We start from the raw sequence: 114184 nt of genomic DNA on the forward strand, positions 1-114184 counted from the left end.
CCTTCGAAGGACGCATCACCCCGAACGGAAACTAACCGACGCCAAGGTCGGATCCACCGTTAATCTGACACTCCCTCGCCAACGAACCGTCGACGCCTATCGCGATCGAATCCGACGACCCGACGTCGCGTCTGCAACCGGAAACCGAGAAGATCAGGCAGGTCACCGGCGTCGACTTCATCGTCGTCATGGCTCCGGATCGCACCCGATTCACGCACACCACCGTCGACCTGATCGGTAAACCGTTCAGCGGCAACATCGATCGCGCATTGCAGGGCGAGACGTTCACCGAGACGTACGTCGGTTCTCTCGGGCCGTCGATCCGATCCGTCACGCCGGTCACCGATTCGGACGGTGAGCTCGTCGGCCTCGTCTCTGCCGGCGTCACTCGTCAGAAGATCAGCGACCAGTTTCTTCAGGGCCTTCCGCTCATCATCGGGGTCGTGCTCGCCGCCTTCGTCGTCGCCGCAGCTGGTTCGACATTGCTCAGTCGACGGCTCCGGCGTCAGACACTGGGAATGGCACCGGCGGAACTGCGCACGATGTACGAGCATCACGACGCGGTGCTGCACTCGATCGGTGAAGGCTTGTTGGTGTTCGGCCGCGGCGACGAGGCCGAGTTGGTCAACGACGAGGCCCGACGCCTCCTCGATCTACCGGAGGGCCCGGTCTCGTTCGAGTCGTTGCCGGAGTCGATGCAGCAGATGGACACCGGCATCGTGCGCGGCGAATTGCATCTGACGAAGGATCGCGTCCTCGTCGTCAACCAGGATCCGGTGATGTGGGAGGGCCGACGCCTGGGCAATGTGCTGACGATTCGCGATCAGACCGAATTGCGTTCCTTGATGGGTGAATTGGACTCGGTACGCAGCTTCGCGGAGTCGCTGCGTTCGCAGGCTCACGAGTCGGCGAACCGGCTGCACACCGTCATCACGATGGTCGAACTCGGCCGACCCGAGGAGGCCGTCGAGTTCGCGACGGCCGATCTGGAACTCTCGCAGGCCCTCATCGATCGCCTGATGAACGCGGTCAGCGAACCTGCACTCGCTGCACTGCTGCTGGGCAAGGTCAGCCAGGCCGCCGAGCAGGGTGTGGAGCTGACGATCACCGACGACACGGCAATGGAGCACGAGGGCGTGCTCACTGCACGTGAATTGGTCACGCTGGTAGGCAATCTGATAGACAATGCCATCGATGCCTCGAAAGAATCCGACCAGCCGTGGGTCGAAGTGACGGTCCGTGACGCCGACGGTGAACTCGTCGTCAGGGTCGCAGACAGTGGTCCCGGAATGCCACCGGAGACGCTCAAAGCCGCTCTGCGGCGCGGCTACTCGACCAAGTCCGGCTCACGCGGCCTCGGCCTCGCCCTGGTGACTCAGGTGATCGGTCGCCATCGCGGCACCTTGACCTCGGAAGTGACGTACGGGTCGGTCCTGGTTGCGACCATTCCGGGAGCCGCCTCGTGATCCGGGTACTGATCGTCGACGACGAACCGCTGATCGCCGAGGCTCACAAGACGTACGTCGAGCGCACCCCGGGCTTCGAGGTGGCCGGGGTGGCGCATACCGGCGCTTCGGCCATGCGCTTCGCCAGTACCGAGGCCGTCGATCTGGTGTTGCTCGACATCGGCCTGCCCGACGCGAGCGGCATCGACGTGGCCGCTGCTCTCGGCGGTCTGCGGCCGAGTCCCGACGTCATCGCCATCACCTCCGAGCGGGATCTGTCGGTGGTGCGTTCGGCAGTGGCGCACGGCATCGTGCTGTATCTGCTCAAGCCCTTCACATTCGCTGCGTTCCGCGACAAACTCGAGCGCTATCGCGAATTCCACGCCGCATTGCCGGCCGGGGAGAACGCGTCGAGTCAACGCGACATCGACCGCGCCATGGCGCATCTACGGACGGCTGACGAACGCGTCTCGACACCCAAAGGCATTGCCCCGCAGACGATGGACGGCATCACCGCCAGCGTCAAGGAAGCGGCCGACGGACTCAACGCATCCGAGGCGGCAAAGGTCGTCGGAGTCTCCCGAGTGACAGCATGGCGCTACCTCGAGCGCCTCGCCGACGACGGCCTGGTCGCCCGGCACACCGAATACGGTAAGGCCGGGCGACCTCAGGTGCGATACACCTGGAGGTAGAGACTTGCCATGACTGCTCAAACGATACAAAGCTGATGAGCTCCTGCACCGATCGCACCGAGTTCTTACCCAACACCGGGTAGACACCGTATCGAACGCCGCCTGCTCAACTGGGTACAGCCACATCAGCGAAGTGACGATTCTCGTCTATCGCTCGACGGAGCGCTCGGTCAAATCATCGAAAAAACCGACCGATCCCCTTGCTTTGCCGCCGCGAGCCCAGTAACGTTCAGTTCGTTAGGCTGCGAAACATAAATCGAAAGTAGGGATTCTATGCGTAACATCCGACGCCTCACAACGGTCGCCGCAACCACAATGGCGTGCGGTGCTGCCGCCGCTCTGATTGGTGCGGCACCCGCATCCGCATCCGGCTACGTGATGGGGTACTACCCGTCGAAGCAAGCATGCATGGACGACGGAACTGCCAAATATGGTCCGCAAGGCTGGATCACGGCCAGCGGTTGGGGATGCGGGTACACACTTTCCCCCGACAGCCCCGAGGATGCTTGGACGCTATGGATGGACCCTGGCTTCCAAGACTAGTTCGGCAGAAGCGCTACCCAAAGTTGCAAATTCTGGAACCAGAGATGGCCGGACCTTCGGGACCGGCCATCTCTGTGCCACGCGAACACCGATCTGCCGTTTGTGCGACATACTCAAACGGCAAATCCAATCGAGTCAACTCGAACCGAGGTGGGTGCCGGTCCTGTCGACGATCCACGCGTACTCGAAAGCCGCTTCTTTCCACTTCTCGTATCGTCCGCTGACGCCGCCGTGGCCGGCGCTCATTTCGGTCTTGAGCAGCAGGTCCGAGTCACCCGTCTTCGTTGCTCGCAGTGCAGCAACCCATTTGGCTGGCTCGACGTACAGAACGCGGGTGTCGTTGATGGACGTGATTGCCAGGATCGACGGGTAGTCCTTGGCCTCGACGTTCTCGTAGGGGCTGTACGACTTCATGTAGTCGTACACCTCCTTGCTGGCCAACGGGTTTCCCCATTCGTCCCATTCGATGACCGTCAGCGGCAACGACGGATCCAGGATGGAGGTGAGCGGATCGACGAACGGAACGTTGGCGAGAATGCCGTTGAACAGCTCCGGCGCGAGGTTGGCCACCGCACCCATCAGCAATCCGCCCGCGCTGCCGCCGTCGGCGACGAGATGCTTCGGCGAGGTGCGGCCGGTGTCGATGAGATGCTCTGCGGCAGCGATGAAGTCGGTGAAGGTGTTCTTCTTCTTCAGCGTCTTGCCGTTGTCGTACCAGTGCCTGCCCATCTCGCCGCCGCCGCGTACGTGGGCGACGACGAAGACGATGCCGCGGTCGAGCAGCGAGAGCCGCGCCACCGAGAACGACGGGTCCATCGAGGCCTCGTACGATCCGTAGCCGTAGAGCAGCGTCGGTGCGGGGCCTTCGGGCACGTCCTTGCGTGCGATGACCGACAGCGGAATCTGCGTGCCGTCCGGCGCGGTGGCCCACTCGCGGTGCTGAACGTAGTCACCGGCGTCGAACTTGCCCAGAACCGGCTGCGATTTGCGGAGCAGCAGTTCACCACTGGCGATGTCGAGGTCGTAGACCTGGCCGGGGGTGATGAACGAGGTGTAGACCATCCGCAGCAGCGGCTGATCCCATTCCGGGTTGGAGCCGGCTCCGACGGAGTAGAGCTCCTCGTCGAATTCGAGCTCGCGGTACTCGCCGTATCCCTGATCGGTCAGCGGCCAGATCGCCATGCGGGTCAGGGCTTCTCGACGGTACGTGAAGATCAGGTGGCCGGCGAAGGCGTCGATGTCCTCGACGCGGACGTCGTCTCGATGCGGAACCAGAATGCGCTGATCGAGTGGGTCCGAGACCGGAGCTTCGGCGAGCAGGAAGTTCTCGGCCTTCTCCCCCTCGGTGCCCCAACCGTTGACCGAGCCGTTGTGGGTGATGAGGAATCGATCCTCACCGGCCACGACGGCATGTTCGATGCTGTATTCGACGCCGTCCGTGCGGGGCAGTACGACGCGGAACTCGCCCTCGGGATCGGCGGACTCCAGCACGAGGCATTCGGAGGTGATCTTCGAGCCGACCCAGATCATCAGGTACTTCTCGCTGCGGGTGGAACCGAAGCCCACCCAGTAGCTTTCGTCGGGTTCGTGGAAGACCTTGACGTCCCCGGACTTGCCGAGGGTGTGTCGCCAGACGGTGTCGGGACGCCAGGATTCGTCGACCGTCAGGTAGAACACGTGCGTGGCGTCGGCAGTCCAGGTGGCCCCGGGCGCGACGTTCTCGATGGTGTCGGCGAGCAGCTCGCCGGTCTCCAGGTTCTTGAAGCGCAGCGTGTAGCGCTCGTCGCCCTCGGTATCGGTCGAGTACGCCAGCAGCGTGCCGTCGAGGCTGATCGAGAACGCGCCGAGGGAGAAGAAGTCGTGACCCTCCGCTTCGACATTCGCGTCGAGCAGGACCTGCTCACCGGGAACGTCCACGTCGGACGACAGCGTGGGCGGTGTCCAGTCGTCGGGAGAGTCGACGGGGCAACGGCATTGGAGACCGTACGACTTCCCCTCGACAGTGCGTGAGTAGTACCACCACTGCCCCATACGCGTCGGCACGGACAGGTCGGTTTCCTGGGTCCACGACTTGATCTCGTCGAAGATCTTGCCCCGCAACGATTCCAGGCCGGCGGTCTGCTGCTCGGTGTAGGCGTTCTCGGCTTCGAGGTAGGCGATCACCTCGGGATCTTCCTTGGCGCGCAACCATTCGTAGTTGTCGATGAAGGTGTCGCCGTGATGGGTGCGCTCGAGTGGCACCTTCTTGGCAATGGGTGGGGTGATCGTCATGGCGTGACCCAATCGTCGAAGTTCAGGCCCGAGATGCGCTCGTAGGCCTCGATGTAGCGGCTGCGGGTTGCGGCGACGATGTCGTCCGGCAACGGTGGCGGTGGAGTGTCGGAGTTGCGATCCCAACCGGACTCGCCGGTCAACCAGTCTCGAACGAACTGCTTGTCGAAACTGGGCTGAACGCGACCTTCCTCGTACGAATCGGCCGGCCAGTAGCGCGAGGAATCGGGCGTGAGTACCTCGTCGGCGAGGACGAGGTTGCCGTCGGCGTCGGTACCGAACTCGAACTTCGTGTCCGCAAGGATGATTCCGCGTTCCAGAGCGAAGTTGGCTGCCCGCGTGTAGATCTCGATGGTGTCTTCACGCAACTTGAACGCAAGTTCGGCACCGACCTGCTCGACGGCCTGGTCGAAGGTGATGTTCTCGTCGTGGTCGCCCAGTTCCGCTTTGGACGCGGGGGTGAAGATCGCCTCGCTGAGCTTGCTGGATTCCAGGAGCCCCGGCGGAAGTTCGACGCCGCACACCTTTCCCGTCGCGTTGTAATCCGCCAGCCCGGAACCGGTGAGGTACCCGCGCGCGACGCATTCGATCGGAACCATGTTCAGCTTCTTCACCACCAGGGCGCGGCCGACCAATTCGGCGGGGATGCGTTCGTCGAGCGGATCGCCCGCCAGATGATTGACGCCGCCGAGCTCCTCGAAGAAGAACACGCTCATCGCCGTCAACACGCGTCCCTTGTCCGGGATCGGGGTGTCGAGGATGTGGTCGTAGGCCGAGATTCGGTCGCTCGCGACGAGCAACAGATGCGCGTCGTCGATCGTGTACAGATCGCGGACCTTGCCGCCGGCCAGATGCTCGTAGCTACTCAGTGATGGTCGCACGGTGTTCAACACTATCTGGGCCGGTGGCGGCGGGGGTGTCGGCAGGCATCAGACTGGTAGCCGTGGCAACGAACAACACGACATCGGAAGTCGGATTCCGCTCCGAACGCGGGCCGATACTGATTGCGTTGATGCTCAGCACGTCGCTGGTAGCCCTGGACGCGACCATCATCGCCACGGCGGTGCTGTCCATCGTCGACGACCTGGGCGGCTTCACGCAGTTTCCGTGGCTGTTCTCCATCTATCTTCTGGCACAGGCAGTATCGGTGCCGCTGTACGGAAAACTGGCCGACCTGTTCGGCCGCAAGAAGATCATGCTGTTCGGCATCGCGGTGTTTCTGCTCGGCTCGATACTCTGCGGCCTGGCCTGGAGCATGCCCGCCCTGATCGCCTTCCGAGCAGTTCAGGGTCTCGGCGCGGGCGCCGTGCAGCCCATGGGCATCACCATCGCCGGCGATATCTACACGCTGGCCGAGCGCGCCAAGGTGCAGGGCTACCTGGCCAGCGTATGGGCCATGTCCTCGGTGCTCGGGCCCGCGCTCGGCGGAATTTTCTCCGAATATCTGTCGTGGCGCTGGATCTTCTTCGTCAACATTCCGTTGTGCGCGCTGGCCGCGGGAATGCTGTGGCGCAAGTTCGACGAGGGAGCCGTGGAACGCACCAAGCCCAAGATCGACTACCTCGGTGCCGTGCTGCTGACGGTGGGCGCAGCCCTGGTGCTACTGGGACTGCTCGAGGGCGGCCAGTCCTGGGCATGGAACTCCCCCGTCAGCATCGCCATCTTCGCCGCCGGAGTCTCCTTGCTCGCCGCTTTCGCAGTGGTTCAGACCAGAGTCGAGGAGCCGATCCTGCCGCTGTGGGTGTTCACCCGTCGAGTCCTGGTGGTCAGCAGTTTCATCTCGCTGCTCGTCGGTGCGTTGATCCTCGGCCTGACGTCCTACGTTCCGACGTTCGTGCAGGGCGTGCTCGGCACCGGCGCGATCGTCGCCGGCTTCGCGCTGTCGACCCTCACACTCGGCTGGCCCATCGCGGCATCACTCTCCGGGCGGGTGTACCTCCGGTTCGGTTTCCGCACCACGGCACTGATCGGTGCCTCCATCGCGGTCGTCGGAGCGGCATTCGCCACCGGCCTCGGTGCCGGTTCCCAGGTGTGGCAGGTGGGTGCGGTGTGCTTCGTGATCGGCCTCGGTATGGGCCTGATCGCCAGCCCCACCCTCATCGCCGCCCAGTCGAGCGTCGAATGGTCCGAGCGCGGCGTCGCCACCTCGACCAACATGTTCGCCCGCTCCATCGGCAGTGCAGTCGGGGTCGCAATCTTCGGTGCCATCGTCAACTCACGCATCTCCGACGACCCGAGCCCCGAACAACTGTCCGACGCCATCCATCCGGTCTTTCTGGGCGTCCTGGCGGCGGCAGCGGTGATGGCCGTCGCGGCACTGTTCATGCCCAAACGTGCGAAGGAACCGACGCGATAACCCTCAACTCACCTGACGCGGAAACCAGTGCACCGGAGACGTCACGGAAACCTCGACGGCGGTACCGGGAGCGAATCGGTCGGCGGTTCGGGCGATGGCCCGAAGCCGCAGCCCGGTGTCGTAGTGCCGCAGAGTGACCGAGGATTCGGGGCCGGTGAAGAACTCGTGTTCGACGACGAATGCGCCGTCCTTGCGTTCCGAGACCACCAATTGCTCGGGCCTGAGCAACGCCTGCCCGTTTCCCGTTCCTCGGGTGGTGGACTCGAGACGGCCGAGGACGGTGTCGACGTGGCCACCCCTTGCTACGGCGTCGACGAAGTAGGCGTCGCCCACGAACCGCGCGACGGCGGGTGTAGCGGGCCGCTCGTACACCTCCCGCGGTGTGTCGATCTGGGCGCAGCGACCACCCAGCAGCACGGCCACCCGATCGGCTGTTCCGAGTGCCTCGGCCCGGTCGTGGGTGACGAGGATCGACGCGGTCTTGCTGGACTGCAACAACTCTCGTACGTCCTGTCGAATGGAGGTACGCAGCCCAGCGTCGAGCGCGGCGAACGGCTCGTCCATCAACACCACCGACGGAGCCGGTGCCAGCGCACGCGCCAATGCGATGCGCTGCTGCTGACCGCCCGAGAGTTCGCTGGGCTTCACCCCACCGGAATCGGGTAGTCCGACGAGCTCGAGCATCTCGTCGACGCGTCGTGCGCGCTCGTCGCGACCGGACAGGTAGGGTCGCAGAAAGCCTGCACGCAAACCGAATTCGATGTTCCTTCGTACCGTCAGGTGTGGAAACAGTCCACCTTCCTGTGGCATCAGGCCTATGCCCCGCTTCTCCGGTGGCACCTGAATCTGCCCCGCCACCGAGATGTCCCGTCCGTCGGAGGTGATCCGGCCCGCGTCGATGGGGTGCAGTCCCGCGATCGATCGCAACAGGGTCGTCTTGCCGCAGCCGGAAGGGCCGAGGACGGCAAGCATTTCGCCGTCGCCGAGGTCGAGATCGATACCGTGCAGCACCTCCGTACTGCCGTACGAGGCGACGAGACCGGAAATCACCATGCTCATGGCAGTGCTACTCGCTTCCGCGTCGTGCGTCCCAACGCTCGTGTCAGAACGATCGTCGGGACCACCGAGATCAGGATCAGGGCAAGGGCGTAGGGAGCCGCTTCGCCGTATCGGAACGCCTCGGTGGTGGACCACAGCGTGGTCGCGAGCGTGTCGACTCCCCGAGGGCGCAGCATCAACGTCGCAGGCAGTTCCTTGGCGACGGTCAGAAAGACCAGAGCGGCCCCGGCGGCGATGCCGGGCAAGGCGATCGGAATCGTCACGCGAAGATCGGTACGCAGCCGGCCCGCGCCGAGGGTTCGTGAAACATCTTCGAGGACAACGGGAGTGGCGTCGACGACTGCTCTTGTGCTGCCGACGGCCAACGGCAGGAACAGCACCACGTACGCCAGTACCAGCAGAACCGCCGTCTGGTAGAACGACGGCAGGAACCGGATTCCGAGAAAGACCGTGGCGAGTCCGACGGTGATTCCCGGTAGTCCGTGCGCGATGTAGGTGGACAACTCGGCACCGCGAGCGGCCCTCGAGGTGGATCGGGCCGCGAACAGCGCGACCGGCAACGCGAGCACGGCCACCACCACCGCGGCGGTCGCGGAGTACTGAACGGTCTTGGCCGTCACGGCCAGCACGTCCACCCAGTCGACGGTGAAGCGCAGCGATCGACTCAGCCACCGCGCCAGGGCCAGAATCGGTACCAGCACCGAAACACCGAGGGCAGCAACGACAACGGCCAGAGCGGGCACGCGCCACCGGCCCAGGACGACAGGCTCGGCCATCCGGTCGGTTCCCGATCCCACCCTCGCCGTGGCACCGCGTCGGGCACGCCGTTCGAGGAGGGTGAGCACCAACGCGCCCACCACGAGCACCAGCCCGAGAACAGCGGCCGCGGTGCGATCGAGTCCCCCGCGGTAGGCACTGTAGATGCCGAGCGTGAAGGCGTCGTATCGCATCAGAGCCACCGCCCCGAAGTCACTGATGGTGTACAGCGCAACCAGCAGTGCGCCCGCTGCCGCGGCCGGAACGACGCGACGGCACTCGACGGTCAGCGCCGTGCGCACTGCGCCTCGACCGAGGGTTCGCGAGACCTCGGCCAACGAGGGGTCCGCGGTGGCGAACGCCGCGGACACCGGCAGCATCACCAGCGGGAAGCAGGACAACGTGAGCACGAGAGCTGCACCGGAAAAGCCTGCCAACGAGGGGAATTCGGCGATCCACAGGTACCCCGAGACGTAGGACGGGATGGCGAGTGGAGCTGCGAGGACCATGGCGAAGAAGCGTCGCCCCGGTAGATCGGTACGGACGGTCAGCCACGCCAGCAGCGTCCCGACCACGACCGACGCGAGGAGCACGGTGATCGTCAGTGTTGCCGTACGGATGGCGAGGTCGAGTGTGCGCTGCCGCAGGAGCAGTCGCAGCACCTTCTCGGTTCCGCCGTCGAACGCTCGAACGAACAGGTACACCAGGGGTGTCAGCGTCAGCGCTCCCACGCACAACGCGGTCGTCCCGAGAACGGGACGACCGCCGAAGTGGCGCCGCCGAAGCGGCTGAAGTGCAGACGCGAGCACCCGACTAGATGATTCCGACGTCGGTGAGGAGGGTCTGCGTGGCCTCGAGCGACGAGAGCTGACCGAGGTCGAGATCGGTCGAGCCCAGCTCGGACAGCGGCGGCAGGTCGTAGTCGGAGGTGACTCCGTCGATGACGGGGTATTCGGCGGTCTCGTTCGCGAAGTACGTCTGCGATTCGGCCGAGAGCAACTCGCGCACGAAATCGAATGCCGCTTCCTGGTTGTCCGAGGCAGCCAGCACACCGGCACCGGCGACGTTGATCAGCGCACCGGGGTCACCGGGCTCGAAGTAGTGCAGCTCGACCGGGGCGTCGTCGCCGTTCTCTTCCTTGAAGGGGTACCAGTAGTAGTGGTTGAGCAGGCCGGTGGCCACCTGTCCGTCGTTGACGGCGGTCAGCAGCGGGCCGTTGCCCTCGAAGGCGACGGGCTCGTTGGCGACGAAGCCTTCGAGCCAGGTGCGAGCACCGTCCTCGCCGCGCTGCACGCGCAGGGCGGTGACGAAGGCCTGGAACGACGCGTTGGTCGGTGCGTAGCCGATCTGTCCGCGCCAGCGCGGGTCGAGCAGTCCGTCGATACCGGTGGGCAGGTCTGCGGCCTGCACCGAATCGGAGTTGTAGGCCAGCACGCGGGCTCGCGCCGAGGTGGCGACCCAGGTGCCGTCGGCACCGCGGTACTGCTCGGGAACGAGGGAGAGGATGTCCTCGGGCAGCGGCGCGAGAGCACCGGCCTCGTCGAGGGCACCGAGTGCGCCTGCGTCCTGACCGTAGAAGACGTCGGCCGGGGTGGCGTCGCCTTCCTCGAGGATCTTGGCGGCCTGGGCGTTGGTGTTGCCCGAGTAGTCGACCTCGATACCGCCACCGATGCGCTCGATCAGTGGGTCGACGAGCTCTTCGCCGCGGCCGGAGTACACCACGAGTGAGGACTCTGCGGTGGCGGACTCGGAGGTGGACGTGCCTTCGTCGGAGGAGCCTTCCGAGCTGCATGCGACGAGACCGAGGGCGAGGGTTGCGCTGAACGAGAGCAGCGCCAGACGGCGAACGGTGAACACGGTTCTCCTGACGAAAACGGGTCATTCGGACAATTCGATGAAAGTACACCACAAAGGTGAGGCTCAGCTACTTTCCCTCCGGGATTGAACGGTCACAAGCCCGGGCACTCCCACTCCATGACCTCTCGCGTACTCGTCACCGGTGCCAGCATCGCCGGCCCCACCGTGGCGTTCTGGCTGGACCGAGCCGGCTTCGAGGTCACCGTCCTCGAACGCTCACCGCACCTGCGACTGGGTGGCCAGAACATCGACGTCCGCGGCTCCGGCCGCGAGGTGCTGCGGCGCATGGGTCTGGACGCGACCCTCCTCGCGAACGGCACCACCGAGAAGGGCACCCGATTCGTCGACGACGCCGACGCCACCATCGCGGCATTCCCGGCCGGCGACGGATCCCACGACGGCCCGACGGCGGAGTTGGAAATTCTGCGCGGCGAGTTCGCGCGGATTCTGGTCGAATCCGCCGGCCCACGGACCGAGTATCGCTACGGCGATCGCGTCGTCGGGGTGACTCAGGATGCCGCCGGCGTCGATGTCACCTTCGCGACGGGCACAGCGGAGAGGTTCGACCTCGTTCTCTTCGCCGATGGAATACGTTCCAGCAGCAGAGAACTGGTGTTCGCCGGCGAGGCCGAGACCACCCCGGTCGGCCTGTACACCGCCTACGGCGTACTGCCGAAGGGACCGAGCGACGACGGCTGGTGGCGCTGGTACAACGCTCCCGGATCCCGAGTGGTCAATCTACGACCGGACAACCTCGGCACGACACGATTCAGCCTGTCCTGGGTGTCCGAAGACAGCGGCTACGAGGGCGCGTCCACCGAACGCGTGATCACCGCTCTGCGTTCGACGTTCGCCGACGCCGGTTGGGAAGTGCCCCGAATCCTGGACTCGCTGGGACCGGACTCGGAGCTGTACGTCGACTATCTGGCGCAGGTGAAGGCCCCGCGCTGGTCCGAAGGCAGAATCGGCATGCTCGGCGATGCCGCTTGGTGCGCAACGCCGTTGAGCGGCATGGGCACCACGTTGTCGGTCACCGGCGCGTACGTTCTCGCCGGCGAGCTCGCGCGGGCGAGTGATCATCGCGCCGGGTTCGAGGCCTTCGAGACGCGTATGCGTCCGTTCGTCGATCAGGCGCAGAAGCTACCGCCCGGCGTGCCTCGCGTCGCTCATCCGAAGACGTCGGTGGGGGTCGCCGCATTCCGCACCGCACTGCGGCTGGCCGGATCGAAGCCGGTACAGGCCGTGAGCAGCAAGTTCCTCGGCCCCGACGCGGCGACACTCGAGCTGCCGGACTACGAGTTCGACAACGCAGGTTAGAGCCCCACCCGCTCGAGCAGCGCATCGAATGCCTCGCTGGCTTCCTGCTCGGAGCGGCCGGACTCGATGACGCCGTTGTACACCGCGAGCGCCTCCTCCTGGTATTGCTTGTATTTCTCGAGCCACTTCTCGGAGTCGGCTCGCCAGTACCCGATGATGTCGAAGTACGCGATGTCGTAGCCCAATTCCTTGCGGAAGTACTTGCGCACCCGACGCGAGGACGACGCCTCGCCGGCGAACCACACGTAGCCGCGTCCCTCGGGCAGCGGGTACGCCAACGCCGCGTCGTCGAGAACGCTTGCGCTGTCGCCGTTTCCGGATCCGATGCGCCAGTCGAACGTGACATCGGCCTGGGTTTCGAAGGATTGGATGTCGCCGCGTTCGAGAACCTCGACGATCGCATGCGCCCGCATTCCGGCGGGCAACTGCTCGACGAGTCGGCCGAGTGCGGGCAGCCCGGTCATGTCCGCGACCAGCAGCAGCCATTCGACGTCGGCAGGCGGTGAATACCAGGATCGCGGCCGGGTGAACAGCACCGTCTGCCCCGGGACGGCCTGCTGCGCCCAGGTGGATGCGACACCACCCTCGTGGGCGAAGAAGTCGATGGTCAGCTCACCGCGCTCCGGATCGAGACGGCGGATGGTGTAGTTGCGCCCTTCGGGAGCGTCGTCGAGACCGTGGAACCACCAGAACCCGTCGACCTCGGTCATCGGCGGCGGGATCGCCTCGCCTGCCCTGGGGAAATAGACTCCGACGCATTCGTCGGGCACACCGAGCGTGCGGTAGCCGGCGACGTGCTCGCCGCCGAACGTCACGCGCACCATGTGCACCGTGAGACGTTCCACTGCAACGACGTCGGCGTAGTAGTAACCACGCGGTTGTTCGTTCATCTTCGCCCTCGATACATATCTCGACGTGGCTCTCGAGAGAACCCGCAGGCCGACTCGGCAGCCATTCCTCCTCGATTCTAAACTAAGCCTTGCCTAGCCTGCGACCACCCGCCTTGGGAATCACCAACGGTGTGTGCGATTCCGGATCGTCGATGATGCGGCACGGCAGCCCGAAGACCGCCTCCACCAGCTCGGCGGTGACGACGTCGGCGGGCGCACCCTCGGTGACCACTGCGCCGTCCTTCATCGCGATGATGTGGTCGGCGTACCGGCAGGCGTGATTGAGGTCGTGCAGCACTGCGACCAGAGTGCGACCGTTCTCGCGGTTCAAAGTGGCCAACAAGTCGAGAAGCTCGATCTGGTGGGCGATGTCGAGGAAGGTCGTCGGCTCGTCCAACAACAGCAGCGGCGTCTGCTGCGCGAGAACCATTGCCACCCAGACGCGTTGCTGCTGACCGCCGGAAAGTTCGTCCACCGGACGAGCGGACAGTGACGTCACTCCGGTCGAGTTCATGGCCTCGATCACCGCGGCCTCGTCTGCGGTCGACCACTGCCGGATCAGCTTCTGATGCGGATAGCGACCCCGCGCAACCAGATCGGCCACCGAAATACCGTCGGGTGCGACGGAGGTCTGCGGCAGCAGGCCGAGGCGTCGGGCAACTTCTTTCGCCGGATACGTCGAAATCGCCTTCCCGTCCAGCAGAACGGTTCCACGAGAGGGCTTCAGCAGCCGCGAGAGTGCCCGCAGCAGAGTCGATTTGCCGCAGGCGTTCGGTCCGACGATGACGGTGAACTTGCCGTCGGGAATCTCGACGGTCAGGTTCTCGCTGACCACGCTCTTGTCGTATCCGACCGTGATGTCGTCGGTGTGCAACCGAGGCTTCGTCACTGCTTCCTGCCTTCCCGCGCCAGCAACCACACGAAGTATGCGCCGCCGACCGATACGGTCACCACACCCACCGGGAGCTGCGTGGGAGCGAAGACGCGCTGTGCAACAACGTCGCTGACGACCAGCAGCAGCGCTCCCATGCACGCGGCAGGCACCATCGCCACTGACGAGGTGCCGGTGAGGCGGCGCGCCAACTGCGGAGCGGCGAGCGCGATGAACGAGATGGGCCCCGCGGCCGCGGTGACCATCGCGATCAGCGCAACTCCGAGGAACACCAGCATCAGACGGGTCGGCTCGGCGCGCACACCGAGCGCCCTCGCCGCATCGTCCCCCATCTCCAACATCGGCAGCCGACGCGAGAGCACCGCCAGGCACGACGCGATGACGATCGACACTGCCAGTACGGGTCCCACCTGAGACCACCCCAGCCCGTTGAGGGTGCCCGCACCCCAGACTGCGGCCGCGATCGCGTCGTCGAGGTCGGCCCTGATCACGAGCCAGGTGTTGACCGAGGCCAGGACGGCACTGACGGCGATCCCGACGATGATCAGCCGAAAGCCCTGCACCCCGCGCCGGTACGCGAGCAGGTAGACCACCGCCGCCGTCGCGAGTCCGCCGACGAGCGCGCCCGCTCCGGTCCGGTAGTAGCCACCACCGAGAGCGAGGATGACGACGAGCGCGCCGGTGTAGGAACCGGTGGCGAATCCGATGATGTCCGGGCTGCCCAACGGATTTCGCGTCAAGGATTGAAAGACCGCGCCCGATACGCCGAGGGCGGCTCCGAACAGGAAAGCCAGCGCCACTCGGGGAAACCGCCACTCCATCACCACGATCTCGGTGAGGCGTGGCGCGTCGCCGAACACCGCGGCGAGCACCTCGTTCGGCGGAATGTAGAAGTCGCCGGTACCGACCGCGACGACGGAGACCACCACCGTCACGAGCAGCAAGGCCGCGCAGACGCCGACCGTTCGAATGTCGATGCGGCCGTCCACTCGATCCCGCACTCGCACGACCCACAGCGTTCGGCCGAAATCGATGTCTCCGCCGCGTTGTTCACGGGTCACAGTCCGCTCGCCTTCTTCCGGCGAACCAGCAGGATCAGCACCGGTGCGCCGACGAACGCGGTCACGATGCCGACCTGCAGTTCCCCCGGCCTGAGCACGACGCGTCCGACCACATCCGAGAGCAACAGCAAACCCGGTGCCGCGACCACCGTGTAGACCAGAATCCATCGTTGGTCCGGTCCGACGAACCACCGCACCATGTGCGGAATCATCAGTCCGACGAATCCGATGGGCCCGGCCGCGGCCGTCGCGGCGCCGGCGAGCAGGGTGACTGCGACGACGCCGATGATTCGCGTACGAATCACGTTCGCCCCCAACGACTGGGCCAGATCGTCGCCGAGCGCGATCGCATTGAGAGGACGAGCGATCAGGGCGGACAGGAAAACTCCGAGCGCGATGAACGGGGCGATTTCGGACGCGATGTCCATACCTCGACCGGCCAACGACCCGGCTCCCCAGAACCTCATCCTGTCGAACGCATCCGGATCGAGCAGCAGCATGCCCGAGGTGATGCCGCCCAGTACAGCTCCGAGCGCAATTCCGGACAGCGTCAACCGAATCGGAGTGGCTCCCGCTCGCCCCATCGCCCCCAGCGCGTACACCGCAATCGTGGCGACCACCGCGCCGGCGAACGCGAACCAGATGTAGGACCCGATGCCGGTGACACCGAGCACGCCGACGGCGATCGCAACGAAGAACGCCGCCCCGGCGTTGACGCCGAGGATTCCCGGGTCGGCCAGCGGATTTCGCGTCATCGCCTGAATCAGCGCACCGGCCACCCCGAGAGCGATTCCCACGAGCAACCCCAGAACGGTACGCGGAAGCCGCAGTTCACGAACGATCACCGATTCGGTGGATCCGTCGCCGAAGAACAGACCGTGCCACACCTCGCCGATCGGGATGTACTCGGTTCCCACCGAGATGCTCATCAGGCACAGCGCCGCCAGCACACCGGTGACGAAGAACAACCCCGCGGCCCGACGGGCATCGGTGCGAGCGAGACCACCGACTTCGGCCGGAACGCTTCGCTGTTCCGGCTCGTCGCCCACGCTCGTCCTCACCCGATTCACACCACCGATCGCACCCTCGCGCCCACAGCGGACTTCACGATCTCACCGCTGCGGACAGCGATGTTGGACAGCAACGACGAGGTCAGGCCATGCGTGTGCTCGGTGCCGCCCTGCAGGTAGATCGAACCCGCACTCGGTTCACGCGTCACGAGTCGGTAGTCACGCGTCACGCGAGGCCCGCGGGAGTCGTATTCGACGTCGTCGAACAGCGGACCGAGGATCTCGGGTAGATCGAGGGACGTGAAGCCGGTGGCATAGACGACAGCGTCGCACAGTATGTCCTCGGCCAGCCCCGTCGGGCCGTGCTCGACCGAGACACGAACGCCCGACGGCTCCTCGGTGGCTCCGATCAACCGGGACGCTCCGTGCACGAACAACCGGCGCTTCCCGCTGACTCGCTCGGAGTACTCGCGTGCGTACAACTCCTCGATCAACGGCAGGTCGACAGCGGAGTAGTTGGTGCCGCGGTGATAGTGCAGCAGTTGCTCGCGCAGTGTGTGCGACGACGAATAGAAGTCGTCGACGGCCGTCGGATCGAAGATGCGATTGGCGTAGGGGCTGTCGTCGGCCGGGCTGTATCCGTACTTGCGCAACACTGCGTGCACCGACGCGTCGCTGTACGTCGAGTGCAGGTAGTCCACCACCTCGGCGGCACTCTGCCCGGCACCGACCACGACGAAGGTGCGCTGCGTCCGCGACGGCAACCGATCGAGCTCGCCGAGAAGATCGTGGTTGTGGAACTGTCGCGCCGACGCCGTGACCCCGTCGGGCAGGGTGGCGGTCAGCCCTCCGGCGAGCACGATGTTGCGTCCTCGCACGGTCCCGGTGCGCCGCCCCTCGGTGCGGACGCCGTAGCCGTCGCCGGTGTCGACGACGTCCAGCGCCCGGGTGCCGTAGTGCACGGTCGCGTCGACTTTGCCTGCGGCCCAAGCCAGGTAGTCGTGGAACTCGAGCCGGCTCGGGAAGAACGTCTGCAGATTGATGAAGTGATTGAGCCGACCCTGTTCCGACAGATACGCCACGAAGCTGTACTCACTGCTGGCATTGCGTTGGGTCGCCAGGTCTTTGAGGAACGAGATCTGCATGGACGTCCCCGGCAACAGCATGCCGGGGTGCCAGGCGAACTCGTCCTTGGATTCGACGAAGCAGGCCGTCAATCGCTCTGCCGGCGAGCACATTCGATTGTGCTCCTCGATCGCGATGGCCAGGCCCAGATTCGAGGGCCCGAAGCCGACCCCGACGATGTCGTAGGTGCCGTCGGAAAGATCGTTGTGCGAGGTCATCGACGGCCCGCCCCCGACATCCGATCCAGTGTTCCCCGAACCGGCTCGACCGCCTCCGTGTCTTCGACAAGGTTCATCGTGTGCGCTCCTGAGGGTGATTCGGTCCGTGACCGGGTATCGCGCGCAATGTCGTGCCACAGGCATCGACTCGCGCCTTGCGGAAGGCAACGCTAACCTAACTAGGCTGGGTACACAACGGCTCCGAAAACACCACACACGGGCAGCAATTCGAGCAGGGCGAGAGCTCAGTTCAGCAACGCCGCGATCTCCGCGGCCTGTCGGTCGAGTTCGGACCGCGGCGGCGACGACGGCCGAGCCCGCAAACCGAATCCGTCCCCGATCATGCGTGGGATGACGTGGAGATGCACGTGGAAGATCTCCTGGCCGGCCACCGTGCCGTCGGCGAGGAACAGGTTGACGCCCGCGACACGCGGGTTGCCCGCACGCAGAGCGGCAGCCACCTTCTGCCCCACCACGAACAGATGCGCGCCGATCTCCGGCGGCAACTCCGCCAGCGTCCGATACTGCTCCTTGGGCACCACCAACACATGTCCGCTGGTGAGCGGCCTGATATCCATGAACGCAACCGCAGTCTCGTCCTCGTGGACGCGAGAAGCCTCGGCCGTCCCGGCAATGATCTCGGCGAAAATCGTATAAGGGTTCACAGTCACGAACTCTAAGGTCCGCCGCAGTTCACCCCACCGTCACCACGATGGTCATCGCGACGGCGAAGACGACCGTCGGCACAGCCATGCCCGCAAGAAACCCAAGACCGAAGCGACGCCCACCTGAAGTGAAGGCCAGCACACTCTTGACCAATAGGTTCGTTCCGAGCGCAGCGGCGATTGCCTGCAGCGCGCTGTCGACCGTGATCGTGCCTTTCGCAGCAAGGCTCGCAGCACCGAGAGCACCGGCGTGAGCATCGGCGAGACCCGCCGCAGCTGCGGCGAGCACCGCTCCTCGCGAACCGAGAACGTCAGCACCCCATCGGCCGACAAACAGGGCGAAGACGAGAACAGCGGCCAAGACGAGTGCCGGCCGCAACGAAAACGGCCGCGCCGAGGTGTGCGGCTCGACGCCTGCGCTCGTCACCTCGGCGTCTCGTGGAGCCACTGCGGCACCGCGGTAGACGACGGCAGCGACTACAACGAGCACCATAGCTCCCACCACCACCGGGGGCCACAGTCGTCGAAGCACCTCCGGCTCGACGAACCCGATGACGACGAGCAACTGTATGAAAGTGGCAAGGCTGGCAACGAGCGCCCCGGCGAGCGGTGCCCGTATCTCATCGGCTGTCCGGCTCAGCCGGCCCATCGACGCAGTTGTCGCACTTGCGGATACGAATCCGCCGGCCAGACCCGTGACGAGCAGACCACGCTGGGGCCCAAGCGTACGGACGCCGATGTATCCGATCCATCCGATACCGGTGAGCAGAACGACGAGGAGCCACACCTTGGCCGGGTTGAGCACGCCGTAGGGTCCGATTCCGCGATCGGGTAACAACGGCAGGATGACAAACGCCGCCACGAGGAACTTGATGGCGTCTTCGAGTTCGATCTCGCTGACCATCTGACGGGCGAAGCGGTGAATGCGAGACTTCGACGCCAGCAGTCCGGCCACGATCACGGAAAGGGCTACGGCCACCGACGGGTCGGTATAGGCGAGCGCGCCGAGCAGATAGGCCACCAGCGCGGCAATCTCGGTAGTGGTCCCCGGGTCCTGCTCGCTGGTGCGGAGATAGGCAAGCGTCATGAGCAGCCCGACGACGACGATGCCGGCCGAGACTGCCCAGTTGTCGAAGCTGGCGGCGACGGCTCCGGCAAGAGACAGCAGTGCGAATGAACGCGACCCGGCCGGGAGCGTGCGGATTTGGCTACGTTCACGCTCGAACCCGAGCAGCAGCCCGATGGCGAGCGCCACCAGGAAGGGCTCGACGTCCGTCCAGCTCACGACTGTTTCTCCGATCGCGCACTACTGGAACGCATTTGCCGCAACGAGCGACTACTACCGGTCGAGTCGACGACGGATCCCGAAGTCGGATCGGATTCGAATCCACGGCCGGTCCAGTTTCGGACCAGTTCGCCTCGAGCGGCGAACATAGCCGAGCCCCATCCGTCTCTGCTGCGGTCCGACGTCTCCGTCACGACGTCAGCTCTCAGCGTCGCAGTAGGTCACAATCCAATTGTCGTGACTACACGGTCGAAGAAACAGGGCAGAAGGTCCCTCACGTCATCGCAATAGGTGCGGTCCGTCGATGTTCCGACATCACCGAACGAGCCCTACCTGTACCGGGCGCTGCCGACGCTACGTGGGCAACATGGCTGAGGCTGCAGGCGTTCGGTAACGCGACTACTGTTTGCCGATGAGCATCGGCGGGGTTCTCTTCGACATCGACGGCGTTCTCGTCACGTCGTGGCAGGCGGTGCCAGGGGCAGCAGAGACTCTGAAGTACCTGGACAGCAAGGACATTGCTCGCGCCTTCCTGACGAATACGACGTCCAAAACCCGTGGACAGATCGCTACGGCGCTGCGCGACGTGGGACTCGACGTGCATTCGGACGAGATCGTCACGGCCGCGTCGCTCACCGCGGATCATCTGCGTGAGAACTATCCGGACGCGCGGGTGGTCCTGATCAACAACGGTGAGATCGCAGGCGACATGCCGGGAATCGAATTCGTCGACGAGACGTCCGAGGATCCCGATGTCGTCGTCGTCGGCGGGGCAGGCCCGGAGTTCACCCACGAGCGGCTCAGCCGCGTCTACGACTGGCTGTGCCGGGGCATTCCCGTCGTCGCGATGCACCGTTCGTTGATGTGGAGCACCGGAGCCGGACTGCGCATCGACACCGGCATGTACCTCGGCGGTATGGAACAGGCGTCAGGACATACCGCGAAGGCCATCGGTAAGCCCGCTCCGCTGGGATTCCGCACGGCGTCCGAGCGGATGGGCGTGGACCCGGACGACGTCGTCATGGTCGGCGACGACCTCGACAACGACGTCCTCGCCGCCCAGGTCGTCGGGATGACCGGCGTGCTCGTTCGCACCGGGAAGTTCCGTCAGGACGTGCTCGACCGACGCATCACCGACGAATTCGCGATGGAACCCGACCACGTGATCGACTCCGTGGCCGACCTCCCCGGTGTCCTCTCCTGACTACAGAATCGGCGACGGGGTGTACGACGCCCCGGCGGGGAACTTCGCGATCAGACGCTCCACTGCCGAGACGACCGCACTGACCTGAGCGTCGGCGGCACCGACGAATGCCGTCTTGTCGGCCAGTGCAGCGTCGAGGGCAGCGCGGTCGAGTGGCAGCCGATCGTCGGCGGCCAGACGGTCGAGCAGGTCCGGTTCCAGTCCCTGCTCACGCATCGCCAGCGCAACCGCGACGGCGTGCTCCTTGATCGCCTCGTGCGCCGTCTCGCGTCCGACGCCTGCGCGCACGGCGGCCATGAGCACCTTGGTCGTCGCGAGGAACGGCAGGTAGCGGTCGAGTTCCTTGGCGATGACGGCCGGGTACGCACCGAACTCGTCGAGCACCGTCAGGAAGGTCTCGATGAGACCGTCGATGGCGAAGAAGGCGTCGGGCAGCGCGACGCGGCGCACCACGGAACAGAAGACGTCGCCCTCGTTCCACTGAGCTCCGGCGAGCTCGGCGGCCATCGAGCCGTAGCCGCGCAGCACCACCTGCAGTCCGTTGACCCGCTCGCACGAGCGGGTGTTCATCTTGTGCGGCATTGCCGACGAGCCCACCTGGCCCGCCTGGAAGCCTTCGGTGACGAGTTCGTGGCCTGCCATCAGGCGAACGGTGTGGGCGAACGAGGACGGTCCGGCACCGATCTGGACCAGCGCGGAGACGACCTCGTGGTCGAGCGAACGGGGATAGACCTGGCCGACGCTCGTCATCGTGTGCCGGAAACCGAGGTGATCGGCGACGATGCGCTCGAGCGCGACGAGCTTGGCGGAGTCGCCGCCGAACAGGTCGAGCATGTCCTGCGAGGTACCCATCGGGCCCTTGATGCCGCGCAGCGGGTAGCGCGCGATCAGCTCCTGCACCCGGGACAGGGCCAACAGCAGCTCGTCGGCGGCCGACGCGAAACGCTTGCCCAGAGTGGTCGCCTGAGCTGCGACATTGTGACTGCGACCGGCCATCACCAGCGAGGAGTACTCGGCAGCACGCTCGGCCAGCCTCTTCGCTACGGCGACGCCGTGCGCGTGGACGTGCTCGAGCGAGCGCAGAATCTGCAGCTGCTCGACGTTCTCGGTGAGGTCGCGGCTGGTGAGTCCCTTGTGAATGTGCTCGTGGCCGGCGAGGGCGTTGAACTCTTCGATGCGGGCCTTGACGTCGTGCCGGGTGACGCGCTCACGCTCGGCGATCGACGCGAGATCCACCTGGTCGACGACGGCTTCGTAGTCCGCGATGGCCGCGTTGGGGACGTCGACTCCGAGGGAGGACTGCGCGCGCAACACAGCGATCCACAGTTGGCGTTCGAGGGCGATCTTGTGCTCCGGCGACCACAGCTCCACCAGTTCGGGACTCGCGTAACGGGTGGCCAGGACATTCGGGATGCTCACGAGCGTCCAGCTTACGTGGCGCAGTTGTCGGTCTCGGAAGACGACTGCACTGTTTCGGAAAAGGACTGCAGTACCGGCATCCCGGGATCGCGTACGCCGCCCTTTTCCTGGTGCCGGCGGCTGCGCGCCGCGTGGAATAACCGACGCGCGCTCCGATGTTGGAGCCGTCGTGAGCCGAACAGTGAAGGTCGACATCTGGTCCGACATCGCATGCCCCTGGTGCTTCGTTGGCAAGCGCCGTTTCGAGGCAGGCGCTGCGGAGTTCACCGCCGGGGGCGGAACGCTAGAGGTGGAGTTCCACTCGTTCGAGCTGGCACCCGACACACCGATCGACTTCGATGGCAGCGAGGTCGACTTTCTCGTCTCGCACAAAGGTATGCCGGCCGCCCAGGTCACGCAGATGTTGGCGCAGATGACCGAGCTGGCCGCAGGCGAGGGGCTCGCGTACGACTTCGATGCCTTGCAGCACACCAACACCGTCAAGGCGCACGAGCTCCTGCACTTCGCCAAGTCGAAGGGCAAGCAGGTCGAGATGAAGGAACGGCTCCTGGCGGCCTACTTCGAGGAGGGCCGCCACGTCGGCCGCACCGATGACCTCGCCGACCTGGCCGCGGAGATCGGCCTCGACCGTGACGAGGCGGCCCGGGCGCTCGAGTCCGAGGAGTTCCTGCCGGCAGTGCACGCGGACAAGGAGCAGGCCATCGCCTACGGGATCAGCGGTGTGCCGTTCTTCGTGATCGACGGACGGCTCGGTGTGTCCGGCGCGCAGGAGTCGTCGGTGTTCGCCGACGTTCTGCAGAAGGCCGCTGCCGGCTCATGAGGGGTCCATTGGAGATGGTCGGCGACGACGGCCCCATCTGCGAGGACGGCGTGTGCGAGGTGCCGCCGATCCACGACACAGACTCCGGCGAGACCGACCAGTAGTCAATCGGCCGACACCGGTTCCGCCGGTGCCACGATGTCGATGACGGCCAGCAGCATGCTCCGGGCCATGTGACGGGGGTCGGGGTCCACTTCGCTGAGCGCTCCGACGACGGCTCCGTCCACCACTGCCACGAGTCGTCGTAGCTGCTCTTCCTGCACGGTTCGGCCCGATCTGCGCAGTACGTCGGTGAGCAGGTCGTCGATCTGGGCGCGCAGCCGCAGCTGCACTTGCCGTAGTTCGGGATGCCGGGCCGAGGCGATGAAGCGCTCGTATCGCGCGATCAGCTGCTCGTGGCCGTCCTGTGGCCCGATGAGCAGGTCGACGATGAGGTCGACCGTCGATTCCATCTCGTTCGAGCACTTGCCCTCGTCCTCGATGCGACCGCGCATGACGTCGATCTCGCGCGTCCCGACGACGTCGACCGCCGCGGCCACCAGGTCTCCGAGAGACTCGAAATAGTAGGTGGTCGACGCAAGAGGAAGCCCGGCTCGCGCGGCCACCGATCGGTGCCGCACCGCGTCGAAGCCGCCCTCGACGAGAAGGTCCGCGGCCGCAGACGCCAGTGCCTGCCGGCGGCGCACTCCCTTCGGAGTCGCACCCGACACCTTGTGCTGCGACTCGGTCGGACCTGCGGACATTCAAGTCATCGTGCCAGCTCGAGGCCGTTCGTCGGACTGCTTTCGCGCTATGGAATTGTCGTTGCTCGTGGCACATCGAACGATCGACCTTCGCTCCGACACCATCACCCGACCCGATTCGGTCATGCGAAAAGCCATGGCCGACGCCGAAGTGGGCGACGACGTCCTCGATCACGATCCGACGATGGCAGAGCTGGAAGAAGCGGTGGCAGGTCTGCTCGGGTTCGAGTCGGCGCTGTGGGTTCCGTCGGGGTCGATGGGGAACATCATCGCGCTGATGCTGCATCTGCAGCGCGGCGATCGCTTCCTGGCCCCCGAACATGCGCACGTCCTGGGGTCCGAGCTCGGTACCGCCGCATGGCTGGCAGGCGGGATGCCCGACGCCCTCCCCCACGACGGCGGTCCCGGCCGCCCTCTGGCGTCGACGGTGCGTGCGAAAGCGGGCGGTGCAGGACCGTACTTCTCGCTACGGACGACGCTGCTGTCGCTCGAGAACACCCACAATTTCGCCGGCGGTACTGTGTTCGGTCCGGACGAATGGGCGGAACTCGTTGCCACCGGCCGTGATTGCGGACTGAAGGTCCATCTGGACGGCGCGCGCCTGTGGAATGCCGCTGTCGCCCTCGATGTTCCGATCGCGTCGCTCGCTGCCGGTGCCGACACGGTGCAGGTGTGCCTGAGCAAGGGCCTCGGCGCACCCGTCGGCTCGATGCTCGTCTCGGATTCCGCACGTATCCACGAGGCACGACGCGTCCGAAAGATGTTGGGCGGCGGCGTCCGTCAGGGTGGCGTGCTGGCCGCTGCCGGTCTCGTCGCATTGGGCCGCATCGGTGATCTCGCCGAGGACCACGCCAACGCGTCCACCCTCGCTTCCGGGCTGCGCGAGCGAGGCTGGGAGGTGGCGGAGCCGGAGACGAACATCGTCCTCGCCACTGTTCCCGACCCGGCGACGACGGTCCTCGAGCTGGCCGAGTTGGGGATCGCCGCGGTGACCGTCGCGGGCAAGGTGCGCTTCGTGACCCACCGCGACGTCGACGCCGCCGATATCGCCGAGGTACTGGAGCGGCTGCGCCGCACGTGAACGAAACTTCGTAGCCTGCTACGAGGAAACGCTCACATGCGACGAAGTCGCTCCAACGCCTCGGCGACGTCGGACGTGGTGCCTGCGAACGAGAATCGCACCGTGTGATTGCCGCGCACGGTGTCGAAGTCGACACCCGGTGCCAGTGCGACGCCGGTCTCGGACAGCACTCGCGCGCACCAACTCCGCGAATTCTCGGTCAGATGCGCGATGTCGGCGTACACGTAGAAGGCACCGTCGGCCGGTGCGAGATCGGTGATGCCCATGGCCGGCAGACCGTCGAGCAGAATTCGGCGGTTGACGGCGTAGCGCTCGACGTGTGAATCCAACTCGATGCGGGACTCCTCGGTGAACGCCGCGATCGCGGCAACCTGAGAGATCGCGGGTGGGCACACCGTCATGTTCGACGCCAATCGTTCGACGGCCCTGCGTAATCGGGTCGGCAGCAGCATCCAACCGAGTCGCCACCCGGTCATCGAGAAGTACTTCGACACCGATCCGATCGCGACGGATTCTTTCGATGTCTCCCATGCGCTCGACGTGCGCGCGTCCCCGTAGGCGATGCCGTGGTAGATCTCGTCCGAGATCAGCAGAGTTCCGTGCTCGTCGCACCAGCGCGCGATTGCCGCGAGCTCGTCGGCGTCGATGATCGTGCCGGTGGGGTTGGCGGGGCTCGCGATGATCAGACCCGCGGGCGGCTCGGGCAGTTCCTCGAGCATCGCGACGGTCGGTTGAAACCGTGTCTCTTCCACACAGTCGAGCTCGACGACGCGGCAGCCCAACGCCGCCAACGTGTTTCGATACGCCGGATAGCCTGGCCTCGCCATCACGACGGTATCTCCCGCGTCGAACGCTGCGAGGAACAGCAACGTGAACGCGCCCGACGAGCCGGTGGTGATCACCACGTCCGCGGCGTCGACGGTGATGCCGTACCGCGCGCTGTGGTGCTCGGCGATAGCGCGACGCAGCGGCAGAATCCCCAGCGTCTCGGTGTACCCCAGCAGATGCGAGTCCAGAGCCTCGCGGGTAGCGCGCAACACCGGCTCGGGCGCTCGGGTGGAGGGTTGACCTGCAGCAAGAGAGAGCACGTCGCCATGAGTACGGGCCCGCTCGGCCGCGGCGGCGAACACATCCATCACATGGAACGGCTCGACCTTCGATCGCTGCGATTCACTGTGCATTCGATCGACACTACTGATCCCGGTTCGCTCGGTACCTCTGACCTTTGCAAACGCGCGCGCGTTCGCCAAGTGCGCGCAAGATCGACTGGCAACGTCCGGCAATTCCGCGCGCGTCTCACGAACGCGCGCGCGTTTGCTGGAACACGCCGGCCGACGCCCGCCCACTCACCGCACCTACAGCGAGATGCGACCCTCCACGGCAGCCAGGCCGATGTCCGTACGGAAGTGGCTGCCCGGCAATCGGATTCCCGCAATGCGTGAGTAGGCGTCGTCTCGGGCGGCGGTGAGGTCGAATCCGGTGCCGACCACACTGAGCACGCGTCCACCCGCGGAGACGACTGCGCCGTCCTTCACCGCGGTGCCGGCATGCAGCACGCCTTCGCCCTCGGAGCCGAGGATTTCGTCACCGGTGCGTGGTCGACCGGGGTAGTTCTCGGCGGCGATGACGACGGTGACGGCCGCGCCGTCCTTCCAGCGCAGCGGAGGAAGTGACGCAAGTGTGCCGGTTGCCGTCGCGTTCAACACCTCGCAGAGAGGTGAGTCGAGCAGCGCCAGCACCGCCTGGGTCTCGGGATCGCCGAAGCGGCAGTTGAATTCGACGACCGCCGGGCCGTCGGCACCCATGGCAAGACCCGCGTACAGCAGACCGGAGAATGGCACACCGCGCTCGACCATCTCGGCGGCAACGGGTTTCACCACATCACGGACGATCTCCTCGACGGCACCCTCGGGCAGCCACGGCAGCGGGGTGTACGCACCCATGCCGCCGGTGTTGGGTCCGGTGTCTCCGTCGCCGACGCGTTTGTGGTCCTGCGCGGGCAGCAGTGGCACCACGGTCTCGCCGTCGACGAGGCAGAAGAGGGAGACCTCGGGTCCGTCGAGGAACGATTCGAGCAGTACCGGGTGACCGTTCTCGAGGAGCTCCGCTGCGTGATCGCGAGCGATGAGGCGATCGGTGGTGACGACGACACCCTTGCCTGCGGCCAAGCCGTCGTCCTTGACCACCCAGTGGGGGCCGAAACGGTCGAGGGCTGCGTCGAGCAGGGCGGGCGAGTCGACGATTTCGCTGTGCGCGGTCCGCACACCGGCCGCTGCCATCACGTCCTTGGCGAACGCCTTGGACCCTTCGATGCGCGCAGCCTCCGCGGAGGGGCCGAACGCAGCGATGCCGGCCTGACGGAGGGCGTCGGCCACGCCGAGGACCAGTGGAACCTCCGGTCCGATGACGACGAGATCGGCCTCGACCTTCTTCGCCAGCGCGGTCACCGCCTCACCGGAGGCAACGTCGACCGCGTGTTGCTCGGCAAGCTTCGCGGTGCCTGCGTTGCCGGGAGCCACGAAGAGCTGCTCGACCGACGGATCGGCCTTCAACGCAAGGAGGAGGGCGTGCTCACGAGCACCGGAACCTATGACTAGTACGCGCACAGTGCATCAGACTATCTGCTCGACGCGAAAGCGCCCCGCACCTGTCACGGCGCGGGGCTCTTTCGTGGTGGTTCGGTGTTACTGCGTGAGGTCGTAGAACGTCACGTTGTCGACCGTGGTCGCGGTGAAGTTCTCGGTGACCCAGGCGGAGATTTCTGCCGAGGTCCCCGACTCCATGCCCGGCATGCCGCCGCCTCCGATGAAGTAGTGGATCTCTCCGTCGGCGACGTACTGCTGGAATTGGGCGAGGGTCGGCGAGGGGTCGGTGCCGTTGAAACCGCCGACCGGCATGACGGGATCCTCGGTGGCCAGTTGGTAACCCGCAGCGGTGTTGGCTCCGATGGCCGCTGCCACCCAGGTGTACGAGTCGGCGTCCTGCTCGAGCATCTCGGTGATGGCCGCAGTCGGTGCACTGCCTTCGAGCAGACCACCCATACCGCCGCCCATACCCCGACCCGTCCCGCCCATCTCGGCCCCGCCGGCAGCCCCGGCCTGACCCGGGAAACCCGCAGGCGGTTGCATTCCGGCAGGTATCTGAACCCCGGCCGGCAACTGCATCCCGCCCGGGCCGCCTCGGCCTTCGCCCATACCGCCGAATCCGCGCATGCCGGTGCTGGGACCGGCCGAGACGATGGCTCCGGTATGCGGGGTGCCGATGGTGTCGACCGCATAGGCGGTCGGTCCGGCGAGTCCGGCGAACATCACCGCCAGGATCGATGCCGCAGCCAGCCTGCCGCGAGTCAGTGCCGGGATCAGCAGCGCGACGACCGCCACGATTCCGACGACGAGAATCGCCCACTTCAGCCACGGCACGAAACTCTCACTGCGACCGAGCAACACCCACGCCATCACGACGGTCGACGCCACCGCGACGCCCATCGCGATCCGTACCCAGTAGGTGTCACGTCGACGCCACAGCACCACACTGCCGATGCCGACGAGAGCGGCGACGGCGGGCGAGAGCGCAACGGTGTAGTACGAGTGGAAGATTCCGGCCATGAAGCTGAAGGTCAGACCGGTGACCAGCAACCATGATCCCCAGACGATGAGCGAGGCTCGTTGCACGTCTGTCCGAGAGGCTTTGCCGCGCAACACGAGTCCGACGACGAACAGGATCAACGCAGCCGGGATCAGCCAGGCGATCTGGCCACCCTGGGAGGAGTCGAACATGCGAAGGATGCCTGTCTCGCCCCAGATACCACCGGGCATCCCACCGGGCATCCCACCCGCCATGCCCCCGGCCGCGTCGCCGCCCATACCGCCGCGGCCGGGGGTTACACTTCCGGTCTCGTCGCCACTGAGGCGACCGAATCCGTTGTACCCGAGCGTGAGTTCGAGAATCGAGTTGTTCTGCGAGCCACCGACCCACGGTCGTGACGACGCCGGCCAGAATTCCACGATCAGAATCCACCATCCGGCCGAGACGATCATCGCGCCCAGCGCGCCGAACAGCTGCCACAGCCGGGTGAGGAACCTAGGCGGCCCGGCGATCAGATAGGTCAGAGCCAGCGGCGGTACGACGAGCATGACCTGGAGTTGCTTGGTGAGGAAGCCGAATCCGACGAACATTCCGGTGATCAACAGCCACTTGGTCTTTCCGGTCTCGACGCCTCGCAGCAACGCCCACACCGAGGCGATCATCAGCAGCACCAGCAACGCGTCGGGATTGTTGAATCGGAACATCAGTGCGGCAACCGGAGTCACGGCAAGTACCAGGCCGGCGAGCAGACCGGCCGCGCCACCGAATCGGCGCTTGACGGTGGCGCGCAGCAGTGCCACGGAGGCGACGCCGAGAAGAGCCTGGGGTACGAGCATCGCCCAGGTGTTGAGTCCGAAGATGCGTACCGACAACGACATCAGCCACAGCGACATCGGGGGCTTGTCGACGGTGATCGAGTTGGCGGCGTCGGAGGATCCGAAGAAGAAGGCCTTCCACGACACCGAACCTGCCTGTATCGCAGCGGAATAGAAGGAGTTGGCCCAGCCCGACGCGCCGAGTCCCCAGATGTAGGCAATGCCGGTTCCGAAGAGCAGAGCCACCAGCCCGATCAATTCCCAGCGCGGGGAGGTCACCGGTGCAGAATCGGCAGCCGCAGAGGGCCGCTCCATGGTCGTCGTCACAGGCTCTTCTCCGAACTCGCGGACTCCGAGCCTGCGTCCAGTGTGCTACGGAAGACCCACCGCAGGGCGACGAATCGACACACGGTGGCAACGAGATTGGCGACGATGAGGACGGCGAGTTCGACGTGCCGGGACACATCGGGAACCCAGGCGTGCAGCACGGCGAGCGATCCACTGGTGACGAGAAGAGCGAAGCCGAAGATCGCCAGCCCCTGCAGTTGGTGTTTGCCCGCACCGTCGGGCCCCCGGACGCCGAAGGTGAAGGCACGGTTCGCCGCGGTGTTGAGCACAGCGGTGATCAGCAGCCCGAAGAAGTTCGCGGCCTGCGCGCCGATCAGGGAATGGAGCATCAGGTACAGCAGTGCGTAGGCGATGGTGCTGGCGATGCCGATGATGCCGAATCGCACCATCTGGCTGATCATTCCGTGCGGTACTCCGGGCACGAGCGGCTCCCGTCCCAGGCTTCGGCGAAGTTCGGCGACCGGCAGTACACCGGTGGCGAGGGCACGCCCGACGCGCCAGCAGCCCTGCAGGTCCTTGACGGCGGTGTCGACGATGTTGACGCTGCTGTTCGGGTCGTCGACCCAGTCCACGGGCACCTCGTGGATGCGCAGGCCGACTTTCTCTGCGATGACGAGCAATTCGGTGTCGAAGAACCACCCGGTGTCTTCGACGAGCGGCAACAGCTGTCGGGCGACGTCGGTACGCATGGCCTTGAAACCGCACTGCGCATCGGAGAAGCGGGCGCGCAGCGAAGTACGCAGAATGAGATTGTAACTGCGCGAAATGAATTCACGTTTTGCACCGCGAACCACTCGGGACGATCGGTTGAGCCGCGAGCCGATGGCGAGGTCCGAATGACCGGACATCAACGGTGCGATCAGCGGCATCAGCGCATTGAGATCGGTGGACAGATCGACGTCCATGTAGGCCACCACATCGGCGTCCGACGCCAGCCACACTGCTTTGAGTGCCCGGCCCCGCCCTTTCTCGTCCAGATGATGAACCTGGACTCCGTCGATCTCGTCGGCGAGTCGACGTGCGACAGCGAGTGTTCCGTCGGTACTGGCATTGTCGGCGATCGTGATCGAGGACCGGAACGGGATTCGGTCCTCCAGATGCTCGTGGAGACGACGAATGCACTGTTCGAGATCGGCCTCTTCGTTGTATACCGGAATGACCACCTCGAGAGTGGCCGTGGCGTTCGAGCCGGGCCGCTGGCCTGCTGCTCGTGCGAGGGAATTCGTTGTCATGACGACAACGATCGGGCCCGGACCTTGAATCGCCCTGCGACCGACCTGGCAATTACCTGGGAGCCACGACCACTGGTACGGCCCCGGTCGAGTCGGGTAGGGCATCCTGTTCCCATGGCTTCCATTTTCAGCAAGATCATCGCCGGTGAGATTCCGGGGCGTTTCGTGTGGCAGGACGACGACGTGGTTGCGTTTCTGACGATCGCGCCGCTCACCCCGGGCCACACGTTGGTGGTTCCGCGTGAGGAGATCGACCAGTGGCAGGACGTCGACGGTGCCGCGTTCGCAAAGATCACTGCCGTCGCGCAGATCATCGGTCAGGCCGTCAAGACCGCGTTCGATGCTCCCCGCGCCGGTCTGCTGATCGCCGGACTCGAGGTCCCGCACCTGCACCTGCACGTGTTTCCGGCGTACGACATGGGCAACTTCGACATCTCCGGTGCCGATCCGAATCCGTCGGCGGAGTCGCAGGACGAGGCCGCAGCCAAGCTCCGAGCAGCGCTACGCCGGCTCGGCCACGAGGCTCACGTCCCGAACTGACGCATCTCGCTCAACGCAGCGGCGTCAACAGCCGACGACGCGTCCGAAGCTGCATCGAGACCTCGTCCGATCGGGTGTCGGGGTCGTAGCCGGGGCCGATGTCGGTGTCGATGTCGTGCGGCCCCGGCGCAACGCCGCATTCGGGGCACAACCCCAGTGGCCCGAGGTCGGTTCCGCAGTCCGCGTGGATGAATCGTCGACGCTTCCCTGCGGGTTTCGCGGTCTGTTCCTCACCCCAGTAGCTCAGGGCGAACACCGCAGGCCACAGCCCTTCGAGGGCGGCGGTCGGAACGTAGTGCTCGCGTCCACCCGCCGATGAGCGAGCGTGTCGTTCGAGCAGCCCGGCGTCGACCAGCGCGCCGAGTCGTTGTGCGAGGACTGCTTTGGAGATGTCGAGGTGGACCTGGAAATCACCGAAGCGTCGGACGCCGAAGAAGCAGTCGCGCACGATGAGCAAGGTCCATCGCTCACCGACGAGTTCGAGGGCACGGGCCAGGGAGCAGTCCTGGCGGGCGTAGTCGATTCCGAGTGCCATGGGGCGATAGTACAGTCTGTTGACCGAACCAAGTCGGGCGTTTACAGTTCGATCACCAGACCACAAGGACGACGATGACCGATACTGCACCCTCGCCCACCGGCACCGCGAACAGCGCCCGCGCGCTCGCCATCGCAGCGCTCGGCACCCTGCTGACCCTGATGGCGTTCACCGCACCGCTCGCGACCATCAACAGCACCGCAGCCGATCTGATGTCCGACGCCGCAGGACGCACCTGGATTCTCAGCTCCATGAGCATCGGCCTCGCCGCGGCGTTGCTCACCACCGGTACGGTCGCCGACGACTTCGGACGTCGCCGCACGTTCGCTCTCGGCGCGGTGGTCCTGGCCGTCGGCGCAATCGTCTGCGCGCTCGCCCCCAACACGCTGATCTTCGTTCTCGCCCGCATCCTGCAGGGCCTCGGCGGCGCGGCCGTCGTCGCCTCGAGCCTGGGCATCATCGCCCACACCCACCCGGCCGGTCCGGTGCGCGCGAAGGCCAGCGGGGTCTGGGGTGCGAGCGTGGGTGCAGGCATCGCTCTCGGCCCTCTGCTCGCCGCCATACTGGATCGCTCGGCGAGTTGGCGTACGGCCTACGTGGTGCTGGCGATCGCCACGCTCGCACTGGCCGTCGCCGCGCATGTGCTCGTCGAAGAATCCAGGTCCGACGCCCCCCGCGGCCTCGATCCGGTCGGCGCGTTGCTGTTGGCGACGGGCATCGCCGCGTTGTTGGCCGCCTTGGTCGAGGGCAGGCAGGGCTGGACAGCCATGGCCCCGATCATCTTGTTCGTACTGGCGGCCCTGTTGCTGTGTGCGTTCGTGGTCCTCGAATTGCGCAGTGCCGCTGCGATGCTCGATCTCACCCTCTTCCGACACCCGCCGTTTCTGGCCGCCACCGTCGCCGCGCTGGCCACCGGCGGCGGCATCATCGCCCTGATGTCGTACATGCCCGGATTCCTCGGAACCGTACTGGGAATCGATGCGCTCGGTGCCGCCCTGCTGCTGTTCGGTTGGTCGGCCACGTCCGTGGTCACCGCCTTGCTGGCCCGCAGGCTGCCCGCGTCGCTGAGCGGTCGAACGCAACTCGCCGTCGGGCTGGTGGGCGTCGCGATCGGCATGCTGATGCTGACGGGGTTGTCCGAGAACGCCTCCTGGCCGCGGTTGCTTCCCGGCCTGCTCGTGGCCGGCGTCGCCAGCGGCGTACTCAACGCTGCGCTCGGCCGCGAGGCGGTGGCCAGCGTTCCCGCCGGACGCGGCGGCATGGGCAGTGGTGCCAACAACACTGCGCGCTACGTCGGGTCCGCTATCGGGGTCACCGTCGTTGCGGTGGTTGCCGTTCCGGCCGGGAGTGGAGCCGGCGGACTGGTGCAGGGCTGGAACACCGCAGCTTTGGTCACCGCTGCGATCTCGGTTCTCGGGGCCGTGGTGGTGTCGTTCTCACGCGCCGGGCGCTAGCGAGTATTCCTGCTCCGGCCTCCCTGTCGATCCGTACCGCAGCTGCATGCGCAACCGGCCCTTGGACACCAGGGTCGCCAGATAGCGTTGCGCTGTCGCGCGTGAAATGCCGATGGCTGCAGCAACTTCGCCCGCGGACATCGGGTCGGCCGTCGTGCGCACCGCGTCGAGCACCAGGTCACGGGTCACGGACTGCGAGGACGGCAGCGGCGCGGCCGCGCGCGGGCGCAGCGCGTCGAGTCCGCCGTCGATGTCGGCCTGGGTCAGCTCCTCCGAACGGTCCAGTGCAGTCCGGTACGTCAGATACCCGGTGAGGCGGTCGATCAACGCCGATCGCGGAAACGGCTTGATCAGATACGTCCAGGCACCCGCGGTCATGGCCGCGCGCACCGTCTGTTGATCGGCTGCTGCCGAGAGCACCACTGCGTCGCAGGCGAGTTCGCGCACCAGGTCGATTCCCGATCCGTCGGGCAGATAGACGTCCACCAGCGCCAGATCGAACGACTGCGACGACGCCAACTCCCGAGCCTGAGCGACACTCGTCGCGACTGCGGCGACCTCGTAGTTGTCGAGTGAATTCACCAGTGCCGCATGCAGATCCGCAACCCGGAAATCGTCGTCCACGACCAGCACTCTCATTGCGAGACCTCATCTGCCTGTAGCGCGTCCGGTATCGACGCGATGAACACCGCGCCTCCTCGTTCGTTCTCCTCGGTGATCTGCCCACCGGCATCGGCCAGCGTCACGTCGCCACCGCGGGTGCGCGCGATCTGCCGACTCAGCGCCAGGCCCACTCCCCGACCGCCCGGCGATTCTTCGGTCGACTTGGTCGAGACTCCCTCGACGAACACCTGCTCGGGTGCCAGGTCCACCCCGTCTCCGGAATCGAGAACCACGATGTGCAACGTCGAACCATCCTGCACCAGTTCCACTTCCACCTCGGCCGGCCGCCTGACTCCCAGCCTGGCAGCATCGATCGCATTGTCGACGAGATTGCCCAGCACCGTGGTCACGTCGACGGGGACGGCCACTTCGCCGCCGACCCAGGTGTTCTCGCCCAACACCAACCGCACTCCGCTCTCCCTCGCATGCGCGGCCTTCGCCGTCAGAAACGACCGCAGATAGGCGTCGGACACGGCGTCGATGCCCTCGATGGATTCCGATCTCGGTCCGACACCGAGGATCTCGTCGATGTACTGCGACGCCCGATCCGGGTGACCCTCGTGCAGCAGTCCACTGACCAGATGCATCCGATTCGCGAACTCGTGACGCTGCGCGCGCAGCACAGCGGACATCGACTGCACCGCGTCGAGCTGACGCGTCAGCGTCTCCACGTCGGTTCGGTCGCGCACGGTCAGCACCGTACCCAGATCACGATTGTCTCGCAGTACTTTTCGGGCGGCCGCAATGACCACGACCTCGTTCACGGCCGCGAGAACCGGCTCGGACGTCGGCGATTCGATGACCTCGAGCAGCCTCGGGGTCAGACCGATGTCCTCGATGCGCATCCCCGGCTTACCGTCGATCGAGAGCAGGGTGCGCGCCTCGTCGTTGACGACCGTGACGACTCCATCGGGGTCGATGGCGACGACACCCTCACCGATTCCGTGCAACACCGCCTCTTGTTCCCGGACCAGTTCGGCGAGCTCCTCCGGCTCGAGCCCCAGAGTCAGCCGTTTCCATCTGCGCGCCAACAGAGTCGAGCCGATCAGCCCGAGCAGCAGTACGGCACCGGTCACCAACGCGCCGTTGATCAGATCTTTCACCAACTCGGTGCGCACGGCCGTCGTGGAGATTCCCACGCTCACTTCACCGATCACCACGTCGGTCGAACCGAGAGCCAGCACAGGCACTTTCGCGCGCACGGAGTCGCCGAGGGTGCCGCGCTCCTGCTCGACCACCTCGTTGCCCGCCAGCGCCCCCGACGGATCCGTACTCACCCGCTGACCCAGAACTGTCGGATCGGGATGCGCCAACCGCAGACCCCGATCGTCGGTGATGACGACGAACAGTGCGTCGGTGCGCATTCGGGCACCCTCGGCTGCACGCTGCAGTGCTCCGCCTGCCAACACTCCCGCAGGCGCGGCGTCGGTGCCTGCGGTGTCCACGGCAGAGAACTGCTCGACGAGCGAACGCACCTCCGGGTCCGACGCCACCGTCCGCGCAACGGCCAGTGCACGTTCGCCGTATTCCTCGCTCGCCTGGCTGCCACTGCTGATGGCGAAGACCCCGAACGCCACCGCCAGAGCCACCGCCACCAGCGCTGCCTGCAACAACAGCACCTGAGTCCTCAATCGCACCCAACCAGGCTATGCGCCGAGCGGGCTCGAGCACAATGCGCAAAAGGCTCTTTTCGTTGCTTGCGCGGGTAGTGCGCACAACAGCGAACATGTGATGCCGGTTACGTAACTTCAGTCACAACACGTAGTCCAACCGGACCCACCTCACACATTTCGAGAAGGAGTGCACGATGTTGGTGATACTCGGCTTCCTCATGGTAGCCGCCTTCATGTTCTTGATCCTGACCAAGAGAGCCACGCCCGTCGTCGCACTCACCCTCGTACCCGTCATCTTCGGTCTGCTGGCCGGCGCCGGACTCGGCATCGGTGACATGATCACCGACGGCATCAAGTCCCTGGCCCCCACTGCAGCCCTGCTGTTCTTCGCGATCATCTTCTTCGGAATCATGATCGACGTCGGACTGTTCGACCCGCTGGTGCGCGGCATCCTGCGCCTCGTGCGAAACGACCCGATGAAACTCGTTGTCGGAACAGCCATTCTGGCCATGGTCGTCTCGCTCGACGGTGACGGCTCCACCACGTTCATCATCGTCACGTCCGCGCTGCTGCCGCTGTACCTCAAACTCGGTGTCAGCCCGGTCATTCTGACCGTCGTCGCCGGTCTCGCCAACGGCACGATGAACATCATCCCGTGGGGCGGCCCGACGGTGCGCGCCGCATCCGCTCTCGGCATCTCCCCGTCCGATGTCTTCGTTCCGATGGTTCCCTCGATGATCGTCGGCCTGATCATCGTGCTGCTGTTCGCCGTGCACCTGGGCATCATGGAGCGTCGTCGCATCGGCAAGTTGATCTACGAACCCGAACTGGTGGCCTCCGGTGGCGGCGGCAGTATCCGCAAGGGCGGCAAGGGAACCGGCGGATCAGGCACCGGCGGATCGGACGACTCCGGCGAATCGGGTCAGTTCTTCGACGGCCTGGACCCCAATCGCGACACGCTGCGCCCGAAGTTGCTGTGGTTCAACGCTGCTCTGACGGTCATCCTGCTCGTCATCCTCGTCATGGACATCCTGCCCATCCCTGTGCTGTTCATGATCGCTGCCTCGATCGCTCTGACCGTCAACTTCCCCAAGGTCAAGGAACAGGGCGACGCGATCGCACGGCACTCGTCCTCCATCGTCTCCGTGGTCGCCATGGTGCTCGCCGCAGCAATTCTCACCGGCGTCTTCCAGGGCACCGGCATGGTCGAGGCCATGGCCGAGTGGCTGCTCAACGTCATCCCGGCGGGCATGGGCCCGTACCTGGCCGTCATCACCGGCATCCTGAGCATCCCGCTGACGTTCTTCATGACCAACGACGCCTTCTACTTCGGCATCCTCCCGGTGTTGACCGAGACCGCGAGCAAGTACGGCATCGACCCCGTCGAGATGGCCCGTGCGTCGATCACCGGTCAGCCCGTCCACCTGCAGAGTCCGCTGGTTCCGGCCATCCTGCTGCTGGTCACCCTCGCCGGAGTGTCGCTGGCCGATCACCACAAGAAGGTGCTGTGGCGAGCTGTGGTCGTCTCCCTCGCGATGCTGGCCGTCGGCATCCTCCTCGGCCAGATCCCGTTCGGCTGATCCCCCACCCCACTCGTCGTAGGAGAAACTGTCATGACCGTTGGCGTACTGCACAACAATTCACCCGAGGGCCGCGCAGCGTTGGCGGCCGCAGTGCGAGAAGCCCGCATTCGAGAGACGGACCTCGTCGTCCTGCACGCACTCTCCGGATCGGCCGAGCCCTCCGCCGAGGCGGCCGAGACGCAGGCGGTATCCACGTCGGTGGAGACCGCTCTGGCCGATATCGATCACGCCGACGCCGTCTCCTGGACCGTGGCGGTGGGCCGGCCCGATCCCGATGCCGTCAACACCCTGCTGACCTTGGTCGAAGAGCAGAAGTCCGAGATCCTGGTGGTCGGCTCCCGACACCGCTCGGCGGTCGGAAAGTTCCTGATGGGACAGACCATTCAGCGCCTGCTCCTCGAGATTCCGGTCCCGGTTCTTCTGGTCAAGTCCGGAGCGTGAGTGCTCCGAAACGGATGAGACGAGTACTGGGGAACAGCCTCCGATGGATCGGCCTCGCGGCCGTATCCGTCGGGGGCTGGGCCCTTTTCGCGGCCCTGGGCCTGACGGCACCGTCGTTGTTCGCGGCCCTCGTCGTCGCTGTGGTGTTCGCTCTGACCGGCCTCGGCCCGGGTGCGGTACCGCGCCCGGCGTCGATGGCAGCGCAGGGCACGCTGGCCGTCACCATCGGTCTGATGCTCGACACCGACACTCTCGGCGCGTTGGGCGAGAACTGGATTCCCGCCGTTCTCGTGGGTGCGGGCACGCTGATCGTCAGCGCCGGTTGCGGCGCACTGCTCGCCCTGCATCGCGATGTCGACCCCGTCACCGGAGCACTGTCCCTGATCGCCGGTGGCGCAACGGGTCTGGTGTCCATCGCCCGAGAACTCGGCGGGGACGAGCGGATCGTGGCCGTGGTGCAATACCTGCGCGTCGCGCTCGTGGTGGTCACGATGCCGCTGATCGTCACGTTCGCGTTCCACACCGACACCGGCGGCGGAGCAGGCGCGGACTATACGGCGACGACGCCCTGGTACATCGGCACGGCCTTTCTGATCGCCGCCGTCATCGCCGGAATCGTTCTGGCGCGGCTCATCCGACTGCCCGCGCCGGCGACGCTCGGACCGCTGATCGTCGCCGGCGCCTGCGAACTGCTCGGATGGCCCGTGGACATCTCGGTACCCACGGTGCTGCTGCCGGTGGCGTTCATCGTCATCGGATGGCAAGCGGGGCTCGCCTTCACCGTGTCGAGCCTGCGGGCCATCGGTCGCATCTTCCCGTGGGCCGCACTGCTGGTGCTCTCGATCGGGTTGGTGTGCGCGCTGTTCGGCTGGGCGCTGTCTGCGATCACCGGGGTCAGCATGCTCACCGGGTACCTCGCGACCACACCCGGCGGCCTGGCGGCTGTGCTCGCCGTGTCGGCGACCACGGGGTCGGATGTCACCTTCGTCGCATGTGTGCAGGTGATCCGACTGGTGTCGATGCTCGTGGCCGCGCCACTCGCCGCAGCCGCGTACACGAAACTGGCCGAGCGCAAGAAAGCCAGGACGGCAAGCGAATCAACCGTCGGCGCGGGGTAATTCGACCCGGAAGGTCGCACCCTGACCGGGGGTACTCTGCACCCGAACGGTGCCGTTGTGCGCCGCCACCAAGGCCGCGACGATCGAGAGCCCGAGCCCGCTGCCGCCGCTCTCGCGCGTCCGGGAGGAGTCGGCTCGATAGAAGCGCTCGAACACGTGCGCCGCCTCTTCCTCGCCCAGACCGGGGCCGGTGTCCTGGACTTCGAGCAGCACCGAGGACTGGGAGGTCCCGACGCAGACGGTGATCGACGCCGATTCGGGTGTGTGCCGCACCGCGTTTCCGACGAGGTTCGCCAGTACCTGCCGCAGGCGAGCGTCGTCGCCGCTGACCTCGGGTATTCCCGGCCCGGCCAACACTTTCAGCGAGATGTCCCGCGCGGGTGAGACCGCCTTGGCGTCGTGCACGGCATCGGCGGCGATGGTCAGTAGGTCGACGCGACGCATGTCGAGCGGGCGTTGCGCGTCGAGTCGCGCGAGCATCAGCAGGTCTTCGACGAGCAGGCCCATCCGCGCCGATTCGCCCTCGATACGCGTCATCAGCAACGAGATGTCGCTCATCGCGCCCTGCCGATACAACTCGGCGAACCCGCGGATCGTCGTCAGCGGGGTACGTAGTTCGTGGCTGGCGTCGGCGACGAAGCGGCGCATCCGATCCTCGGACGCACGAGCCGCCTCCTCCGAGGCCGCAGTTGCCGCGAATGCCCGCTGAATCTGCGAGAGCATTCCGTTGAGGGCTAGTGACAATCGGCCCACCTCGGTCTTCTCACTCCACTCGGGAACCCGGCGATGCAGGTCTCCGGCAGCGATGGCCGCGGCCGTCGTCTCCACTTCACGCAACGGTCGCAGACTGCGTCGCACCACGAAGTAGGCGATCACGGCCAGGGCCAGCAACACGGCGGCACCGATGTAGAACTGCAGCACCACGAGCCGGCTGACGGTCTGTTGGTTGGCGCTGAGCGACATGCCGACGGTGGTGGACCCCTCGCTGTTGGTCACCGTGATGACCCGCCACTCCTTCGACGGGTCGCCCTCGGAACCGACGGTCTTCGGAGTTGCCGACGGCGCACCGGAGAGGTCCGGAACACTCTCGGCCACGTCGTTGATCGGGCCCCGGACGGTACCGTCGTTGGCCACGGACCGAACGAAGAAGTTCGTCGGCGGCCGGTTCGGGTTGGGCTCGTCGATCGGAAAGGGCGGGCGTTCGCCACCCGGTTTCGCCCATCCCTGGGACGCTTCGACCAGTTGACTGTCCAGGCGACGCATCAGGGAGGACTCGAGCGACGACGTCACCGCCACACCGGACGCCAGCAGACCCAACCCGACCAGGAGCAGCAACGCCGCGACCAAGGTGAAACGCAGCGGCAGGCTCCGAATCCGACCTCGAACGGCCGTCACCGTGGCTGGCGCATGACGTAGCCGACGCCTCGCAGCGTGTGAATCAAGCGAGTGTCTCCGGTATCGACCTTGCGACGTAGGTACGACACATACGACTCCACCACTCCCACTTCACCACCGAAGTCGTAGTGCCACACGTGATCGAGGATTCGTGGCTTGCTCAACACGGTTCCCGCGTTCACCATGAAGTACCGCAGCAGCGTGAACTCGGTGGGCGAGAGCGAGATCGGCTCGCCTGCCTTCCACACCTCGTGGGTGTCGTCGTCGAGTTCGATGTCCGCGAACGCAACTCGCGACGGCTGCGCGTCCTCGCTCTTGCCCGACCGGCGCAGGATCACGCGGAGTCGGGCCACCACTTCCTCGAGCGAGAACGGCTTGGTGACGTAGTCGTCCGCACCGAGGGTCAGCCCGGTCACCTTGTCTTCCACCGAGTCACGCGCGGTCAGGAACAGGGCAGGCGCATCGATTCCGTCGGCCCGCAGTCGACGCAGCAGACCGAACCCGTCCATGCCGGGCATCATCACGTCGAGAATGAGAGCCTCGGGCCTGAAGTTGCGCGCCTTGTCGAGAGCCTCGGGACCGGACGACGCCGTCGCCACCTCGAATCCCTGATACCTCAGGCTGACCGACAGCAGTTCGACGATGGTCGGTTCGTCGTCGACGATCAGGACTCTGGCCTCGGGTGTCTCGCTCACGGTGTCCATCTTCGCGCGAGATGCTGCTCGTTCGCTGGACTCTCCCTGTGAGGTTGCTGTGAGCCACCGACAACGAGTGCACTGTGAGCCACCGACAACGAGGTTGCCGCGAGCCACCGACAACACAGCCCGGCCACAGGGGGCATGATGGCAGCGATGCTCGACGCGAAGACCGACGGCCGAATCAGGACTCGGCCTCCCGTGTCATCCATGCACGTATTCGCAACTCTGCTCGTATTGGGCATCGTCTTCGGTGCCGATATCGCGCGATGGGTCGACTCGTCCCCCGCGCTGAAGACCGGCGCGACGGTGTTCACCGGGATCTTCGTGCAGGCGACGCCGTTCCTGGTGCTCGGAGTACTCGTCAGCGGAAGTATCGCCGCGTTCGTCTCGCCGACGGTGCTTCGACGAGTGGTCCCGAAGAACGAAACGGCTGCCGTCGGAGTGACGGGACTGGCCGGAATGGCGCTGCCCGGTTGTGAGTGCGGCGCCGTCCCCGTCTCCCGTCGGCTCATGGATCAGGGTGTTCCGGCATCGGCCGCCCTCGCATTCCTGCTGTCGGCACCGGCGATCAACCCGGTCGTCCTGGTCTCGACCGCGGTGGCTTTTCCCGGCGAACCCGGCATGGTTCTCGCGCGGTTCCTCGGCTCGCTCGCCACTGCACTGGTGATGGGTTGGCTGTGGACCCGGTTCGGTAAGGCGGAGTGGATCACCGCGCGGCTGGCCGCTCGCGGACACGATCACGACCGCTCGAAGTGGGAGACGTTCCGCGAGTCGGCGCGTGCTGACCTGCTTCAGGCCGGGGCATTTCTCGTGTTCGGTGCTGCGGCCGCCGCGCTGCTGCATCTGGTGATTCCGGACTGGGTGTTCGCCCATCTCGCCGGGCAGTTGCTGCTGTCGATCCTGGTGATGGCCGTACTTGCGGTGATTCTGGCTCTGTGTTCGGAGGCCGATGCGTTCGTCGCCGCCAGCATGTCGATGCTGCCGCTGCTGCCGCGGTTGGTCTTCCTGGTGGTCGGACCTGCCGTCGACGTGAAGCTGATGGCGATGCAGGCGGGCAGTTTCGGACGCGGGTTCGTCGCACGTTTCGCCCCGCTGACGTTCGTCGTCGCGGTCGTGTGCGCCTCGGTGTGCGGCTACCTCGTTCTGGGAGCGCGATGAAGCGCGAGGTGCAGAACCTTCTGCTGTTTCTCCTCGGCGGAGCCATGGTCAAGATTTCGTTGGACGGCAGCTTTGTGCGATACGTCAAACCGTCGCTGCATCCGTATCTGCTGACTGCCGGCGTGTTGATCGTGCTCCTGGCGGCCGCGTCGATCGTGGCCGACATCCGCCGCGGGGGGCCGGCCGACGACGGGCACGGTCACGATTCGCGTCCGTACTGGCTGCTGTTGGTCCCGCTCGCGGTCATCCTGTTCGTCGCACCGCCCGCGCTGGGTGTCTCCGCGGTCGGCGATCGATCCGTCACCTCGGCGGCCGATCGTCAGCGGACAGCGTTTCCACCTCTCCCGGACGAGCGGGCGCCCGAGGTTCCGTTGCTCGATGTCGTACAACGCGCGGTCAGAGACACCGAAGGCAGCCTCGACGGACGGGAGATTCGCGTCACCGGATTCGCCGTCGCCACCGCGAACGGAGGCTCACCGCGCGCCGACGGCACGACTGACGGCATCGATCTCGCTCGCATTCTCATCATTTGCTGCGCGGCCGACGCCAGGTCCGTTCGCATCCACCTCGACGCAGGTAGCGCGTCTCTCGACGACATTTCGGACGGCACCTGGCTGCAGATATCGGGGACCGTCGACGCGGCCACAGCGACGGAGGACACCGCGTTCACACCCACGATGACCGTCTCCACGGTCGAGCGAATCGACGCGCCCGCGAACACGTACGCGTACTGACAACCCGAAACACATGGCCACTACCGACCCGAATTGGTACGATCGTACAAGTCACTTCCGACAATCGGACGAGCGCACCGTACCCGAACAGCGACAAGACGGTGCAAGGAGTGATTTTCGTGGCTTGGCTCATTCTCGTCGTCTCCGGCGTTCTCGAAGCGATCTGGGCGACCGCGCTCGGTAAGTCCGAGGGCTTCACCAAACTCGGACCGTCCGTCGTCTTCGGGGTCGCAGTGGTGCTCAGCATGATCGGTCTCGCGGTCGCGATGCGGTCGTTGCCCACCGGTACCGCCTACGCCGTCTGGGTGGGAATCGGTGCCACCCTCACCGTCGCGTACGCCATGATCACCGGCGAAGAAGCTGCGTCACTGCTCAAGGTGGCGCTTCTGGTCGGCATCGTCGGATGCGTCGTGGGACTGAAGGTTCTTCACTGATTTTCCGAGCTACGAGCAGTTACAGTAAAACGATGAACTGGGTGTCAGCGATCACACTGCCCGCGCGCGCCGGAATTGCCATCGCCGAGCAGGCGATCGGCGTCGCGGAGGTCGCGTTGGCCACCACCAGGATGGCCTTGGCCACCGGTGCATCCGGCACCGCAGGTGTCGCCTCGCTCGCCAATCCACGCGGCGGCACCATGCAACTGCTCGCCCAGCTCGGCCAACTCACCTCCGACGACCGCGCCCTGGGCAACGCACTCAAGGAAGGCGGACCCTTGGACCGCCTTCTCGCCCAGGGCGGCGTCGTCGACCGCCTCACTTCCGAGGACGGCACCCTCGAGCGGTTGCTCTCCCCGGGCGGCCCGGTCGAGCGAATTCTGGCTCCGGGCGGACCCTTGGACCGGCTGCTCGCCGAGGACGGACCGCTCGAACGACTGCTCGCCGAAGGCGGTCTGCTCGACCGCATCACCGCCACCAACGGACCGCTCGAACGACTGACGGCCAAGGACGGCCCGCTCGAGGTGCTCACGCGTCAGGACGGCCTGATCGAGCGTGCCATCGCCGAGGAGGGCATCCTCGAAACGCTGCTCGCCGAGGACGGTGCCATCGAGCGACTGACAGCCAAGGGCGGACCGCTCGATCAGCTGGTCAAGCTGTCGGAGACACTGACGTCGGTGGCCCCGAACATCGAGCGGATGAGCATCTCGATCGACATCCTGCAGGATTCCGTGGAGATCCTCTCGGCTGCGGTCCACCCACTGGGCGAGCTGGTCGGCCGACTCCCGAGTCGCTGGCTCAAGAGCGGGAAACAGTCGGTTCACGAGTTGCACTGACGCCCCGGCCCCTGCGGCGAAATTCTCGACTCTCGGGGCTGCGGCGGTGACCCGTTGTTAGCGCTCACACTGGTGAGCGGGGGTGCGGAAAATAAACTTTGACAATGCCGATGTTATCGCTCACACTTTCGTCTTGATGTGATGTGCGGCACAGACGATGCCACTCTCCACCAACTTCGAGATCTGATTTCACCGAGCAGGGAGAAACGATGAAGTTTCGACATCTACCCATGGCCGCGGCTGCGGTGGCACTGGCCATCACGGTCACCGCATGCGGATCGAGCACCAAGACGGCGGACGTCCAGCCGGCCGACGGCGGAAGCACGGCGGGCGCGCTGATCGGCGTGACGATGCCGACCAAGTCCTCGGCTCGATGGATCGCCGACGGCGACAATCTCAAGAGCGCACTCGAAGGACAGGGCTACAAGGTCGATCTGCAGTACGCGGAGAACGACATTCCCACCCAGGTGAATCAGATCGAGAACCAGATCACCCAGGGCGCAAAGCTTCTCATCGTGGCCTCGGTGGACGGCACCGCGATCACCACCCAGTTGCAGGAAGCCAAGGACAACGGCATCGGCGTCATCGCGTACGACCGCCTCATCCGCAACTCCCCCAACGTCGACTACTACGCGACGTTCGACAACTACAAGGTCGGCGTCGACCAGGCCACGTCTCTGCTCGTCGGCCTCGGATTGAAGAACGAGGACGGCACCGACAAGGCCGACGCCCCAGCCGGTCCGTTGAACATCGAGGTCTTCGCCGGTTCTCCCGACGACAACAACGCCACGTTCTTCTTCGACGGCGCGATGGAGACTCTGCAGCCGTACCTGGACGACGGAACCCTGAAGATCGGCAGCGGCGAATCCGACTTCGAGACGGCCGCAACACTGCGCTGGGATCCGGCGACCGCGCAGAAGCGCATGGAGGACCTGCTCACCAAGACGTACTCCTCGGGCCAGCAGGTTCAGGGCGTGCTCTCGCCGTACGACGGCCTGTCGATCGGAATCCTCTCCGCGCTCAAGAGCAACGGCTACGGCACAGCAGGGCAGCCCTACCCCATCGTCACCGGTCAGGACGCCGAGGTGCCGTCGGTGAAGTCGATCATCGCCGACGAGCAGTACTCCACGATCTACAAGGACACCCGGCAACTGGCCGAGGTCACGATCGCGATGGCTCAGTCCATGCTCGACGGTCAGACGCCGGAGACGAACAACACGACGGACTACGACAACGGCGAGAAGGTCGTCCCCGCGTACCTGCTGCAGCCCGAGATCGTCAACAAGGGCAACTACGAGCAGCTGCTGGTCGAAGGCGGCTACTACACCGAGGATCAGTTGAAGTGAGTTCGGAGATGACGAGCCCGATCTTGGAGATGCGCGGCATCACCAAGACGTTTCCCGGCGTGAAGGCGCTGCAGGATGTCACTCTCTCGGTCGATCGCGGCGAAATCCACGCGATCTGCGGTGAGAACGGCGCCGGAAAGTCGACACTCATGAAGGTGCTGTCGGGTGTGTATCCACACGACACATTCGACGGCGAGATCGTGTTCGACGGTCGCGCCTGCGAGTTCTCCGACATCCGGAGCAGCGAGGCCGAGGGCATCGTCATCATCCATCAGGAACTCGCGTTGAGTCCGTACCTGTCCATCGCCGAGAACATCTTTCTCGGCAACGAGCGGTCCAGGCGCGGGTTCATCGACTGGAACCGAACCAATTCCGAGGCCGCAGCCCTACTGAATCGAGTGGGGCTGCGGGAGAACCCGGTCACCGTGGTCAACGATCTCGGGGTCGGCAAACAGCAACTCGTCGAGATCGCCAAGGCGTTGTCCAAGGACGTCACGCTGCTGATTCTCGACGAACCGACTGCAGCACTGAACGATTCGGACTCGGCTCACCTGCTGGACCTGCTGCGGGGTCTGCGAGACGAGGGAATCACGTGCGTGATCATCTCGCACAAGCTCAACGAGATCGCGGCCGTCGCCGACCGCACCACGATCATTCGCGACGGCCGCACCATCGAGACGTTGGACATGCGCAGCCCCGAGGTCACCGAGGATCGCATCATCTCGCTGATGGTCGGCCGCGATCTCGAGCACCGTTTCCCACCGCACGAATCCACTGTGGGAGAGGAAGTTCTGCGTATCGAGGACTGGACCGTGCACAGCCCGACCCAGCACGGCCGAACCGTCGTCGACGGAGCGAATCTGACGCTGCGCCGTGGTGAGATCGTCGGCCTGGCCGGGCTGATGGGTGCCGGACGCACCGAATTGGCCATGAGTGTCTTCGGACGCAGTTACGGCATCGACATCTCGGGGCGACTGTACAAGTACGGCAAGGAAATACACGTCAAATCCGTAAGCGACGCCATCCATCACGGAATCGCGTACGCCACCGAGGACCGAAAGCGCTACGGCCTCAACCTGATCGACGACATCAAACGCAACATCTCCACTGCGGCACTCGACAAACTGGTGACCGGTGGCTTCGTCGACGACAACCAGGAATACAAGGTGGCCGAAGGCTTCCGGAAGAGCATGAACATCAAGGCACCGAACGTCTCTGCCGTCGTCGGCAAGCTCTCCGGCGGCAATCAGCAGAAAGTCGTGCTGAGCAAGTGGATCTTCAGCGATCCCGACGTGCTCATCCTCGACGAACCGACGCGAGGAATCGACGTCGGCGCGAAGTTCGAAATCTATTCGATCATCAACGATCTCGCCGACGCAGGCAAGGCAATTCTGGTGATCTCCTCCGAGCTACCGGAACTGCTCGGACTGTGCGACCGGATCTACGCGCTGTCCGCAGGCCGGATCACCGGTGAGGTGACTCGCGAGGACGCGACACAGGAATCCCTCATGCACCTCATGACCCGTGGAACAGGAGTACTTCGATGAACCAGCTGTCGACCGTACGGGGGCTGCTCACGCGAAACCTCCGCCAGAGCGGGATCTTCATCGCGTTCGCGTTGATCATCCTGCTGTTCACCGTTCTCACCGGCGGCCAACTGCTGGTCCCGCAGAACATCAGCAACATGGTGGTCCAGAACTCGTACATCCTCATCCTGGCCATCGGCATGGTCGTGATCATCATCGCGGGCCACATCGACCTGTCCGTCGGATCGGTTGTCGCGGCGACCGGAGCGATCTCGGGTGTGCTGATGGTTCAGCAGAACGTGCCGTGGCCTCTTGCGGTGCTCATCACGCTGATCATCGGCGGTCTGATCGGAGCCTGGCAGGGCTATTGGGTTGCGTACTTCGGCATTCCGGCATTCATCGTGACCCTGGCCGGCATGCTCATCTTCCGCGCGGTCACCCTCATCGTGCTCGGGAACCAGGGCATCGGACCGTTCCCCGGGCCCGTGCGCACTCTCTCCAACGGCTTCCTCCCCGGCTTCCTGGGCAACGTGGGACTCGGGCCGCTCGGGGGTGCGGACATCTTCACCCTGCTCGTCGCGATCCTCGCCGTTGCCGGAATCGTGTTCACGCAGTGGCGTTCTCGGACTGGTCGGCAGAAGTACGGGCAGGCCGTCGACGCGATGCCCCTGTTCCTGCTCAAGATGGTTCTGGCCGGCGGTCTGGTTCTCGCCGTCGCCGTCCAGCTGGCGCGCTTCAAGAACCTGCCGTACGTGCTGATCCTTCTCGCCGTACTGGTGATGGGTTATTCCACGCTGGCAGGCAGGACGGTGTTCGGTCGGCACGTGTACGCCATCGGCGGAAACATCCACGCTGCATCGCTGTCCGGTATCAAGGTCAAGCCGGTGACCTTCTGGATCTTCGTCAACATGGGAGTCCTGTCCGCCCTCGCCGGAATCATCTTCGCCGGCCGCCTCAACCAGGCCGGTCCCACTGCAGGCAACGGCTTCGAGCTCGACGCTATCGCCGCGGCCTTCATCGGTGGCGCAGCGGTGCAGGGCGGTGTCGGCCGCATCGTCGGTGCGCTCACCGGCGGACTCATCATCGCCGTGATCAACAGCGGAATGTCGCTCATCGGTTCGCCCAGCGAACGCGTTCAGCTGGTCAAGGGCCTGGTACTCCTCGCCGCAGTGGCATTCGACATCTGGACCAAGCGCCGAGCAGCGAGCGGCAAGGGCAACAAGGGCGACAAAGCTGCGCCTCCGAGCAGCTATCTGGGAGTGCCTGTGCCGGCCGAGATGTTCTCCGGTGCCGAGCCAGGCAAGCCTGCGCCCACCACGACCGGTTCCGCGGTGACAACACCCACGTAATCCACACAGTCGCGGGCACCACCGGCCCGGGCATGCTGTGATTGTCTTCGATCACGAAGGGAGGCTCGGAAGATGACACCCACTCGCGGACCCGCCATGACCGATGTCGCCCGTCTCGCCGGCGTGTCCCATCAGACCGTCTCCCGCGTCATCAACGGTCATCCCAACGTGACCGAAGCGACGAGAACCAAAGTGCATCAGGCGATCTCGGAACTCGGCTATCGACCGAACACTGCTGCCCGCGCTCTGGTCACCGGCCGCAGCAAGACCATCGGAATCGTCGGGACCGGAAACGCTCTCTACGGTCCGGTGTCGACGCTGTACAGCGTCGAGTACGCAGCCCGTCACGCCGGCTACTCCGTGGTGGTCGGCGTCCCCACCTCGTTCGACGAGGCAGCCATCATCACCTGTGTGCGCCGGTTGCAGAAGCAGGGTGTCGACGGCGTCGTCGTCATCGCGCCTCTACGAACCGACGGCGGCGACATCGCCGATCTGGCCGGGGAACTCCCACTCGTCGCCGTGGAGGGTTCGCCTGCCGGTGATCTGGCCGTCGTCTCGGTGGACCAGATCGCCGGAGCGAAGGCAGCAACCAGTCACCTGCTCTCGCTCGGACACAGCGCCGTGTGGCACGTTGCCGGACCGCTGGGGTGGTACGAGGCCGGCGACCGCGTCACCGGATGGCGGATGGCCCACGAGGAAGCAGGCATCGAACCGCCGCCCACCCTCGGCGGCGACTGGACCGCGAAATCAGGGTTCCGGGCCGGCAGCGAACTGGCCGTCGACGCCGACGTCACCGCAGTGTTCGCAGGCAACGACTCCATGGCGCTCGGGGTGCTCCGCGCGCTGAACGTCCACGGAAAGCGAGTACCGCAGGACGTCAGCGTGGTCGGCTTCGACGATGTTCCCGACGCGGAATTCTTCTCACCGCCCCTGACCACCATTCGCCAGGAATTCACCGACGTCGGCGTACGAAGCGTCGAAATTCTGCTGGACCAGATCGACACCGGAAACCGAAGCACCAGGCGTTCGAGCATCGAACCGACCCTGGTGATCCGATCCAGCACCGGCACCCCACGTGCATAGAACCTCGTAGCCTGCTACGAGTTTTCGCTCACTTGGGTCGTTCCGCGGGCTCCACTCCTGCTCACGTGCGGCGAAGCCGCTCACAGACGCAGTTGGATCTCGACGAGTAGTCGTGCGTCGGAATCGGTGAGATCGAGGTCAAGGATCTGCTCGACGCGGCGAATGCGGTAGCGCAAGGTGTTCGGGTGAATGTGCAATCGCTCGGCGGCAGCCCGAACGTCGCCGAAGCACGCCAGGTACGTCTCGAGACTCTCGCGCATTCTGGAGTCGTTGGTGGCGTCGTATCGATCGAGGGCGGCGATGCGCGGGTCTCGCAGCTGTTCGTGATTGGTGATCAGTTCCAGGATTTCACCCAGCAACACCGAGGTTCTCGACTCCTCCAGCGTGGTGACCCGCACCTCGCCGGTGGTGCCGTCGAGAACTCGGTCGACCTCGAATCTGGCCACGGCCACGCCCTCGAGGTCGGCGATCGGGGCTGCGACCGCAGCGCGCAACGCCAGCGAGGTACGCGTCTCGATGCGTCCGACGGCGTCGGCGGTCCACCCCGAAATCCCCGTGCCCGACGCAACCACGGGAAACAGTGCGTAGATTCTCTCACCGATGGTGGTGACCAATGAGTCTCGTCGAAAAGCGCTGGCATGCAGTCGAACAGACGGTGCCAGGGCGCTGATCTCGAAGTCTCCGCAGGCCGCGAATCCGACGACAGCCGCGGAACCCGAGGTGGGTATCGACAGCGCAGACGCCAGCGACGGGACGTCGACTCCGCCGCCCCTGGCCCCGAGCAGGCGCTGAATCTGCAGGGCCTCGTTGGTCGGGGCGTTCGCGATGCGGGTGATCAGTCGGGCCGCGACAGCGGAGGCACCGCGCAGTACCGCGTCGGCGTCGGCGGCGAGCGGGAGGGAACCCTGCTGCACCCAGATCGTCCCGAGAGTCGTGGGGCTGCCGGTCATGCGACGAATCCCGACTGCGAGGCGTCGACGAATCTCCAGTTCGGTATCGGCCGGCACGTCGATCACGTCGTCGGTGCGGCGGAGTCGATCGAACACGCCACGCTCGTGCAGTCTGCGCAGATAGTCGGCCGGTCCTTCGCGTCCGAGAATCGACAGGGTGCGCAGCTCGTCGGCCGCGTCGTCGGATGCCGAGTAGGCCAACACGTGTGAGCGCTCGTCCTCGATGCTCACCATGCCCTTCGTCAGCGACGCCACCGTCTGCGCGAGTTCGTAGAGGTCGGTGTCGGCTCCGAACAGTCCGTCGTCGGGGCTCTGGGCTCGGGCCTGATCGAGAACTCCGCGCATCATCGACAGCAACAGCTCCCACCGTGTCTGCTGGTGCACCGCGACCAAGGCGATGCCGGTCTCCCTGGCACCGTGGGACAGCGCGGTCGAGGCGGCGACTTTGGTCAGCACCGCGAGCGGTCGGTCTGCGACCGAGCGCAACGCGAGATCGTCGAACCACCGGATCACATCGGCCTCGGTCACGCCCACCAGCAGCGTCAGATCGGAGGATGTTCCCGGAGGTAGCCGCAGGTCGTCGGAATCGAGCAGCGCGACGGACTCGACGGCCATGTCCGTTCCGACGGGCGCGAGGACGAGTTCGACGACGGCGCTGTGCAGCGAGGTCAGCATCGAACGCAGCGACACCGTATTGGCCATGAGGACAAGTAGATCATGAATTCTTTGGCCGATGAGCTGATTGAACGCGGTGCGGATCGGACTTCAATGAGCAGCACACACCGAAGCCGAGGAGCAGCCATGGACGCCGTCACATCCGTCCCCACCCCCACCAACGAGCCGGTCAACACCTACGCCCCGGGTAGTCCGGAACGCACCCGCTTGCGCAGCCGCCTGACCGAACTGCGTTCCTCCACCGTCGAGATCCATCAGGTCATCGGCGGAGTTCATCGACAGGCCGACGGCCCACGCGAGAACGTCGTCGAACCGCACAAGCACTCGTCGGTCATCGGCAGTTTCGCCGGAGCCGGCCACCAGGATGTGCGCGACGCCATCGACGCCGCGACGGCAGCCGCGCCGATGTGGCGCGATCTTCCCTTCGACGAGCGCGCCGCGGTGTTCCTGCGGGCCGCCGATCTGCTGTCCGGCCCGTGGCGCGAAAGAATCGCTGCTGCAACGATGCTCGGTCAGTCCAAGTCGGCCTACCAGGCGGAGATCGACGCACCCTGCGAGCTCATCGACTTCTGGCGGTTCAACGTCACGTTCGCCCGGCAGATTCTCGCCGAGCAGCCGATATCGGCACCGGGAGTGTGGAATCGCGTCGAATACCGTCCGCTCGAGGGCTTCGTCTACGCCATCACTCCGTTCAACTTCACCGCCATCGCAGGCAACCTGCCCACCGCGCCTGCGTTGATGGGCAACACCGTGCTGTGGAAGCCCTCGCCCACCCAGGCCGTGGCCGCATATCTCACGCTGCAGCTCTTAGAAGCCGCCGGTCTGCCGCCGGGTGTGATCAACCTCGTTCTCGGCGACGGGCCGATGGTGTCCGAAGTCGCCCTTGCCGATCCACGGCTGGCCGGCATCCACTTCACCGGATCCACCGCGACATTCCAGACGCTGTGGCGTCAGGTGGGCAACAACATCTCGAACTACCACTCCTACCCACGGCTCGTCGGCGAGACCGGCGGCAAGGACTTCATCGTCGCCCACAGCTCCGCCGATCCGGATGTGCTGACCACGGCCATGATTCGCGGCGCGTTCGACTTCCAGGGACAGAAGTGCTCGGCAGCATCGCGGGCGTTCGTACCGAAATCGCTGTGGGCTTCGATGGGCGATTCGTTCGTCGAGCAGGTCTCGGCGCTGAAGTACGGTGACGTGACCGACCTCTCCAACTACGGCGGCGCCGTCATCGATCGAAAGGCGTTCGACCGCAATGCAGCTGCCCTCGACCGAGCGAAGTCCGTCCCCGGCTTGACCATTGCTGCAGGCGGAACCTGTGACGACTCGGAGGGCTACTTCGTCTCCCCCACCGTGCTTCTCGGCGACGATCCCACCGACGAGGCCTTCACCACCGAGTACTTCGGCCCCATCCTCGCCGTCCACGTGTACGACGACGCCAGGCCCGACGCCTACGCCGAGATCCTGCGTGTCGTGGACAGTGGCTCGAAGTACGCGTTGACCGGAGCGGTCATCGCCACCGATCGCACGGCCGTCGAACAGGCCCATGCGGCACTGCGATTCGCCGCCGGGAACTTCTACGTCAACGACAAGCCGACCGGCGCGGTGGTGGGACAGCAACCGTTCGGCGGAGCCCGCGCATCGGGCACCAACGACAAGGCGGGTTCACCGCAGAATCTGCTGCGCTGGGCCTCGGCCCGCACCGTGAAGGAAACGTTCGTACCGCCGACCACTCACGGCTACCCGCACCAGGAAGGCGAGGGCACACGATGACCACTCTGCTCAGCAATCCGCTGCGACCGGCGCTGCTGGCGGCGGCGCGTTCGCCGAAACTGCAGGCGACGGTGACGCGGCTGCGCGCCACCCGATCCCTCGTCGACCGCTTTGTCGCGGGTGAATCCGAGCCTGCGGCCGTCAGCGCAGTCGATACCCTGCTGGCGTCGGGCCGGTTCGTCTCGGTGGACTACCTCGGTGAGGACACCACCGACCGCGGCCAGGCGAGAGCAACCGTGGACGCGTATCTGTCACTGATACAACGCTTTTCGACGCGACAGGCCGATGCGACAGCGCTCGAGATATCACTCAAGCTGTCCGCGCTCGGCCAGGGAATCGATCGAACCCTGGCACTGGAGAACGCACGGACCATCTGCGCTGCTGCCACTGCGGCGGGAGTGTGGGTGACGGTGGATGCCGAGGACCACACGACCACCGATTCGACCCTGTCGATCGTCCGCGAACTGCGCGTGGACTTTCCGGATCTGGGCACGGTGCTGCAGGCATATCTGCGACGCACCGAGGCCGACTGCCGGGACCTGTCCGGGCCGAGATCTCGGATCCGCCTGTGCAAAGGTGCGTACAACGAACCGTCGTCGGTGGCGTTTCAGACTGCACGCGAGGTCTCGGACTCGTACCTGAGGTGCCTGCAGGTCTTGATGAACGGTCGCGGCTACCCCATGGTGGCCTCACACGATCCGGAGATGATCGACGCTGCGGAGCAGTTCGCGGCGTCCGCGGGCAGGTCGTCGGAGGAGTTCGAGTTCCAGATGCTGTACGGCATCCGCGATCCCGAGCAGCGCCGACTCGTCGATGCCGGTCGGCACGTTCGCGTGTACGTGCCCTACGGGTCGCAGTGGTACGGCTACTTCATGCGCAGACTGGCCGAGCGTCCGGCGAACCTGATGTTCTTCGCGCGATCGGTGCTCTCGCGCACGTAGCGGGTGCACTCGACAACTCGCTCGCTCACCGCACAAGCGCGCGCGTTTGCCGGCTGCGCGCAGAATCGCGTGGTTTCCGAGGCGATTTCGCGCGCATTCGACGAATGCGCGCGCTTTTGTACACCACCGGAGTCGGCCGCCCTCTCGCCTCGGCGTTCCAGCGTGGATTAGGCCGTGCGACATCGGGGCATCCCGACGTCATGGCAAATTACAGAGTTATCGATCCGCACGGAACCGTCGTCGAGACCAAGGACATCTCCAGTTCGGAGGACGCGCACGCCTGGTTCAAGGACAGCAAGTCGGACAACGAGGAATTGGGATGGCGACTCGAGGTCGAGCACGACGGCGAGTGGGCCTTCTTCAGCGCCTCGGAGGGAACCGAGGACTAGTTCTCCTGGGCTGCAACAACTTCGAACGACCCTGTACATCGGCTGCGCCGTTCTGCAGGGTCGTTCGTTCGGGGACAGGCAACTCGGGGGCAGACGACTCGAGAACGACGAACAGTGGGCAGCCCCGTACTGGAGCTGCCCACCTCTTGTCGCGGCGATGATCGCCGGAGTATTACCGGTCGTTCGAGGGACGAGCCGTCGGAATTGTGGACTCGAGGTCGGCGACCTGGATCAGACGTGAGACCGAGCGTCCTGCGACGATCGACCATGATGCGCCGATGCCGGCCGTGTAGTCACGGACTGCATCGAAAACGGTGAGACCAGCAATGCCGAAGAATTCGACATTGGACAGATCGAGGGTGACATGCCTCTTGCTGGACACGCGGCTGCAGACGAAATCGGAGAACATCGGCGCGCTGCGCATGTCGATGTCGCCGTGGACGGCGACGACGAGTGATCCGTCGGGGCCGTCGTGCGCGGTGAAGATTGCTCCGGTTGCTGCGACGGACACGGACTTCTCCGCGACAGTCACCGGGGTGGTTCGAACTTTGTTGCCTGAAGATTCAACACTCATGGCAGATCCCATCGATCGGTCGAACTGAAGGGGGAAACCGATTGACGCAGCGGGAGCAGAATTTTAGCCTGACCCGGACGCCGACTTCGCTGCGTTTCCCCGTGACCGGCTGTTAGCTCAACCGTGGCCAACCCTACGTTACTCGCACGCTCGGAGTCCAGCATTGGCCAGAACAGGCCACCCACCAGCGGTTCGAACATCGCGCCGGGCGCGGCCCCTACGCGCGACGGCTGTTTCCCAGGTCTGCGTGATGTTCTCGCATAGCGCCGATCAGCGCTTCGAACACCCGATGCGCGGCGGCGAGATCGCCATCGGGGAGGTCCGCCAATGCGGCGCTCGTCCGCTTACCGAGGGGGCCGAAGAATCCGCGAGCGACCTCCATCCCGTGCTCGTCGTACCGCAGAATGACCTTGCGTCGATCGGACGCGTCGGATTCGCGGCGGATGTGCCCGGAGGTGATCATGCGCTCGACGAGGTAGGTCATCGCCGCCGAGGACAGCCCCAGCATGGTGCCCAGTTCCCCCGCCGTCAGCGGCGCACCCTCGACATCGGCGACCATGACGTGCAACAGAGCCCGAAAGTCGTTGGGCCGCAGGCTGTGTTGAGCACCGAACACTTGGCCGATCTGTTCGGAGACCGACGACAGCGCTCGTAGATCCGCGGAAATCGCGGATTCGAGGCGGTTTCGGTCGGCCATGTCGGTGGTAACTCCTTCGCTGCGGTCACCGTCAGACTACTGCCCGCAAGAGATTCAGTTGCTTAATATCTAAGTAAATGAGATTGTTTCTTCGTGGACAGCACTCGTACCGAGAACAAGACCGTCTGGGACCGCGTCGCGGTCGCGGCCACCGGGCGTAGATCCGGGGCGCTGGCGGCAGCGATCTTCATCCTCGCCGTGGCCGTGATGGGGTTGGTCGGCAGCAACGATTCCGCCGACCAATCGCCGAACTCGTTGCCGACGTCGGCCGAGTCCTACCAGGTCGACGAGCTTCTCTCCGAATTCCCGGATTCCGACTCCGCACCGGTGATCCTGGTTCTGAGCCGGGCCGACGGCGGCGACCTGACAGCCGCCGACATCGAGGGCGCAGCTGCCGCACAGAGCAGGCTGCTCGCAGTCGATCGCTCGGTGCCGGACGAGCCCGGCCCGCCCCCGATCGTCGCTCCCGACGGCAAAGCTGCGATCGCGCTGGTCCAGGTCGATTCCGAGTTGTCGGGCTTCACGCTCAACGAACTGATCACCGAACTGCGATCCGCTGCGAGTGACGGCCTCTCTCCCGATCTGATTGCCCAGGTCACCGGCGGACCCGCTTTCGGTGCCGACATCGCGAACTCGTTCTCCGGTGCCAACTTCACGCTTCTGGCCGTCACCGCCCTCGTGGTGGCCGTCCTCCTCATCGTCACCTACCGATCACCCATCCTGTGGTTGGTGCCGTTGGCCGTCATCGGTTTCGCCGACCGATTCGCCACCACCGTCGGCACCGTGCTGGCCCAGGCCACCGGGCTCTCCTTCGACGGTTCGACCTCGGGAATCACCAGTGTGCTGGTGTTCGGCGCAGGCACGAACTACGCCCTGCTGCTCATCTCTCGATACCGCGAGGAACTGCGTCGCGAGTCCGATCATCGCCTCGCCCTGCACCGCGCCGTTCGCCAGGCCGGGCCCGCCATCCTCGCCAGCAACGCAACCGTCGTACTGGCCCTGCTGACCTTGCTCCTCGCGATGCTGCCGAGCACCCGCAGCCTCGGGGCGCTGGCCGCGGCCGGTCTCGTGGTCGCAGCAGTGTTCGTCCTGTTCGTACTGCCGCCTCTACTGAAACTGTGCGGCCCGAAGCTGTTCTGGCCCTTCGTTCCCAAGGAATCGGACCGTGACACCACCACGGAGGGCGTCTGGCACTCGATCGCCGCGGGAGTCGCCCGACGCCCCGTGGCCACCGCCTCGATCACGATCGTCGCACTGCTGGCCTGCTGCGCCGCACTGTTCGGGACTCAGATCGGACTCTCGCAAACCGAGCAGTTCCGTGTCACCGCCGAGTCCGTCGAAGGCTTCGACACTCTCTCCCAGCACTTCCCGGCCGGATCGGCCGACCCTATGACGGTCCTCGCTCCCACCGCCGACATCGACGCAGTCATCAGCACCGCCGAGGGCATCGACGGAGTCGTCTCGGTCGATCGCGTCGCGGATTCCGACACCGGACTCACCCGCCTCTCGGTCGTCACCGATGCGGCTCCCGCATCCGACGAGTCGTTCGCCGTCGTCGAGGACCTCCGCGCCGCACTCACCGGCGTGGACGGAGCAGCGCCCGAGGGTCGTTCCGCAGGCTCCACTCCTGTGGTAGGCGGCAGCGACGCCAAGGCACTCGACACCACCGACGCAGCGGCCCGCGATCGCCTCGTGGTGATTCCCGCGATTCTCGCGGTCGTGCTCGCCGTGCTCCTGGTTCTGTTGCGCGCCCTGGTCGCGCCCCTGATCCTGGTCGCGACAACGGTATTGAGCGCAGTGGCCGCTATCGGGATCGGCAGCTGGGTGAGCCTGCACGTCTTCGGATTCCCCGCCCTCGACGACAACACTCCGCTGTTCGCGTTCCTGTTCCTGGTCGCGCTCGGCGTGGACTACACCATCTTCCTCGTCACTCGCACCCGGGAGGAGACGCCCCGGCACGGCACCAGATCTGCCATCGTGCGGGCGGTTTCGGCCACCGGAGGTGTCATCACGAGCGCGGGAATCGTTCTGGCAGCCGTGTTCTGCGTGCTCGGCGTCCTGCCGCTGATCACCCTGACCCAACTCGGAATCATCGTCGGACTGGGTATTCTGCTCGATACCTTCGTGGTACGCACCGTCGTGATTCCCGCCCTGTTCACCCTCATCGGCCCGGGGATCTGGTGGCCGAACAGGATCGACTCGAACAAGAACACATCCGCAACCCAAGGAGCGAACACATGAAGATCCGCAACGCATTCGGCCGCACCGCACTCGTCGGTGCCCTGGCCGCAGGCGCACTGCTGACCGCGGCCCCCGCTCAGGCGCAGCCGGTCGGACCGCTGGGATCGGTCGGACTCGAGCCGCTGGCTCCGATCCCGTCACTCGATGTCGAGCGCTACCTGGGCACCTGGAACCAGGTCGCCGCGGTGCCGCAGCCCTTCAACCTGATCTGCGCCCGCGACACCCAGGCGAACTACCAGATGATCGACGACGCCAACATCCGCGTCGAGAACACCTGCACCACCTGGACGGGCCAGGAAAACCGCATCGTCGGCAACGCACGAGTCAACGACACCGTCACCAATGCCCAACTGCACGTGAGCTTCCCGGGCGTTCCCACGCAGGAGAGCCAGGAGGGACCGACCAACTACATCGTCGCCTACATCGCCGACGACTACTCGTGGGCGTTCGTCGGAAGCCCAACCCGCACGTCCGGATTCGTGCTCAAGCGCACGCCCGACGTCAGCGTCGAGCAGTTCCGCGAGATCCGCGGCGTCGTCGAATCGCTGGGTTACGACTCGAACTTCATCACCACGACGCCCACCCCGGGCGGCGCGACGACGATTCAGCAGCTCTCGACGGTGTAATGCCTGCGGCAGTGGCGTGGTTGAGCGCCCCCTGGGGCACTCAACCGCACCACTGCGCGGAGCGCACTCAGCTCGCGCTGAGGATCGAGATCGCGAATATCAAGCTGTCGCCCGGCTCGATTCCTGCCGCCGGATTGCCGCTGGCGTAGCCGTCGGCCGAGGTGACCGCAACGGCGACGGTCGAGCCGACGGTCTGTCCGGCGATGGCCTTCTGAAAGCCTGCGACAACTCCGTCGAGCGGGAATTCGACCGGCGCGCCCCGCTCGAAGCTGCTGTCGAACGTTTCCCCTGTGCGTCCGTTGACGCCCATGTAGCAGACGGACACCTCGGCGTCGGCTGCGACGACCGGTCCATCCCCAGCCATCAGCGTTTCGACCTGTGTCTCGCCGACGGCGAACGGTGCGTCGACGGTGACCGCGGGCGCGGCCGTGTCGGTGGATCCGACGACGGCCATGCTGCCGGAGTCCCCGTCCAGCGTCCATTCCGGAATGGCTGCCGCGTCGGGTGCTTCCGTGGGGCAGGTGCTCGAGGCGGCTGGGGCACCGGCGTCCGACGACGCGGAGGACGCGGAAGGTGCCGGGGACGAGGTGTCCTCGTCCGAGCTGCACGCGCCCGTCAGCAGGACGAGCGAGACGGAGGCGGCCAGGAACATGGTGCGGGTGTAGGAGTGATTCACCGCGCCCACGCTACAAGTACCGCCCCCGATGTCCGTCACACTGCGGCGCGGAGTACTTCTGCGACCGGGGTGGACGCTCGACCGATCAGGGCCTGCAGGTCTCCGGAATCGGTGTCGAGCTCGCCGCGGGCAATCCCGGCATCCGCGCTGGCCAGCATGGTTGCCACGAAGTCGGGCAGTCCTGCGCCCTGGAGAATCGCGGCGTATTCAGACTCCGAGACGTCCTTGTAGGCGATCGGCTTGCCGGAGAGTTCGCCGATGACGGCCGCAAGCTCGGCGTAGGTGAGGCGTTCGTCGCCGCCGAGCTCGTAGATCTTTCCGCCTTGATCGTCGAGCGTCAGCACGGCAGCGGCCGCGGCGGCGAAGTCGACGCGAGACGCGGCGGCGAGCTTGCCGTTGCCTGCCGCGCCGAGGAGCACTCCGCTCTCTACGGTCTGGGCGAGCGAACCGAGGTAGTTCTCCCAGTACCAGCCGTTGCGCAGGAACACCGCGGGGATGCCGGACGCGGCGAGGCGCTCCTCGGTGGCCTTGTGCTCGGGCGCGAGGCTTACTCCCGAAGTGTCTGCGGCCAGCAGGCTGGTGTAGGCGATCAGGCCCACTCCGGCGGCCTCCGCTGCCTCGATCACGTTGGTGTGCTGCGCAATTCGCTGACCCACCTCCGAGCCCGAGACGAGCAGAAGCTTGTCGACGCCGGCGAGAGCCGCCGTCATCGCGGTGGAATCGGAGTAGTCGGCGACCCGAACCACGACACCGCGTTCGGCCAGCGGAGCGGCCTTGTCCGCGTTTCGGACGACCGCCACGATGTCGGCGGGTTCGACACCACGCTCGATGAGTGCGTCGACGACGAGTCCGCCGAGATTGCCCGTTGCTCCTGTTACCGCTGTGGTCATGATCGAACTCCTGGAGTCGAGGTGTCGAGTACCCCTTCACTATGCACTTACTTTTCGTGCAGTGCAACCCTTCTAGTTATTACTGACTCTTTGATATGCGCTAGCATGGCGATATGTCCGAGCCCGCAGAATCTCTCGAAGCGTCCGTCTTCGCGCGTGACTGTGCGTCGAGGCAGACATTGCAGAACGCCACCAGCAGGTGGGGCGTGCTCGCCCTCGCCGCCCTCACCGAGGGCGACTATCGATTCAACGCGTTGCGCCGACGCGTCGACGGCGTCAGCGAACGCATGCTCTCGCAGACCCTCCAGACCCTCGAGCGGGACGGTCTCGTGGTTCGCACCGTCCTCGAGACCATTCCACCGAAGGTGGAGTACAGCCTCACCCCGCTGGGACGCGACGTCGGTGCCCGATTGGCCGATCTCATCGAACTGATCGAGGGCAACATGCCTGCCGTCCTCGAGTCACGCGCCGAACACGACGCCCGCTGATCGGCCGGGCTCAGGCGGGAGGCGTCACCAGGCACCACTCGTTGCCCTCGGGATCGAGCAGCACCTGGAAGGTTCCCGCCGCGTCGGAGTGTCGGTCGCCGAGCACCCTCGCACCCAGGGCGACGGCCGACCCGACGGCACGGTCGATATCCGATACGGCGACGTCGAGGTGGAGCCGATTCTTACCCGCTTTGCTCTCCGGGACTCGCTGAAATGCCAGCCGAGTGAACCCGGGGACGTCGACGAAGTGCCAGGCGGCGTCACGCACCATCGGCTTTCCGCCGAGTATCGCGGCCCAGAATTGCGCCAGCGATGCCGGGTCCGTGCAGTCGAAAACGACCTCGTCGATGCGTCCGATCACGGTCCGATCCTAGAGGCCGCGAACACCCACCAGCGCGTTATTTCAGCGTGATACTACCGAGACGTTTCCGTGATGATGCCGAACCCGTGCCGCGTTCGGACCCGTCTAGACTCGACTCCAGGGCGTGCGGGTCCTGCGCAACATCGGCCCGACGACCGACACGCTCGGCACACCGGTGCCGACGCACTGATCTGGGGAGGCATTCACCATGTTCCACACCAAGAGGATTGTCGGCGGGGCGGCAGCATTCGGATTCGCGTGTGCATTCGCGGCACTGGTACCCGGCACCGCATCCGCAGCACCGGTCGCCTGCACCACCGCACCCGGAGGGGCCGATGTCGCTGCGCTCGTCGGAGGATCGCAGTGCGACAGCTCCGCCGACGTCGCGAGTGCGGCGGCCGGCCTCGGCCTCGAGGGCTGGGGTTCGGCCGAGGCGATGAACAACGCAGCCGCCCTTGCACTGGGACTGAACGGTGGAACTGCAGTGAGCAACGGCAGTTTCGGTGGCGCGCCTGCAGCGATCGCCTTCGGCCCCGGTGCCGTCGCACAGAACACCGCAGCCGGTCTCGGGCTCTCCATCGCGGTGGCAGCACCGGGCTCCACCATCACCCTCACCCCGAACGGCGCGGTGTGCAACGGTGCCGGAATCGCGGGCAGCTTCACCACCCTGCAGGGCTGCATCGGCTGACGTGCGCCACGGGGGTGCGAGTGGGCGATATGGATGTCACCGAAGGCTGTGTGATCTACAGTCTCAGTGACCGGCAGTCTCGGTCACCCACAATCTCGGAACGCGAGTCGGAAACGGCACGCTGAACAAGGAGTTCGACGGCAATGATGTCCTACCTGCTCTACGACGTTCTGCTCCCCCAACTCGGCCACGACGTCGCGTCGTACTGGGCACACCTGCTGGTTGTCGCCCCGATCTGAGTTCTTTCGACCCGTCACGACGAAGACATCCCCGCTCGGCCTTCTCGGCCGGGCGGGGATGTCTCGTTCGAAACCGGAATCGAATCAGACCGGCTGGGGCAACAGTCGGGTCAACACATCCGACAGGGTCACGACGCCGACGCTGCGAGCCGGATCGTCCGCCGCCGCCGAACCGTCGACCACCAGTGCCAGGTGATGCCGGGTCTCGCGCATCGACTGCAGGGCAACGTACACCGGCGTCGTCGCCTCGAGCGTGTATGCCGGACGCGTGATCTCGGCGAGGGTCTGCGGAGCGGTCAACGTGTCGCGCACGTGCACCACGCCCTTGACCACGTCCGCGTCGCTGACCAGGATCCGCAGATGTCCCGAGCGACGTGAGGCCTCGCGCACGTCGTCGATCGTCGCTGTGGACGGTACCGACGTGGGCTTGCCGAACTGACGCACCAGGTCACCGACGGTCAACTCCTGCAGTTCCAGCGCACTGGAAATCTGCGCCTGATAGCTGGCATCGAGGGCACCGACGTTCACCGAATGTTCCACCAGCTGCCGAAGGTCGTCCGCGTTCTGGCCCGTACCAACGGTGTCGGCCGGCTCGACGCCGACCCGCCGCAGGCACCAGTTCGCCATGTTGTTCAGTGCCGTCAGCACCGGACGGGTGAGAAACATGAACGCGCGCATAGGGATTGCGAGCATCGTCGCGGACTTCTCCGGATGGGCGATGGCCCAGGACTTCGGAGCCATCTCACCGACCACCAGGTGCAGGAAGGTGACGATGATCAGCGCGAGCACGAAACCGAGGACGTCGGCGAACCAGTACGGCAGGCCGCCGCTCTCGAACAGGGGCGTGAGCCAGTAGTGCACGGCCGGCTTCGTCGTCGCACCGAGACCGAGGGTGCAGACGGTGATGCCGAGCTGGGAGCCGGCGAGCAGAACCGTCAGCTCGGACGAGCTGCGCAGCGCCGCACGAGCGGAACGTGAATTGGGTGCCGCGTCTTCGAGCCGATGCCGCTTGGCGGCCAACAGCGCGAACTCGACGGCCACGAAGAAGGCACTGGCAGCGATGAGGCCGATCGTGACGGCCAGGAAAATCCAGATGTTGCTCATCGGTGCACACTTTCCTTCGACTCGGCCGACTCGTCGTCGTGTTCGGGGTCACGCTCGCCGAGCGTCAGAGTCAGCAGGGACGGGACGTGGCTGTCGATCTCCTCGATCTCGAGGATGACGAAACGAACGGGACTCTCCTCGTCGTTCGCCAGATCGGCGTTGTCCGGTGGTAGGTCCACTTCGATCCGTTCCCCGACATCGGGGAGAGATCCGTTGTGCGCGATGGCGAAACCGGCAATGGTCTCGTAGTCACCCTCGGGCAGATCGATGCCGATGGCACGTTCGACCTCGTCGACGTGCACCTCGCCGGCCATGGTCCAGCTGCCGTCGTCGGCACTGACCGGGCTCGGATCGGACAGGTCGTCGTCGTGCTCGTCGGTGATCTCGCCGACCAGCTCCTCGGCCAGGTCCTCGATCGTGATGACGCCGGTCAGACCGCCGTATTCGTCGATCACACAAGCCAATTGGTTCTTGGTCGAGCGCAACTCGCGCATCGCGTCGGGCAGGGTCTGGATCTCCGGGAGGATCAGCGCGTCACGCGTGAGCTCGGAGATCGGTCTGGAACCCGGCACCGTCGCGGACAGGACGTCCGCGAGATGGACGACGCCGACGATACCGTCGTCCTCGTCGAGCACCGGATACCTCGAGTGCTCCTGCCCCATCAGGGCAGCGACCTCGCTGAGAGTGTCGGTGTCTCGGACCGTCGCCGATCGCGAGCGCGGGATCATCGCGTGTTCGACTGTGCGAGTGGGGAAGTCGAGGATTCGATCGAGCAGCGTCGACAATTCGTCGGGCAGATCGCCGGTCTCGCGGGAATCCGAGACGATGTGCTCGAGGTCGCGCAGGCTCGCCGAGTGCTCCACGTCGTGCACCGGCTCGATCTTGAGAGCCTTGAGCAACAGGTTCGACGACTGGTCGAAGATGGTGATCAACCACCCGAAGAGCTTGAGGTAGATGGTCGTCGACAGCGAAAGCCATCGAGCCACCGGCTCGGGGCGGGCGATGGCGAAATTCTTCGGGAACAGTTCACCGAAGAGCATCTGCACGAACGTCGCGAACGTGATGGCCAGAACGGCACCGAGGCCGACACCGACGGCCGTCGGAACTCCGACGCCGCCCAGTATCGCGCCGAAGGACTGACCGATCAGCGGTTCGGCGACATAGCCGACCAGCAGGCCGGTGACCGTGATGCCCAGCTGCGCGCCGGACAGCATGAAGGACGTGCGCTTGGTGACGGTCAGGGTACGAGCGGCGACGGCGTCACCGGCCTCGGCACGTGCCTTGAGCCGGGACCGGTCGACGGTCATGTACGCGAATTCCTGAGCTACGAAGTAGCCGGTCGCGACGGTGATGAGGAAAACGACGAGCAGGCCGAGCAGAAGAGTGAGCAGAACGCTCATTCGCCGGACACCGCCTCGCACGTAGTAGCTGTGGTGCGGGGGGCCGTGTCCGGCCCGGGTTTATCGCTGTCCATGATTCCTCGAGGTTGTAAGGGTGAAGTTTGTCCGATACTACCGGGTCGAAGTCAGTGTCGGGTCACGGTGCCTTCACGACCAGGACGGGAACCGGGCAGTCCAGCAACACTCGCTGCACGGTGCTGCCCATCAGGAACTTGCCCACCGCGGAGCGACGCTTGGAGCCGATGACGACCAGGCCCGCACCGACGTCTGCGACAAGATCGACCAGCGCGCCGGCCGGGTCGCCGCCGTCGGGCTCGACGCGCACGGTGGTGGCAGTTCCGGGAAGGGTTTTCTCCACCTCGGCCTGCGCTGCCGCGCGGTCCTCTGCCGATACGGAATCGCGGTCCACCACGGACAACACGATCAGCTCGGCCTGACGCAGCTCGGCCTCGGCGGCACCGCGGCGCAACGCTTCCTGCCCCTCCGGTGTGTTGCTCATCGCTACTGCCACTGCGCTCGCTACCGACACGTTCTCTCCCGTTGCTCGTTGCTCGTCTTCACCGAGGATCACCCTCGGGGATTTGTGAACTGGACTAATCAGACAAACTGTATCTAACCTGACGCTGTGACACCCCACACGAAAGGTCTCTGATGGCGATATCGCCCACACTGCTACGAACGGCCGGAGCCTTGGTGGTGGTGGGAGCAGTCACCGTTGCCGGAATCGACGCCGCTCGCAGTGCCAGCGGATCCGACGCCCGAGCCAAATTGACACTGATCGCACCGGCCGCCGCGGGCGGAGGCTGGGATCTGGTCGCCCGCGAATCGCAACAGGCGCTACGTAGCGACGGCATCGTCAACAACGCTCAGGTCGTCAATGTCCCCGGTGCCGGCGGCACTATCGGCCTGAGCCAACTCGACAACCTCAGCGGTCAGCCCACCACCGTCATGATCACCGGAACCGTCATGCTCGGCGGCATCGCGATCAACAACTCCGAGACCACACTGGCCGACACCGTCCCGATCGCCAAGCTCGCCGAGGACTTCGAGGTCTTCGTGGTGCCCAAGGATTCACCCATCCAGAATCTCGAGGACATGATCGAGGCATGGCGGGCCAATCCCGGTGGACTACCGATCGGCGGCGGCTCCCTCGGCGGAATCGACCACATCGTCGCGGGTCAGTTGGCGCAGGAAGCCGACATCGACCCGGCCGCAATCAATTACATCGCCTACTCCGGAGGCGGCGAAGTCCTGACGTCGCTGCTGTCGAACACCGTCGGCGTCGCGGTCAGTGGCTTCAACGACTTCCGCGACCAGATCGAGGCAGGCAACGTACGCGCACTCGCCGTCGCCGCGCCCGAGCCGCTCGAGGGATTCGACGTGGAGACGTTCATCGAACAGGGCTACAACGTCGACCTGGTGAACTGGCGTGGAATCGTTGCGCCCCCGGGGATCTCGGACGAGGACCGGCAGACTCTCGTCGACATCGTCACCGAGATGGTCGAAACCGAGCAGTGGGCCACGGCCGTCGAACGCAACCGTTGGAAGGAATCGGTGCTGACCGGAGACGAATTCGGCGAATTCCTCGAGGTCGAGCAGACACGGATCACCGGAATTCTCGAGGAATTGGGGCTGGTATGACAACGACGACCACAGACACCGACACGGGTACGTCCCGGTCGTTCTGGACCGGCCGCAGCGGCCTGATCGTTCCGGCACTGCTCGTTGCACTGGGAGTGTTCCTGGTCTACGGAACCGTCACGATGGATGTTCCGTCCACCGCCACCTCGCCTGGCCCACAGGTCTTTCCGGCCATCGTCGCCGGCGGTTGCTTCGTCGTCGCCCTGTTGGTCACAATTCAGTTGATGGTCAAGCCCGACGTGATCGACCGCGGGGTCGACGCCGACGGAAAGCCGCACACCGGCACCGTCAGCAACTGGCGAACCCTGTCGATCACCGTCGGATCGGTGGCATTGTTCATCGCCCTGCTCGACCCGCTCGGCTGGGTCCTGGCCGGCGCGCTGCTGTTCTGGGGCGTGTCGGTCGGATTGGGCGGTCGCCGTTACGTGTTCGACGCGGCAGTCGCACTGCTGGTCTCGAGCACGATTCAGATCGCATTCTCCGCTGGCCTCGGGCTGACCCTGCCCGGCGGCGTCCTCGCCCAAATCTTCTGACGGAGCTGAACTTCTGATGGATTCATTGAGCAATCTCATCGACGGATTCGGCACCGCGCTGACTCCGATGAACCTCGTCTGGGTGTTCGTCGGCGCGCTGCTCGGAACCGCCGTGGGCGTCCTGCCCGGTCTCGGCTCCGCCATGGCCGTGGCCCTGCTGCTGCCCGTCACCTTCACCCTGGACCCGACCGCCGCGTTGATCATGTTCGCCGGAGTGTATTTCGGCGGCCTGTTCGGCGATTCCATCTCGGGCATTCTGATGAACACCCCCGGCAACAGCACTGCGATCGCAGGCACGTTCGAGGGCCATCGAATGGCCAAGAACGGCCGCGCCCCACAGGCTTTGGCCACCTCGGCGATCGGCGCGTTCATCGGCGGTATCGTCGCGACCACCCTGGTGGTGTTCTTCGCCCCGACGCTCGCCGCCTTGGCGAGCAACTTCGGTCCCGCCGAATATCTCGCCCTCGCGGTGTTCGCGTTCATCGCCACCTCGGCGGTGGTCTCGGACTCCGCACTCAAGGGCCTGACCGCACTGCTGATCGGCCTCACCCTCGCCGTCATCGGTATCGACGGCCCTTCGGGCGCTTCACGATTCACGTTCGAGGTCCCTGCCCTGTTCGACGGCATCCACATCGTCGTCATCACCGTCGCGATGCTCGCCCTCGGTGAGGTCATCCACATCGCGTCGAAGATCGGTCGACCCGAGGACCGTTCGCTGATCAAGTCGCAGGGACGACCGTGGCTGAGCAAGGCAGAGTTCCGCGATGCGTTGCCGGCATGGATGCGCGGCACGGCATTCGGTGTGCCGTTCGGTGTGATCCCCGCAGGTGGTGCCGAAGTGCCGAGCTTCCTGGCCTACGGCACCGAGCGCAGGCTCGATCGCAAACGCGAGAAGCCGATGTTCGGCAAGGGTGCCATTCGAGGCGTCGCGGGTCCCGAGGCCGCCGGAAACTCCACGGCCGGAACGGCAATGGGAGCATTGCTGGCTCTGGGTCTGCCCACGTCGGCGACGGCCGCGATCATGCTGGCGGCCTTCCAGCAGTACGGCATGCAACCCGGGCCCCTGCTCTTCGAGCGCAGCGGCGACATCGTCTGGGCCCTGCTGGCCAGCCTGTTCGTGGCCATGATCGTGCTGTTGATCCTCAACCTGCCGTTCGCACCACTGTGGGCGCAGCTTTTGAAGATCCCGAAGAACTACCTCTACGCCGGTATTTCGGTGTTCGCAGCCCTTGGCGTCTACGCGTCGAGTGCGTCGATCGTGGACCTGATCTTCATGCTCGGACTCGGCATCGTCGGATTCATGATGCGACGCTACGAAATTCCGCTCGCACCGGTGCTCATCGCGGTGATCCTCGGCCCGCTCGCCGAGGAATCACTGCGACGCGCACTGGCCGTCAGCGAAGGAGATCCGTCGATTCTGATCAGCAGCGGCATCACCATCGTGCTCTACGCACTGATGGTCATCGCTGTGGTGTTCTCGATCGTCAGCAAGATCCGCGCCCGTAAAACCGCAGACTTCTGAGTGCGCTCCGCGCAGTGGTGTGTTCGAGTCCCCTACGGGGCACTCGAACACACCACTGCGCATCGGGTCGTTCCGCAGGCTCCACTCCTGCCGCTAGGCACTCGTCAGTGCTGCAAGGCCGGGTAATCCGTGTAGCCCTCGGCACCATCGGTGTAGAAGGTGCTCGGATCGGGCTCGTTCAACGGCAGATCCTCGCGCCAGCGGTAGGCGAGGTCGGGGTTGGCGATCGCCGGACGGCCGACGACAACTGCGTCGCCGATTCCGTTGTCGAGGAGTGAGAGCGCCTCGTCGCGGGTGGTGATCTCACCGAAGCCACTGTTGACGAGCACCGGGCCGCCGAAGGCCTGTCGCAGATCCTGGACCAGCTCGCCCGACGGATCCTTGTGCAGCACACTGAGGTACGCCAATCCCAGGGGTGCAATTCGATCGACCAATGCGCGGTAGGTTGCGCGCACGTCATCGGCGTCCGTCTCGAGCGCGTCCTGGATGTTGTGCTCGGGTGAAATGCGAATTCCGACCTTGCCCGCTCCGAGAGCGGCGACCACTGCTTCCACGACCTCGGCCACGAAGCGCGCCCGATTCTCCGGCGAGCCGCCGTACGAGTCGTCGCGCTGGTTCGAGGCGGGCGAAAGGAATTCGTGCAACAGATAGCCGTTTGCACCGTGAATCTCGACGCCGTCCATTCCGGCGGCGATCGCGTTCTTCGACGCCTGCACGAACTCGGCGATCACCGAGGGCAGCTCGTCCTCGCGCAGCGCACGCGGGGTGGGGTACGCCTTCTTGCCCTCGTAGGTGTGGGTCTCGCCCTCGATGGCAATTGCACTGGGCCCGACGACCTCGCGGCCACCCGTCGTCGCCTCGTGGGTCACGCGACCGGCGTGCATCACCTGCGCGAAGATCCGTCCGCCGTCGGCGTGCACTGCATCGGCGACGTTGCGCCAGCCCTCGATTTGCTCGTCGGTGACCAGACCGGGCTGACCGGGAAAGCCCTGGCCCGCATGGCTGGGGTACGTACCTTCACTGACGATCAGACCCAGGGATGCACGCTGCTTGTAGTGCTCGACCACCAGCGGGCCCGGTACACCGTCCTGGCCGGAGCGCGTCCGCGTGAGCGGGGCCATCACCAGCCGGTTGTCGAGCTTCAGGTCACCGAGCGCCAACGGGGTAAACAACTTCATGGATCTCTCTCCTCACGAGTGCGTGCACAATCTTTGCCACTGTCCACTCCGAACTCGAAAGATCCACCGAGCTATTCCGCCTCGAGACATTGCTCACGCCGAACGCAGCAGTGGTGCGGATAGGTGCCCCGAAGAGCACTTATCCGCACCACTGTTCTATCTGGTCGTTCCGCAGGCTCCACTCCTGCGCGCAGCGCACTACAGGATGTAGAGCATCTCCTGATACGTCGGCAGCGGCCACAGATCGTCGGCCACCATGGCTTCCAGAGTGTCCGCCGCAGATCGAACGGCGGCCATCGCGGGCAGCAGTTCGTCCTTGGCGTGCGTCGCCTCGGCGAGGGCCTCGCCGCCGGGGTCGGCTTCGAGCGCGGCCTTCAACGTCGCCAACGCCGCGCGCAGCTCGGCGAGCGGTGCCGACACCGCCTGCAGCGCAGTCATGTCGACGTCGTCGACGCCTGCACCCTTGAGTGCACTGACGTTCTGCGCCAGCTCGGTCTGATAGCGCACGGCTGCGGGCAGAATGGACGTCTGGCCCATCTCGAGTGTCAGACGCGCCTCGACGAACACCGTCAATGCGTACTGTTCGAGCCCGATCTCGTAGCGCGAGTGCATCTCTCGGTGGTTGAACACCTTGTACTTCTCGAACAGTTCCATGGCCGAGTCCGAGATGAGTTCGGGCAACGCGTCGAGCGTCGTACGCAGGTTCGGCAGGCCGCGTGACTCGGCCTCGATCTGCCAGTTGTCGGAGTAGCCGTCGCCGTTGAACACCACCGCACCGTGCTCGGTGATGATCTCGGTCAAGAGGTTCTGCACCGCGGTGTCGAAATCGGTTCCCTCGGCGACGGCCAGCTCGAGGTTGGTCGCCATGTAGTCGAGAGCCTCGGCCATGATCGTGTTGATCGTGACCATCGGGCCGTTGACGGTCTGCATCGAACCGGGTGCACGGAACTCGAACCTGTTGCCGGTGAACGCGAACGGACTGGTTCGGTTGCGGTCGCCGGGGTCGGTCGGCAATACGGGCAGGGTGTCGGCACCGATCATCATGGTGCCCTTGCCCTTCGACGACGTGGCCGCGCCCTTGGCGATCTGGTCGAACACGTCGGCGAGCTGATCGCCGAGGAAGATCGAGATGATCGCGGGCGGAGCCTCGTTCGCGCCGAGGCGATGATCGTTGGTCGCCGACGCCACCGAGGCGCGCAGCAGACCGCCGTACTTGTGCACCGCGCGGATGACGGCAGCACAGAAGACGAGGAACTGCGCGTTGTCGTGGGGGTTGTCCCCGGGCACCAGCAGCGATCCCAGATCGGAGTTACCGAGCGAGAAGTTGACGTGCTTGCCGGAGCCGTTGACGCCCTCGAAGGGCTTCTCGTGGAACAGGCACTCCATGCCGTGCTTCTTGGCGATGGTCTTGAACGTCGTCATCAGCAGTTGCTGGTGGTCGGCTGCGATGTTGCCGCGCTCGAACATCGGCGCGATCTCGAACTGCCCTGGTGCGACCTCGTTGTGCCGGGTCTTGGCCGGGATGCCGAGCTTGAACAGCTCGCGCTCGGTGTCCATCATGAAGCCGAGCACACGCTCGGGAATGGCTCCGAAGTAGTGATCGTCGAACTCCTGGCCCTTCGGCGGCTTCGAGCCGAACAGGGTGCGGCCGGCATTGAGCAGGTCGGGCCGGGCGAGGAAGAAGTGTCGGTCGACCAGGAAGTACTCCTGCTCCGGACCACAGAACGAGACGATGTTCTCGATGTTCTCGTGCCCGAACAGCTTCAGGATCCGCTCGGCGTGCCCACCCATGGCCTGCTGCGAACGCAGCAACGGCGTCTTGTGGTCGAGGGCCTCACCGGTCATCGAGACGAACACCGTCGGGATGCACAGGGTGTTGCCGTTCGGATTCTCCAGTACGTACGCCGGGCTGGTGACGTCCCAACCGGTGTACCCACGAGCCTCGAACGTATTGCGCAGGCCGCCGTTGGGGAAGCTCGACGCGTCGGGCTCGCCCTGGATCAGCGTCTTGCCCGCGAATTCCGCGAGCGCGCTGCCGTCTCCGACCGGGTCGAAGAAGCTGTCGTGCTTCTCGGCCGTCAAGCCGGTGAGGGGATAGAAGACGTGCGCATAATGCGTCGCGCCCTTCTCCAGTGCCCAGTCCTTCATCGCCGACGCCACCGCGTCGGCGACCAGGGGGTCGAGCTTCTTGCCTTTGTCGATGGTCGCCATCACCGACTTGAACACGGATTTGGGCAGTCGCTTCTGCATGACGACCTTGCTGAAGACGTTCTCTCCGAAGATCTCGCCCGGCTTCTCGTCTCCGACGAAGCTGACCGCAGGCGGCACATACGCCTCGACGTCTTTGATCGCCTGCAGGCGTACGGTATTTCCACTCATGGCTACCCCTTGACAAGGTGCTGCTCCACAGCTGGATTTTGTGGAGTCCGACCCGGCGACTGTACGAATGCGACGTGGCGGTCGTGTTTCGTCGCTGTGTCCACTGCGAGGCAAAAACGGCGACCGGAGTTTCCTTCCACGCAGACGGGGGTAACTCCGTAGCCAGCGTAAACAACCGAAAGCGAGCCCCATGAGCGACCAGCTGACCGTCCGACGCGTGATCGACGCTCCCCCGGCCTCGGTGTTCACCGCACTGGCCAACCCCGAGGTTCAGGCCGCGGTCGACGGCTCGGAGATGTTGCGTGGTGCGATCGAACCGACACCGCTGCGCGCGGTGGGCGACACCTTTGCGATGGACATGTATCAGCCGGAGCTGGGCGAGTACGTCATGGAGAACACCGTGTTCGTGTTCGAGCAGGATCGTCGCGTCGGCTGGATTCCCAACCGCCAGGGGATGGGACCGCGTGGCACGCGGTGGTCCTGGGAACTCGAAGAAGTTGCCGAGAATCGGACAGCTCTCACACAGGTCTACGACTGGTCCCGCGTCACCGACCCGGAGTTCCGCAAGATGGCCGGCTTTCCCCGGGTGACCGAGGAGCAGATAGTCGGCACCATGCGCCGGCTCGCCGAGCACCTCGGCGTCCCGCTCGAAGACTGATCCCCGACGACAGGAAATTCTCATGGTCGACGTCACCCGCACCTTCACCGCCGCTGTTCCGATCGAGAAGGCGGCCGCCTTTCTACGCGACTTTTCCCATGCGCCGTCGTGGGATCCCGGAACCCAGAGCTGCACACAGATTTCCGACGGTCCGGTCGCCGTCGGAACGCAGTGGCACAACGTGTCCAAGCTGTTCGGTATCACCACGGAGTTGACCTACACCTTGGTCACCGACGAGCCTGATCACATCGTGCTCGAGGGCGAGAACAAGACGGCCACCAGCGTCGACGACATCACGTTGACCGCCGAAGGACCGCACGCCACCCGAATCGACTACCACGCGAAGGTCGAATTCAACGGTGCCGCCAAGATAGCCGGCCCGTTCCTGAAGGCGGGGTTCGAGGCGAAAGTCGCGCCGGACACCGTGGAGAAGATGACCGAGGCGCTCGAGCGACTGGGCTGAGGCCCTACTTGCGTGCGAAAACGGTGAAGTTGTCCGCTGAGCTCGCCAGAACGTCGGGTGCCACGATCGAACCGTCGTCGGCGAAGATCTCGGAGATGGTGAGCCCGGCGTCGGTCACCAGTCGTCGCACGTCTGCCACGGTGGTGAAGTGCATGAACGGAGCGAAATCGTGCGCAGCGAGCGGCGCTACGGCCCACGTTCCGCGATCGACGACCCGAGAGCGCGCAGACCACCAATTGGCAACGCTACGAACGACTCCGGCGGGATCGAGCAGTCGTCGTCCGACAGCCGTCACGATGCGCGCGAGTGAGAACGTGAACCGCTGAGTCGGTCTGCTCAACTGAAACGGCTTCTCCCCGAACGACGGTCCGTTGCGGTTGAGAGTGGAGAACACCAGAATTCCGGACTCGCCGAGAACTCGGTGAAATTCTGCGAGTACTCGAACTCGTTCGTCGTGGGTCACGGTGTCGATTCCGTTGTTGCTGAACACGATCAGACCGAATTCGCCGTCGGAGAAGTCCGCCAGATCACGCGCGTCGGCCACATGCGCCTGCAGGTCGGGGAAATTCCGCCGAAAGGCGTCGACCATGGTGGGTGCGTAGTCGATCGCAACGTAGCGGTCGCTGATCAGCCGAAGCAGCGCCGTGGTTCGTCCGCTGCCGACTCCCACGTCCAGTATCGGCGTTCCGCGCGCAACCGAGGCCGCAGCGACCAGCGCCGCCGCCTCCCCGCAGTCGAGAAAGCCGTCGGTCGGACCCGCATACTCCACGTACGCCGCAGCCACCCGCTCACTGTCGAACACATCCCGATTGTGGTCTGTGGACACCAGATCACCTTTGCTTCCTACCCTGCGGACACAAGCGTCGCTCCCTTGGTGTCAGACGGTACCGGCGAACCCTGAGGTGCGCCTGAGGTCTCGTGCGTTCACCACACCCCCATCCGGGGGTATTCATCGCGTGACTCGGATCACTACCGTTCGTCGCACTCGGTATCGCGCATTCACCCGATACCCGACAAAACGGAGGAACCATGACCACTGTCTCACCCGACGACCCGGGTGTGTCCGCATCGACGCCACCTACGGTGCAGACCAAGACCAGTGTCCGCCGGGTCGCTGTCGCCAGTGGCATCGGCACGACGATCGAGTTCTACGACTTCTTCATCTACGGCACCGCGGCCGCCCTGGTCTTTCCGACGATCTTCTTCCCGGCCCTCGGCTCCACCGCAGGCACCGTGGCCTCGTTCGCGACGTTCGCGGTCGCGTTCATCGCCAGGCCCGTCGGCGCAGTGCTGTTCGGGCACTTCGGTGACCGCATCGGCCGCAAGAAGACCCTGATCTCGACGCTGCTGCTGATGGGGGTGTCCACGTTCGCCATCGGTCTGCTGCCCGGTGCGGAGACGATCGGCGTGGCTGCTCCGATCATCCTGGTGCTGCTCAGGTTCGGCCAGGGGTTCGCAGTCGGTGGTGAATGGGCAGGCGCGACACTGCTGACGGCCGAGTACGCGCCTCCTGGCAAACGCGGCTTCTACGCGATGTTCCCTCAGCTGGGACCGTCGGCCGCGTTCATCTTCTCCAGCGCGACATTCCTCGCGACCGGACTGCTGCTCGGCGACACCAACGAGACGTTCCTCAACTACGGTTGGCGAATCCCGTTCCTGCTCAGCGCCGTTCTGGTACTCATCGGCCTGTACATGCGGTTGGCCATCGAGGAGACCCCGGTCTTTCGTGCCAACAAGCTCGCCGAGGAGCAGGCACCGGCGAACGCAGCACCGACGAAACTGCCGATCTTCGACGCCTGGCGCATCCAGAAGCGGGAAATCCTCACCGCTGCAGGCGCATTGGCATCTCTGTTCGCCTTCTTCTACATGGGTACCGCGTACCTGACCAGCTACGGCACCAAGACACTCGGGTTCGACCGGCCGTTCGTGTTGATCACCGGAATCGGTGCCGCGGTGATCTTCGGAGTTGCCATCGCGGTCTCGGCGACCTACTCCGATCGCGTCGGCCGACGGCGAGTGATCATGGGAGCGTGCATCATTGCGATTCCCTGGTCGATCGCACTGTTCCCCGTTCTCGACACCGGGTCACCCGCAGCATTCGTGATCGGCATGTGCGTCACGCTCGCCATCTTCGGAGTTGCCTACGGACCGACCGGAGCCCTGCTCCCCGAGCTGTTCCAGACCCGTTTCCGTTACACCGGAGCAGGTTTGGGCTACAACCTCGCCGGAGTTCTCGGTGGCGCGATTCCGCCGATGCTGGCCGCACCGCTCACCGCCGCGTTCGGCAGCATCTCGATCGGAGTCATGCTGGCCCTGCTGTCGGTACTCAGTCTGGTGTGCACCAAGCGGTTGATCGAGACCAAGGATGTCGACATGACCTGACACCCGCAACGCAGAACCGCGGCCACCCGGCAATCGGGTGGCCGCGGTTTCGTCAGCTCTTCACGGGACGAACTCAGTCGTCGCCACGGGGCGGCGGCTGAACATCGACGCCGCCGGAGTTGTGCTCCGGTCCGGCCGCCGGATGCCCTGCCGGCACGCGGCCGCGCGTCTTCGCGGCCTCGCTGTCCTTGGTGGCACCTTCGGCGAACTTACGACGCCAGCTCTCCTCGGGACGGTAGGGGCCCGGCTTCGGCCGAGTCTTGCCGCCCGGGAACGCCAGCCGTGCGATGGTGCGCTGGACCATGCCCCACTGCTGAAAGAACGGTCCGGTGTTGTAGGGCAGTTCGTAGCGCTCGCAGATGTCCTTGATCTTCGGCGCAACGTCCGCGTACCGGGTGCTGGGCATGTCCGGGTACAGGTGGTGCTCCACCTGGTAGCTCAGGTTGCCGCTCATCAAGTGGAACAACGGGCCACCGTCGATGTTGGCGGCTCCGACGAGCTGACGGACGTACCACCCACCGCGGGTCTCGTTCTCCACCTCTTCCTGGCTGAAGGTGTAGGCCTGGTCCGGGAAGTGTCCGCAGAAGATGATCGCGTTCGACCAGACGTTTCGAATGATGTTCGCGGTGAAGTTCGCGGCCACCGTCGACAGGAACGTGCTCTCGATGCCACTGAACCGGCTGTCCAGCAGAGCCGCGGTCCGACGGTTCTTACCGAATCGGGCAGACCCACGCAGCTTGGACGCGAGCCTGGAGCGCTTGCTCTCGGGCAGACGTCCACCCGATGCGACCTGCGCCAGCGCGAACGCACCGGCGGAGATCAGCGGCCAACCCACGTAGTCCTTGACGAACTGCTTGCGTGCCTTGACGCCGATGCCCTTGAGATCCTCGACGAGATCCTTGACCGGCTTCTCACCGCGACGAATGGCCTCGATGTCGAGATCGTGCAGCGCGACACCCCACTCGAAGAACGCCATCAGCAGCACGTTGTAGAACGGCTGCGCCAGGTAGGCCGGGTGCCACTTCTGCCGCGGGTCGATACGCATGATCTCGTAGCCGAGATCCTTGTCCTTGCCGCGGATGTTGGTGTACGTGTGGTGCACGTAGTTGTGCGAGTGCTTCCACGAGCTCGCGGTCGACGCGGTGTCCCAATCCCACACGGAGGAATGGATTTCCGGGTCGTTCATCCAGTCCCACTGGCCGTGCATGACGTTGTGGCCGATCTCCATGTTCTCGAGAATCTTTGCGATTCCGAGGCACGCTGTACCTGCCAGCCATGCCGGCTTGCTGGTCGATCCGAGCAGCAACACTCGACCCGCGACCAGCAGCTGTCGCTGGGCTGCGATCACCGAGGTGATGTACTTCCGGTCCTTGTCACCGAGGCTGGCGTACACCTCGTCGTGGATGGCGTCGAACTCCTTGGCGAGTTCGGCGATCGTGTCGTCACTCAGATGCGCCAGCGGGTTCACCGGCTCGTCGGAGCCCGTGACACGCCTGGTGGTTTCGTCGATAGACATTCATTCCCCTGTTCGATTTGAAGATCAGAGTTCGATTTCGATGTCGCCCTCAGCAGTGTTGACACAGATCCGAACCGCTTGCCCCGTAGGTTCGGAGATATCCCCGTTACGTAGATCACGTAAACGCCCCTTCTTCAGGGTACCTACGCAGGTGTGGCAGATGCCGATCCGGCAGCCGTACGTCAAATCCAGGCCGGCTTCCTCACCGGCGGCGAGAATCGTTGTGCCGCCGTCGCATTCGACGTCCTTCTTGCTGTTGAGAAACTTGACGGTGCCGCCCTCGCCTACATCGTCGCCACCACCGATGACCGGCTGAAAACTCTCGTGATGGAACCGGTCGTAGTCACCCTGGTCTTTCCAGTACGAGCGCAGATCGTCCAGATGTTCACCCGGACCGGAGCAGAATGCTTCGCGCTCACGCCAATCCGGGACCAGCTCGTCCAATTCGGACGCCTTCATCCGACCCTCGTCGCTGGTGATCCGCAGCTTCACCGTCAGCCCGTCGTGCTTGGCTTCGAGTTCGTCGAGGGTATCGGCGAACATCAACTGGTCGCGATTGTGCACCGAATGCACCACCACGACGTCGCGTACCTGATCGTGGTGATCGAGGGCGCGCAACATGCTGATGATCGGCGTGATGCCACTGCCTGCACTGATGAACACCATCTTGTCCGGAATCGGATTCGGCAGAGTGAACTCGCCCTCGACCTCACTGAGCCGGACGATGTCGCCGGTCCTGATGGTTCCCACCAAGTACGGCGAGACCGTCCCCGACGGCACCAGCTTGGGACTGACGCTGACCAATCCGTCCACCGGGTCCGGATCGGAGGTGAGCGAATACGCCCGCCAGTGGTACCGACCGTCGATCAGTACTCCGAGTCGGACGTACTGCCCGGGTGTGTGGCCCTGCCACTCGAAACCCGGCCGGATGTACACCGAGACGGCCTCCGATCCCTCCGGTGTCACCCGCTCGACCTTCCCCCGAAGCTCGCGGGTGGTCCACAGCGGATTGATCATCGACAGGTAGTCGTCGGGCCGGAGCGGATTGAACAACGATCGGACTGCGCGCAGCATCGTCCGTCTTACAAAAGAAACCTGGGGCTTGGCCCCCCGTTCAGCCATACTCAACGGTAACCCTGTGCGCCGTGCTACACATCCGAATCGCTCAGACTCGAATGAGACTGCTACACAAGGTGAACAGAACCGGGCTGTTCCGACCGGTCAGCGCGCTCTGGAAACGCGGTCGCCCAGGGCGGCACTCACTTTTCCGTACCAACCGACCGGACGGGCAAGCCCACGCGTGGGCACATCGGCCAGCAACGCCTCGGCCGTTTCCTCCGCATCGATCTTGTTGTCGCCGATGCCACCCGTGGCACCTCGCTTGGCCCACCCGACGACGTAGCACCCCGGAACCGGAGTGCCGTCGGCAGCGGTGATGCGACCGCCGACATTACGGATGGTGCCGCTGATGTCGTCGAACGGGATTCCCGGTGACGGGGTTCCGCGATAGCCGATCGCGAGCAGAACCAACTCGGTCGGCAGCTCGACGGCGTGCTCACCGACGCCGACTTCGATGGACTGCACCGAGTCGCTGCCGTGGAGAGCAGCCGGAGCTCGGCCGAACGCGAAGACGATGCGGCGGGCGTGTGCCTGCGAGCCCAGTTCGACTTGCGTCGCCCCAGCCAGAGCCGACGCAGGAGCGGACAACGGCAGGCGATCGATGGCGTCGACGATTCCGTCCGGTCCTGCCACGACGACGTCGACGCCGGCGCGATCGACGAGCGCCTTGCATTCGGACCGGGTGAACGCCGCGAATTCAGGACCACGACGGGCGAGGACGACGACCTCGCGGACGCGATGGCGACGCAGCTCGGCCAGAGCATGAGGAGCGATCTCGGTTCCGTCGAGCCGGTCCGGATCGGCCGTGAGGATACGAGCAGCGTCGAGTGCGACGTTGCCGTTTCCGATGATGGTGACGCGATCGACGCCGGTGAGATCGATCGCGTCGGCAGCAACGTCGGGGTGGCCGGTGTACCAGCCGACCAGGGTGCGTGCGCTGACCGATCCGTCGAGGTCGATACCGGGAATCTCGAGGGCTCGGTCCTTGTCGGCACCGACGGCATAGACCACCGAGTCGAACTTCCGAGCCAGTTCGACGTGGTCGACATCCTTGCCGACCTCGACACCGAGCTTCATCGTCACCCGTGGATGGACGAAGATCCCACGGAAGTGCTCACGGATGCGTCGGGTACCGAGGTGATCGGGAGCGACGCCGTAGCGGGCGAGACCGCCCGCGGTGGGCAGCCGGTCGTAGAAGGTGACGTTGGTGCCGGGCACGCGCAACAGCGCCTGGGCGGTGTAGCAGGCTGCCGGTCCGGTCCCGACGATGGCGATGTCGATCGGCGGCAGTTCGTTGACCGTCGCCACCGGGAATCGAGGCGCGCCCCACTCCGCCACGGCGGGCTTGTCCTTGTAGTAGTCGGCGTTGATGTCGGCGTAGATCTGCTGGTCCGGTGTCAGACGCGAGACGCGCGTGATCGCGTCCACCGGGCACGCGTCCGCGCAGGCACCGCAGTCGATGCACGAGCGCGGATCGATGTAGAGCAGCTCGGTCTTACCGAAATCCGGCTCGTCGGGCGTCGGATGAATGCAGTTGACCGGGCACACCGACAGGCAGGATGCGTCGTTGCAACAGTTCTGCGTGATCGCGAACGGCATGGTTTATCTGATGTCCTTCACGGCCTCGAAAAGAGTGGTCAGAGCATGTGCAAACGACGGTAGATCATCTCGGCCGGCTTGGTGATCAAACCGCAATCGAGAAGAAATGCCATCAGGTGCTCGCTCGAGGTGCGCATCATCGTGTGGTGATGGGCGTTGTTCTTCGCTTCCTTCACCGCGCGGTCGACGTCGAGGCCAGCTGCTGCGTAGACCTCCTTGTTGACCATGTTGGACACGATCAGGCGGGCGGCGATCGCGACGACGAGCGCGCTGGCCTTGCGGCGAGCCGGGCTCTTGCCTGCAATGTCTTCACGCATCTGTGCACGCGCGAAGGTCATGTGCCGCGACTCTTCCACGACGTGGATCTTGCTGGTGGTGCGCACGAGTGGCAGCACGTTCTCGCCGCGCATCCAGTCGCGCTGCATGACGTCGAGTACCTCTTCGGCGACGAGGATGCCACCGTAGGCGACCTCGGCGGACGCGAGAGCCTTGAAGCCACGGCCGAGTTCGATGCTCGATCGACGCGGCAGGTAGGCCTTGATGCCCATCTTCTGGCAGGCGCGGGCGAACATGATCGAGTGACGGCACTCGTCGGCGATCTCGGTGAGAGCGAACTGGAAGTCCGAGTTCGACGAGTCCTTGCAGTACTGATCGCGCAGGACCATCTGCTGCAGGATCATCTCGAACCAGATGCCGGTGCTCATGATCGAGCAGACCTCGTGGCGGGTGAGCGTGATGCGCTGCTCTTCGCTCATCTCGTCCCACAGCTTCGTGCCGTAGAGGGTGCTCCACTCCGGGTTGAGTCCGTAGAGGGAGGGATCGAGATCGGCTTCCCAGTCGACCTCCTCGGAGGGGTCGTACGACAGCTGGGCGGCGGAATCGAGCAAACGAGCGGAGACATCCTCGGGCTCGAGAACGTCGTTCCTGGAGAGTGTGCTGGTCATCGCCGTGGTTCCTTCCATCGTCGAAACGCTGTATGTAACTGTTACGGAGATTACCAGGTACTCGGGGACACAGGTAGTCACTCGAGAAGAAATCTCGTCGAATCTTTTTCCGGACCCCTACAGTTCGAGCGAACAGAGAACGGAGATTCATCGGTGATCGCAGCTCTACGGTCCGCCCTCACCCGCACCCCGATGCGCCTCTACGCGGCGGGCATGGTCTCGGCCAACGCCATCGGAGCAGTCATCGTCTTCGTGTTGGCCCGCTTCATCCTGCCGTTGCCGGTCGGCTCGGAGGAGATCCTGTCGGACCGAAATTACGTCGCCTTCTTCGTGTATCTACCGGTCGCGATCGCCATCGGGATCGCGCTCGGCCTCCGCGTTGCGAAGCCCCTCGTGCTGTGGCTGCACACCGGCGGCACGCCTTCGGACGCCACCGCGATCGCCATCGTGCGGCTGCCCCTTCGTCAGCTCGGCGTCCACGTGCTGCTGTGGGCACTCGGCGTCGCGGTGTTCGTCGGGGTCAATGCGTCGGCAGGCGCGGCGCTGTCGATCATCGTCGCGATTGCCGTCAGCTTCGGCGGCCTGGCGACCTGCTCGCTGGGCTATCTGGTTGCCGAGAGAACGCTTCGGCCGATCACCGCAGCGGTGATGGAAGTCAGTGCGGTCACCGATTCCGCCGCACTCGGCGTGAAGCTGCGCGTCGTTCTCATCTGGGTCCTGAGCACGGCCATTCCCATCCTGGGGCTCGGCCTCATCGGACTCGGTAGACTGATCGACACCGTCATCCCACCCGACGTCGACCTGTCCCCCGCGATGGTGTCGCTGTCCGCGATCGCCCTGGTCGTCGGATTCGGCGGCATGTTCCTGGTCGGACGGTCCGTATCGGATCCGCTGCAGCAGGTCAGCACGGCCATGCAACGCGTCGAAGCCGGAGCGACCGACACCCGCGTCGACGTCTACGACGCCTCCGAGATCGGCCGGTTGCAGAACGGGTTCAACAAGATGGTCGTCGGTCTCGACGAGCGCGAACGACTGCGGTCGCTCTTCGGCCGCCACGTGGGCCACGACGTGGCGCAGCGCGCGCTGGCAAGCGCGCCTCGTCTGGGCGGCGAGAACCGAACGGTCGCCGTGCTGTTCATCGACCTCGTCGGTTCGACGGCGATGGCCGAGCGAGAATCCGCGGAAGCGGTGGTCGATCTGCTCAACCGCTTCTTCGCAGTGGTGGTCGAGCACGGCGAACGACACGGCGGCTTCGTCAACAAGTTCGAGGGTGATGCCGCACTGCTGATCTTCGGCGCTCCGGTCGACCACCCAGATCCCGTGACGGCGGCACTGCGCACCGCACGCACCCTGGCCGTCGCCCTCGCCTCCGACGGCGGCTTCGAGATCGGCATCGGCGTCACGTACGGCCCGGTCATCGCCGGAAACATCGGAGCCGAATCCCGATTCGAGTACACCGTCATCGGCGACACCGTCAATCAGGCGGCTCGGCTCACCGATCTCGCGAAGGATGACCCGAACACCGACGTGCTCACGTCGTCGATCGTGCTCGATCACGCCTCCGTCGACGAACGCGCGCAGTGGACGACGGGCGAGGCGGTCACCCTGCGCGGCCGGTCGACACCGACGACTCTGGCCGCGCCCGTCCGGCACCGCTGACGTCCGACCGTTCTGCCGAAAAATTCGAAGGTTTCCCGTTCGGTGCCGATGGGGCATACCCCCCGAACCAACTCACCCATCGCGCATGCGCGAGACATTGACCAGTACAACGTCTCTCGCTCCGAAAGGCATCCATGTCCGCAATTCTGTTCGGCTCGATCAGCACTCTCGTCGACACGTCCGAACTGCAACGTCGCTCGTTCAACGAGGCGTTCGCAGCACACGATCTGAACTGGAACTGGTCTCGCGAGGATTACCGGGCCATGCTCGGATCCAACGGTGGTGCCGACCGAATCAGCGAATACGCGTCCGACACGGATACCGAGGTGGACGCCGCTGCCGTGCACGCGACGAAGTCCGAGATCTTCCAGCGTCTGATCGGCGAATCCGACGTGAAGACACGACCGGGTGTGGCCGACACGATCGACTCGGCCAAGGCGAACGGCATGAAGGTGGGCTTCGTGACCACGACGTCGCGAGAGAACATCGACGCATTGTTGGCGGCCCTGAGCCCCGAGCTGACAGCCGACTCGTTCGACGTCATCGTCGACGCGTCCTCGGTCGATGCCGGCAAGCCCGACCCCGCGTCGTACGAATTCGCGTTGAAGTCGTTGGGCGAGAACGCATCGGACAGCGTCGCCATCGAGGACAATGCCGGCGGTGTCCAGGCGGCGGTCGCCGCGGGCATCAGCTGCGTCGCATTCCCGAACGAGAACACTGCGGGCACCGAGTTCGGCTCGGCCACCGACACCGTCGATGCACTCGATCCCGAGCGTGTCCGCGCTCTTGTCTCTGCCTGAGCGGAGCCTGCGCAGCGAGCGTGCAATCAGACCATTCATCCAATCCTCCAGGAGTAACCAGTGAGCAATCTTCAGGCCCAGGTCGTCGCCGGGGACAGGTCGTTTCGCGTCGAAGGCTACGAACGCATCGAGTACGACCTGATCTACGTCGACGGTGTGTTCGCAATCGAGAACACCGAATTGGCCGATAGTTACCGGCCGTACGGTCGCGCGCTGATGGTCGTCGACGAATCGGTGCACGAGATCTACGGCGACCGGATCAGCGCGTACTTCGATCACTACGGCATCGCCCTCGCGGTGGTTCCGGTGCACATCGCCGAGACTGCGAAGTCGCTGGAGACGTTCGAGCGCATCGTGGGCGAGTTCGATGCGTTCGGTCTGGTCCGCACCGAGCCGGTGCTGGTGGTCGGCGGCGGATTGACCACGGACGTAGCAGGTTTCGCGTGCGCCAGCTACCGACGGAACACCCCGTACATTCGCATTCCCACCACATTGATCGGCCTGATCGACGCGAGCGTATCCATCAAGGTGGCCGTCAACTACGGAAAGCACAAGAACCGCCTCGGTGCGTACCACGCGTCGCAGAAGGTGCTGCTGGACTTCTCGTTCCTCGGCACGTTGCCCGAGGATCAGGTGCGCAACGGCATGGCCGAGCTGATCAAGATCTCCGTCGTCGGCAATCTGGAGATCTTCGAGATGCTCGAACAGTACGGTCCGGAACTGCTGCGAACGCGGTTCGGCCATCTCGACGGAACGGCGGAATTGCGTTCGGTCGCAGACCGACTGACCTACTCGGCGATCGCGACGATGCTCGAACTCGAGGCACCGAATCTGCACGAGATCGATCTCGATCGCGTCATCGCCTTCGGTCACACCTGGAGCCCGACGCTCGAGCTGACCCCGCCTGCCCCGTTCTTCCACGGCCACGCCATCAACATCGACATGGCGCTGTCGACGACCGTCGCCGAACAGCGCGGACACCTGTCGACGGCAGACCGCGATCGAGTGCTCGGTGTCATGTCCAGCATCGGGCTGGCATTGGACAGCCCGTACCTGACCCCCGAGTTGCTCTCGGAGGCAACGGCGTCGATCCTCAAGACTCGCGACGGCATACTGCGCGCAGCGGTGCCGGACCCGATCGGCACGTGCCGCTTCCTCAACGATCTCGACGCAGCCGAGTTGGCCGATGTGCTGACTCTGCACAAGAAGATCTGCCTCGACTTCCCGCGCGCAGGCGAGGGTCTCGACATGTTCACTGCACCGACGCCGTGACCCAGACCCCGCGACCGGTCACCCCGACCACCATTCTGGCGCGCGAGCTCAGCGAGATAGCCGATCTGCTCGACGCCGGTGCCGGGGCGACCGACGAGCTGATCACCCGTGTTCATCGAGCCCGCGATCTCGCGGCGGGACTCGACCCGTATCTCGACACCTGCACCACCTCCCAATCCGCAGCGCTGGCGACACTGGCATCGCGGACCCGCACCGAGGACTGGAGATCACGTGACGTCGTCTCCGGCTCGGGGCCCCTGGAGATGGAAATGCTCTCCGGCCACGTGGAGGGACGCTTTCTTGCGTTTCTCGTGCACATGACCGGGGCGAAGCGGGTGCTCGAGATCGGTATGTTCACCGGCTACTCGGCACTGGCGATGGCCGAGGCTCTGCCCGCGGGCGGCGAGGTGGTCGCCTGCGAGGTGGATCCGTACGTGGCCGAGTTCGCGCGGTCCTGTTTTGCGGATTCGCCTGCGGGCTCGTCCATCACGGTGGAAGTGGGGCCTGCACTGGACACCCTCCGCCGGTTGGAGGGCACGTTCGATCTGGTCTTCGTCGACGCCGACAAGACCGGATACCGCGCGTACGTGGAGCACCTGCTCGGTAGCGAGCTGCTGGCCGACAACGCCGTGATCGCCGTCGACAACACCCTCCTGCAGGGGCAGCCGTACAGCGAACGCCCCACCGAGAACGGCCGGGCCGTCGCAGAATTCAACGAGTACGTGGCGAACGACCCCCGCGTGGAGCAGGTGCTGGTGCCGTTGCGCGACGGCGTCACCTTGATCCGGCGCACATGATCCGCACTGTCGCAGCACTTGTCGGACTCACTGCCACCCTCCCCGCCGACCTCGTGGCGGCGGGGGTGGCTGCCGTCCGAGGCGGCCGGCCCGCCACGCGCCGAACCGACTCCCCCAAGACGGTCATGATCAGCGGCGGGAAGATGACCAAGGCCCTGCAGCTCGCGCGGTCCTTCCATCTCGCCGGGCACCGAGTCGTCCTGGTGGAATCGGCCAAGTACCGTTTCACCGGCCATCGGTTCTCACGTGCGGTCGACCGATTTCACTGTGTACCCGACCCGACCGAATCCGGGTACGCCCGAGCACTTCTGGATGTGGTGCTCCGCGAAGGCGTCGACGTCTTCGTCCCCGTCGCGAGTCCGGCTGCGAGCATCCACGATGCCGACGCACGGGCACTGCTCGATTCGCACTGCGAGGTCCTGCACGGCGACGGCGCGACGGCGCGCATGCTCGACGACAAGTCCAGGTTCTCCGAACACGCTGCGGCGCTCGGCTTGCGCGTTCCCGATTGGCGACGCATCACCGACGTCGAGCAGATCGCGCAGTTCGACTTCCCACCGGGCCGTGAGTACATCCTCAAACGCATCTCGTACAACCCGGTCGGCCGCATGGATCTGACGCGATTGACCCGCGACACGCCTGCCGAGAACCTGCGATTCGCACGCAGTCTCGGGATCTCCGAGGACGATCCGTGGATCCTGCAGCAATTCGTCGCCGGGCAGGAGTACTGCACCCACGGCACCGTCCGCGGCGGCCGGTTGCAGGTGTACGGCTGCTGTGAATCATCGGCGTTCCAGGTCAACTACGAGATGGTCGACAAGCCCGACATCCTGCGCTGGGTGGAAACGTTCGTCTCTTCGCTGGACGTCACCGGCCAGCTGTCGTTCGACTTCATCGAGTCCGCCGCCGACGGCCACATCTACGCCATCGAGTGCAACCCCCGCACCCATTCGGCCATCACGATGTTCTACGACCATCCCGACCTGGCTGCCGCGTACCTCGACGACGGCCATCCGGTGATCGTGCCGCGTACGACGGCTCGCCCGACCTACTGGATCTACCACGAGGTGTGGCGTCTGCTCACCGAGGGCAACCGAAAGGCCCGCTTGCGCAGCATCTTCGAGGGAAAGGACGCCATCCTCACCGGCTGGGATCCACTCCCCTATCTGCTGGTGCACCACCTCCAGATTCCGTCCCTGCTGGTGCGAAATCTGCTGGCCCGGCGCGGATGGTCACGCATCGACTTCAACATCGGCAAGCTCGTGGAGAACGGAGGCGACTGATGACCCTGTCGGTCCTGGTACTGGTCGGATCGTCGGTGGACGAGTTCCACTGCGATCTGTCTCGGGTGTACGCGGGCGGATTTCTCGACGCACTCGGTGGAAATCCCGACTATCGGTTCGAGGTGGCGTTCGTCTCCCCCGGCGGGCTCTGGAGCTTTCCCGGCGGCATCGACGCCGCCAGTGTGGCGTCGGCACACCAGATGTCGTTGGCGCAGGCAGTGGACGTCATCTCGTCGTGGCACTTCGACGTGATGGTTCCACAGATGTTCTGCCTGCCCGGAATGACGACATACCGCAGCCTGTTCGATCTGTTGGGCGTGCCGTACGTGGGCAACGGTCCGGACGTGATGGCGATGACGGCCGACAAGGCTCGCGCCCGAGCCGTGGTCGCGGCGGCCGGGGTCGCCGTCCCGACCGGTGTCGTGGTGCGGTGCGGTGACAACATCGACGTCGAACTGCCGGTGGTCGTCAAGCCCGTCGACTCGGACAATTCGATGGGCGTCACACTGGTTCGCCAATCCGACCGGTTGGCAACCGCTGTGAGCGAGGCTCTGACGTATTCGTCTGCGGCACTGGTGGAGTCGTACATCCCCCTCGGCCGCGAGGTCCGTTGCGGCATCATCGCACGGGGCGACGAGCTGATCTGCCTTCCACTCGAGGAGTATGCCGTCGAGTCGATTCGTACCAGCGCCGACAAGTTGAATCGCACCTCGGACGGGGATCTATACCTGGTCGCGAAGGAGCAGACCAGGGCCTGGATGGTGGACGTCTCCGATCCGATCACCGAGAAGGTCTGGGCGGCAGCACGATCGTGCTATCGATCTCTCGGCTGCCGGCACTACGGTCTGTTCGACTTCCGGATCGACCCCGACGGACAACCGTGGTTCCTCGAAGCCGGTCTGTACTGCTCGTACTCGCCGTCGAGCGTGCTCGCCGTGATGGCCTCGGCGGCAGGTATCGCCGTCGACGAACTGTTCGCACGAACGCTCGACGAACTGTCGGTGAAGGAGTTGTCCTCGTGACGTTGGGAATCGAGATCGACGAGCTGGACCTGAGCTCCACCGAGACCGAAGAACTGCGAACGCTGTTGGCCGAACACGGCGTGCTGATTCTACGCAGACAACCCTTGGACGACGCAGGCTTCCTGGCATTTCTCCGGCGGTTCGGCGAGATGATGTTCACCGAGGGCGAGACGCCAGTGCCGGGCTTTCCCGACCTGAACGTCATCAGCAACGTCGGCCGCACCACACCGCCGAAATCGACATTCCACGTGGACACCACGTATGTACCGAATCCGCCTGCCTACACCGCACTACGTGCGGTCGAGGTACCGGAGTCCGGGGGCAGCACGCTGTTCAGCGACCAGTACGCGGCCTACGACACCTTGCCGGCCGACCGCAAAGCGGACCTCGCCGGAAGAACGGTGACGCACCGAGTGACCGGGGTGGCGTCGGACACCGATTCCTGTGCCGAACATCCTTTGTTCGCAGTGCATCCCGTGACCGGGCGTACCGCTCTGGCATTGTCGGCACCCGCACGGTGCGTCGCGATCAGCGGCATGTCCACCGAGGAGGCACAGGAGACCGTGCGATATCTGTTCGAACATTCGACTCGCGAGACCAATGTGCTGCGACACGCGTGGGCACCGGAGGACGTCGTCATGTGGGACAACCGATGTGTGATGCACAAAGCCGATCACAGCGGGGTCGTGGGAAACAGGGTCATGCACCGGGGAATGATTGCCAATGGTGAATCGCCGTCGGTTATGTGACCGACAACTCAAAGATTTGCCGGTTCGCCCGTAGTCCGGACAATCGAGTCATGACTTCCCCATTGACGATCAGCCGCGAAACAGCCGTCGGTGCCGAAGCTCGTCTGTCCTGGATATTGTCGGGACTGGCAGGGATGGTGGGTGCAGTTGCCTTCCTCCATTCCGCCGGCTACTTCGTGACCTTCATGACCGGCAACACCGAGCGAGCAGTCGTCGGACACTTCGGGCATCCCGAGGGCAAGGAGGTCACCCCGGGGGCCTCACCGATCGCGGCACTGGCGCTCATGGGCTCTTTCCTGGCAGGCGTCGTGATCTCGTCGATCTGCCGTCGTCGCTACTGGTCGAATCACCCGCACGGAGCAACGGTGCTCACCACGATCGCACTCGCAGGAGCAGGCGCGATCGACATCGCCATCTCCGGATGGTCGTCGGCCAACGTGAACTTCTACCCGATTCTGTTGGTGGCCTTCGCACTCGGTGCTCTCAACACCGCGTTCACGAAGAAGGAAGAGACCTACATTCCCCTGAGCTACGTCACCGGGACCATGGTCAAACTCGGCCAGGGAATCGAGCGGCACATGTTCGGCGGCGGGACGCGCTACGACTGGCTCTGCTACACAGCCCTTCTCGGATCGTTCGCCTTGGGAGGCGCGATCGGAGCCTTCATCGGCGTCGTCATCACCGGCCCGCAGGTACTGCTTCTGACCGCACTGATCAGCTTCGGCGCGACGATCTTCACGTTCACCCACACCGAGCGTCGTTCGCTGCTGGGGTGAGGCCGCCGGCCCGGGTCAGTTCTCGACCAGCGGCGAGGCCACCACGATCTTGCGCAACATCTGCTCGATGAAACCCGGGGACAGGCGTGACCCGATCAGCACTTGCCGCTGCACCAGCCCCTCGATCATCACCACGAGGGTCTCGGCGTCGGACGGCGGATCCTCGGAGTCCAACGAGGCGACGATCCACTGGGTGTAGGTGACGAATGCTGCTCGTTGACTGTCGAACAACTCGCGAATTTCGTCGTCGTGCTGCGCCTCGCCGAGCATGATGTGGCGAGCGATGACCCGTTGGACGGCATCCCCGGTCGTCATGGCGTCGATGAAATCGATGATGCGCGACACCACGATATCGGCGGTGAGCGGCTTGACGTCGACGAGACTGCCGAAGGTCGCTCCGGCCACCTCGAAGTCGCGGACGAACAGCTGACCGAGAGCCAGGTGAAGCAGCCGACTCCGGGTGGGCGCGTGGTAGTTCACCGACCCGGGTCCCAGTCCCGCTGCGGCGTCCACCGCCCGGTGCGTCAAGCCGCGAAGACCTCGGGTGGCGAGCACCTCGATCGCGGCCGTGGCGATCTCGTCGCGCCGACGCACTCTCGACTCGTCGTCCCTGGGGTGTGCCGGACTCATACCGCGCAGTGTAGTGCCCGGCTGTTGACATACATCGATTCCACGACCTAGCCTCAACGAATGTTGAGAGGGGTGGTCGCATGACCCGGGGGCCGACACGACGCCAGATCATGATCGGAGCGGCCGCTGCGGCCACCGTCGCCGTCGTCGGCCCGGTAGCCAAGGCGGTGGCGGCCCCGGCAACCGGTTCGGCGGACGAGTGCGGTGAGCGCTACCAGGGCTACCGCGACGCCGATCGAGATCTGCCGTACGCCCGATACATGGCACAGCGAACGACGCCCGCACCGACCGCCGTCGCGGACGCCTGTGCGGGCCCGGCCCTCGCGCCGGATTCGATTCCTGGATTCGATTCCATCACAACCGATCTCGCGCCCACCGGCTACTCCACGATCGAGACCGGATACGGTCGACGCGCCGATGGAGTGACGTTCGTGGCGGTCCGCACGGTGATGCCGCGCGTGACGGCAGCGATGTGGGACTGGTGGTTCGGCTGGCATTCCACCGAGGCCGCACGCTACAAGCTGTGGCATCCCGACGCCCACCTCTACGCAGCCCTCGCCGAGGATCGAACGGCACTCGACATTCCCGACAAGGCCAAGTACGTCGGCAACACGACTTTCGTGGACGAGTACGTCGGGCCGAAGCTGCAACAGCTGGGCATTGCCTTTCGCGATCCGATTGCGCACGGCTTCGACGTTCCCGCGGATCAGACGATCGTCTTCGGCCGAGTGGGCAGCTCCATCGCGCCGGTGGACCTGGGCTGGCTGGCCCACCAGGTGCGTCCCGTCGAGGGCGGTGCCGAGATGCGTAGCCGTTTCTTCCTGAACCTGCGCGGGCTGCACGTACCGGACATCGAGCAGGCCGTGTGCGCCGTCCGCCGCGGGGCGTCGGTCGATCCGACGGACCTCGATCTCGGGGTCGATCTCGCCCGAGATCTGTTGTTGCACTGCGGACAGGAGATGAATCACCTGGCCGGCTTCCTGCCGGAGTTGTACGCCGAGTTCGGGAGCTAGTGCCCCAGAAACACTTTGGCCAAGACGATGAGTGCTGCGACCGCAGCGGTGGCCAGACCACCCAGAATTGCGCGGAAGGTCAACGGGTTGCCGCGAATTCGTTCCGTGACCATCTGAATCGTCGCGATGCGTATCACGATGACTCCGCCGGCCAGCAGTTCCGACCACTGCCCCGGGAGCACCGACAACCAGCCGAGGGCCAGCATCACCGCAGGGACCGTGCCGGAGCTCAGGATCGGCACGGCGTCACGGAATTCCTCGACGGCCTCGAACGTGCGTTGCTCGTCGGTTGCATCGCCGTGCGCTTCGGGAATCTGACTGCTGGCGACGAAATCGGCGAACACATGCGCCAGAAACGTCGTCACCGCCGTGGCCAGAACCAGAACAGCAGCAGTTCCGTTCTCGATCGAGCTCGGCGTCGATGCTGCGACCGCCGCCAGAACCAGGATGTTTCCGTAGACGTAGGCCGACAGTCTCTTGGCCGCCCGCGCGGGCTCGAGCGGGCCGTCCGCGCGGGTGACCAGACGGCGATACAGCCGTGTTCTGCGAATACGGGGCTCGGCGTCGCTCATGCAGGAGATCGTTGCACGGCCGAGACGATCATTCGACGGGAACGCCGAGCCGACCGGCCTGGTAGTCCTCGAACGCCTGCAGCACTTCGGACTTGGTGTTCATGACGAACGGGCCTGCCATCGCGACGGGTTCCCTGATCGGCTTGCCGCCGAGAACGAACACCTCCAGCGACTCCCCCGCCGTAGACGCGGACATCTCGATGGTGTCGCCGCGGCCGAACAGCGCCGTCTGCCCCATCCTGATCGGACGCTTCTCCGCGCCCACGGTGCCCTCGCCCGCGAGAACGTAGATCAGTGCGTTGAACTCCCTGTTCCACGGCAGCGTCAGCGCCGCACCCGGTGCGATGGTGCTGTGCGAGAGCGCAATCGGAGTGTACGTCGACCCCGGGCCCTGCATGCCTGCGATCTCGCCGGCAATCACTCGGACCAACGCACCACCGTCGGGACTCGACGCCAGTGCGACTCTGCTGCCGGTGATGTCCTGGTAGCGCGGGTGCGGGATCTTGTTCTCGCGCGGCAGATTGACCCACAGCTGAACACCGTGGAACAGCCCACCCGAGAGCACCAGATGCTCCGGCGGAGCCTCGATGTGCAGGATGCCCCCGCCCGCCGTCATCCATTGCGTGTCGCCACCGCCGATGACTCCGCCGCCGCCGTGAGAGTCCTTGTGCTCCATGATGCCGTCGATCATGTAGGTGACCGTCTCGAACCCGCGATGCGGATGCCACGGCGTCCCCTTCGGCTCGCCGGGCGCGTAGTTGACCTCGCCCATCTGATCCATGTGGATGAACGGGTCTAGTGACGCCATGTCCAGTCCCGCGAATGCGCGACGGACCGGAAAGCCCTCGCCCTCGTAACCCGTCGGTGCCGTCGTGACGGACCGGACCGGCCGGGGGACGGCGGTGGCGTCGGGCATGGGGATGCGGGGCAACGCGAGGATGTTGTCGACCGTCACTGCAGGCATGGCGTCCCTTTCGGCAATGTAGTTGACTCTGCAACTACTCTGATCGCCTCAACCCGCCGAAGCCCGACGGTATTCCCGCGGTCAGGCCTGCCGGTCGGCCAGCCATTGCCGGATCTCGTCGGTCGGCTGCTCCACGATGTCGTCGAATTCCGAGTGCTTGCCGACGAAGGCCGCTACCAACTCGCAGATCGGCACGATCCGCTTGGCATCGTTGCGCGTGGCGTCGAGCGCCTGCTGCACGAGAATCGTCGCCAGACCACGTCCGCCGTACGCTGCGTCGACCTCGGTGTGGAAGAAGATACGTCTGCCGTGTTCGTCGTCGGCGAACTCGGTGAACCCGACCTGCGAGCCGTCGGCCGAAACCGTGAAACGATCTGCTTGCTGGGTGATTTCGACCTGCGCACCCGTTTTGTCGACCGTCATGTCGCACTCCTCGTTCCAGGAAGGCGCGCACCGCACCTCGTCGATCGTGAACGCTACCGAACACCTGGATCCGGCGCGTTTCCGATCCACAGTCGCATACAGGGGTGCCCGGTGACCGATACTGCCTCTGTACGGTGGAGCGAAGGACCTCGACCGATGAATCATCTAGGGGAAGGAACTTCATGGCTCAGCCAGACAGGCTGGAGAAAGACCCGAACAAGGGTTTCGTGGCCCTGCTGGGGTGGAGTTTGGCCGCGGTGGAAGCACTGGACAAGTTCGATCGGCGCTACGTCGTCGTCGCCCCCGAGTGGGCCGAGGCGTACTGCACCGAGCACGACATTCCGTACCTCCCGTGGAACTTCGAGCGACTCAACGATCGCTCACTGGAAATCGCCGAGACCCTGCAGGACAAGGGCGTCGACGTCGCGATCCCGCTCTACGAGGAGACGGTCGAGTGGGCCGGTGCCATCAACTCGGTACTGCTGGGCAACCCGCGACTGTTCGGTCAGGCGATGCTGCTGCGCGACAAGTCCTTGATGAAGCGTCGCGCCCAACTCGGTGGAATCCGCGTCGGCATCTTCGAAGAGGCCCACGACCGCGAGGACGTCATCCGATTCCTCAAGCGCGTCAACCAGACCTTGCTCAAGCTCGACGGCGATCCGAACGATCCCATCCATGTCAAAGCATTCGACAAGGCAGGCTGCCTGGGACACCGCGTCATTCGCACCCCCGACGAGGTCGACTCCATTCCCGACGAGGAATTTCCGGCACTGATGGAATCACATCTCGACGGTTGGGAGTTCGCCGTCGAAGCATGGATCCACAACGGCAAGATCAAGTTCCTCAACATCTCCGAATACGTCACGCTCGGCTATTCGGTGTTCGTTCCGGCCACACCGGAACTGGAGAAGTATCGCGAGCAGATCACGGTGCAGATCGAGAAGTTGATCAAGACCTTCGATATCGAGTTCGGCTTCATTCATCCCGAGTACTTCGTCACCAGTGACGGCGAGATGTACTTCGGCGAAGTTGCTTACCGCCCACCGGGTTTCAAGGTGTTCGAGCTGCTCGAGCGGGCCTACGGCTTCAACGCCTACCAGGGCCTGGCGTTGGCGTTCGATCCGAAAACCACCGAGGAGGAGATCGACGCCTTCTTCCCGAAGGAGGTCGTCGACGCCACCGGTGTCGCCGGATGTTTCGGGGTGTACCCGCGACGCCGCGTCGTCAGCCAACTGCAGATTCCCGAGGAGACCTCCGGGCACGACTACTACGAGACCAACGATCTGTCGGCACCGGTGGAGGAAACCGTCACCAAGAGAACGGCATTCGGCACCCACTGGGGCCTGCTGTACTTCTTCGGTGATGACACCTACGTCATGCGTGACTTGTTGAAGCATCAGGAAGAACTGGACTTCTACGTGTGAAGCAGCAACTCGGAGACGACCGCAACCCATCGTCACAGACCATGGACGAGCCGGCACCGACGGACGCGACCACCACCGTGGACAAAGCATTGGCATCACGGTTGGCGCAACTGGACCATGCCGTGCATGCCTTGGCCGATGCACCTGAGTTCAGCAAGAACACCAAGGTGCGACGAGTTCTGGATGGTGTGCATCGAGTCCTGTTGCAGCCCGGCGGTTGCGGTGCAATTCGCGAACGCGCCGAGGTGCTCGAGAATGCGGGGCTGTTCGCGGGCACCGATTGGGCACAGCCGGACATTCTCGTTCCAGGGTTCGTAGGGCCCAGCTTGCGCAGCGGCAACGACGACACCTTCGTACTCGAGGCGACCAGCGAACTGCGGATGGTCGCGATCGTTGCGGGAGAGTACGAGCATGCTGCGGTGACCGCCGAGGATGCCCGCCGGTTCCTTTCTCAGGTTCTCGCGGTGAATCTCGACGTCCTGTTCACACCACCGTCCGAGTCGGAGCGAGTTCGCCTGGGCCGCACCGCTCATCTGATCCGTGATCTGTTCGGGTACGTGGCCGGGCAGATCGGCTACGACAGTGTGCTCGACGAGTTGGTCGAGGAAATCTGGCGGATTCTGCGGCAGCGTCCGATTCAGGTGGACACCATCAAGGACATGGTCACCCGCATCGCGATCTATCGTGACGATCCCACCGTCGATCTCGGCACATCAGGTCAAGGCCTGGATCGGTTGATCACGGCACTGTTCGGCACAACCGATGCCTGCCGCGAGGATCCGGGCGTCGAGGTGTACCGGTCGCGACTCGAGGCGATGGACGTCGAGGCGTTGCAGTTCGAGGCCCGCGGATTCGCGCGAGCCATGCACGACACCGGGCTCGTCTCCCCGTATCACGCGACGCTGACGCAGTATCTCGTCGACCACTACTCGTACGTGCTGCCCGAGGCCCTCGGTCTGTCCGATACCGGCCGGACCTGCCTGACGCGGTATCCGGAACTGGTGCATCGCCTCATCGAGGAGACGGTGTATCCCGAGACCGCGCAGTGCCTCTACGGATTGGCACTGCTTCTCGATCGCGGGATTCTGCATCAGCCGCCGATCGTGCCGTCCCTGTGGCGGCAGATCTCGCTGAAACTTGCTCCCGCAGTGCGGGAACGACTGATCACCACGTTCGGGCCGGTCCCCGCGCCGGAGTCACGCTTGCTCGGGGGCTTGCTCTCGATGCTCGGGCAGCCCCTCGGTGTGGGCCAGGGCGACAACCCGACGTGTCAGTCGGCGCGGGCCTTGTCGATGTGGGCCTACAACGATCCCGACTACCTGCTGCAGATGGTGGTGTGGGCGGCGCGTGACGAGGAGATCGTCATGCACTTCGAGGGGCAGTCGATCTCGTCGACCGAGAGTGTCAGCGGCGTCGCCACGACCGATCCGGTGGACCTCGATCCCGCGTCGCTGTTGCTGGTTCCGCACCTCGATCGCATCTATGCCGAGATGGTCCGGCGTTGCGCCGATCGTCCAGGCGATCCGCACCGCTGGGTCAATCCCGAGTTCCACGGGTGGTGGTCGGCACGCGAATTCCACATCGACGTCGACGTTGCGACCGGCAATCTCGTCGGCCTGGACGCCTTTCTGCGGCAGTTCTACGCCGCGTACCACCCGGAGTACAACGGGCACCAACCCTTGATCCATCCGCAGCCGGCAGGTGTGGCCGTAACCGACAGCGCCGCAAGGTATGTGGGGTGGCACGCCATCACGATCCTGCGCGTGAACACCGATCCCGACGGCGTCATGCGGGTGTACTTCTTCAACCCGAACAACGACAGCGGTCAGGACTGGGGCGACGGCGTCGTGGTGGGCACGGCGGGCAACGGCGAACGCGCAGGCGAGGGTTCGCTGCCGTTCGACCAGTTCGCCTCACGGCTCTACATCTTCCACACCGATCCCCTCGAGCACGGCGAGCCGGAGAGAATCCCCGCCGAGGACATCGAGCGCATCCGCGGCTACATCGAACGGAGTTGGGGCGCAGAACGATCGGTGCCCGAGGCCTGAGATCCACTTGTGCGCCCCGAGTCGACAACTCGGGGCGCACAGGTGATCTTGTGGCGTCAGTCCTTCTTGTCCAGCGCTTCCGGCTTGTGCACCGCGTCCTTACCGGATTTGTCGCTCTCGACCCGGTACTGCGGCTCGTCTTTCGATGCCTTCACGGTGCGGCCTGCGGCTTCGGTCTCGGAGGTGATCTTCTCCACCACCGTTCCCTCGGTCGTGTTTCCGTGGGTCTGCCATTCGACCTTGTCGCCCTTGTGCAGTTCGTCCTTCGACATGTTCGCGTTGTCCTTTCGCCGGTGTGAACCACGCTTACCCGCCGGACTCTCGATGCAATCAGCTGGTTCCCAGAGCCGGTGCCAGCGTGGTGAACCAGGCCTCACGCAGCTGATCCTCGAACAGCGGCCAGGTGTGCGCGCCCTCCTCGCGCATGGACACCGTTGCCGGCACGTCTGCTCGGCGCAGGGCGTCGACGAAGATCGACGTGCAGTGGTTGACCATGGCCTCCACCGCCATTCCGCCGAACGGCGGGATCGCGCCCTCGGGAATGCGATCCACCGGTCCGGGCAGTCCGCGGGAGGAGCTGACGTAGACCGCGGTTCCGCGCAGCCGCTCGACATTGAGTGACGGGTCGTGGTCGCGCCATCCCTGACCTCCCGGCAGCCCCCACATGTTGAAGGGGTTGTTGAGTCCGCCGGCGATCATCGCCGAAATACCGGCAGTGGCAAGCGGGTTGGAGGGTGCCGGGCATCCACTGAACGACGCGGCCGCGTCGAACACATCCGGGGCCTGGATCGCCAGATCCAGTGCGGGACCACCACTCATCGACAGCCCTGCCACGCCGCGTCTGCCGGTCGAGCCGTAGGCCGCGTCGACGGCGGCAGGCAATTCGCGGCTCAGGTAGGTCTGCCATTTGTTGCTGCCGAGCACGGGATCGGTTGTTTGCCAATCGGTGTAGAAACTGAAGCGACCGCCGATCGGTGCGACGACCGTGACGTTCTTGTCGAGAAAGAACTGCTCGACGCCCGAGTTGTTGAGCCACCCGACTCCGTCCTCGTTGCCGAGTGCGCCGTTGAGCAGCACGAGAGTGGGCGCAGGGCCACCTTCCGGCGAATGCAACACCTCGTTGGAAATGACCCGATTCATGGACGGGGAGAAGACGTTCAGCACCGCTCGGGTCGCCGACACCTGATGGATGCCGACGGCTCCCGCAGCCGCGTCGGCCGATCCGGAGTTGCCCGGCAGCGCCTGCGCCGGTGTTCCGATCATCAGCATCGACGCTGCAGCCGCGGCCGTCACGAACGCAGCGGATCGAGTTCGTTTCCTTCTCTTCTGTCCCATTGGCAACTTCAGCACCATACGAGGGTCGCACGGATTCCGCTTTCTACCGCTAACGATCGGATTACGAAACCGATCGGTCCGTTCGCTTGCCGCCTGCGGGGCTCAACCGGCTCTGATCCGCGCGGCCTGCAGAGTCAGATGGTGCCGCTCGGGAATCGACGACGCCTTCTCCGCCGCCTCCACGTACAACTCGGCAGCACGCAACAGATCACCGGCCTTCTCGCACAGGTACGCGGCCGCCGCTGTGTGCCGCGGAACGGCCGGATCGACCTCGCCCAACGCCTCGAGCCCCGCCGCCGGACCGTCGGCCTCCCCGATCGCAACCGCTCGATTGAGTCGTACGACGGAACTGTCCGTGAGAGCGAGCAACTCGCCGTACCACTCGACGATCTGCGGCCAATCGGTCTCCTCCACACACCGGGCGTCGGCGTGCAGGGCGGCGATGGCCGCCTGCGCCTGGAACTCACCCAACCGATCGCGGGCGAGCGCCGCCTGCAGGATGTGCACTCCCTCCGCGATCAGCGTTGTGTCCCAACGAGATCGATCCTGTTCAGCGAGATCGATGACGTGACCGTCGGGCCCGGTTCTGGCCGAACGCCGGGCGTGGTGCAACAGCATCAGCGCCAACAGCCCGGCCGTTTCCTCGTCTTCGGACAACCCGGCCAACTGCCGGGTCAACCGAATCGCCTCGGCCGCCAGATCGACGTCCCCGGTGTACCCCTCGTTGAAGACGAGGTACAGCACTCGTCGCACCGTCCCCACATCACCGGGCGCGTCGAAACGCACGTCGCGCACCGTGCGTTTGGCGCGGCTGATGCGTTGCGCCATGGTCTTCTCCGGCACCAGGTACGCCTGCGCGATCTGCCGCGTCGTCAATCCCCCGACGGCACGCAGCGTCAGTGCCACCGCTGCCGCCGGACCAAGCGAGGGATGCGCGCACAGAAAGAACAACTGCAGCGTGTCGTCGACGCCGCTCACGGTGCCAGGATCCGGTTGTGCCGCGACTCGATCCTCTCGTGCTCGTCGCGCCTTCTCGGATCGTTCTGCGTCGAGAAACTTGCGCCACGCGACGGTCACCAGCCAACCCTTCGGATCGGCAGGCGCGTCGGCGACACACGTGGAGGTCGCCTCGAGCATCGCCTCCGCCGCGGCGTCCTCGGCCGACGCGAAGTCGGCTCCGCGGTGGACGAGGACACCGATCACCGCGGGTGTCAGTGCCCGCAGCACCTGGGGGTCCATGGCGATCGTCAGTCGGCGATGGTGGGGGGAGCCTCCATGAACGGACGCAGTTCGAGCCATTCGTGAATCGGTTCGCCGCCTGCTCCCGGCGCGGCCGACAACTGCCCGGCGAGTTCGAGCGCTCGCTCGTAGCTCTCCACGTCGATGATCATCCAGCCTGCGATGAGATCCTTGGTCTCGACGAACGGACCGTCGGTGACCGGCGGCTTGCCCTCACCGCCGGAGCTGACCCAGGTCCCCTCGGGAGCCAGGGCCTGGGCGTCGACGAACTCGCCGGTGGCTTCGAGTTCGGCGGCGAAATCCTGCATGAACTGGATGTGGGCGTGCACCTCCGCAGGCGTCCACCGGTCCATCGGGACGCTGTTGATCGGCTCCGGCGCGCCGCGGTAGTGCTTGAGCATGAGGTACTTGGCCATGGTGTCTCCTGACGTTCGATGCGGCCATTCTTGCCGCATTCGACCCTGGGACGGAACCGGTCCGCAGATTTCGACACACTCGACGAAAAAGATTCTCAGCGCATCGTGCGCCCTGCCGAGCCCAGCATCTGTGTCGCCTCGACCACGCGAGCCGCCATCGCCGTCTCGGCCGGCTTGCCCCAGGATCGGGGGTCGTAGGCCTTCTTGTTTCCGTACTCGCCGTCGACCTTGAGAACCTGGTCGTACTTGCTCATCATGTGACCGGCGATGGATCTGGTGAACGCGTACTGGGTATCGGTGTCGATGTTCATCTTGATCACCCCGCTGGCGACGGCGGAGGCGATGTCCTCTGCGCTGGAACCCGATCCGCCGTGGAACACCAGATCGAAGGGCTTGTCCTTGCCCGTCTCGGCTCCGACGACGGACTGGATCTCGTCGAGGATCTCGGGTCGCAGATGTACCGAGTCGGGGTTGTAGACGCCGTGGACGTTGCCGAAGGTCAGAGCCGTCATATAACGACCGCGCTCCCCCGCACCGAGCGCAGCGATCGTGGCGCGCGCATCGTCGACCGTCGAATACAGCTGTTCGTTGATCTCGTGTGACACCCCGTCCTCCTCCCCGCCGATCACTCCCACTTCGATCTCCAGAATGGTGTCGGCCTCCACCGACAGGTCGAGCAACTCGCGCGCGATCCGCAAATTCTCGTCCAACGGCACGGCCGATCCGTCCCACATGTGCGATTGGTACAGCGGCGATAGTCCGCGGCCGCGTCGTTCGATCGCGTCGGCCAGCAGGGGGCGGACCCAGTCGTCCAGATTCTCGGCGGGGCAGTGATCGGTGTGCAGCGCCACCGAGATCGAATAGTGCTGCGCCACTTCGTGGGCGTACTGCGCGAGCGCCTTGGACCCGGCGAAGCGGTTCTGCACGGCGTTGCCGGACAGATAGAGCGCGGTGCCGACCGATACCTGAATGATGCCGTCACTCTCGGCTTCGGCAAATCCCTGCAGAGCTGCGTTGAGAGTCTGCGAACCGGTGACGTTGATCGACGGGTAGGCGAACCCACCCTCCTTGGCGCGATCCAGCATGGCGGCATACTGCTCCGGACTGGCAATCGGCATGGTGGGTCCTATCTTTCGGGTGTGGCTGCGGTCTACGTGCAGCCGCAGGAATTGCGATGGGTGAAGGTGGTGGGCACTCGAATGGACCGAGGTGTCTCTTCGCTGCCCTCGATTCGATTCAGCAACAGGTCGGCTGCGGTTCGGCCGATCGTCTGCACGTCCTGAGCCGCCGCGGTGAGCCGGGGCTCGAACAGATCCGACCACTCGAAGTCGTCGTAGCACACGAAGGCGAGGTCGGCGGGGATCGACAAGCCCAGGCCGCGAACCGCTTTCAGCGATCCGATGGTCATCGAGTTGTTCATCGACACCAGAGCAGTCGGCCGATCCGGACCCGACATCAGCTCACGCACTCGGGACTCGGCCACCTCCACACTGGACCGGCCGTCGAGAACGAGTCGAGGATCGAGTTCGATTCCTCGATCCGCAAGTGCGCGAGAGTAGCCGTCGAATCGCTCTGTCGTGGAGGAGATCCCTTCGATGCCGCGGACGATCGCGATGCGTCGATGTCCGGCGTCGAGGAGGTGGGTCGTGAGCTCGTACGCCGACGCGTCGTTCTCCGGGCCCACCTGGTCACAGGAGACATCGAGCATCCGGTCGATCAACACCAGAGGGGTTCCGCTACGGACGATCTCGGGAATCGTGGAGAACTCCGAGCCGGCTGCGGGCGCGAGAATCATGCCGTCGACCTGACGGTCGAGCAACGAGTCCGTCACCCTGCGCTCGGAGCGTGGCTCGTCGTGCGAGTCACCGAGGATCAACACGTAACCGGCCTCGGACAACCGCTCCTCGACGGCATGGACCAGGCTGCCGAAGTACGGGTTGGTCAATGCGGCGATGGACAGTCCCACGGTGTGCGTCCGACCCGCCGCGAGCGATCGAGCGACGACGTTGCGCCGATAGCCGATCTCGACGATCGCTGCGTCGACGCGCTCCCGGGTAGCGGGATTGACGTTGCGGGTTCCGTTGAGCACATGGGAGACAGTCGATACCGATACCCCGGCAAGGCGAGCAACGTCGTCCATCGTGGGCATGTCAGTCGGCCTGACTCTGTCGGGTCTCGTGGCTCGGTGGAACAGTCATGTCAGTCGCAGGATTCGATCGGCGCGGAGTGCGGTCGACCCGATCAATTCCGCGTTGCGCTCGTCCGAGCCCAGTGCCCAGAACTTCGCGTCCTCGTGCGACTTTCCGTAGGCCTCGTGCCTGGCCACCAGCCGCTGGTGCCGAACCGTCGTATGCGGGGCCAGAAACCAGACTTCGTCGATCATCGCACGCGCCGCAGGCCACGCGTCGGACTCCATCAGCAGGTAGTTGCCCTCGGTGACGACGAGCGGGACAGTCGACGGGACCGGAATCGAGGACCCGATCGACTCCTCGATCTCGCGCCGAAATCTCGGCGCGTACACGATGGGGTCACCGGGCTGTTGGTCGTGAATCGCCGCGATCAGCCGCGCATAGCCGCCGTCGTCGAACGTGTCGTGGGCACCCTTGCGATCGAGCCGGCCCAGCTCGATCAACACCTCGTTGGCGAGGTGGAATCCGTCCATCGGAACCAGTACCGCGAGTTCCGGCCCGAGCGCATCGACGAGTTGCTGAGCCACAGTGGACTTTCCGGCACCCGGCGCACCGGTCAGGCCGAGTATGCGTCGCTGACCGGACACAGCCGACTTTCGCGCCAGCTCCACGAGTTGTTCGAGGGTGGCTTCCTGTACGTCCTGGTCAGTGCTCACCGTTGTCGCTTTCGAGTCCGTGGGTAGTGAAGTGTGTCGGCGGAGAGTTCGTGTAACCACGCTCTGGGGCCGATCACCGAGCAGCGCAATGCGGCAACGTGAGCCGACCTGTCGATGCGCTCGGAAAGAGAGCCTGGCTGCGTGGAGTAGTAGGCATACGCTCCGTGGAACGCATCCCCGGCACCCAGAGTATCGACCACTGCGACCGGCTCCACATCGACCGATCCCGACGATCCCTCGGACCACCATTCGACGGGATCTTCGCCGTGGGTCGTGACGACGGTGTGCACGCCGGATCCGACGAGCGCCGCGGCGGTGGAAGCGGTGTCCGAGGTGCCGGGGGCGCGAAAGTCCGCCGAGCACACCATGTCCGTGGCGTGCGGAATCAGCTCGCTCATCACCGGTTTCCAGCGACCGGCGTCCACGACCAACGTGGTAACCCGCGCCGCCGCATGTTCCGCGGCGGCGCAGGCGATCAGGGGGTGGTGCCCGTCGACGAGTACGACGTCGGCACCGGCCACGACGGCTTCGAGATCCTCCGGCGGCGAGGCGTCGGAGTTCACGGCGTCGGCCGAGACGACCGACCGATCACCGGTCGATTCGATCACCGTCACAGCAGAGACGGGCACAGCCCTGGTGGAGCCCTCGGCGGCGTCGATCACCCGCACTCCGAATGCCGCCAGGTCGGCCTTGATGAGGGCTGCCACCGGGTCGTCTCCGAGCGCGGTGACGAGCACCGCCGTCCCGCCCAGCGCGGCGAAGGTCACCGCCGCGTTGGCAGCAGGTCCTCCCGCCGCGACGAACTGTGCGCTCGAGGTGATCTTCTGGTTGGGTGCCGGCGCTGCCGACACTCGATGAACGACGTCGAGTGTCGCCAGCCCGACGAAAACACCGATCGGACCGGTAGATTCAGCGGCCTGCGCGTTCATCGTCGGTCGGCTCCTCCGCGCCGGTCATGAGCGCGACGACCTCGGACATGGTGCGGTTCTTCGGATTCACGACGCCTGCACGCTTGCCGAGGCGGTGGATGTGAATGCGATCGGCGACCTCGAACACGTGCGGCATGTCGTGGCTGATGAGCACCACCGGTATGCCTCGGTCGCGAATAGTGCGAATCAGATCGATCACCATGCCCGACTCCCGCACGCCGAGTGCGGCCGTCGGCTCGTCCATGATGATCACTCCGCGTCCGAACGCTGCCGCCCGCGCCACTGCCACGCCCTGACGCTGACCGCCGGAGAGCGTCTCGACCGCCTGATTGACCGACTTGATGCCGATCTTCAGGTCCTGCAGGTGCTTCGACGATTCCTCGCGCATCCGCGGCATGTCGAGGCGACGAAACAGACTTCCGCTGATGCCTTTCCGCTTGATCTCGCGTCCCAGATAGACGTTCGACGCGATGTCGAGCGCCGGAATGACAGCCAGGTCCTGATAGACCGTTTCGATGCCCGCTGCTCGTGCGTCGCGCGTGTTCTTGAACGACACCGGAGAGCCGTTCATCAGAATCTCGCCCGAGTCGGGAATGACAGCGCCCGCCAAAGCCTTGATGAGACTGGACTTTCCGGCACCGTTGTCGCCGATCACCGCCAGCACCTCACCGGGCCGCAACTCGAAGTCGGCACCGCTGATGGCCGTCACACTGCCGTAGGTCTTGACCAGGCCGCGCGCTTCCAGAGCGAGGGGGGCATTCACTGTGACCTCCTACGTGCGAATTGATCGACGGCCACCGCGACGATGACGAGAATGCCGGTCGCGACGTTCTGGTACAGGCTGTCGACGCCGGCCTGGGTGAGACCGTTGCGCAGCACACCGACGATCAGGGTTCCGATGAGAGTCCCGATGACGGTGCCGCGGCCACCGAACAGGCTGGTTCCACCGATGACGACCGCGGTGATCGTTTCCAGGTTGGCGTTCTGATAGGCGTTCGGGTCGGCGTTGGGGATCCGTCCGAGCGCTGCCCACGCCGCGATCGCCGCGATGACTCCCGTGACGATGTACACCGAGAACAGCACGCGACCGGACTTGATGCCCGAGCGATCCGAGGCCTGCGGGCTACCACCGACCGCGTAAATGTGCCTGCCCCAGGATGTTTGGGACAACGCATACCACATCACGGCGTAGACCAGCAGCATCACCACCACGCCGTACGTCGTGGAGAAACTCCCGATCTTGAACGAGGTACCCAGCAGCGTCAGCGGTCCGCTCGGCACCTGGTAGGTCTCGGAGCCGGCCAGCAACCTGGTGGCTGCCTGAATCGCAGTGAACGTGCCGAGCGTGACGATGAACGGTGGCAGTCGCAGCATCGTCACCAATCCGCCGTTGATCGCACCGAACGCCAGGCAGACGGCAAGCGTGGAACCCAGTGCGACCACCGGACCGTTCGCGCCTGCCGACTGCGCCATCACGATGGTGCCCATCACCGCCACCGCACCGATCGACAGATCGATACCGGAGGTGAGGATGATCAGCGTCTGGCCGACAGCGAGAATGCCGACGACCACCGACTGCTGCAGGATCAGAGAAACGTTCTGCGGGTTGAGAAACGAGCTCGAGATCGAGCTGAAGACGATGACGGCGATGAGGAGTGCGGCCATCGGCCCGAGCAGCGGTTCACGCAGGATGGTCCCTACGTTGAACCGGCTCGGAGCCTTGGGCTCGGCGGCGGTGTCAGTACTCACGGATCAGTCCTCGTGTGGGAGCGGTGGTCCGGGAATCCGCGATCAGCCCCAGCAATTCTCTTCGCCCCACGCGGTGTCCTGCGAATCGATTCCGTCGACGGGCTGATCGGTGACCAACTGCGAGCCGGTGTCGTTGAAGCCGCTGGGCTTGGTGCCGTCCTCGGCGAACTTCACCACAGCGTCGACGCCCTGCTCGGCCATCTTCGCCGGGAACTGCAACACCGTCGCGCCGATGATGCCGGCCTTGACGTTCTCGATGCCGGTGCAGCTGCCGTCGATCGAGCCGATGGTGATCTGATCGGCGCGGCCGGCAGACTGAATCGCCTGGTACGCACCCGCTGCTGCGGGCTCGTTGATCGTGTACAGCGCATTGACGCCCGGTGCGCGCTGCAGCAGGTTCTCCATGGCGGTCTGCGCCTTGGTCTGATCGCCGTTGGTGTTCTCCTGTCCGACGATCTCCGGCGAGCTGTCGGTCAGGCCCATGCCCTCGAGGAAGCCGTCGTGACGGAACGTGTCGACCGTGCCGCCCGCGGTGCCGTCGAGCATGATGACCTGGGGCGCAGTGGTTCCGAGAGTGCCCTTGACCCATTCGCCCTGGCTGACGCCTGCGGCCTTGTTGTCGGTGGCGAACGTGGCGTCGACCGCATCCTCGGGGTCGGTTGCGGTGTCGAGGGCGATGACGACGACGCCGGCGTCACGTGCCTTCTTGATCGCGTCCAGGACTCCGGTGGACGAGTTCGGGGTGATCAGAATCCCCTTCACACCCTGCCCGACCAGGTTCTCGATGGCCGCGACCTGTCCCTCGTTGTCACCGTCGAAAGCGCCGGCCAGAGCCACCAGCTCGGCTCCGCTGGAATCCGCCTGCGCCTGCGCTGCCTCGCGCAGCTTCACGAAGTACGGATTGGAGTCCGTCTTGGTGATGAGCCCCACCTTGACGCTGTCCGAATCCGAACTGCTGCAGGCGGTCAGACCGAACACGAGCGAACCGGCCATGAGCGCGGTGCCGATCGTCAGCGCGGACTTCCGACGGTGATTGAACATGTGGACTCCCTTGTCCCCTAACCACGCGGTCGCGTCGCTCGATTGCAGGAGCCTAGAACGCATACAAGCGCTTGCGCATGCGCTTTCGCCGAAACAAACTTGGATTCTTTTTCACCGACCGGGCAGACGGTTCGTGACGGGGGTCACGCAGTTTGCGTCGGCCCGGTTCGCGTCGCCCCCGTTCCCGCAAATGCGCGCGCGTTTGCCATCCGCGCGCGAACTCGTGCCCGATCACCTCGCTATTCCGCAAGCACCTGGCGAATGCGAGCGCATTTGCGATCGCCGATGCCACGCACCACCACCCATCACTTGTCCGGCGGCGAACCCTCCCCCGTCCGCCGAAACCGAGTCCCCAGCCGCCTCCCCGCCGCCCCAGTCCCCGCAAATGCGCGCGCGTTTGCCATCCGCGCGCGATTTCGCGCCCGATCACCTCGCTATTCCGTGAGCACCTGGCGAATGCGCGCGCATTTGCGATCGCCGCCGATCTGCCCCCTCCGCCGATTAGCCTTCGACGCCCGAGTACCCGCCTCCCCCAGTTCTCCCCGCCGCCCCCAGTTCTCCCCGCCGCCCCAGTTCCCGCAAATGCGCGCGCGTTTGCCATCCGCGCGCGAACTCGCGCCCGATCACCTGGCTATTCCGTGAGCACCTGGCGAATGCGCGCGCATTTGCGATCGCCGATGCCACGCACCACCACCCATCACTTGTTCGGCGGCGAGTCCTCCTCCGTCACCGACTCCGGCTCGTCGTAGGTGACTGTGATGTCCTGAAATCCCTTGTTGCGCTGCGCTTCTGCTTGGCCGGTGTAGGAGTTCTTGTCACCCTCGGTGAGCTCGACGTTGTCGGTGAACGGCGTCAACAACGCTCGGGGATGCAGGTGGTCGACGCGTACGGCGTTGATTTCGATGCACAGCACGATCAGTACCGAAGAGACGTAGAGAAAGCCGAGCAGGCCGAGGACGATCGCGAAGATCCCGTTGCTGGCGCTGGCGTTGCCGACGACATAGCGAATGTAGATGCCGCCGAACGATTGCAGTGCCTGCCAGATCACCGCGGCGATCGCGGCACCGGGCAGAACGTCGCGCACACTCAGGGCGCGGGCGGTCCCGATTCGGAACGCGGCAGTGAAGACCACGGCGTTGACCACGACCGCTCCGACGAGTGCCAGTGCGCCGCCTGCGAATCCGAACACGCCCGAGGACGCGACGCCGTTGAGAACGGTCAGGCCGATGATGGCGGTGCCGACGGTACTGAGCAGCAGCAGCCCGCGCAGCCGACCCTTGATCGGATCCGGTTGTTCGTTTCGCGGGACCGACCACGCGGTGTTCATTGCGTACTGAGCGGCCAGTGACACTCCCAGTCCGCCGTACAGCGACCCCACCACACCGATGACGATGGCGGTCGTTCCGCCGCTGAGCCGATCCGGCTGTCCGAGTTGATCACCGATGACCGGGATCTGACTCATGGCCGAATCGATGATGCGGGTCTGCAGTTCCGGGTCCCCGGCCAGCACGATTCCCAGCACGGTGGTGAAGAGCAGCAGCAACGGGAACAACGACAGGAACGAGTAGTACGCGATGAGGGCCGCGAGGTAACCGCCACGGTCGTCGAGAAATTTGTACAGCACTGCCAGCGGGAAACCCGCCGACGGATGCCTGCGCTGATAACTGTCCACCTTGGCGACCATCATCGGACGAATGTAACCACCGCAGGCACCACGGAAACGTCGCCGGCACGTGTGACCCAGATCTCAGCACGCGAACGTGCGCTTTGGTCGACGGGCTCCGACTAAGTCTTCAGTACCAACCCGGCACGAGGAAAGGAACTCACATGAGCTTCATCGACAAGGCCAAGAACGCAGCAGAAGACGCCATCGGCAAGGCGAAGGAAGTTGTCGGCGACGCCACGAACAACAAAGACCTCGAGGCCGAGGGCAAGAAGGATCAGGGTTCGGCAGGCGTGAAGAAGGTCGGCGAGAACATCAAGGACACCTTCAAGTAAGTCGTACTTCGGTGAGGGCCGTCGATCAGGTGATCGGCGGCCCTCACGCTGTTCGACGAACAACCGTTTCGGCGGAAGCGTATAAAGTGCACAGCGCTGGCTCTCGAGCCGGCACGGGCGTCCAGCAGAAGGCGCAAGATCGTGGATCTCTCCGGCGAAGCGCGGCAGGGGTCCTATGCGAGAGGACCGTGTGAATGTCGCAATCATCGCCCGATGTGCAGCTTCCCGGATCGTCCCCTGCATCGTCACTCGCCGAATTCGCGCGGTCGTTGCGTGATACCCGCCGTTCGATGCCCGAGACGATGGCAGAGATCTTGCGCACCTCCATCCGGCTCATACCGGGTGCAACCGTCGGCTGCGTCACCACGGTCAGCAAAGGCGTCCGCACCGTGGTGGCATCCACCGACCCTTTGGCCGAAAAGTTGTGTCGACTGCAGTACGAGCTCGACGAGGGCCCGATTCCCACCGAGGTTCGCCACTTCGATGTCGTCGTTTCGGACGACCTCACGTCCGAGCCACGATGGCCGGAGTTCGCGGTTCTGGCCGTGAACGAGGGATTCAAATCCTTGGCGGCGTTTCAGCTCTACAGCAACGCCGACGACCTCGGTGCCTTGATCTTCTACAGTGACGAGCCGCGTGCCTTCGACGTCGACGCGGTCGAGATCGGGGAAGCCCTCGCAGTGCATGCCGCCATTGCCTTGCTCAGCGCCCGCGACAACGAGCAGTTCCGGACGGGCCTGGCCAGTCGCGACATCATCGGCCAAGCCAAGGGAATGATCATGGAACGCTACGATCTCGACGCGGTGCAGGCGTTCGAGCTGCTGGCGAAGCTGTCGCAGCAGCAGAATCAGCCTCTGCACAAGGTGGCTCACGACTTGGTCGATACCGACCACCCGACCAATTCGACCTTCTGACGACCCCCAGGTTTCGATCTTTCGGTCACGAGGAAATCTGATGTCGGTATCGGCAGGCAACACGCGATACCCGCGGGCGGTTATGTCGTTGAGCCAACAGCGATCGACCGCTCGTCGCTAGTGCTCCGGCTGGCAGGTCGGACACCACCATGTTCGACGCTTGTCCGGGTCTCCGGGTGATTCCGCGACCACCCGAATCGACGTCCCACACCGCAGACACGGCTTTCCTGCCCGCCCTGCAACCCAGTGCGATCGACCCCGGCGAGTGTCCCCGGTGGTCACCTGCATCGCACCCGGAACCGTCGCCGAATGACGCATCGCCCGCTCGAGCAACGCGACCAATCTCTGCGCGTCGACATCACTCGACGGCGTCCACGGCCACAGGCCGCGCAGAAAACACAGCTCGTTGGCCCACAGATTTCCGGGACCGGCGATCACCCGCTGATCCAGCAAGGTCGCAACGATCGGCCGACTTCCCTGGGCCGCGATGTTGGCAACTCCGCGCTCGGCCTCGAACGTCGAGTGCAGCGGGTCCGGCCCGAGATGCGCGATCAGCGCGTTCATGTCCCTCGTGTATCCGTAGTCGACGACCGGCAGCAGAACTCCGTAGGCGGTCGGCCCGTCGACCACGGCAAGCCGGACGCGCACGTCGGGTCGGATGCGCTGCGGAATCGAACGACCGGCCCGCACCACCGTCCACGAACCGCTCATCCGCAGATGCGTGTGCAGCGTCGTGTCGTTCTCGAAATCGGTCAGCAGATGCTTGCCGTGTGTCCGATGCCCGACGACGGTTCGCCCGGCCAGGTTCTCGACTGCGTGCGCCGGCACCTGCAGCCTTCCGGCCCGCAGCGTTGCGCCGTCCAATGCTCGACGCAACCTTGCGGCCAATGCAAATACGGTGTCGCCTTCGGGCATGCTTCTGGGGTATCCCGCTCGGCACAACCGTAATCGCACGCTCGACCCCCTCGTGCGATGAGCGCCTACGCCGACGCCGACATCACCGCGAAGCGACACCGGCCGGACGCGCCGGAAAGTCGTTGGACCTCGTCGACAGACCGTGAGCCCAGGGCGCGACCGACGACCGGAGAATTCCCGACGGCGTCGGCCGCAACACCGATTCGAGTTCGGCCAATGGAACCGGTGCCTCGACGAGGGATTCCCACGGATACTTCTCGCCGGTATCACGGAGGAAGGCAACGGCCTGGTGGAGGTGCCGCGGCTCGTAGTTGTGGATTCCGGTGATGGTCAGCCAGTTTCGGACCACCGCTTCGGGGTCGACGGTGATCGGGGCACCGGGCGCGACGGATCCGGCGAGGACGAGCCGCCCACCGACGTCGAGTCGCCCCGAGGCCGCCTGCACGGCCGAGGACGATCCGGAGAAGTCGATCGCCACATCGGTCAGTGCACCGTCGTCCTCCACGGCCCCGAATGCACGGGATTGTTTCTGCCGCTGCAGGTCTCGGTCCAGGACCGACACCGCTCCACCTCGCTCCCTGGCCGCCGCAGCGGCGGTCACCCCCAGCATCCCTGCCCCGACGATCAGTACTCGTCGACCGTCGATCGCACCGGCAGCGTCGAGGGCGGCCATCACCGTCGCCGTCGCACACGCTGCGGGCGCGGCGACGGCGTCGGGCATGGTGTCGGGAACTCGGACCACTGCGGTTCCGCGTGGGAGCACGATGTGTCGAGCATAGGAGCCGCTGAGAGCCCATGCGCTCTCGGCAGACTCGTGACCCACCTTGCGCACGGCCGAACATTTGGCCGTGAACCCGCGGACACATCGGGCGCACCGACCACAGCACACCGTGACCGACCAGACGATCCGATCCCCCACCTCGACAGCCGATACCGCATCGCCGACGGCAATCACGTGACCGACGGCCTCGTGCCCGAGCACAGACGGGCACGCACCGTGCCGTCGACCGGACACGGTATGCAGGTCGCTCCCGCACACCGTGGCGAGATCGACGCGCACCAACATCTCACCCGATTCGAGAGCGGGAATCTCCATGTCCCGCAGTTCGATTCCACTCCCCGTCCAGACAGCGGCCTGCGTCAGACCAACAATGATCTGATCCATCCGGAGATCCTTTCCACGATGTACACGACGACGAAGATGACGAGAACGATCGCACCGGCGACGTCGAAATTCAGAGTACGAATCGACTCGAAGAGCAGGAAGCCGATACCGCCTGCACCGACGATCCCCAGGATGGTCGAGGTGCGGATGTTCACGTCGAGCAGATACAGGCTCGAACCGACCATCGACGGAATAGCCTGAGGAACAACCGCACTCAGTGTCCGATTCCACCAACCGCCACCGACCGACGCCACCGCTTCGAGGGGCCCGGGATCGATCTCCTCGATCGCGTCGGCGACGAGTTTGCCGAGGAATCCGACGGACCCGATGGCCAGTGCGCAGGTTCCCGCCACCGGGCCCAGTCCGAGCGCCGCGACGAATACGACAGCGAGGATGAGTTCGGGGACTGCGCGGACCAACAGGATCCAGGATCTCGCGATCCAGTACACCGCGGGATGCGGAGTTGCGTTGCGCGCGGCCAGAACTCCGACGGGTATCGACAGAACGATACCGATGGCGGTGGCCACGACTCCGATGGCAACGGTCTGTACGGCGGCGTCGAACAGGTCCGCTCCCAGCGCGGAGAAGTCAGGTGGGACCATACGCCCGAACACGTCGATCGACGGCCCGATCCACGTCAGAAGCGAGCGCGGATCCAATTCGAGCACCACGAACGACGCCACGACCGCGACGACGAGCACGGCCGACGCTCCGATGCGCATCAGTCGATCGCGCTGCGGGCCGGCCGCGGACGGCACCAGCAACATGCGGCGAAGAGCCATCGCCGCCAATTCCATCGCGGCGATGATCACCAGGATCACCAGTACGATGCCGAGAGCACGCGGGTAGATCAGGCCCCGCAGAGCGTCCTGCAGGGCGAACCCGATACCGCCTGCCCCGACGAAGCCGAGGACCACCGACATGCGCAGATTGATGTCGATTCGATACACGAAGGCTCCGATCCACGCCGGAACGACCTGCGGAACAACGGCATTGATCATCTCCCGGTAGTAGCCGGCTCCGGCGGCACGGATCGCCTCTCGCGGTCCCACATCGGTCTCTTCGATGGCGTCGGCGAACAGCTTGCCGAGCATGCCGATGGAATGCAGTGCGAGGGCGAGGATGCCGGGCAACACCCCGATCCCCAGCGCCCTGACGAACAGCACCGCGAACAGCAGATCCGGCATCGCCCGGCAGAACGTGATGACGGCGCGAGCAACGCTGTAGAGGACCGGATGCGGCGAGGTGTTGCGCGCCGCGAGAAACGCCAACGGTACCGAGACGATCGCTGCGAGCACGGTGCCCAGTACTGCCATGAGCAATGTGTCGAGTGCGAGAGAGACGATCCTGCCGGTGTCGTCCACGCGGGGCGGCAGCATCCGCTCGAGCAGGTTACCGACGTCTTCGAGACCGTCGATCAGGGTCGTCGGCGCGAAGTCGATGTACCCCGCCGAGAGCACGGTCAGGACGAGCGCGGCGACGCCCAGCGCCGGGAACAGCAATCGACGTCGCCGCGAATCGTTCTGTGCAGCAGTGTTCGTGGGCTTCGGTTCGACCGTGACGGTCATGCCGGTGCCACCGTGGTCATGTTTCCGGGGTCGGGCGCGATCCGGTGATAGATCGGCATGATGTCCTCGCGTCGGAGACCGGCGGCCGGGCGATCGAGCACCACCCGACCGTCCCGCAGGCCCACGAGCCGATGCGCCCAGCCGAGCGCGAGATCGACCTGATGCAGGGTGCACACCACGGTCAGCTTCTCCTCGCTGCACACCCGCTGCAGCAGATCCATCACCACGCCCGCGTTCTCGGGATCGAGCGAGGCGACGGGCTCGTCCGCGAGCACGATCCGCGGACGCTGCATCAGGGTGCGTGAGATCGCCACCCGTTGCTGTTGCCCGCCCGACAGCGTGTCGGCCCGTCGTTCGGCGAAGTCCGCCAACCCGACTCGGTCGAGGCACGCCCGGGCTTCCTCTCGCATCGCCTTCGGATAGGTGAAGGCTCCGTAGCGCGGAAAGGACAGGCGACCGATGCCGCCCACGAGTACGTTCTCGAGACAGCTCAACCGACCGACGAGATTGAAGTGCTGGAAGATGAAGCCGACATCGCGGCGAAGTTCGCGCACTCGGCGACGGTTTGCCAGATCGACGCGAGTGTCGAGGGCGGTGACGCTACCGGAGGTGACGGGCTGCAACCCGTTGATGCACCGCAGCAGCGTGGACTTCCCGGAGCCGGAAAGCCCGAGCAGCACCAACATCTCACTGTTGTGCACGTCGAGATTCACGTCCCTGAGCGCGGTGGTGGATCCGAATGTTTTGGTGACATTGCGAACGCTGACCACGACATCGCCCCGGTCCATCGGTGCGGACATCATCAGCCCTGGCACTTCTCGGAGCCGGTGACCTCGCATACGTGGCGCACGCCGTCGTAATCGCTGTCCTGCGCCGGCACGACGCCCCAGGCGTCCTCGTCGGTGATGCGGCATTCCTCGGCGCAGATGCCGTCCGCGACGAAGGCATCGGAGTTCATGCCCTCACTGAAGACGTCCTCGAGCTTCGCGATGGCGTCGGCACCGAGATCGTTGTTGGCAGCGAAGAGCGAACCGGCGATCATCTCGGACTTCCACACTGTCTTCAGCTCGCCGGGTGCCAGCTCGCCGTTGTCGATCATCGTTCGGTCGACCATGGTGTCGAACGCGAAACCGGCATCGCAATCACCGGCTTTGACGGCCAAGGCCGAGGCGTCGTGTCCGCCCGCGTAGATCGGGGTCATTGCACTCGAGATGTCGGCCTCCGCACCGGAAGCGATGACATTGTCCTCGATGAGTCCCGCTGTCGGGTAGAGGAATCCGGAGGTCGAGCTGGGGTCGACGAAACAGACCTTCTTACCGGCGTAATCGGCGAGCCCGTCGACCGAGGCGTTGTCCGAACGGGCGATTCCGTAGGACTGGTAGCCGGGCGGAGTTCCCTCGTCCTGAACGACGGCACCCAGCGGCGTCATGTCGGCCCCGTTGATTCCGGCGACCACGTAGGCGAACGGGCCGAAGAAGGCGAGATCGACATTGCCCGCGATCAGGCCCTCGACCACACCCGCGTAGTCCGAGGCCTGGATGAACTCGACGGTTGCTCCGGTCTCGTTCTCGAGGCGCTCGATGACCGGGTCGTAGCTGGCCTTCAGGTCGGTGGAATTCTCGGCGGGAATCGCAGCGAGCGTGATGGTTTCGGGGAATCCTTGCTCGGTGGTAGCTCCATCGGAAGAACCGGAGCAACCGGCTGCAACGAGTGCGGCAGCCGAGAGCGCGGCCGCGGCGGTCACAGCGCGACGGTGAGGGGTGGCGATCATGGCGGGGTGTCCGTTCGGTGAGGTTCGGGCGAGGATGGTGTTCACGGCAGAACGATGGGGGGAAGGTCGGCGACGCTGTCGAGTACATGGGTCGCACCGGCCTCGCGCAGTCGGTCGACGGAGTGAGCTCCGGTGAGCACCCCGACCAGCAGAGATGCGCCGGCCCGGCGACCGGACAGGATGTCACTCGAGGTGTCGCCGACGACGGCGACCGCAGCGATGTCACTGACCTCGGCGAACAGCGCAGCCGATAGGACGAGATCCGGGTGGGGACGCCCACGGCCGGCCTCACCGGGCGCGAGGAACGCGTCGGGCAGATCCTGCCAGCCGAGCGTGTCGATGATTCGCTTCTGTGTCGGTGCCGAGAAACCTGTGGTCAGCACGACGCTGATCCCGGACTCGCGGAGCTTCGTGATGGCCTGCGCCGCACCGGGAACGGGCGCGATACCGTCGTCGATGCGGGCGTCGTAGGCCGACTCGAAGGCGCGGTTGGCGGCCTGGGCACGGTCCTCGGTTCCGAACAGCGCACGGAACACCTCGATCTTGGACTGACCCATCGTGTCCAGGACGTAGCGACGGGCGTCGTCGCGTTCGGGTCCCTCGGATGCGAGTCCGACGGCGGTGGCCGCGACGTCGAACGCGTCCAACACGAGTCCGTCGTCGGTGACGGTGGTTCCGGCCATGTCGAGGACGACGAGTTCGATGTCGGTGCTGGTGTTCGGGGTAGTGGAGTTCGGCATGAGAGAGAGACTGCCGTTTGGTATAGACCATTGCGTGGAACTCGAGTGAACGACTCGTGAACGTCGAGCAACAGTTAGGTCTAGACCAATTGGTGCTATGGTCGGCTCATGGTTGTGGACAGCGAACCCCGCGTGCTCAAGCACCAGATCGTGCGTAGAAGTCTCGACGACATGCTCGACGGCATGGCGGCAGGCGACGCATTTCCTTCCGAGCGCGATCTCGCCGATCGATACGACGTCTCTCGCGAGACCTTGCGTCAAGCCATTCGAGAACTGTTGGTGG

Annotated in this window: 107 protein-coding genes, 1 pseudogene and 1 riboswitch (1 of these 109 cut by a window edge); of the genes and pseudogenes, 47 read left to right on the forward strand and 61 right to left on the reverse strand. The window is 65.1% G+C overall.

Annotated elements, in window-relative coordinates; translation table 11 throughout:
• Window positions 1–71 precede the first annotated feature (71 nt).
• Window positions 72–1466: pseudogene (locus R4P47_RS14870) on the forward strand (ATP-binding protein); the annotation flags it as partial.
• On the forward strand, window positions 1463–2137 hold the full coding sequence (locus R4P47_RS14875; RefSeq protein ID WP_269596602.1) for a response regulator: 675 nt from the start codon (window positions 1463–1465) through the stop codon (window positions 2135–2137). The pseudogene R4P47_RS14870 and the gene R4P47_RS14875, both read left to right, overlap by 4 nt.
• A gap of 678 nt (window positions 2138–2815) precedes the next feature.
• Here the strand turns inward: R4P47_RS14875 and R4P47_RS14880 are convergent.
• Both R4P47_RS14880 and R4P47_RS14885 read right to left on the reverse strand, forming a co-directional pair.
• On the reverse strand, window positions 2816–4951 hold the full coding sequence (locus R4P47_RS14880) for a S9 family peptidase (RefSeq protein WP_317785079.1): 2136 nt from the start codon (window positions 4949–4951) through the stop codon (window positions 2816–2818).
• Window positions 4948–5832 (reverse strand): phosphoribosylaminoimidazolesuccinocarboxamide synthase, encoded by an 885-nt coding sequence (locus tag R4P47_RS14885; protein WP_149404987.1) that lies wholly within the window; start codon window positions 5830–5832, stop codon window positions 4948–4950. The genes R4P47_RS14880 and R4P47_RS14885 overlap by 4 nt, the downstream gene beginning before the upstream one ends.
• Window positions 5833–5894: 62 nt before the next feature.
• Here R4P47_RS14885 and R4P47_RS14890 point away from each other — a divergent pair, with 62 nt between their 5' ends.
• Window positions 5895–7307 carry an MDR family MFS transporter gene (locus tag R4P47_RS14890; RefSeq protein ID WP_149404986.1) on the forward strand — a complete coding sequence of 471 codons (1413 nt, stop codon included), beginning with the start codon at window positions 5895–5897 and terminating at the stop codon, window positions 7305–7307.
• Between the two features lie 3 nt (window positions 7308–7310).
• On the opposite strand, the gene R4P47_RS14895 is transcribed toward R4P47_RS14890, so the two are convergent.
• The 3 genes from R4P47_RS14895 to R4P47_RS14905 are packed head-to-tail and all read right to left on the reverse strand — an operon-like array spanning window position 7311 to window position 10979.
• Entirely contained in the window at window positions 7311–8366 is a 1056-nt protein-coding gene (locus R4P47_RS14895) for an ABC transporter ATP-binding protein (protein ID WP_269596600.1), read from the reverse strand.
• The gene (locus tag R4P47_RS14900; protein ID WP_269596599.1) at window positions 8363–9931 is read right to left on the reverse strand and encodes an ABC transporter permease; all 1569 of its coding nucleotides are present in this window, start codon (window positions 9929–9931) and stop codon (window positions 8363–8365) included. Before R4P47_RS14900 ends, R4P47_RS14895 begins: the two co-directional genes overlap by 4 nt.
• 4 nt (window positions 9932–9935) lie before the next feature.
• Window positions 9936–10979, reverse strand: coding sequence for an iron ABC transporter substrate-binding protein (locus R4P47_RS14905; protein ID WP_269596598.1), 1044 nt, complete (start codon window positions 10977–10979; stop codon window positions 9936–9938).
• A 117-nt stretch (window positions 10980–11096) separates the two neighbouring features.
• Here R4P47_RS14905 and R4P47_RS14910 point away from each other — a divergent pair, with 117 nt between their 5' ends.
• Window positions 11097–12296, forward strand: a complete 1200-nt coding sequence (locus tag R4P47_RS14910) for an FAD-dependent monooxygenase (RefSeq protein WP_269596597.1) — start codon at window positions 11097–11099, stop codon at window positions 12294–12296.
• On the opposite strand, the gene R4P47_RS14915 is transcribed toward R4P47_RS14910, so the two are convergent.
• The 7 genes from R4P47_RS14915 to R4P47_RS14945 all read right to left on the reverse strand — a co-directional run bounded on the left by R4P47_RS14915 (window position 12293) and on the right by R4P47_RS14945 (window position 19442).
• Window positions 12293–13186, reverse strand: coding sequence for a siderophore-interacting protein (locus R4P47_RS14915; protein WP_269596596.1), 894 nt, complete (start codon window positions 13184–13186; stop codon window positions 12293–12295). The genes R4P47_RS14910 and R4P47_RS14915 overlap by 4 nt on opposite strands.
• An 82-nt stretch (window positions 13187–13268) precedes the next feature.
• A complete protein-coding gene (locus R4P47_RS14920) occupies window positions 13269–14075 on the reverse strand; it encodes an ABC transporter ATP-binding protein (RefSeq protein ID WP_269596595.1) in 807 nt (268 codons plus the stop codon).
• Window positions 14072–15139, reverse strand: a complete 1068-nt coding sequence (locus tag R4P47_RS14925) for a FecCD family ABC transporter permease (protein ID WP_269596594.1) — start codon at window positions 15137–15139, stop codon at window positions 14072–14074. The genes R4P47_RS14920 and R4P47_RS14925 overlap by 4 nt, the downstream gene beginning before the upstream one ends.
• Complete coding sequence (locus tag R4P47_RS14930) at window positions 15136–16188, reverse strand: FecCD family ABC transporter permease (RefSeq protein ID WP_269596593.1); 1053 nt, start codon at window positions 16186–16188, stop codon at window positions 15136–15138. The genes R4P47_RS14925 and R4P47_RS14930 overlap by 4 nt, the downstream gene beginning before the upstream one ends.
• A gap of 17 nt (window positions 16189–16205) precedes the next feature.
• A complete protein-coding gene (locus tag R4P47_RS14935; protein WP_269596592.1) occupies window positions 16206–17492 on the reverse strand; it encodes a lysine N(6)-hydroxylase/L-ornithine N(5)-oxygenase family protein in 1287 nt (428 codons plus the stop codon).
• Between the two features lie 245 nt (window positions 17493–17737).
• The gene (locus R4P47_RS14940) at window positions 17738–18157 is read right to left on the reverse strand and encodes an HIT family protein (protein ID WP_283347709.1); all 420 of its coding nucleotides are present in this window, start codon (window positions 18155–18157) and stop codon (window positions 17738–17740) included.
• 28 nt (window positions 18158–18185) lie between these two features.
• Window positions 18186–19442 (reverse strand): MgtC/SapB family protein, encoded by a 1257-nt coding sequence (locus tag R4P47_RS14945; RefSeq protein WP_283347708.1) that lies wholly within the window; start codon window positions 19440–19442, stop codon window positions 18186–18188.
• A 412-nt stretch (window positions 19443–19854) separates the two neighbouring features.
• On the opposite strand from R4P47_RS14945, the gene R4P47_RS14950 reads away from it, so the two are divergent.
• Window positions 19855–20646, forward strand: a complete 792-nt coding sequence (locus R4P47_RS14950; protein WP_283347707.1) for an HAD-IIA family hydrolase — start codon at window positions 19855–19857, stop codon at window positions 20644–20646.
• On the opposite strand, the gene purB is transcribed toward R4P47_RS14950, so the two are convergent.
• A complete protein-coding gene (purB, locus tag R4P47_RS14955) occupies window positions 20647–22065 on the reverse strand; it encodes an adenylosuccinate lyase (RefSeq protein WP_283347706.1) in 1419 nt (472 codons plus the stop codon).
• A 169-nt stretch (window positions 22066–22234) separates the two neighbouring features.
• Between purB and R4P47_RS14960 the strand changes: the two genes are divergently transcribed.
• Complete coding sequence (locus tag R4P47_RS14960; protein WP_283347705.1) at window positions 22235–22885, forward strand: DsbA family protein; 651 nt, start codon at window positions 22235–22237, stop codon at window positions 22883–22885.
• A 104-nt stretch (window positions 22886–22989) separates the two neighbouring features.
• Here R4P47_RS14960 and R4P47_RS14965 read toward each other — a convergent pair whose 3' ends face one another.
• Window positions 22990–23628, reverse strand: a complete 639-nt coding sequence (locus R4P47_RS14965) for a TetR/AcrR family transcriptional regulator (RefSeq protein WP_283347704.1) — start codon at window positions 23626–23628, stop codon at window positions 22990–22992.
• 49 nt (window positions 23629–23677) lie between these two features.
• Between R4P47_RS14965 and R4P47_RS14970 the strand changes: the two genes are divergently transcribed.
• Window positions 23678–24709, forward strand: coding sequence for a GntG family PLP-dependent aldolase (locus R4P47_RS14970; protein WP_317785080.1), 1032 nt, complete (start codon window positions 23678–23680; stop codon window positions 24707–24709).
• Between the two features lie 32 nt (window positions 24710–24741).
• Here the strand turns inward: R4P47_RS14970 and R4P47_RS14975 are convergent, their stop codons facing one another.
• The 4 genes from R4P47_RS14975 to R4P47_RS14990 all read right to left on the reverse strand — a co-directional run bounded on the left by R4P47_RS14975 (window position 24742) and on the right by R4P47_RS14990 (window position 30689).
• Complete coding sequence (locus tag R4P47_RS14975; RefSeq protein ID WP_149404973.1) at window positions 24742–25890, reverse strand: pyridoxal phosphate-dependent aminotransferase; 1149 nt, start codon at window positions 25888–25890, stop codon at window positions 24742–24744.
• Window positions 25891–26064: 174 nt separating this feature from the next.
• Entirely contained in the window at window positions 26065–27315 is a 1251-nt protein-coding gene (purD, locus tag R4P47_RS14980) for a phosphoribosylamine--glycine ligase (protein WP_149404972.1), read from the reverse strand.
• Window positions 27316–27393: 78 nt separating this feature from the next.
• Window positions 27394–29436 (reverse strand): glycosyltransferase family 39 protein, encoded by a 2043-nt coding sequence (locus tag R4P47_RS14985; protein WP_262498238.1) that lies wholly within the window; start codon window positions 29434–29436, stop codon window positions 27394–27396.
• Window positions 29433–30689: a bifunctional glycosyltransferase family 2/GtrA family protein gene (locus R4P47_RS14990; protein ID WP_149404971.1), complete on the reverse strand. Its 1257-nt coding sequence runs from the start codon at window positions 30687–30689 to the stop codon at window positions 29433–29435. Before R4P47_RS14990 ends, R4P47_RS14985 begins: the two co-directional genes overlap by 4 nt.
• Before the next feature lie 114 nt (window positions 30690–30803).
• Here R4P47_RS14990 and R4P47_RS14995 point away from each other — a divergent pair, with 114 nt between their 5' ends.
• Entirely contained in the window at window positions 30804–31229 is a 426-nt protein-coding gene (locus tag R4P47_RS14995) for an HIT family protein (RefSeq protein ID WP_149404970.1), read from the forward strand.
• A gap of 10 nt (window positions 31230–31239) precedes the next feature.
• Here the strand turns inward: R4P47_RS14995 and R4P47_RS15000 are convergent, their stop codons facing one another.
• The gene (locus R4P47_RS15000) at window positions 31240–31764 is read right to left on the reverse strand and encodes a winged helix-turn-helix transcriptional regulator (protein WP_149404969.1); all 525 of its coding nucleotides are present in this window, start codon (window positions 31762–31764) and stop codon (window positions 31240–31242) included.
• Between the two features lie 74 nt (window positions 31765–31838).
• On the opposite strand from R4P47_RS15000, the gene R4P47_RS15005 reads away from it, so the two are divergent.
• Window positions 31839–33218: an MFS transporter gene (locus R4P47_RS15005; RefSeq protein WP_149404968.1), complete on the forward strand. Its 1380-nt coding sequence runs from the start codon at window positions 31839–31841 to the stop codon at window positions 33216–33218.
• Here the strand turns inward: R4P47_RS15005 and R4P47_RS15010 are convergent.
• Window positions 33201–33857, reverse strand: coding sequence for a response regulator (locus R4P47_RS15010; protein ID WP_149404967.1), 657 nt, complete (start codon window positions 33855–33857; stop codon window positions 33201–33203). The two genes, R4P47_RS15005 and R4P47_RS15010, sit on opposite strands and share 18 nt — an antisense overlap.
• A complete protein-coding gene (locus tag R4P47_RS15015) occupies window positions 33854–35518 on the reverse strand; it encodes a sensor histidine kinase (protein ID WP_149404966.1) in 1665 nt (554 codons plus the stop codon). The genes R4P47_RS15010 and R4P47_RS15015 overlap by 4 nt, the downstream gene beginning before the upstream one ends.
• A gap of 170 nt (window positions 35519–35688) precedes the next feature.
• On the opposite strand from R4P47_RS15015, the gene R4P47_RS15020 reads away from it, so the two are divergent.
• The 3 genes from R4P47_RS15020 to R4P47_RS15030 are packed head-to-tail and all read left to right on the forward strand — an operon-like array spanning window position 35689 to window position 38636.
• Entirely contained in the window at window positions 35689–37074 is a 1386-nt protein-coding gene (locus R4P47_RS15020) for a CitMHS family transporter (protein ID WP_068055829.1), read from the forward strand.
• Window positions 37075–37107: 33 nt separating this feature from the next.
• A complete protein-coding gene (locus R4P47_RS15025; protein WP_068055827.1) occupies window positions 37108–37518 on the forward strand; it encodes a universal stress protein in 411 nt (136 codons plus the stop codon).
• A 14-nt stretch (window positions 37519–37532) separates the two neighbouring features.
• Window positions 37533–38636: an AbrB family transcriptional regulator gene (locus R4P47_RS15030; RefSeq protein ID WP_188078587.1), complete on the forward strand. Its 1104-nt coding sequence runs from the start codon at window positions 37533–37535 to the stop codon at window positions 38634–38636.
• Here the strand turns inward: R4P47_RS15030 and R4P47_RS15035 are convergent.
• Window positions 38616–40031 carry a sensor histidine kinase gene (locus R4P47_RS15035; RefSeq protein ID WP_262498237.1) on the reverse strand — a complete coding sequence of 472 codons (1416 nt, stop codon included), beginning with the start codon at window positions 40029–40031 and terminating at the stop codon, window positions 38616–38618. The two genes, R4P47_RS15030 and R4P47_RS15035, sit on opposite strands and share 21 nt — an antisense overlap.
• Complete coding sequence (locus tag R4P47_RS15040) at window positions 40028–40735, reverse strand: response regulator transcription factor (protein ID WP_068055814.1); 708 nt, start codon at window positions 40733–40735, stop codon at window positions 40028–40030. The genes R4P47_RS15035 and R4P47_RS15040 overlap by 4 nt, the downstream gene beginning before the upstream one ends.
• Window positions 40736–40936: 201 nt before the next feature.
• On the opposite strand from R4P47_RS15040, the gene R4P47_RS15045 reads away from it, so the two are divergent.
• From R4P47_RS15045 to R4P47_RS15080, 8 genes are all read left to right on the forward strand, one after another.
• Window positions 40937–41887, forward strand: a complete 951-nt coding sequence (locus R4P47_RS15045) for a permease (protein WP_262498236.1) — start codon at window positions 40937–40939, stop codon at window positions 41885–41887.
• Window positions 41884–42621: a TIGR03943 family putative permease subunit gene (locus R4P47_RS15050; protein ID WP_149404963.1), complete on the forward strand. Its 738-nt coding sequence runs from the start codon at window positions 41884–41886 to the stop codon at window positions 42619–42621. Before R4P47_RS15045 ends, R4P47_RS15050 begins: the two co-directional genes overlap by 4 nt.
• 45 nt (window positions 42622–42666) lie before the next feature.
• Window positions 42667–42729, forward strand: a riboswitch (guanidine-III (ykkC-III) riboswitch).
• A gap of 11 nt (window positions 42730–42740) precedes the next feature.
• Window positions 42741–43055 carry a DMT family transporter gene (locus tag R4P47_RS15055; protein WP_068055819.1) on the forward strand — a complete coding sequence of 105 codons (315 nt, stop codon included), beginning with the start codon at window positions 42741–42743 and terminating at the stop codon, window positions 43053–43055.
• Between the two features lie 32 nt (window positions 43056–43087).
• Window positions 43088–43891: a hypothetical protein gene (locus tag R4P47_RS15060; RefSeq protein WP_037194493.1), complete on the forward strand. Its 804-nt coding sequence runs from the start codon at window positions 43088–43090 to the stop codon at window positions 43889–43891.
• 209 nt (window positions 43892–44100) lie between these two features.
• Complete coding sequence (gene chvE, locus R4P47_RS15065) at window positions 44101–45237, forward strand: multiple monosaccharide ABC transporter substrate-binding protein (protein ID WP_149404962.1); 1137 nt, start codon at window positions 44101–44103, stop codon at window positions 45235–45237.
• Between the two features lie 8 nt (window positions 45238–45245).
• A complete protein-coding gene (gene mmsA, locus R4P47_RS15070) occupies window positions 45246–46784 on the forward strand; it encodes a multiple monosaccharide ABC transporter ATP-binding protein (protein ID WP_149404961.1) in 1539 nt (512 codons plus the stop codon).
• The gene (gene mmsB, locus R4P47_RS15075) at window positions 46781–48112 is read left to right on the forward strand and encodes a multiple monosaccharide ABC transporter permease (protein WP_068055806.1); all 1332 of its coding nucleotides are present in this window, start codon (window positions 46781–46783) and stop codon (window positions 48110–48112) included. Before mmsA ends, mmsB begins: the two co-directional genes overlap by 4 nt.
• A gap of 72 nt (window positions 48113–48184) precedes the next feature.
• Complete coding sequence (locus tag R4P47_RS15080; RefSeq protein ID WP_149404960.1) at window positions 48185–49195, forward strand: LacI family DNA-binding transcriptional regulator; 1011 nt, start codon at window positions 48185–48187, stop codon at window positions 49193–49195.
• An 80-nt stretch (window positions 49196–49275) separates the two neighbouring features.
• Here R4P47_RS15080 and R4P47_RS15085 read toward each other — a convergent pair whose 3' ends face one another.
• Window positions 49276–50847 (reverse strand): PucR family transcriptional regulator, encoded by a 1572-nt coding sequence (locus tag R4P47_RS15085; RefSeq protein WP_149404959.1) that lies wholly within the window; start codon window positions 50845–50847, stop codon window positions 49276–49278.
• Between the two features lie 99 nt (window positions 50848–50946).
• On the opposite strand from R4P47_RS15085, the gene pruA reads away from it, so the two are divergent.
• From pruA to R4P47_RS15100, 3 genes are all read left to right on the forward strand, one after another.
• Entirely contained in the window at window positions 50947–52596 is a 1650-nt protein-coding gene (gene pruA, locus R4P47_RS15090; protein WP_149404958.1) for an L-glutamate gamma-semialdehyde dehydrogenase, read from the forward strand.
• Window positions 52593–53537, forward strand: coding sequence for a proline dehydrogenase family protein (locus R4P47_RS15095; RefSeq protein ID WP_149404957.1), 945 nt, complete (start codon window positions 52593–52595; stop codon window positions 53535–53537). The genes pruA and R4P47_RS15095 overlap by 4 nt, the downstream gene beginning before the upstream one ends.
• A 200-nt stretch (window positions 53538–53737) precedes the next feature.
• The gene (locus tag R4P47_RS15100) at window positions 53738–53926 is read left to right on the forward strand and encodes a hypothetical protein (RefSeq protein WP_094639319.1); all 189 of its coding nucleotides are present in this window, start codon (window positions 53738–53740) and stop codon (window positions 53924–53926) included.
• Window positions 53927–54098: 172 nt separating this feature from the next.
• Here R4P47_RS15100 and R4P47_RS15105 read toward each other — a convergent pair whose 3' ends face one another.
• Complete coding sequence (locus R4P47_RS15105; RefSeq protein ID WP_231893846.1) at window positions 54099–54437, reverse strand: STAS domain-containing protein; 339 nt, start codon at window positions 54435–54437, stop codon at window positions 54099–54101.
• A 280-nt stretch (window positions 54438–54717) separates the two neighbouring features.
• Window positions 54718–55197, reverse strand: a complete 480-nt coding sequence (locus R4P47_RS15110) for a MarR family winged helix-turn-helix transcriptional regulator (protein ID WP_149404956.1) — start codon at window positions 55195–55197, stop codon at window positions 54718–54720.
• A gap of 207 nt (window positions 55198–55404) precedes the next feature.
• Between R4P47_RS15110 and R4P47_RS15115 the strand changes: the two genes are divergently transcribed.
• Window positions 55405–57438, forward strand: coding sequence for an MMPL family transporter (locus tag R4P47_RS15115; RefSeq protein WP_188078586.1), 2034 nt, complete (start codon window positions 55405–55407; stop codon window positions 57436–57438).
• Window positions 57435–58064, forward strand: a complete 630-nt coding sequence (locus R4P47_RS15120) for a lipocalin family protein (RefSeq protein ID WP_149404955.1) — start codon at window positions 57435–57437, stop codon at window positions 58062–58064. The genes R4P47_RS15115 and R4P47_RS15120 overlap by 4 nt, the downstream gene beginning before the upstream one ends.
• 67 nt (window positions 58065–58131) lie before the next feature.
• Here the strand turns inward: R4P47_RS15120 and R4P47_RS15125 are convergent, their stop codons facing one another.
• Window positions 58132–58716: an FKBP-type peptidyl-prolyl cis-trans isomerase gene (locus R4P47_RS15125; protein ID WP_149405575.1), complete on the reverse strand. Its 585-nt coding sequence runs from the start codon at window positions 58714–58716 to the stop codon at window positions 58132–58134.
• A 59-nt stretch (window positions 58717–58775) separates the two neighbouring features.
• Window positions 58776–59630: an SDR family oxidoreductase gene (locus R4P47_RS15130; protein WP_149404954.1), complete on the reverse strand. Its 855-nt coding sequence runs from the start codon at window positions 59628–59630 to the stop codon at window positions 58776–58778.
• Between the two features lie 113 nt (window positions 59631–59743).
• On the opposite strand from R4P47_RS15130, the gene R4P47_RS15135 reads away from it, so the two are divergent.
• Window positions 59744–60118, forward strand: a complete 375-nt coding sequence (locus R4P47_RS15135; protein WP_149404953.1) for a winged helix-turn-helix transcriptional regulator — start codon at window positions 59744–59746, stop codon at window positions 60116–60118.
• A gap of 10 nt (window positions 60119–60128) precedes the next feature.
• Here the strand turns inward: R4P47_RS15135 and R4P47_RS15140 are convergent, their stop codons facing one another.
• On the reverse strand, window positions 60129–60479 hold the full coding sequence (locus R4P47_RS15140) for a VOC family protein (RefSeq protein ID WP_149404952.1): 351 nt from the start codon (window positions 60477–60479) through the stop codon (window positions 60129–60131).
• A gap of 208 nt (window positions 60480–60687) precedes the next feature.
• Here R4P47_RS15140 and R4P47_RS15145 point away from each other — a divergent pair, with 208 nt between their 5' ends.
• Complete coding sequence (locus R4P47_RS15145; protein WP_068055767.1) at window positions 60688–61167, forward strand: DUF6764 family protein; 480 nt, start codon at window positions 60688–60690, stop codon at window positions 61165–61167.
• Window positions 61168–61490: 323 nt separating this feature from the next.
• Here the strand turns inward: R4P47_RS15145 and R4P47_RS15150 are convergent, their stop codons facing one another.
• The 3 genes from R4P47_RS15150 to R4P47_RS15160 all read right to left on the reverse strand — a co-directional run bounded on the left by R4P47_RS15150 (window position 61491) and on the right by R4P47_RS15160 (window position 64439).
• Complete coding sequence (locus R4P47_RS15150; protein ID WP_068055764.1) at window positions 61491–62510, reverse strand: hemolysin family protein; 1020 nt, start codon at window positions 62508–62510, stop codon at window positions 61491–61493.
• Complete coding sequence (locus tag R4P47_RS15155; RefSeq protein ID WP_149404951.1) at window positions 62507–63910, reverse strand: hemolysin family protein; 1404 nt, start codon at window positions 63908–63910, stop codon at window positions 62507–62509. The genes R4P47_RS15150 and R4P47_RS15155 overlap by 4 nt, the downstream gene beginning before the upstream one ends.
• Before the next feature lie 136 nt (window positions 63911–64046).
• The gene (locus tag R4P47_RS15160; protein ID WP_262498235.1) at window positions 64047–64439 is read right to left on the reverse strand and encodes a universal stress protein; all 393 of its coding nucleotides are present in this window, start codon (window positions 64437–64439) and stop codon (window positions 64047–64049) included.
• A gap of 122 nt (window positions 64440–64561) precedes the next feature.
• On the opposite strand from R4P47_RS15160, the gene R4P47_RS15165 reads away from it, so the two are divergent.
• Genes R4P47_RS15165 through R4P47_RS15175 form a run of 3 tightly spaced genes read left to right on the forward strand, consistent with a single transcriptional unit; the run spans window position 64562 to window position 67606 of the window.
• A complete protein-coding gene (locus tag R4P47_RS15165) occupies window positions 64562–65551 on the forward strand; it encodes a Bug family tripartite tricarboxylate transporter substrate binding protein (protein WP_149404950.1) in 990 nt (329 codons plus the stop codon).
• Window positions 65548–66084 (forward strand): tripartite tricarboxylate transporter TctB family protein, encoded by a 537-nt coding sequence (locus R4P47_RS15170; protein WP_094639255.1) that lies wholly within the window; start codon window positions 65548–65550, stop codon window positions 66082–66084. Before R4P47_RS15165 ends, R4P47_RS15170 begins: the two co-directional genes overlap by 4 nt.
• 16 nt (window positions 66085–66100) lie before the next feature.
• Entirely contained in the window at window positions 66101–67606 is a 1506-nt protein-coding gene (locus tag R4P47_RS15175) for a tripartite tricarboxylate transporter permease (RefSeq protein ID WP_149404949.1), read from the forward strand.
• Between the two features lie 104 nt (window positions 67607–67710).
• Here R4P47_RS15175 and R4P47_RS15180 read toward each other — a convergent pair whose 3' ends face one another.
• Both R4P47_RS15180 and R4P47_RS15185 read right to left on the reverse strand, forming a co-directional pair.
• On the reverse strand, window positions 67711–68784 hold the full coding sequence (locus tag R4P47_RS15180; RefSeq protein ID WP_149404948.1) for an alkene reductase: 1074 nt from the start codon (window positions 68782–68784) through the stop codon (window positions 67711–67713).
• A gap of 198 nt (window positions 68785–68982) precedes the next feature.
• Window positions 68983–71163, reverse strand: a complete 2181-nt coding sequence (locus R4P47_RS15185; protein WP_149404947.1) for a glutamine synthetase III — start codon at window positions 71161–71163, stop codon at window positions 68983–68985.
• Window positions 71164–71353: 190 nt separating this feature from the next.
• Here R4P47_RS15185 and R4P47_RS15190 point away from each other — a divergent pair, with 190 nt between their 5' ends.
• On the forward strand, window positions 71354–71821 hold the full coding sequence (locus R4P47_RS15190; RefSeq protein WP_149404946.1) for an SRPBCC domain-containing protein: 468 nt from the start codon (window positions 71354–71356) through the stop codon (window positions 71819–71821).
• 22 nt (window positions 71822–71843) lie between these two features.
• Window positions 71844–72284, forward strand: a complete 441-nt coding sequence (locus R4P47_RS15195) for an SRPBCC family protein (protein ID WP_149404945.1) — start codon at window positions 71844–71846, stop codon at window positions 72282–72284.
• A 4-nt stretch (window positions 72285–72288) separates the two neighbouring features.
• Here the strand turns inward: R4P47_RS15195 and R4P47_RS15200 are convergent, their stop codons facing one another.
• Window positions 72289–73110, reverse strand: coding sequence for a class I SAM-dependent methyltransferase (locus tag R4P47_RS15200; RefSeq protein WP_149404944.1), 822 nt, complete (start codon window positions 73108–73110; stop codon window positions 72289–72291).
• Window positions 73111–73313: 203 nt separating this feature from the next.
• Here R4P47_RS15200 and R4P47_RS15205 point away from each other — a divergent pair, with 203 nt between their 5' ends.
• Window positions 73314–74666, forward strand: coding sequence for an MFS transporter (locus R4P47_RS15205; protein WP_149404943.1), 1353 nt, complete (start codon window positions 73314–73316; stop codon window positions 74664–74666).
• Between the two features lie 73 nt (window positions 74667–74739).
• Here R4P47_RS15205 and R4P47_RS15210 read toward each other — a convergent pair whose 3' ends face one another.
• The 4 genes from R4P47_RS15210 to R4P47_RS15225 all read right to left on the reverse strand — a co-directional run bounded on the left by R4P47_RS15210 (window position 74740) and on the right by R4P47_RS15225 (window position 79844).
• Window positions 74740–76182 (reverse strand): fatty acid desaturase family protein, encoded by a 1443-nt coding sequence (locus tag R4P47_RS15210; protein WP_068055731.1) that lies wholly within the window; start codon window positions 76180–76182, stop codon window positions 74740–74742.
• Window positions 76183–76206: 24 nt separating this feature from the next.
• Entirely contained in the window at window positions 76207–77304 is a 1098-nt protein-coding gene (locus R4P47_RS15215; protein ID WP_176460324.1) for a ferredoxin reductase, read from the reverse strand.
• A 99-nt stretch (window positions 77305–77403) separates the two neighbouring features.
• Window positions 77404–78900, reverse strand: coding sequence for an FAD-dependent oxidoreductase (locus R4P47_RS15220; protein WP_149404942.1), 1497 nt, complete (start codon window positions 78898–78900; stop codon window positions 77404–77406).
• 38 nt (window positions 78901–78938) lie between these two features.
• Window positions 78939–79844, reverse strand: coding sequence for an AurF N-oxygenase family protein (locus tag R4P47_RS15225; protein WP_082898813.1), 906 nt, complete (start codon window positions 79842–79844; stop codon window positions 78939–78941).
• A gap of 153 nt (window positions 79845–79997) precedes the next feature.
• On the opposite strand from R4P47_RS15225, the gene R4P47_RS15230 reads away from it, so the two are divergent.
• The 8 genes from R4P47_RS15230 (at window position 79998) to R4P47_RS15265 (ending at window position 88202) form a co-directional block, all read left to right on the forward strand.
• Entirely contained in the window at window positions 79998–81503 is a 1506-nt protein-coding gene (locus R4P47_RS15230) for an adenylate/guanylate cyclase domain-containing protein (RefSeq protein ID WP_149404941.1), read from the forward strand.
• 134 nt (window positions 81504–81637) lie between these two features.
• The gene (locus R4P47_RS15235; protein ID WP_149404940.1) at window positions 81638–82303 is read left to right on the forward strand and encodes an HAD-IA family hydrolase; all 666 of its coding nucleotides are present in this window, start codon (window positions 81638–81640) and stop codon (window positions 82301–82303) included.
• A gap of 60 nt (window positions 82304–82363) precedes the next feature.
• The gene (locus R4P47_RS15240; protein WP_149404939.1) at window positions 82364–83575 is read left to right on the forward strand and encodes a sedoheptulose 7-phosphate cyclase; all 1212 of its coding nucleotides are present in this window, start codon (window positions 82364–82366) and stop codon (window positions 83573–83575) included.
• On the forward strand, window positions 83572–84372 hold the full coding sequence (locus tag R4P47_RS15245; protein ID WP_094670372.1) for an O-methyltransferase: 801 nt from the start codon (window positions 83572–83574) through the stop codon (window positions 84370–84372). Before R4P47_RS15240 ends, R4P47_RS15245 begins: the two co-directional genes overlap by 4 nt.
• The gene (locus R4P47_RS15250) at window positions 84369–85655 is read left to right on the forward strand and encodes an ATP-grasp enzyme (RefSeq protein WP_149404938.1); all 1287 of its coding nucleotides are present in this window, start codon (window positions 84369–84371) and stop codon (window positions 85653–85655) included. The genes R4P47_RS15245 and R4P47_RS15250 overlap by 4 nt, the downstream gene beginning before the upstream one ends.
• Window positions 85655–86677: a D-alanine--D-alanine ligase gene (locus tag R4P47_RS15255; protein WP_094670370.1), complete on the forward strand. Its 1023-nt coding sequence runs from the start codon at window positions 85655–85657 to the stop codon at window positions 86675–86677. The genes R4P47_RS15250 and R4P47_RS15255 overlap by 1 nt, the downstream gene beginning before the upstream one ends.
• Window positions 86674–87426 (forward strand): TauD/TfdA dioxygenase family protein, encoded by a 753-nt coding sequence (locus R4P47_RS15260; RefSeq protein ID WP_094670369.1) that lies wholly within the window; start codon window positions 86674–86676, stop codon window positions 87424–87426. The genes R4P47_RS15255 and R4P47_RS15260 overlap by 4 nt, the downstream gene beginning before the upstream one ends.
• Before the next feature lie 50 nt (window positions 87427–87476).
• A complete protein-coding gene (locus tag R4P47_RS15265; protein ID WP_068055698.1) occupies window positions 87477–88202 on the forward strand; it encodes a YoaK family protein in 726 nt (241 codons plus the stop codon).
• Between the two features lie 15 nt (window positions 88203–88217).
• Here the strand turns inward: R4P47_RS15265 and R4P47_RS15270 are convergent, their stop codons facing one another.
• Complete coding sequence (locus R4P47_RS15270; RefSeq protein ID WP_068055695.1) at window positions 88218–88832, reverse strand: TetR/AcrR family transcriptional regulator; 615 nt, start codon at window positions 88830–88832, stop codon at window positions 88218–88220.
• An 80-nt stretch (window positions 88833–88912) separates the two neighbouring features.
• Here R4P47_RS15270 and R4P47_RS15275 point away from each other — a divergent pair, with 80 nt between their 5' ends.
• Window positions 88913–89845 (forward strand): DAPG hydrolase family protein, encoded by a 933-nt coding sequence (locus R4P47_RS15275; RefSeq protein WP_231893844.1) that lies wholly within the window; start codon window positions 88913–88915, stop codon window positions 89843–89845.
• Here the strand turns inward: R4P47_RS15275 and R4P47_RS15280 are convergent.
• The 3 genes from R4P47_RS15280 to R4P47_RS15290 all read right to left on the reverse strand — a co-directional run bounded on the left by R4P47_RS15280 (window position 89842) and on the right by R4P47_RS15290 (window position 91804).
• Complete coding sequence (locus tag R4P47_RS15280) at window positions 89842–90417, reverse strand: hypothetical protein (protein ID WP_068055691.1); 576 nt, start codon at window positions 90415–90417, stop codon at window positions 89842–89844. The two genes, R4P47_RS15275 and R4P47_RS15280, sit on opposite strands and share 4 nt — an antisense overlap.
• A 28-nt stretch (window positions 90418–90445) precedes the next feature.
• Window positions 90446–91381, reverse strand: a complete 936-nt coding sequence (locus tag R4P47_RS15285; protein ID WP_149404937.1) for a pirin family protein — start codon at window positions 91379–91381, stop codon at window positions 90446–90448.
• Between the two features lie 81 nt (window positions 91382–91462).
• Entirely contained in the window at window positions 91463–91804 is a 342-nt protein-coding gene (locus R4P47_RS15290) for a GNAT family N-acetyltransferase (RefSeq protein ID WP_149404936.1), read from the reverse strand.
• A 182-nt stretch (window positions 91805–91986) separates the two neighbouring features.
• On the opposite strand from R4P47_RS15290, the gene R4P47_RS15295 reads away from it, so the two are divergent.
• Both R4P47_RS15295 and R4P47_RS15300 read left to right on the forward strand, forming a co-directional pair.
• Window positions 91987–93228, forward strand: coding sequence for an acetyl-CoA carboxylase biotin carboxylase subunit family protein (locus tag R4P47_RS15295; protein WP_149404935.1), 1242 nt, complete (start codon window positions 91987–91989; stop codon window positions 93226–93228).
• A gap of 41 nt (window positions 93229–93269) precedes the next feature.
• On the forward strand, window positions 93270–95276 hold the full coding sequence (locus tag R4P47_RS15300; protein WP_149405573.1) for a hypothetical protein: 2007 nt from the start codon (window positions 93270–93272) through the stop codon (window positions 95274–95276).
• Between the two features lie 56 nt (window positions 95277–95332).
• Here the strand turns inward: R4P47_RS15300 and R4P47_RS15305 are convergent, their stop codons facing one another.
• The 12 genes from R4P47_RS15305 to R4P47_RS15360 form a co-directional block, all read right to left on the reverse strand.
• Entirely contained in the window at window positions 95333–95548 is a 216-nt protein-coding gene (locus R4P47_RS15305; RefSeq protein ID WP_068055681.1) for a DUF2945 domain-containing protein, read from the reverse strand.
• A gap of 58 nt (window positions 95549–95606) precedes the next feature.
• Window positions 95607–96569, reverse strand: coding sequence for an alpha/beta hydrolase (locus tag R4P47_RS15310; RefSeq protein ID WP_262498234.1), 963 nt, complete (start codon window positions 96567–96569; stop codon window positions 95607–95609).
• Window positions 96570–96713: 144 nt separating this feature from the next.
• On the reverse strand, window positions 96714–97850 hold the full coding sequence (locus R4P47_RS15315; protein ID WP_149404934.1) for an RNA polymerase sigma factor: 1137 nt from the start codon (window positions 97848–97850) through the stop codon (window positions 96714–96716).
• Window positions 97851–97858: 8 nt separating this feature from the next.
• Window positions 97859–98266 carry a YciI family protein gene (locus R4P47_RS15320; RefSeq protein ID WP_149404933.1) on the reverse strand — a complete coding sequence of 136 codons (408 nt, stop codon included), beginning with the start codon at window positions 98264–98266 and terminating at the stop codon, window positions 97859–97861.
• Window positions 98267–98361: 95 nt separating this feature from the next.
• Complete coding sequence (gene fbaA, locus R4P47_RS15325) at window positions 98362–99384, reverse strand: class II fructose-bisphosphate aldolase (protein WP_149404932.1); 1023 nt, start codon at window positions 99382–99384, stop codon at window positions 98362–98364.
• 32 nt (window positions 99385–99416) lie between these two features.
• Entirely contained in the window at window positions 99417–100415 is a 999-nt protein-coding gene (locus R4P47_RS15330) for a LacI family DNA-binding transcriptional regulator (protein ID WP_149404931.1), read from the reverse strand.
• Window positions 100416–100460: 45 nt separating this feature from the next.
• Window positions 100461–101111, reverse strand: a complete 651-nt coding sequence (locus R4P47_RS15335) for a nucleoside/nucleotide kinase family protein (RefSeq protein ID WP_149404930.1) — start codon at window positions 101109–101111, stop codon at window positions 100461–100463.
• Window positions 101108–102040 (reverse strand): PfkB family carbohydrate kinase, encoded by a 933-nt coding sequence (locus R4P47_RS15340; RefSeq protein ID WP_149404929.1) that lies wholly within the window; start codon window positions 102038–102040, stop codon window positions 101108–101110. Before R4P47_RS15340 ends, R4P47_RS15335 begins: the two co-directional genes overlap by 4 nt.
• Window positions 102021–102803, reverse strand: a complete 783-nt coding sequence (locus R4P47_RS15345) for an ATP-binding cassette domain-containing protein (RefSeq protein ID WP_149404928.1) — start codon at window positions 102801–102803, stop codon at window positions 102021–102023. Before R4P47_RS15345 ends, R4P47_RS15340 begins: the two co-directional genes overlap by 20 nt.
• Window positions 102800–103789: an ABC transporter permease gene (locus R4P47_RS15350; RefSeq protein WP_094670362.1), complete on the reverse strand. Its 990-nt coding sequence runs from the start codon at window positions 103787–103789 to the stop codon at window positions 102800–102802. Before R4P47_RS15350 ends, R4P47_RS15345 begins: the two co-directional genes overlap by 4 nt.
• A gap of 42 nt (window positions 103790–103831) precedes the next feature.
• Window positions 103832–104830, reverse strand: coding sequence for a substrate-binding domain-containing protein (locus tag R4P47_RS15355; RefSeq protein ID WP_149404927.1), 999 nt, complete (start codon window positions 104828–104830; stop codon window positions 103832–103834).
• 697 nt (window positions 104831–105527) lie between these two features.
• Entirely contained in the window at window positions 105528–106517 is a 990-nt protein-coding gene (locus tag R4P47_RS15360; RefSeq protein ID WP_411567340.1) for a YihY/virulence factor BrkB family protein, read from the reverse strand.
• A 140-nt stretch (window positions 106518–106657) separates the two neighbouring features.
• Between R4P47_RS15360 and R4P47_RS15365 the strand changes: the two genes are divergently transcribed.
• Both R4P47_RS15365 and R4P47_RS15370 read left to right on the forward strand, forming a co-directional pair.
• Window positions 106658–106828, forward strand: a complete 171-nt coding sequence (locus R4P47_RS15365) for a CsbD family protein (protein WP_027495724.1) — start codon at window positions 106658–106660, stop codon at window positions 106826–106828.
• 194 nt (window positions 106829–107022) lie between these two features.
• Window positions 107023–107742, forward strand: a complete 720-nt coding sequence (locus R4P47_RS15370; protein WP_317785081.1) for a GAF and ANTAR domain-containing protein — start codon at window positions 107023–107025, stop codon at window positions 107740–107742.
• A 117-nt stretch (window positions 107743–107859) separates the two neighbouring features.
• Here the strand turns inward: R4P47_RS15370 and R4P47_RS15375 are convergent, their stop codons facing one another.
• From R4P47_RS15375 to R4P47_RS15400, 6 genes are all read right to left on the reverse strand, one after another.
• Entirely contained in the window at window positions 107860–108657 is a 798-nt protein-coding gene (locus R4P47_RS15375; RefSeq protein WP_317785082.1) for a DNA-formamidopyrimidine glycosylase family protein, read from the reverse strand.
• A gap of 82 nt (window positions 108658–108739) precedes the next feature.
• Window positions 108740–109822, reverse strand: a complete 1083-nt coding sequence (locus R4P47_RS15380; RefSeq protein WP_317785083.1) for a zinc-binding dehydrogenase — start codon at window positions 109820–109822, stop codon at window positions 108740–108742.
• Window positions 109798–111390 carry a phosphonate ABC transporter, permease protein PhnE gene (gene phnE, locus R4P47_RS15385; protein ID WP_317785084.1) on the reverse strand — a complete coding sequence of 531 codons (1593 nt, stop codon included), beginning with the start codon at window positions 111388–111390 and terminating at the stop codon, window positions 109798–109800. Before phnE ends, R4P47_RS15380 begins: the two co-directional genes overlap by 25 nt.
• Window positions 111387–112193 carry a phosphonate ABC transporter ATP-binding protein gene (phnC, locus tag R4P47_RS15390; RefSeq protein ID WP_317785085.1) on the reverse strand — a complete coding sequence of 269 codons (807 nt, stop codon included), beginning with the start codon at window positions 112191–112193 and terminating at the stop codon, window positions 111387–111389. Before phnC ends, phnE begins: the two co-directional genes overlap by 4 nt.
• Window positions 112193–113161 carry a phosphate/phosphite/phosphonate ABC transporter substrate-binding protein gene (locus tag R4P47_RS15395; RefSeq protein ID WP_317785110.1) on the reverse strand — a complete coding sequence of 323 codons (969 nt, stop codon included), beginning with the start codon at window positions 113159–113161 and terminating at the stop codon, window positions 112193–112195. The genes phnC and R4P47_RS15395 overlap by 1 nt, the downstream gene beginning before the upstream one ends.
• Before the next feature lie 41 nt (window positions 113162–113202).
• Window positions 113203–113901, reverse strand: coding sequence for a phosphonatase-like hydrolase (locus tag R4P47_RS15400; RefSeq protein ID WP_068056093.1), 699 nt, complete (start codon window positions 113899–113901; stop codon window positions 113203–113205).
• Between the two features lie 108 nt (window positions 113902–114009).
• Between R4P47_RS15400 and R4P47_RS15405 the strand changes: the two genes are divergently transcribed.
• Window positions 114010–114184, forward strand: partial view of a GntR family transcriptional regulator gene (locus tag R4P47_RS15405; RefSeq protein WP_317785086.1) — the start only. Its footprint extends 539 nt past the window's final position; the window shows 175 of its 714 coding nt (coding positions 1–175); its start codon is at window positions 114010–114012; the stop codon falls past the right edge of the window.

Origin of the sequence: Rhodococcus sp. IEGM 1370 (genome assembly GCF_033142325.1) — a bacterium.
GTDB lineage: Bacteria > Actinomycetota > Actinomycetes > Mycobacteriales > Mycobacteriaceae > Rhodococcoides.

Excerpts from the sequence above, each read along its gene's own strand:
- R4P47_RS14880 (WP_317785079.1), bottom strand. The coding sequence starts at position 4,951 with ATGACGATCACCCCACCCATTGCCAAGAAGGTGCCACTCGAGCGCACC.
- R4P47_RS14895 (WP_269596600.1), bottom strand. The coding sequence starts at position 8,366 with ATGAGCATGGTGATTTCCGGTCTCGTCGCCTCGTACGGCAGTACGGAG.
- R4P47_RS14910 (WP_269596597.1), top strand. The coding sequence starts at position 11,097 with ATGACCTCTCGCGTACTCGTCACCGGTGCCAGCATCGCCGGCCCCACC.
- R4P47_RS14915 (WP_269596596.1), bottom strand. The coding sequence starts at position 13,186 with ATGAACGAACAACCGCGTGGTTACTACTACGCCGACGTCGTTGCAGTG.
- R4P47_RS14935 (WP_269596592.1), bottom strand. The coding sequence starts at position 17,492 with ATGACCTCGCACAACGATCTTTCCGACGGCACCTACGACATCGTCGGG.
- R4P47_RS14950 (WP_283347707.1), top strand. The coding sequence starts at position 19,855 with ATGAGCATCGGCGGGGTTCTCTTCGACATCGACGGCGTTCTCGTCACG.
- R4P47_RS14965 (WP_283347704.1), bottom strand. The coding sequence starts at position 23,628 with ATGTCCGCAGGTCCGACCGAGTCGCAGCACAAGGTGTCGGGTGCGACT.
- R4P47_RS14970 (WP_317785080.1), top strand. The coding sequence starts at position 23,678 with ATGGAATTGTCGTTGCTCGTGGCACATCGAACGATCGACCTTCGCTCC.
- R4P47_RS14975 (WP_149404973.1), bottom strand. The coding sequence starts at position 25,890 with ATGCACAGTGAATCGCAGCGATCGAAGGTCGAGCCGTTCCATGTGATG.
- R4P47_RS14990 (WP_149404971.1), bottom strand. The coding sequence starts at position 30,689 with ATGACAACGAATTCCCTCGCACGAGCAGCAGGCCAGCGGCCCGGCTCG.
- R4P47_RS14995 (WP_149404970.1), top strand. The coding sequence starts at position 30,804 with ATGGCTTCCATTTTCAGCAAGATCATCGCCGGTGAGATTCCGGGGCGT.
- R4P47_RS15000 (WP_149404969.1), bottom strand. The coding sequence starts at position 31,764 with ATGGCACTCGGAATCGACTACGCCCGCCAGGACTGCTCCCTGGCCCGT.
- R4P47_RS15005 (WP_149404968.1), top strand. The coding sequence starts at position 31,839 with ATGACCGATACTGCACCCTCGCCCACCGGCACCGCGAACAGCGCCCGC.
- R4P47_RS15010 (WP_149404967.1), bottom strand. The coding sequence starts at position 33,857 with ATGAGAGTGCTGGTCGTGGACGACGATTTCCGGGTTGCGGATCTGCAT.
- R4P47_RS15020 (WP_068055829.1), top strand. The coding sequence starts at position 35,689 with ATGTTGGTGATACTCGGCTTCCTCATGGTAGCCGCCTTCATGTTCTTG.
- R4P47_RS15025 (WP_068055827.1), top strand. The coding sequence starts at position 37,108 with ATGACCGTTGGCGTACTGCACAACAATTCACCCGAGGGCCGCGCAGCG.
- R4P47_RS15030 (WP_188078587.1), top strand. The coding sequence starts at position 37,533 with ATGAGACGAGTACTGGGGAACAGCCTCCGATGGATCGGCCTCGCGGCC.
- R4P47_RS15040 (WP_068055814.1), bottom strand. The coding sequence starts at position 40,735 with ATGGACACCGTGAGCGAGACACCCGAGGCCAGAGTCCTGATCGTCGAC.
- R4P47_RS15045 (WP_262498236.1), top strand. The coding sequence starts at position 40,937 with ATGCACGTATTCGCAACTCTGCTCGTATTGGGCATCGTCTTCGGTGCC.
- R4P47_RS15050 (WP_149404963.1), top strand. The coding sequence starts at position 41,884 with ATGAAGCGCGAGGTGCAGAACCTTCTGCTGTTTCTCCTCGGCGGAGCC.
- R4P47_RS15060 (WP_037194493.1), top strand. The coding sequence starts at position 43,088 with ATGAACTGGGTGTCAGCGATCACACTGCCCGCGCGCGCCGGAATTGCC.
- chvE (WP_149404962.1), top strand. The coding sequence starts at position 44,101 with ATGAAGTTTCGACATCTACCCATGGCCGCGGCTGCGGTGGCACTGGCC.
- mmsA (WP_149404961.1), top strand. The coding sequence starts at position 45,246 with ATGACGAGCCCGATCTTGGAGATGCGCGGCATCACCAAGACGTTTCCC.
- mmsB (WP_068055806.1), top strand. The coding sequence starts at position 46,781 with ATGAACCAGCTGTCGACCGTACGGGGGCTGCTCACGCGAAACCTCCGC.
- R4P47_RS15080 (WP_149404960.1), top strand. The coding sequence starts at position 48,185 with ATGACACCCACTCGCGGACCCGCCATGACCGATGTCGCCCGTCTCGCC.
- R4P47_RS15085 (WP_149404959.1), bottom strand. The coding sequence starts at position 50,847 with ATGGCCAATACGGTGTCGCTGCGTTCGATGCTGACCTCGCTGCACAGC.
- pruA (WP_149404958.1), top strand. The coding sequence starts at position 50,947 with ATGGACGCCGTCACATCCGTCCCCACCCCCACCAACGAGCCGGTCAAC.
- R4P47_RS15095 (WP_149404957.1), top strand. The coding sequence starts at position 52,593 with ATGACCACTCTGCTCAGCAATCCGCTGCGACCGGCGCTGCTGGCGGCG.
- R4P47_RS15100 (WP_094639319.1), top strand. The coding sequence starts at position 53,738 with ATGGCAAATTACAGAGTTATCGATCCGCACGGAACCGTCGTCGAGACC.
- R4P47_RS15110 (WP_149404956.1), bottom strand. The coding sequence starts at position 55,197 with ATGGCCGACCGAAACCGCCTCGAATCCGCGATTTCCGCGGATCTACGA.
- R4P47_RS15115 (WP_188078586.1), top strand. The coding sequence starts at position 55,405 with ATGGGGTTGGTCGGCAGCAACGATTCCGCCGACCAATCGCCGAACTCG.
- R4P47_RS15120 (WP_149404955.1), top strand. The coding sequence starts at position 57,435 with ATGAAGATCCGCAACGCATTCGGCCGCACCGCACTCGTCGGTGCCCTG.
- R4P47_RS15125 (WP_149405575.1), bottom strand. The coding sequence starts at position 58,716 with ATGTTCCTGGCCGCCTCCGTCTCGCTCGTCCTGCTGACGGGCGCGTGC.
- R4P47_RS15130 (WP_149404954.1), bottom strand. The coding sequence starts at position 59,630 with ATGACCACAGCGGTAACAGGAGCAACGGGCAATCTCGGCGGACTCGTC.
- R4P47_RS15135 (WP_149404953.1), top strand. The coding sequence starts at position 59,744 with ATGTCCGAGCCCGCAGAATCTCTCGAAGCGTCCGTCTTCGCGCGTGAC.
- R4P47_RS15145 (WP_068055767.1), top strand. The coding sequence starts at position 60,688 with ATGTTCCACACCAAGAGGATTGTCGGCGGGGCGGCAGCATTCGGATTC.
- R4P47_RS15150 (WP_068055764.1), bottom strand. The coding sequence starts at position 62,510 with ATGAGCAACATCTGGATTTTCCTGGCCGTCACGATCGGCCTCATCGCT.
- R4P47_RS15155 (WP_149404951.1), bottom strand. The coding sequence starts at position 63,910 with ATGAGCGTTCTGCTCACTCTTCTGCTCGGCCTGCTCGTCGTTTTCCTC.
- R4P47_RS15165 (WP_149404950.1), top strand. The coding sequence starts at position 64,562 with ATGGCGATATCGCCCACACTGCTACGAACGGCCGGAGCCTTGGTGGTG.
- R4P47_RS15170 (WP_094639255.1), top strand. The coding sequence starts at position 65,548 with ATGACAACGACGACCACAGACACCGACACGGGTACGTCCCGGTCGTTC.
- R4P47_RS15175 (WP_149404949.1), top strand. The coding sequence starts at position 66,101 with ATGGATTCATTGAGCAATCTCATCGACGGATTCGGCACCGCGCTGACT.
- R4P47_RS15180 (WP_149404948.1), bottom strand. The coding sequence starts at position 68,784 with ATGAAGTTGTTTACCCCGTTGGCGCTCGGTGACCTGAAGCTCGACAAC.
- R4P47_RS15185 (WP_149404947.1), bottom strand. The coding sequence starts at position 71,163 with ATGAGTGGAAATACCGTACGCCTGCAGGCGATCAAAGACGTCGAGGCG.
- R4P47_RS15190 (WP_149404946.1), top strand. The coding sequence starts at position 71,354 with ATGAGCGACCAGCTGACCGTCCGACGCGTGATCGACGCTCCCCCGGCC.
- R4P47_RS15195 (WP_149404945.1), top strand. The coding sequence starts at position 71,844 with ATGGTCGACGTCACCCGCACCTTCACCGCCGCTGTTCCGATCGAGAAG.
- R4P47_RS15205 (WP_149404943.1), top strand. The coding sequence starts at position 73,314 with ATGACCACTGTCTCACCCGACGACCCGGGTGTGTCCGCATCGACGCCA.
- R4P47_RS15210 (WP_068055731.1), bottom strand. The coding sequence starts at position 76,182 with ATGTCTATCGACGAAACCACCAGGCGTGTCACGGGCTCCGACGAGCCG.
- R4P47_RS15215 (WP_176460324.1), bottom strand. The coding sequence starts at position 77,304 with ATGGCTGAACGGGGGGCCAAGCCCCAGGTTTCTTTTGTAAGACGGACG.
- R4P47_RS15220 (WP_149404942.1), bottom strand. The coding sequence starts at position 78,900 with ATGCCGTTCGCGATCACGCAGAACTGTTGCAACGACGCATCCTGCCTG.
- R4P47_RS15225 (WP_082898813.1), bottom strand. The coding sequence starts at position 79,844 with ATGACCAGCACACTCTCCAGGAACGACGTTCTCGAGCCCGAGGATGTC.
- R4P47_RS15235 (WP_149404940.1), top strand. The coding sequence starts at position 81,638 with ATGTCCGCAATTCTGTTCGGCTCGATCAGCACTCTCGTCGACACGTCC.
- R4P47_RS15250 (WP_149404938.1), top strand. The coding sequence starts at position 84,369 with ATGATCCGCACTGTCGCAGCACTTGTCGGACTCACTGCCACCCTCCCC.
- R4P47_RS15255 (WP_094670370.1), top strand. The coding sequence starts at position 85,655 with ATGACCCTGTCGGTCCTGGTACTGGTCGGATCGTCGGTGGACGAGTTC.
- R4P47_RS15265 (WP_068055698.1), top strand. The coding sequence starts at position 87,477 with ATGACTTCCCCATTGACGATCAGCCGCGAAACAGCCGTCGGTGCCGAA.
- R4P47_RS15270 (WP_068055695.1), bottom strand. The coding sequence starts at position 88,832 with ATGAGTCCGGCACACCCCAGGGACGACGAGTCGAGAGTGCGTCGGCGC.
- R4P47_RS15275 (WP_231893844.1), top strand. The coding sequence starts at position 88,913 with ATGACCCGGGGGCCGACACGACGCCAGATCATGATCGGAGCGGCCGCT.
- R4P47_RS15280 (WP_068055691.1), bottom strand. The coding sequence starts at position 90,417 with ATGAGCGACGCCGAGCCCCGTATTCGCAGAACACGGCTGTATCGCCGT.
- R4P47_RS15285 (WP_149404937.1), bottom strand. The coding sequence starts at position 91,381 with ATGCCTGCAGTGACGGTCGACAACATCCTCGCGTTGCCCCGCATCCCC.
- R4P47_RS15290 (WP_149404936.1), bottom strand. The coding sequence starts at position 91,804 with ATGACGGTCGACAAAACGGGTGCGCAGGTCGAAATCACCCAGCAAGCA.
- R4P47_RS15295 (WP_149404935.1), top strand. The coding sequence starts at position 91,987 with ATGGCTCAGCCAGACAGGCTGGAGAAAGACCCGAACAAGGGTTTCGTG.
- R4P47_RS15300 (WP_149405573.1), top strand. The coding sequence starts at position 93,270 with ATGGACGAGCCGGCACCGACGGACGCGACCACCACCGTGGACAAAGCA.
- R4P47_RS15305 (WP_068055681.1), bottom strand. The coding sequence starts at position 95,548 with ATGTCGAAGGACGAACTGCACAAGGGCGACAAGGTCGAATGGCAGACC.
- R4P47_RS15315 (WP_149404934.1), bottom strand. The coding sequence starts at position 97,850 with ATGGACCCCCAGGTGCTGCGGGCACTGACACCCGCGGTGATCGGTGTC.
- R4P47_RS15320 (WP_149404933.1), bottom strand. The coding sequence starts at position 98,266 with ATGGCCAAGTACCTCATGCTCAAGCACTACCGCGGCGCGCCGGAGCCG.
- fbaA (WP_149404932.1), bottom strand. The coding sequence starts at position 99,384 with ATGCCGATTGCCAGTCCGGAGCAGTATGCCGCCATGCTGGATCGCGCC.
- R4P47_RS15330 (WP_149404931.1), bottom strand. The coding sequence starts at position 100,415 with ATGCCCACGATGGACGACGTTGCTCGCCTTGCCGGGGTATCGGTATCG.
- R4P47_RS15340 (WP_149404929.1), bottom strand. The coding sequence starts at position 102,040 with ATGAACGCGCAGGCCGCTGAATCTACCGGTCCGATCGGTGTTTTCGTC.
- R4P47_RS15355 (WP_149404927.1), bottom strand. The coding sequence starts at position 104,830 with ATGTTCAATCACCGTCGGAAGTCCGCGCTGACGATCGGCACCGCGCTC.
- R4P47_RS15360 (WP_411567340.1), bottom strand. The coding sequence starts at position 106,517 with ATGATGGTCGCCAAGGTGGACAGTTATCAGCGCAGGCATCCGTCGGCG.
- R4P47_RS15365 (WP_027495724.1), top strand. The coding sequence starts at position 106,658 with ATGAGCTTCATCGACAAGGCCAAGAACGCAGCAGAAGACGCCATCGGC.
- R4P47_RS15370 (WP_317785081.1), top strand. The coding sequence starts at position 107,023 with ATGTCGCAATCATCGCCCGATGTGCAGCTTCCCGGATCGTCCCCTGCA.
- R4P47_RS15375 (WP_317785082.1), bottom strand. The coding sequence starts at position 108,657 with ATGCCCGAAGGCGACACCGTATTTGCATTGGCCGCAAGGTTGCGTCGA.
- R4P47_RS15380 (WP_317785083.1), bottom strand. The coding sequence starts at position 109,822 with ATGGATCAGATCATTGTTGGTCTGACGCAGGCCGCTGTCTGGACGGGG.
- phnE (WP_317785084.1), bottom strand. The coding sequence starts at position 111,390 with ATGACCGTCACGGTCGAACCGAAGCCCACGAACACTGCTGCACAGAAC.
- phnC (WP_317785085.1), bottom strand. The coding sequence starts at position 112,193 with ATGATGTCCGCACCGATGGACCGGGGCGATGTCGTGGTCAGCGTTCGC.
- R4P47_RS15395 (WP_317785110.1), bottom strand. The coding sequence starts at position 113,161 with ATGATCGCCACCCCTCACCGTCGCGCTGTGACCGCCGCGGCCGCGCTC.
- R4P47_RS15400 (WP_068056093.1), bottom strand. The coding sequence starts at position 113,901 with ATGCCGAACTCCACTACCCCGAACACCAGCACCGACATCGAACTCGTC.